The 96,023-nt window shown below is 48.4% G+C and carries 101 protein-coding genes, 1 riboswitch and 2 other annotated features (1 of these 104 cut by a window edge); of the genes, 71 read left to right on the forward strand and 30 right to left on the reverse strand.

The annotated features are described in order from the left end of the window. From KNQ14_RS10720 to gcvPB, 10 genes are all read left to right on the forward strand, one after another. Positions 1 to 223, forward strand: the 3' portion of a protein-coding gene (locus tag KNQ14_RS10720; RefSeq protein WP_023467559.1) for a competence type IV pilus major pilin ComGC. 89 nt of this gene lie to the left of the window's left edge; 223 of the gene's 312 nt are visible here — the last part of the coding sequence; the start codon falls outside the window, past its left edge; its stop codon occupies positions 221 to 223. Then, a complete protein-coding gene (locus KNQ14_RS10725) occupies positions 192 to 653 on the forward strand; it encodes a type II secretion system protein (protein ID WP_023467560.1) in 462 nt (153 codons plus the stop codon). Before KNQ14_RS10720 ends, KNQ14_RS10725 begins: the two co-directional genes overlap by 32 nt. 5 nt (positions 654 to 658) lie before the next feature. Continuing rightward, positions 659 to 1,018, forward strand: coding sequence for a type II secretion system protein (locus KNQ14_RS10730; protein ID WP_055966873.1), 360 nt, complete (start codon positions 659 to 661; stop codon positions 1,016 to 1,018). 19 nt (positions 1,019 to 1,037) lie between these two features. Next, entirely contained in the window at positions 1,038 to 1,304 is a 267-nt protein-coding gene (locus KNQ14_RS10735) for a hypothetical protein (RefSeq protein ID WP_371743350.1), read from the forward strand. After that, positions 1,280 to 1,573, forward strand: a complete 294-nt coding sequence (locus KNQ14_RS10740; RefSeq protein WP_214860986.1) for a hypothetical protein — start codon at positions 1,280 to 1,282, stop codon at positions 1,571 to 1,573. The genes KNQ14_RS10735 and KNQ14_RS10740 overlap by 25 nt, the downstream gene beginning before the upstream one ends. Next, the gene (locus tag KNQ14_RS10745; protein WP_214860987.1) at positions 1,566 to 2,051 is read left to right on the forward strand and encodes a shikimate kinase; all 486 of its coding nucleotides are present in this window, start codon (positions 1,566 to 1,568) and stop codon (positions 2,049 to 2,051) included. The genes KNQ14_RS10740 and KNQ14_RS10745 overlap by 8 nt, the downstream gene beginning before the upstream one ends. Further along, positions 2,048 to 2,362 (forward strand): hypothetical protein, encoded by a 315-nt coding sequence (locus KNQ14_RS10750; RefSeq protein ID WP_214747606.1) that lies wholly within the window; start codon positions 2,048 to 2,050, stop codon positions 2,360 to 2,362. Before KNQ14_RS10745 ends, KNQ14_RS10750 begins: the two co-directional genes overlap by 4 nt. A 184-nt stretch (positions 2,363 to 2,546) precedes the next feature. Beyond that, positions 2,547 to 3,629 carry a glycine cleavage system aminomethyltransferase GcvT gene (gene gcvT / locus KNQ14_RS10755; protein ID WP_214747609.1) on the forward strand — a complete coding sequence of 361 codons (1,083 nt, stop codon included), beginning with the start codon at positions 2,547 to 2,549 and terminating at the stop codon, positions 3,627 to 3,629. Between the two features lie 13 nt (positions 3,630 to 3,642). After that, positions 3,643 to 4,989 carry an aminomethyl-transferring glycine dehydrogenase subunit GcvPA gene (gene gcvPA, locus KNQ14_RS10760; protein ID WP_214860988.1) on the forward strand — a complete coding sequence of 449 codons (1,347 nt, stop codon included), beginning with the start codon at positions 3,643 to 3,645 and terminating at the stop codon, positions 4,987 to 4,989. Continuing rightward, the gene (gcvPB, locus tag KNQ14_RS10765; RefSeq protein ID WP_133207976.1) at positions 4,982 to 6,451 is read left to right on the forward strand and encodes an aminomethyl-transferring glycine dehydrogenase subunit GcvPB; all 1,470 of its coding nucleotides are present in this window, start codon (positions 4,982 to 4,984) and stop codon (positions 6,449 to 6,451) included. Before gcvPA ends, gcvPB begins: the two co-directional genes overlap by 8 nt. Before the next feature lie 66 nt (positions 6,452 to 6,517). On the opposite strand, the gene KNQ14_RS10770 is transcribed toward gcvPB, so the two are convergent. Then, positions 6,518 to 6,898: a rhodanese-like domain-containing protein gene (locus KNQ14_RS10770; RefSeq protein ID WP_023467569.1), complete on the reverse strand. Its 381-nt coding sequence runs from the start codon at positions 6,896 to 6,898 to the stop codon at positions 6,518 to 6,520. 138 nt (positions 6,899 to 7,036) lie between these two features. Between KNQ14_RS10770 and KNQ14_RS10775 the strand changes: the two genes are divergently transcribed. The 3 genes from KNQ14_RS10775 to hpt all read left to right on the forward strand — a co-directional run bounded on the left by KNQ14_RS10775 (position 7,037) and on the right by hpt (position 8,991). Continuing rightward, positions 7,037 to 7,867: a lipoate--protein ligase family protein gene (locus tag KNQ14_RS10775; protein ID WP_023467570.1), complete on the forward strand. Its 831-nt coding sequence runs from the start codon at positions 7,037 to 7,039 to the stop codon at positions 7,865 to 7,867. A gap of 24 nt (positions 7,868 to 7,891) precedes the next feature. Further along, positions 7,892 to 8,314, forward strand: a complete 423-nt coding sequence (gene mntR / locus KNQ14_RS10780; RefSeq protein WP_035398709.1) for a transcriptional regulator MntR — start codon at positions 7,892 to 7,894, stop codon at positions 8,312 to 8,314. A 149-nt stretch (positions 8,315 to 8,463) separates the two neighbouring features. Beyond that, entirely contained in the window at positions 8,464 to 8,991 is a 528-nt protein-coding gene (gene hpt / locus KNQ14_RS10785; protein WP_029341088.1) for a hypoxanthine phosphoribosyltransferase, read from the forward strand. 57 nt (positions 8,992 to 9,048) lie between these two features. Here the strand turns inward: hpt and KNQ14_RS10790 are convergent, their stop codons facing one another. Together KNQ14_RS10790 and KNQ14_RS10795 are read right to left on the reverse strand one after the other, a co-directional pair. Continuing rightward, positions 9,049 to 9,450, reverse strand: a complete 402-nt coding sequence (locus tag KNQ14_RS10790; protein WP_023467573.1) for an SA1362 family protein — start codon at positions 9,448 to 9,450, stop codon at positions 9,049 to 9,051. A gap of 20 nt (positions 9,451 to 9,470) precedes the next feature. Next, positions 9,471 to 10,403 (reverse strand): DUF1385 domain-containing protein, encoded by a 933-nt coding sequence (locus KNQ14_RS10795; protein ID WP_023467574.1) that lies wholly within the window; start codon positions 10,401 to 10,403, stop codon positions 9,471 to 9,473. 156 nt (positions 10,404 to 10,559) lie between these two features. Here KNQ14_RS10795 and aroQ point away from each other — a divergent pair, with 156 nt between their 5' ends. The 15 genes from aroQ (at position 10,560) to spo0A (ending at position 24,358) form a co-directional block, all read left to right on the forward strand. Then, positions 10,560 to 11,006: a type II 3-dehydroquinate dehydratase gene (aroQ, locus tag KNQ14_RS10800; RefSeq protein WP_214860989.1), complete on the forward strand. Its 447-nt coding sequence runs from the start codon at positions 10,560 to 10,562 to the stop codon at positions 11,004 to 11,006. Then, on the forward strand, positions 11,003 to 12,067 hold the full coding sequence (locus KNQ14_RS10805) for a M24 family metallopeptidase (protein ID WP_214860990.1): 1,065 nt from the start codon (positions 11,003 to 11,005) through the stop codon (positions 12,065 to 12,067). Before aroQ ends, KNQ14_RS10805 begins: the two co-directional genes overlap by 4 nt. Positions 12,068 to 12,102: 35 nt before the next feature. After that, entirely contained in the window at positions 12,103 to 12,669 is a 567-nt protein-coding gene (efp, locus tag KNQ14_RS10810) for an elongation factor P (RefSeq protein WP_023467577.1), read from the forward strand. A 168-nt stretch (positions 12,670 to 12,837) separates the two neighbouring features. Further along, complete coding sequence (accB, locus tag KNQ14_RS10815; RefSeq protein ID WP_035398302.1) at positions 12,838 to 13,287, forward strand: acetyl-CoA carboxylase biotin carboxyl carrier protein; 450 nt, start codon at positions 12,838 to 12,840, stop codon at positions 13,285 to 13,287. Positions 13,288 to 13,302: 15 nt separating this feature from the next. After that, positions 13,303 to 14,655: an acetyl-CoA carboxylase biotin carboxylase subunit gene (accC, locus tag KNQ14_RS10820; protein WP_023467579.1), complete on the forward strand. Its 1,353-nt coding sequence runs from the start codon at positions 13,303 to 13,305 to the stop codon at positions 14,653 to 14,655. 120 nt (positions 14,656 to 14,775) lie between these two features. After that, positions 14,776 to 15,180 carry a transcription antitermination factor NusB gene (gene nusB, locus KNQ14_RS10825; RefSeq protein ID WP_023467580.1) on the forward strand — a complete coding sequence of 135 codons (405 nt, stop codon included), beginning with the start codon at positions 14,776 to 14,778 and terminating at the stop codon, positions 15,178 to 15,180. Between the two features lie 69 nt (positions 15,181 to 15,249). After that, a complete protein-coding gene (gene folD, locus KNQ14_RS10830; RefSeq protein ID WP_023467581.1) occupies positions 15,250 to 16,083 on the forward strand; it encodes a bifunctional methylenetetrahydrofolate dehydrogenase/methenyltetrahydrofolate cyclohydrolase FolD in 834 nt (277 codons plus the stop codon). Next, complete coding sequence (gene xseA, locus KNQ14_RS10835; protein ID WP_023467582.1) at positions 16,080 to 17,402, forward strand: exodeoxyribonuclease VII large subunit; 1,323 nt, start codon at positions 16,080 to 16,082, stop codon at positions 17,400 to 17,402. The genes folD and xseA overlap by 4 nt, the downstream gene beginning before the upstream one ends. Positions 17,403 to 17,404: 2 nt before the next feature. Next, a complete protein-coding gene (xseB, locus tag KNQ14_RS10840; RefSeq protein ID WP_023467583.1) occupies positions 17,405 to 17,626 on the forward strand; it encodes an exodeoxyribonuclease VII small subunit in 222 nt (73 codons plus the stop codon). After that, positions 17,623 to 18,492, forward strand: a complete 870-nt coding sequence (locus KNQ14_RS10845; RefSeq protein ID WP_214860992.1) for a polyprenyl synthetase family protein — start codon at positions 17,623 to 17,625, stop codon at positions 18,490 to 18,492. Before xseB ends, KNQ14_RS10845 begins: the two co-directional genes overlap by 4 nt. 117 nt (positions 18,493 to 18,609) lie before the next feature. Continuing rightward, entirely contained in the window at positions 18,610 to 20,496 is a 1,887-nt protein-coding gene (gene dxs / locus KNQ14_RS10850) for a 1-deoxy-D-xylulose-5-phosphate synthase (RefSeq protein ID WP_023467585.1), read from the forward strand. 6 nt (positions 20,497 to 20,502) lie between these two features. Beyond that, complete coding sequence (locus tag KNQ14_RS10855) at positions 20,503 to 21,309, forward strand: TlyA family RNA methyltransferase (RefSeq protein ID WP_058265112.1); 807 nt, start codon at positions 20,503 to 20,505, stop codon at positions 21,307 to 21,309. Positions 21,310 to 21,463: 154 nt separating this feature from the next. Then, positions 21,464 to 21,913 (forward strand): transcriptional regulator AhrC/ArgR, encoded by a 450-nt coding sequence (gene ahrC, locus KNQ14_RS10860; protein WP_023467586.1) that lies wholly within the window; start codon positions 21,464 to 21,466, stop codon positions 21,911 to 21,913. A gap of 12 nt (positions 21,914 to 21,925) precedes the next feature. Continuing rightward, positions 21,926 to 23,632, forward strand: coding sequence for a DNA repair protein RecN (gene recN / locus KNQ14_RS10865; RefSeq protein ID WP_214860993.1), 1,707 nt, complete (start codon positions 21,926 to 21,928; stop codon positions 23,630 to 23,632). Between the two features lie 3 nt (positions 23,633 to 23,635). Further along, positions 23,636 to 24,358, forward strand: coding sequence for a sporulation transcription factor Spo0A (gene spo0A / locus KNQ14_RS10870; protein WP_023467588.1), 723 nt, complete (start codon positions 23,636 to 23,638; stop codon positions 24,356 to 24,358). Positions 24,359 to 24,394: 36 nt separating this feature from the next. Here spo0A and KNQ14_RS10875 read toward each other — a convergent pair whose 3' ends face one another. Further along, positions 24,395 to 24,973, reverse strand: a complete 579-nt coding sequence (locus KNQ14_RS10875; RefSeq protein WP_058713639.1) for a dihydrofolate reductase family protein — start codon at positions 24,971 to 24,973, stop codon at positions 24,395 to 24,397. 675 nt (positions 24,974 to 25,648) lie between these two features. After that, on the reverse strand, positions 25,649 to 25,903 hold the full coding sequence (locus tag KNQ14_RS10880) for a DUF2627 family protein (RefSeq protein ID WP_058265115.1): 255 nt from the start codon (positions 25,901 to 25,903) through the stop codon (positions 25,649 to 25,651). A 122-nt stretch (positions 25,904 to 26,025) separates the two neighbouring features. On the opposite strand from KNQ14_RS10880, the gene KNQ14_RS10885 reads away from it, so the two are divergent. The 15 genes from KNQ14_RS10885 to trpA all read left to right on the forward strand — a co-directional run bounded on the left by KNQ14_RS10885 (position 26,026) and on the right by trpA (position 42,627). Next, positions 26,026 to 27,681, forward strand: coding sequence for a sigma 54-interacting transcriptional regulator (locus tag KNQ14_RS10885; protein ID WP_058713638.1), 1,656 nt, complete (start codon positions 26,026 to 26,028; stop codon positions 27,679 to 27,681). Between the two features lie 144 nt (positions 27,682 to 27,825). Continuing rightward, entirely contained in the window at positions 27,826 to 28,746 is a 921-nt protein-coding gene (yqiS, locus tag KNQ14_RS10890; protein WP_041255026.1) for a phosphate butyryltransferase, read from the forward strand. Between the two features lie 13 nt (positions 28,747 to 28,759). Further along, positions 28,760 to 29,884, forward strand: a complete 1,125-nt coding sequence (locus KNQ14_RS10895) for a Leu/Phe/Val dehydrogenase (RefSeq protein WP_023467593.1) — start codon at positions 28,760 to 28,762, stop codon at positions 29,882 to 29,884. Positions 29,885 to 29,900: 16 nt separating this feature from the next. Then, entirely contained in the window at positions 29,901 to 31,004 is a 1,104-nt protein-coding gene (gene buk, locus KNQ14_RS10900) for a butyrate kinase (RefSeq protein WP_214860995.1), read from the forward strand. After that, a complete protein-coding gene (gene lpdA / locus KNQ14_RS10905; RefSeq protein WP_214860997.1) occupies positions 30,974 to 32,395 on the forward strand; it encodes a dihydrolipoyl dehydrogenase in 1,422 nt (473 codons plus the stop codon). The genes buk and lpdA overlap by 31 nt, the downstream gene beginning before the upstream one ends. Positions 32,396 to 32,408: 13 nt before the next feature. Next, positions 32,409 to 33,422 carry a thiamine pyrophosphate-dependent dehydrogenase E1 component subunit alpha gene (locus KNQ14_RS10910; protein WP_023467595.1) on the forward strand — a complete coding sequence of 338 codons (1,014 nt, stop codon included), beginning with the start codon at positions 32,409 to 32,411 and terminating at the stop codon, positions 33,420 to 33,422. Continuing rightward, positions 33,419 to 34,402: an alpha-ketoacid dehydrogenase subunit beta gene (locus tag KNQ14_RS10915; RefSeq protein WP_023467596.1), complete on the forward strand. Its 984-nt coding sequence runs from the start codon at positions 33,419 to 33,421 to the stop codon at positions 34,400 to 34,402. Before KNQ14_RS10910 ends, KNQ14_RS10915 begins: the two co-directional genes overlap by 4 nt. 14 nt (positions 34,403 to 34,416) lie before the next feature. Next, complete coding sequence (locus tag KNQ14_RS10920) at positions 34,417 to 35,685, forward strand: dihydrolipoamide acetyltransferase family protein (protein WP_023467597.1); 1,269 nt, start codon at positions 34,417 to 34,419, stop codon at positions 35,683 to 35,685. Positions 35,686 to 35,741: 56 nt separating this feature from the next. Beyond that, positions 35,742 to 35,993 (forward strand) — a binding site (T-box leader). Positions 35,994 to 36,041: 48 nt separating this feature from the next. Next, positions 36,042 to 36,290, forward strand: a binding site (T-box leader). 51 nt (positions 36,291 to 36,341) lie between these two features. Next, positions 36,342 to 37,736, forward strand: a complete 1,395-nt coding sequence (gene trpE, locus KNQ14_RS10925; RefSeq protein ID WP_055966843.1) for an anthranilate synthase component I — start codon at positions 36,342 to 36,344, stop codon at positions 37,734 to 37,736. Beyond that, entirely contained in the window at positions 37,733 to 38,299 is a 567-nt protein-coding gene (locus tag KNQ14_RS10930; RefSeq protein ID WP_035398279.1) for an anthranilate synthase component II, read from the forward strand. The genes trpE and KNQ14_RS10930 overlap by 4 nt, the downstream gene beginning before the upstream one ends. Before the next feature lie 6 nt (positions 38,300 to 38,305). Next, positions 38,306 to 39,322: an anthranilate phosphoribosyltransferase gene (gene trpD / locus KNQ14_RS10935; protein ID WP_214860999.1), complete on the forward strand. Its 1,017-nt coding sequence runs from the start codon at positions 38,306 to 38,308 to the stop codon at positions 39,320 to 39,322. After that, positions 39,319 to 40,086, forward strand: a complete 768-nt coding sequence (gene trpC, locus KNQ14_RS10940; protein ID WP_058713633.1) for an indole-3-glycerol phosphate synthase TrpC — start codon at positions 39,319 to 39,321, stop codon at positions 40,084 to 40,086. The genes trpD and trpC overlap by 4 nt, the downstream gene beginning before the upstream one ends. Next, the gene (locus KNQ14_RS10945) at positions 40,083 to 40,652 is read left to right on the forward strand and encodes a phosphoribosylanthranilate isomerase (protein ID WP_214861001.1); all 570 of its coding nucleotides are present in this window, start codon (positions 40,083 to 40,085) and stop codon (positions 40,650 to 40,652) included. The genes trpC and KNQ14_RS10945 overlap by 4 nt, the downstream gene beginning before the upstream one ends. Further along, complete coding sequence (trpB, locus tag KNQ14_RS10950; protein WP_214861003.1) at positions 40,649 to 41,845, forward strand: tryptophan synthase subunit beta; 1,197 nt, start codon at positions 40,649 to 40,651, stop codon at positions 41,843 to 41,845. Before KNQ14_RS10945 ends, trpB begins: the two co-directional genes overlap by 4 nt. Then, on the forward strand, positions 41,845 to 42,627 hold the full coding sequence (gene trpA, locus KNQ14_RS10955) for a tryptophan synthase subunit alpha (RefSeq protein WP_047390833.1): 783 nt from the start codon (positions 41,845 to 41,847) through the stop codon (positions 42,625 to 42,627). Before trpB ends, trpA begins: the two co-directional genes overlap by 1 nt. Before the next feature lie 264 nt (positions 42,628 to 42,891). Here trpA and KNQ14_RS10960 read toward each other — a convergent pair whose 3' ends face one another. The 6 genes from KNQ14_RS10960 to KNQ14_RS10985 all read right to left on the reverse strand — a co-directional run bounded on the left by KNQ14_RS10960 (position 42,892) and on the right by KNQ14_RS10985 (position 50,407). Next, positions 42,892 to 43,362, reverse strand: a complete 471-nt coding sequence (locus tag KNQ14_RS10960; RefSeq protein ID WP_214775438.1) for a GNAT family N-acetyltransferase — start codon at positions 43,360 to 43,362, stop codon at positions 42,892 to 42,894. Positions 43,363 to 43,378: 16 nt separating this feature from the next. Further along, positions 43,379 to 45,352 carry a penicillin-binding transpeptidase domain-containing protein gene (locus tag KNQ14_RS10965; RefSeq protein WP_058265122.1) on the reverse strand — a complete coding sequence of 658 codons (1,974 nt, stop codon included), beginning with the start codon at positions 45,350 to 45,352 and terminating at the stop codon, positions 43,379 to 43,381. Between the two features lie 116 nt (positions 45,353 to 45,468). Further along, positions 45,469 to 46,185: a M23 family metallopeptidase gene (locus KNQ14_RS10970; protein WP_023467606.1), complete on the reverse strand. Its 717-nt coding sequence runs from the start codon at positions 46,183 to 46,185 to the stop codon at positions 45,469 to 45,471. A gap of 246 nt (positions 46,186 to 46,431) precedes the next feature. After that, positions 46,432 to 47,325 (reverse strand): diacylglycerol/lipid kinase family protein, encoded by an 894-nt coding sequence (locus KNQ14_RS10975; RefSeq protein ID WP_214747644.1) that lies wholly within the window; start codon positions 47,323 to 47,325, stop codon positions 46,432 to 46,434. 67 nt (positions 47,326 to 47,392) lie between these two features. Beyond that, positions 47,393 to 49,249 (reverse strand): ribosomal protection-like ABC-F family protein, encoded by a 1,857-nt coding sequence (gene abc-f / locus KNQ14_RS10980; protein ID WP_214861008.1) that lies wholly within the window; start codon positions 49,247 to 49,249, stop codon positions 47,393 to 47,395. Between the two features lie 276 nt (positions 49,250 to 49,525). Further along, positions 49,526 to 50,407, reverse strand: a complete 882-nt coding sequence (locus KNQ14_RS10985) for a DUF1002 domain-containing protein (RefSeq protein WP_214861010.1) — start codon at positions 50,405 to 50,407, stop codon at positions 49,526 to 49,528. A gap of 193 nt (positions 50,408 to 50,600) precedes the next feature. Further along, positions 50,601 to 50,707, forward strand: a riboswitch (TPP riboswitch). A gap of 74 nt (positions 50,708 to 50,781) precedes the next feature. Here KNQ14_RS10985 and tenA point away from each other — a divergent pair. Both tenA and KNQ14_RS10995 read left to right on the forward strand, forming a co-directional pair. Continuing rightward, positions 50,782 to 51,477 carry a thiaminase II gene (gene tenA / locus KNQ14_RS10990; RefSeq protein WP_035398260.1) on the forward strand — a complete coding sequence of 232 codons (696 nt, stop codon included), beginning with the start codon at positions 50,782 to 50,784 and terminating at the stop codon, positions 51,475 to 51,477. A 51-nt stretch (positions 51,478 to 51,528) separates the two neighbouring features. Then, complete coding sequence (locus KNQ14_RS10995) at positions 51,529 to 51,825, forward strand: hypothetical protein (protein ID WP_214747655.1); 297 nt, start codon at positions 51,529 to 51,531, stop codon at positions 51,823 to 51,825. 30 nt (positions 51,826 to 51,855) lie between these two features. Here the strand turns inward: KNQ14_RS10995 and KNQ14_RS11000 are convergent, their stop codons facing one another. Then, positions 51,856 to 53,772, reverse strand: coding sequence for a glycoside hydrolase family 3 protein (locus KNQ14_RS11000; protein ID WP_214861012.1), 1,917 nt, complete (start codon positions 53,770 to 53,772; stop codon positions 51,856 to 51,858). Between the two features lie 209 nt (positions 53,773 to 53,981). Then, entirely contained in the window at positions 53,982 to 54,755 is a 774-nt protein-coding gene (locus KNQ14_RS11005) for a sporulation protein (protein ID WP_214747661.1), read from the reverse strand. A 110-nt stretch (positions 54,756 to 54,865) separates the two neighbouring features. Here KNQ14_RS11005 and KNQ14_RS11010 point away from each other — a divergent pair, with 110 nt between their 5' ends. From KNQ14_RS11010 to KNQ14_RS11040, 7 genes are all read left to right on the forward strand, one after another. Continuing rightward, positions 54,866 to 56,050, forward strand: a complete 1,185-nt coding sequence (locus KNQ14_RS11010) for a class I SAM-dependent methyltransferase (RefSeq protein WP_023467615.1) — start codon at positions 54,866 to 54,868, stop codon at positions 56,048 to 56,050. Between the two features lie 30 nt (positions 56,051 to 56,080). Then, the gene (locus KNQ14_RS11015) at positions 56,081 to 56,506 is read left to right on the forward strand and encodes a BrxA/BrxB family bacilliredoxin (RefSeq protein ID WP_023467616.1); all 426 of its coding nucleotides are present in this window, start codon (positions 56,081 to 56,083) and stop codon (positions 56,504 to 56,506) included. A gap of 287 nt (positions 56,507 to 56,793) precedes the next feature. Beyond that, complete coding sequence (locus KNQ14_RS11020) at positions 56,794 to 57,567, forward strand: transporter substrate-binding domain-containing protein (protein WP_023467617.1); 774 nt, start codon at positions 56,794 to 56,796, stop codon at positions 57,565 to 57,567. Between the two features lie 57 nt (positions 57,568 to 57,624). Further along, on the forward strand, positions 57,625 to 58,284 hold the full coding sequence (locus KNQ14_RS11025) for an amino acid ABC transporter permease (RefSeq protein ID WP_035398698.1): 660 nt from the start codon (positions 57,625 to 57,627) through the stop codon (positions 58,282 to 58,284). Between the two features lie 13 nt (positions 58,285 to 58,297). Then, a complete protein-coding gene (locus KNQ14_RS11030) occupies positions 58,298 to 59,020 on the forward strand; it encodes an amino acid ABC transporter ATP-binding protein (RefSeq protein WP_041255311.1) in 723 nt (240 codons plus the stop codon). A 64-nt stretch (positions 59,021 to 59,084) separates the two neighbouring features. Beyond that, positions 59,085 to 59,621: a GNAT family N-acetyltransferase gene (locus KNQ14_RS11035; RefSeq protein ID WP_023467620.1), complete on the forward strand. Its 537-nt coding sequence runs from the start codon at positions 59,085 to 59,087 to the stop codon at positions 59,619 to 59,621. Then, positions 59,603 to 60,241, forward strand: a complete 639-nt coding sequence (locus KNQ14_RS11040; RefSeq protein WP_058265129.1) for an HD domain-containing protein — start codon at positions 59,603 to 59,605, stop codon at positions 60,239 to 60,241. The genes KNQ14_RS11035 and KNQ14_RS11040 overlap by 19 nt, the downstream gene beginning before the upstream one ends. Positions 60,242 to 60,306: 65 nt before the next feature. On the opposite strand, the gene KNQ14_RS11045 is transcribed toward KNQ14_RS11040, so the two are convergent. The 4 genes from KNQ14_RS11045 to KNQ14_RS11060 form a co-directional block, all read right to left on the reverse strand. Further along, on the reverse strand, positions 60,307 to 61,020 hold the full coding sequence (locus KNQ14_RS11045; RefSeq protein WP_023467622.1) for a ZIP family metal transporter: 714 nt from the start codon (positions 61,018 to 61,020) through the stop codon (positions 60,307 to 60,309). Positions 61,021 to 61,248: 228 nt separating this feature from the next. Next, positions 61,249 to 62,013, reverse strand: a complete 765-nt coding sequence (gene fadH, locus KNQ14_RS11050) for a 2,4-dienoyl-CoA reductase (RefSeq protein WP_214747665.1) — start codon at positions 62,011 to 62,013, stop codon at positions 61,249 to 61,251. Positions 62,014 to 62,098: 85 nt separating this feature from the next. Further along, positions 62,099 to 63,034, reverse strand: a complete 936-nt coding sequence (locus tag KNQ14_RS11055) for a manganese-dependent inorganic pyrophosphatase (protein WP_214747668.1) — start codon at positions 63,032 to 63,034, stop codon at positions 62,099 to 62,101. 57 nt (positions 63,035 to 63,091) lie between these two features. Further along, positions 63,092 to 64,168, reverse strand: coding sequence for an N-acetylglucosaminidase (locus KNQ14_RS11060; RefSeq protein ID WP_214861014.1), 1,077 nt, complete (start codon positions 64,166 to 64,168; stop codon positions 63,092 to 63,094). A gap of 76 nt (positions 64,169 to 64,244) precedes the next feature. Here KNQ14_RS11060 and KNQ14_RS11065 point away from each other — a divergent pair, with 76 nt between their 5' ends. Next, positions 64,245 to 65,207, forward strand: a complete 963-nt coding sequence (locus KNQ14_RS11065) for an aromatic acid exporter family protein (RefSeq protein WP_235147627.1) — start codon at positions 64,245 to 64,247, stop codon at positions 65,205 to 65,207. Positions 65,208 to 65,434: 227 nt separating this feature from the next. Next, positions 65,435 to 66,559, forward strand: a complete 1,125-nt coding sequence (locus tag KNQ14_RS11070) for a M20/M25/M40 family metallo-hydrolase (RefSeq protein ID WP_064300262.1) — start codon at positions 65,435 to 65,437, stop codon at positions 66,557 to 66,559. A gap of 62 nt (positions 66,560 to 66,621) precedes the next feature. Here the strand turns inward: KNQ14_RS11070 and KNQ14_RS11075 are convergent, their stop codons facing one another. Then, positions 66,622 to 66,801, reverse strand: a complete 180-nt coding sequence (locus KNQ14_RS11075; RefSeq protein ID WP_023467629.1) for a hypothetical protein — start codon at positions 66,799 to 66,801, stop codon at positions 66,622 to 66,624. A 108-nt stretch (positions 66,802 to 66,909) separates the two neighbouring features. Between KNQ14_RS11075 and rnz the strand changes: the two genes are divergently transcribed. Genes rnz through KNQ14_RS11110 form a run of 7 tightly spaced genes read left to right on the forward strand, consistent with a single transcriptional unit; the run spans position 66,910 to position 71,661 of the window. Further along, positions 66,910 to 67,815: a ribonuclease Z gene (gene rnz / locus KNQ14_RS11080; RefSeq protein WP_214747680.1), complete on the forward strand. Its 906-nt coding sequence runs from the start codon at positions 66,910 to 66,912 to the stop codon at positions 67,813 to 67,815. A 3-nt stretch (positions 67,816 to 67,818) separates the two neighbouring features. Beyond that, the gene (locus KNQ14_RS11085) at positions 67,819 to 68,715 is read left to right on the forward strand and encodes a hypothetical protein (RefSeq protein ID WP_214861016.1); all 897 of its coding nucleotides are present in this window, start codon (positions 67,819 to 67,821) and stop codon (positions 68,713 to 68,715) included. Continuing rightward, entirely contained in the window at positions 68,712 to 69,116 is a 405-nt protein-coding gene (locus KNQ14_RS11090; protein ID WP_214747685.1) for a DUF4430 domain-containing protein, read from the forward strand. The genes KNQ14_RS11085 and KNQ14_RS11090 overlap by 4 nt, the downstream gene beginning before the upstream one ends. Then, positions 69,094 to 69,813, forward strand: coding sequence for a hypothetical protein (locus tag KNQ14_RS11095; protein ID WP_214861018.1), 720 nt, complete (start codon positions 69,094 to 69,096; stop codon positions 69,811 to 69,813). The genes KNQ14_RS11090 and KNQ14_RS11095 overlap by 23 nt, the downstream gene beginning before the upstream one ends. Then, positions 69,749 to 70,702, forward strand: a complete 954-nt coding sequence (locus KNQ14_RS11100; protein WP_251138381.1) for an ATP-binding cassette domain-containing protein — start codon at positions 69,749 to 69,751, stop codon at positions 70,700 to 70,702. Before KNQ14_RS11095 ends, KNQ14_RS11100 begins: the two co-directional genes overlap by 65 nt. Continuing rightward, on the forward strand, positions 70,699 to 71,262 hold the full coding sequence (locus tag KNQ14_RS11105; protein ID WP_058265136.1) for a hypothetical protein: 564 nt from the start codon (positions 70,699 to 70,701) through the stop codon (positions 71,260 to 71,262). The genes KNQ14_RS11100 and KNQ14_RS11105 overlap by 4 nt, the downstream gene beginning before the upstream one ends. 27 nt (positions 71,263 to 71,289) lie before the next feature. After that, positions 71,290 to 71,661 carry a hypothetical protein gene (locus KNQ14_RS11110; protein WP_214861021.1) on the forward strand — a complete coding sequence of 124 codons (372 nt, stop codon included), beginning with the start codon at positions 71,290 to 71,292 and terminating at the stop codon, positions 71,659 to 71,661. A 43-nt stretch (positions 71,662 to 71,704) separates the two neighbouring features. Here KNQ14_RS11110 and KNQ14_RS11115 read toward each other — a convergent pair whose 3' ends face one another. Beyond that, on the reverse strand, positions 71,705 to 72,520 hold the full coding sequence (locus KNQ14_RS11115) for an SDR family NAD(P)-dependent oxidoreductase (RefSeq protein ID WP_047390919.1): 816 nt from the start codon (positions 72,518 to 72,520) through the stop codon (positions 71,705 to 71,707). A gap of 145 nt (positions 72,521 to 72,665) precedes the next feature. Here KNQ14_RS11115 and KNQ14_RS11120 point away from each other — a divergent pair, with 145 nt between their 5' ends. After that, positions 72,666 to 74,126, forward strand: a complete 1,461-nt coding sequence (locus KNQ14_RS11120; protein ID WP_214861023.1) for an MDR family MFS transporter — start codon at positions 72,666 to 72,668, stop codon at positions 74,124 to 74,126. Positions 74,127 to 74,172: 46 nt separating this feature from the next. Here the strand turns inward: KNQ14_RS11120 and KNQ14_RS11125 are convergent, their stop codons facing one another. Continuing rightward, positions 74,173 to 75,069 carry a DMT family transporter gene (locus KNQ14_RS11125; protein ID WP_023467639.1) on the reverse strand — a complete coding sequence of 299 codons (897 nt, stop codon included), beginning with the start codon at positions 75,067 to 75,069 and terminating at the stop codon, positions 74,173 to 74,175. Positions 75,070 to 75,113: 44 nt separating this feature from the next. Here KNQ14_RS11125 and KNQ14_RS11130 point away from each other — a divergent pair, with 44 nt between their 5' ends. The 5 genes from KNQ14_RS11130 to KNQ14_RS11150 all read left to right on the forward strand — a co-directional run bounded on the left by KNQ14_RS11130 (position 75,114) and on the right by KNQ14_RS11150 (position 82,194). Continuing rightward, positions 75,114 to 77,231, forward strand: a complete 2,118-nt coding sequence (locus KNQ14_RS11130) for a DNA topoisomerase III (RefSeq protein ID WP_214861025.1) — start codon at positions 75,114 to 75,116, stop codon at positions 77,229 to 77,231. Further along, positions 77,231 to 77,650 carry a hypothetical protein gene (locus tag KNQ14_RS11135; protein ID WP_023467641.1) on the forward strand — a complete coding sequence of 140 codons (420 nt, stop codon included), beginning with the start codon at positions 77,231 to 77,233 and terminating at the stop codon, positions 77,648 to 77,650. Before KNQ14_RS11130 ends, KNQ14_RS11135 begins: the two co-directional genes overlap by 1 nt. Positions 77,651 to 77,721: 71 nt before the next feature. After that, positions 77,722 to 78,174 carry a hypothetical protein gene (locus KNQ14_RS11140; protein WP_214861027.1) on the forward strand — a complete coding sequence of 151 codons (453 nt, stop codon included), beginning with the start codon at positions 77,722 to 77,724 and terminating at the stop codon, positions 78,172 to 78,174. Positions 78,175 to 78,383: 209 nt separating this feature from the next. Continuing rightward, positions 78,384 to 80,939 carry a sensor histidine kinase gene (locus KNQ14_RS11145; protein ID WP_214747708.1) on the forward strand — a complete coding sequence of 852 codons (2,556 nt, stop codon included), beginning with the start codon at positions 78,384 to 78,386 and terminating at the stop codon, positions 80,937 to 80,939. Positions 80,940 to 81,087: 148 nt separating this feature from the next. Next, a complete protein-coding gene (locus KNQ14_RS11150; protein WP_214747711.1) occupies positions 81,088 to 82,194 on the forward strand; it encodes an MFS transporter in 1,107 nt (368 codons plus the stop codon). Positions 82,195 to 82,246: 52 nt separating this feature from the next. On the opposite strand, the gene KNQ14_RS11155 is transcribed toward KNQ14_RS11150, so the two are convergent. From KNQ14_RS11155 to KNQ14_RS11180, 6 genes are all read right to left on the reverse strand, one after another. Next, positions 82,247 to 83,419: an MFS transporter gene (locus tag KNQ14_RS11155; RefSeq protein ID WP_214861031.1), complete on the reverse strand. Its 1,173-nt coding sequence runs from the start codon at positions 83,417 to 83,419 to the stop codon at positions 82,247 to 82,249. A gap of 113 nt (positions 83,420 to 83,532) precedes the next feature. Continuing rightward, entirely contained in the window at positions 83,533 to 84,561 is a 1,029-nt protein-coding gene (locus KNQ14_RS11160) for an ABC transporter permease (protein WP_214861033.1), read from the reverse strand. Continuing rightward, positions 84,561 to 85,421 (reverse strand): ABC transporter permease subunit, encoded by an 861-nt coding sequence (locus KNQ14_RS11165; RefSeq protein ID WP_023467647.1) that lies wholly within the window; start codon positions 85,419 to 85,421, stop codon positions 84,561 to 84,563. Before KNQ14_RS11165 ends, KNQ14_RS11160 begins: the two co-directional genes overlap by 1 nt. A gap of 28 nt (positions 85,422 to 85,449) precedes the next feature. Next, entirely contained in the window at positions 85,450 to 86,517 is a 1,068-nt protein-coding gene (locus KNQ14_RS11170; RefSeq protein WP_214861035.1) for a DUF58 domain-containing protein, read from the reverse strand. Positions 86,518 to 86,523: 6 nt separating this feature from the next. Next, positions 86,524 to 87,447 carry an AAA family ATPase gene (locus KNQ14_RS11175; protein WP_029341157.1) on the reverse strand — a complete coding sequence of 308 codons (924 nt, stop codon included), beginning with the start codon at positions 87,445 to 87,447 and terminating at the stop codon, positions 86,524 to 86,526. A gap of 17 nt (positions 87,448 to 87,464) precedes the next feature. Continuing rightward, entirely contained in the window at positions 87,465 to 88,157 is a 693-nt protein-coding gene (locus KNQ14_RS11180) for a hypothetical protein (protein ID WP_214861037.1), read from the reverse strand. Between the two features lie 181 nt (positions 88,158 to 88,338). Here KNQ14_RS11180 and KNQ14_RS11185 point away from each other — a divergent pair, with 181 nt between their 5' ends. Beyond that, positions 88,339 to 88,953, forward strand: a complete 615-nt coding sequence (locus KNQ14_RS11185) for an NAD(P)-dependent oxidoreductase (RefSeq protein WP_023467651.1) — start codon at positions 88,339 to 88,341, stop codon at positions 88,951 to 88,953. 45 nt (positions 88,954 to 88,998) lie between these two features. Here KNQ14_RS11185 and amyS read toward each other — a convergent pair whose 3' ends face one another. Continuing rightward, positions 88,999 to 90,540 (reverse strand): alpha-amylase, encoded by a 1,542-nt coding sequence (amyS, locus tag KNQ14_RS11190; RefSeq protein WP_214861039.1) that lies wholly within the window; start codon positions 90,538 to 90,540, stop codon positions 88,999 to 89,001. A gap of 337 nt (positions 90,541 to 90,877) precedes the next feature. On the opposite strand from amyS, the gene KNQ14_RS11195 reads away from it, so the two are divergent. Together KNQ14_RS11195 and KNQ14_RS11200 are read left to right on the forward strand one after the other, a co-directional pair. Next, a complete protein-coding gene (locus KNQ14_RS11195) occupies positions 90,878 to 91,702 on the forward strand; it encodes an endonuclease I family protein (protein WP_035398221.1) in 825 nt (274 codons plus the stop codon). Between the two features lie 360 nt (positions 91,703 to 92,062). Further along, the gene (locus tag KNQ14_RS11200; RefSeq protein WP_081637419.1) at positions 92,063 to 92,647 is read left to right on the forward strand and encodes a YdcF family protein; all 585 of its coding nucleotides are present in this window, start codon (positions 92,063 to 92,065) and stop codon (positions 92,645 to 92,647) included. 52 nt (positions 92,648 to 92,699) lie between these two features. Here KNQ14_RS11200 and KNQ14_RS11205 read toward each other — a convergent pair whose 3' ends face one another. Continuing rightward, positions 92,700 to 93,251 carry a hypothetical protein gene (locus KNQ14_RS11205; RefSeq protein WP_023467655.1) on the reverse strand — a complete coding sequence of 184 codons (552 nt, stop codon included), beginning with the start codon at positions 93,249 to 93,251 and terminating at the stop codon, positions 92,700 to 92,702. Positions 93,252 to 93,385: 134 nt separating this feature from the next. Continuing rightward, positions 93,386 to 93,559: a YtzI protein gene (gene ytzI, locus KNQ14_RS11210; protein ID WP_023467656.1), complete on the reverse strand. Its 174-nt coding sequence runs from the start codon at positions 93,557 to 93,559 to the stop codon at positions 93,386 to 93,388. A gap of 126 nt (positions 93,560 to 93,685) precedes the next feature. Between ytzI and KNQ14_RS11215 the strand changes: the two genes are divergently transcribed. Further along, positions 93,686 to 94,789, forward strand: a complete 1,104-nt coding sequence (locus tag KNQ14_RS11215) for a PP2C family protein-serine/threonine phosphatase (protein WP_058712912.1) — start codon at positions 93,686 to 93,688, stop codon at positions 94,787 to 94,789. A gap of 72 nt (positions 94,790 to 94,861) precedes the next feature. Here KNQ14_RS11215 and KNQ14_RS11220 read toward each other — a convergent pair whose 3' ends face one another. Continuing rightward, on the reverse strand, positions 94,862 to 95,797 hold the full coding sequence (locus KNQ14_RS11220; protein WP_023467658.1) for a magnesium transporter CorA family protein: 936 nt from the start codon (positions 95,795 to 95,797) through the stop codon (positions 94,862 to 94,864). Between the last annotated feature and the right edge of the window lie 226 nt (positions 95,798 to 96,023).

Here is a 96,023-nt window from a genome sequence, read left to right on the forward strand (position 1 = left end):
GATTCCAACGATGACAAGTGGAAAGGACCAGGCGAAAGGTGTGAGTTGTGAGGCGAACATTCGAGTCATTCGGTCAGAAGTAAACCTTTACTATGCCAAAGAGAAGAAGTACCCAGAATCCCTTCAGACGATCAATCGCGGAACAGCTGATAAACCGAATGCTCTCGTCTGTGATCAGGAGACGTATACGTATGATCCGAAGACTGGCGAACTTACGAAGTGAACGTGGATTTACCTTATTTGAGATGACGGCGGTGCTGACAATCATTGCTTGTTTACTTGTTTTTTTATTACCGGCACTGTTTGAAAAACGACCGGACTGGATTCCGCTTGAACAAGAGGTTCGTCTGATGGAACAAGATATTCAGACACTTCGACTGATGCAGTACTCAAAGCAAGATCAATCATTGATGCAGTTTCGATTTCGAGGAGACGGTGCAGGATACCTTGTCCTTGCGGATGACCGGTTGTTATGGCAACGGACATTCCAAAATGGTCATACGTGTACCGTTCCACCCTCGAATCGCATCATCTATTTTAAAAGCTATCACTCGATTTATGCAGCGACTTGGTCTTGCCGTTCGGCAACAGCCGAATATGAAATCAAATTCTTACTTGGGAACTATCAAATGGCAATCCGTAAAGTGAGGTGAGAAGGATGCAGAACGAACGCCAAGCGGGCTTCTCTTTGCTTGAAGTGATGCTCTCGATCGTTGCAATCGGTATCTTTATGATGTTAGCGATTGATCCTTATCTCGATTTACGGACGAAACAAATGAAATGGGAACAAGAGACGGAACAGCTTGAGCAGATGGCGACGGATCAAGTTGAAAACCGAACAGCGTCCTATGTCCTGAAACAAGGAGCGTGGTGCAATGAAACGATGTGTCTTGCGAGCGGAATCCGGAATGACCCTTCTCGAACTCTCATTCGTCCTATGGCTGAGCCCACTTCTTCTGCTGGCAATCTTGACATTGACCCCTCTCGTTCGTCCGCCGGAAGTCAACCGAATGAATGAAAAATTGTTCTTTCATACCGTGGAACGACTGATGTGGCGTAGTACGATGTGTGAGCGCGTCGGAGACGAGATTCATGGAATGGACGTCAATCCGGGAGAGACGGCTGAAAAGTGGCGTCTCGTCCGTGTGCAAGATCAACTACGTCTCAAGAAAGAACAGGGAGGTGAACTGACATACGCCCGCGACGTCAAACACTATGTCGTGACAGGGGATGCCGAGATTCTCTCGATTCAGTTGAACGACAGCAGACGTTCCTTCCGATGCGTCAGGAAGGATTCGTCTTGATTCAAACGTTACTGTTACTTCTAGGAATGGGAGTCGTGCTCTTGATTTCTTGTCAGCAAATTGACGAAGAGATGCGGCATCATCAGTTAGAGCAAGAAGCCCTTCAACTCGAGTCTCTCATCCGAGCGGCGAAAGCAGATTGTACGAAGGACGAGACCCTTCACTACCCAATCGGACAAGTCAGCTGTACAGCGACCGATAAAGGCTTTAAAATGGAAGCGAGATTAGAGAATGGTCAAAGAATCGAGGCGGTCGTCACACATGAGTAAGGTTTATTTGATTGGGTTTATGGGAACTGGTAAAACAGCCGTCGGACATCGATTGGGTACCCAATACGAGGTCGACGAACTGGATGAACGGTTCGAACAGGAACATGGACAAACGATTACCGCTTTTTTCGCTGCGCATGGCGAAGCAGGGTTTCGTACACATGAAAGCGAATTGTTGAAGAGTAGCAATGCGGAAGTAATCGTCACGGGTGGCGGGATCATCGAACGGGAAGAGAACCGACTGTACATGCAGGAGTCCGGAACAGTCGTCTGGATCGATACACCCTTTGATTTGATTTGGGAACGGATTGCCGCTGATCCGAATCGTCCACTCGTGACAGAACGGGAACAAGTGAGACGATTGTTTGAACGTCGCTATTCCTTATATGCTGGAGTAGCTACTGTCCGACTCGAAGGAACGGCATCAATCGAAGAATTAACGCGTGCGATTGAAACTGTATTGGAGGAGAAGTCATGATTTGGATTACGTTAGGTATTATTTTATTGGCTATCATAGGACTCGTGTTGTTCGGATTCAGTCTTTACAAAAAGAAGCTGTCTCAGGATATTCGGCAGTTAAAACAACTGATGGACCGCTTTACGATTCGTCAGCAAACCTTGCAGACGAACATTGATCATACGACGCAGCGAATCGATCAAATCAAAGGGAATATCAATCGAATCACTGAAGAAGGAAATCGTGTGAAGCAAGGAGCGAGCCAATTGGTGACGGAAGGTCGTCGACTCCAGGAAGAAATCAAACGAACTGCCGGAATCAAACAATTTTGAAATGGCTTTCATGGGAAGAATATGAAACAATAGGAGAGAAGGGACAGGGTCCTTTCTCTCTTTTTCGTATGTTCCTTTTTCCGAATAATACTAGATAATTATGATTTTAATTGGTAAGATGGATTTGAAAATGGAACATTAAAGAGAAGAGAGAGTAAAAACGTTCGTAAATAGGGGGATTTGTATGAGTCAAACGACATTGAAAAGAACACCGTTATTCGAAACGGTTTCGCAAACCGGTAAGATGGTGGATTTTGCGGGATTTGAAATGCCAGTTTTGTTTTCCTCGATTAAAGAAGAACACGTTGCAGTAAGGGAGAACGTCGGCATGTTCGATGTCTCGCACATGGGAGAACTGTTCGTCAGCGGACCGGATGCTCTGACGTTTTTACAAGCTACATTATCGAACGATATTTCAAAGATTGCGGTGGGGCAAGCGCAATATAACGTCTTATGCCAAGAAGACGGTGGGACAGTGGATGATTTACTCGTCTATCGTTTGGCAGAAACGGACTATCTTCTCGTCGTCAATGCTTCGAACATTGAAAAAGACGAACAACATTTACGTCACTATCTAACAGGGGACGTCACGCTTGAGAATCAATCGGAACAATATGGTCAAATTGCGGTCCAAGGACCACGTGCGGAAGCCATCCTTTCCGGCATGACACCACTTGTCTTATCAGAGATCGGATTTTTCAAGTTCCAACAGGGGACGGTTGCAGGAGTGGAAATGATCGTCTCACGCAGTGGGTACACAGGGGAAGATGGGTTCGAACTCTACATGGCAGCTGGTGACGCACCTGCTGTCTGGCAAGCACTACTTGAGCAAGGTGTCGTACCATGCGGGCTCGGGGCACGTGACACATTACGGTTTGAGGCATGTCTTCCTCTTTATGGACATGAATTATCAGCAACGATTTCACCAATCGAAGCGGGAATGGGCTTTGCGGTCAAACCACAAGTCAAACCGTTCGTTGGTTCGGAAGTCTTGTTGCAACAGAAAGAACAAGGAGCACCGCGGCGCTTGATCGGTCTTGAATTACTCGATAAAGGGATTGCGCGTCAAGATGCACCGGTTTGGCATGACGGGGAAGTCGTTGGTGTGGTGACGACAGGTACGTTGCCGCCGACAGTCGGAAAAGCGATTGCTTGGGCACTCGTTCCTGCAGAAGTAGTGGAACAAGAACAATTTGAAGTGGAAGTACGCGGAAAACGTTTAGCAGCGAAACGAACAGCGACACCGTTTTATCGTCGCACGAAATAAGGGGGATATTTCTATGGATTTTCGTTATTTACCAATGACAGCAGAAGATGAGCAAGCGATGTTACAGACGATCGGTGCAGCATCGATCGAAGATTTACTCGCTGATATCCCGGCATCCGTCCGTGATAACGGTACATTGGAAGAAGTCGGTGTGCCACTTCCGGAAACGGACTTGATTCGGACGCTATCGAAGCTTGCCGACCAAAACATGAATACGAAACAATATCCATCGTTCCTTGGCGCAGGCATCTATGATCATTATGCACCTGCTGTCGTCAATCATATGTTACTGCGCTCAGAGTTTTACACTGCCTATACACCGTATCAGCCAGAGATTTCGCAAGGTGAACTACAAGCGATTTTTGAATTCCAATCGATGATTTGTGAATTGACAGGGATGGATGTCGCGAACTCGTCGATGTATGACGGGATCACGGCGTTAGCGGAAGCGGCTATGCTTGCGTGTGCCCATACGAAGAAAAAGACGATCGTTCTTTCAGACGGCGTTCACCCGGAGGCACACGATGTCGTTCGGACGTATGCGAACGGTCCAGGACTAAACGTCGAGACGTTGGCGCTTGAGCAAGGTGTCACACGGATCGATCAACTCGATGCCATCGAAGACGTCGCCTGTGTCATCGTGCAGTATCCGAACTTCTACGGTCGTGTCGAAGAACTACAAGCATTGGCCGATGCGACTCATGCTCGTGGTGCGCTGTTCATCGTCTCTGCGAATCCACTGGCACTCGGTATCTTAGAAGCACCAGGTAAACTTGGCGCTGACATTACGATCGGAGACTGCCAACCGTTCGGAATTCCACAAAGTTTTGGTGGACCGACGTGTGGTTATTTCACGACGACAAAAGCGTTGATGCGTAAGATTCCAGGACGTCTCGTTGGGCAGACCGTCGATGAGAATGGGAAACGCGGTTTCGTTCTGACGTTACAAGCACGTGAGCAACACATTCGCCGTGACAAGGCGACATCTAACATCTGTTCGAACCAAGCGTTGAATGCACTCGCTGCTTCGATTGCGATGAGTGCACTCGGAAAACGGGGTATCCGGGAACTCGCGACACGCAACTTGCAAACGGCACATGCCTTAAAACAAAAGCTGAAACAGGCTGGCTTTACGATCGTTGACGATGGACCGAGCTTCAATGAATTCGTCGTTACGCTACCAATCGACGCGACACGTGCGAGTCAACAATTGCTCGATCACGGGATCATCAGCGGTTTGCCGTTAGGATCGTATGACGCGGCACGTCAAAATGAAATGCTTGTTTGTGCAACGGAATTACGGACGAATGAAGAGTTGGATCAATTCGTGACAGCGTTAGGGGGACTCACACATGAATGAGCAAACATTGATCTTTGAAATTTCTAAACCGGGTCGTATCGCCTATAGCTTACCGTTACCGACTGTCGATGAGGTGGCAGTAGAAGAATTGTTACCGACCTCGATGTTACGGAAGGAAGACGTGGCGCTACCGGAAGTATCTGAACTGGATCTCGTCCGTCACTACACGGCACTCTCGAACCGTAACCATGGTGTGGATTCTGGATTCTATCCACTCGGATCATGTACGATGAAATACAACCCGAAAATCAATGAAGATATGGCACGCCTCCCTGGGTTTGCACACATTCACCCGCTTCAACCAGTCGAAAGTGTCCAAGGGGCACTCGGTTTAATGTATGATCTGCAAGAAAAACTCGCAGTCATCACAGGAATGGATGAAGTGACGCTCCAGCCGGCGGCGGGAGCACACGGTGAATGGACAGGCTTGATGTTGATTAAGGCCTACCATCATGCACGTGGTGACTTTAAACGGACGAAAGTCCTCGTACCGGACTCGGCACACGGAACGAATCCCGCATCGGCATCAGTCGCTGGATTTGATACCGTGACGGTCTTATCGGATGAACGTGGTCTCGTTGATTTAGCAGACTTAAAGAAAAAAGTCGGTGACGATACAGCGGCACTCATGTTGACGAATCCAAACACGCTCGGTTTATTCGAGTCGGATATCGTCGAAATCGCAAAAGCGGTTCACGAGGCGGGTGGAAAACTGTACTACGATGGTGCGAACTCGAATGCGATCATGGGCATTGCTCGTCCAGGGGACATGGGCTTTGATGTCGTCCACTTGAACTTGCATAAGACGTTCACAGGACCGCACGGTGGCGGCGGACCAGGATCGGGTCCAGTAGGGGTCAAACAAGATTTGATTCCGTATTTACCGAAACCAATCGTCCGCAAAGAAGAAGATCGTTATGTCCTCGACTACGATCGCCCGGAAGCAATCGGTCGTGTCAAACCATTCTACGGTAACTTCGGCATCAACGTTCGTGCCTATAGCTATATTCGGACGATGGGTGGGGCAGGTCTCGCTCGCGTCTCGAAAGAAGCGGTCTTGAATGCGAACTATATGTTGGCTCGTCTCAAAGGTGCGTATGACGCGCCATACGACGTCTATTGCAAGCACGAATTCGTCTTGTCGGGTAAACGTCAAAAAGCATTAGGTGTCCGGACGCTTGATATCGCTAAACGTCTGCTTGACTTTGGATACCATCCACCAACGATCTACTTCCCGTTGAACGTCGAGGAGTGTATCATGATCGAACCGACGGAAACAGAGTCGAAAGAAACACTCGATGCCTTTTGTGATGCGATGCTCCAGATTGCAAAAGAGGTCGAAGAGACACCGGATGTCGTTTTGAACGCACCACACACGACGGTCGTCAAACGGATGGACGAGACACTTGCTGCTCGAAAACCGGTCTTACGCTACGAACCAAAACAAGAAGTACACGCATAAGCTGTTTCATAAAAAAGAGGACCTCTCCGACGAAGGAGAGATCCTCTTTTTGCGATGAACGAAGCATTAGCTCCGTTTGATTTTTCCTGACCACTGCTTGAATCCGCCTTTTAACTGATACAGATTCGTATAGCCTGCTTTTTTCAAGACTTTTGCAGCCTGTGAAGAACGCATGCTACCTTGACAATACAAGTAAATCGGCATGTCTTTTCGTAATTCCTTCGAGCGCATCTTCATTTGGCTGACCGGGATGTTACGGGCACCGACGATGTGTCCACCTTTGAATTCCTGTGTTTCGCGAACATCGACGATTTGTGCTTTACGGTAGTTCGCCCGGAATTCTTCTTGCGACAATTTCGTGATGCCTTTGACCGGCATGAAACGCCAAGCGATGTAGGCGATCAGCGCGACCCATAATACGATCGTAATGATAGTTCCAGTTTCCATATTCGACTTCCAACCCCTTCGTTCGTTTAACCTCTGTTTCATTATAGTCAACGAAATCGATTTCGGCAATCGACTCGTGATTGCGCGACCGAGAATGGGTTTGATACACTAAGACGGAAACGTTTTGGGGGTGCTTAAGTGAACAGAGAGTGGCAAGTGTTGACGACGCCGGCGATGGAGCCGGCAATGAACATGGCAATCGATGAAGCATTGATTCAGTTCGTCGGGCGGGGGGAGATCGCACCGACGCTTCGTTTTTACTCATGGGAACCACGTGGATTAAGTGTTGGTCATTTTCAACGGGCAACCCGTGATATCGATCGAGAGCGGATTGCAGAGCTCGGGATTCCGATCGTGCGTCGGATGACAGGAGGGCGCGCTGTCTTGCATGCAGACGAGTTGACATACAGTGTCGTCATCCCAGAAGATACAGAAGGTTTACCACGCACGGTCATCGAAAGTTATCGGATGTTGACGGAAGGGATTCGCAAAGGATACCATCACCTCGGCATTCCGGTCGAATTTTCCGTTCCGCTGACGGAAGAGGAAAAAGAAGAATTACGGAAGCCGAAATCAGCCGTCTGTTTTGATGCAGCATCGTATTATGAACTCGCTGTCGGAAAACGGAAAGTCGCAGGAAGTGCACAAGTCCGCCATCAAGGCGTTGTCTTACAGCACGGTTCGGTCCCACTCTCTGTCGATGAAGGTGAATTGTTTGATTGTTTCTTGTATGATGATGAGTCGACGCGCGAACGGATGAAGGCACGTTTCTCTGGAAAGGCTGTCGCTTTGAATGAGCTAGCAGGTCGCGCTGTCGCCTTTGACGAGGTACGAGAAGCGTTCACGAAAGGCTTCGAAGAGGCGCTTGATTTGTCGTTCGTTCCGTTGACGTTCACGAGTGAGCAGTGGCAGGAGATTGAGCGTCTTGCCGAGAAATACCGTAGTGATGAGTGGAACTGGAAACGCTAATGAATGAAATGGGAAGGTGATGTCGTGCCAACTCCGAGTATGGAAGATTATTTGGAACAAATTTATAAACTGATTGAAGATAAGGGATATGCCCGCGTGTCGGATATAGCGGAGTCGTTAGGAGTTCACCCGTCCTCGGTAACGAAGATGGTTCAAAAGCTCGACCGGGAGACGTACCTCGTTTATGAAAAGTATCGGGGTCTCATGCTGACGCCTAAAGGACGCAAAATCGGGAAGCGTCTCGTGGAACGACATGCCTTGCTTGAAGATTTTCTTCGTCTCGTTGGTGTGGATGAAGAACTGATCTATAAGGATGTCGAAGGAATCGAGCACCATATTAGTATCGAAGCATTGGATAAGATTAACGGAATGATTCAGTTCTTTGCGGAACGTCCTGGTTTGAAAGAGGAACTGCATCGCTATCAACAAGCCCATCCAGAAGATTGAGGCTTGTTTTTTTATATTTCTTTGCTAAAAAAAGTTCTCAAACACGAACGATCCATTACATTTTTATGATAAAGTGCGCATTTTAAGTTGGATATGCTATACTGATCCTGAAAATGGACGAAGGGGGTGGCGGGTGTTCGCACCTTGTCATGGAAATCACGATTAAAGAAAAATTAGTGTCGGAGTCACAACTGAAAGAAAAAGTTCGTGAATTAGCACAACAGATCGAAGCAGATGCGGCTGGGCGTCAAATCGTTCTCGTCGTCGTGTTAAAAGGATCGATGGTCTTTGCTGCCGATTTGATGCGCGAAATCAAAGGAAGCGTTCAAATTGATACAGTCGCGTGCTCTTCTTACGGAACAAAGACCGTCTCTTCCGGGCGTGTTCAGTTGAAGAAAGATCTCGATCTCGATGTGCAAGGGAAATATGTCGTCGTCATCGAAGATATCATCGACACAGGGCGGACGCTCCATTTCTTATGTGATCACATGAAATTGCATCAACCCGGAGTTCTCAAAGTATGTACATTGCTTGATAAACCGGCACGTCGTGAAGTAGAACTCGACGCAGACTATGTCGGTTTCGAGATTCCGGATTACTTCGTTGTTGGGTACGGAATCGATTGTGCGGAGGAATATCGCAATCTACCGTATATCGGTTGGGTCGAAACGGATTGAACACGAAAAAAGGAGGTTCGTCGCATGACGAATCTCCTTTTTAATGTACTTCTGAAATTAGAAAGCACGTTTTTTCTTTTTGCCTTTTTTTCCTTCGATGACTGTCAGATGAGGCGCTTTTGAACGATCCCGCAACGGTCTGACTTTATTCGATGCCGGCGCTTTTGAAGACTTGACCGGTTTTTTCTTAAAGTCTGTCCGGCGAACAGAATTCGAAGAGCCATGCATTTTTTTTGATTGAGCGACGGATTTTCGGTACTGAGCATTTGCGCCCGTTCCGACGCTTCGATTACGAGTCAGGAACTTAAAGAGCAAGAAGATGATCCCGGCGGTAATCCCGAAGAACAGCAATTGTGAAAACAGACTACTTGGATTATTGACGAGTTTATATCCGAAGCCGACAAAAGCGAACAGTAACACGACGAGTGCAAATGTAGAACCAATGCGTTGTCTGATCATAATATCACCCCTGTTATCGATTAACCCAGTGCATTCTCATGTAGGTTATGTTCCTGTTTTTCCAATGCTTCAAACGCATAAATCGCAACCTCGATCTGTGCATCGTCCGGTTCTTTCGTCGTCAAGTATTGTAACCATAGGCCAGGCAAGGCAATGACGCGAAGTCCTTTGATGTGCTGTGCTTTGTTCGTCAGCTGCAACACTTCAAATGAAAGACCGATGACGACCGGTAATAAAGCGATCCGGCAGACGAGACGCAACCAAAGCGGATCCGTTGGCACGATCAGATAGACGAAAAATCCGACGATGACGGTGAAGATCAAGAAACTCGAGCCGCAACGGTAATGAAGACGACTGCTGACGCGAACGTTTTCGACCGTGAGTGGGCGTCCTGATTCGACGCAGTTGATGACCTTATGCTCTGCACCGTGATATTGAAAGAGTCGTTTGACGAGCGGAGTCAATGAAATCACGTAGAGGTAACTGAACAAAAGCGTTAATTTGATTGTTGCTTCGATGACATTTTGAATGACATGTCCTGATAAAGCAGGGAACACATCGAATAGTGACGCAAGGAAAGCAGGTAGTAACGTAAAAAGTAATTTACCGAAAAAGAATGATAGGACTCCGACGACAGCTACGCCGAGCCATTTCGTCAAAGGGCTGGCAGTCGTCTCTTCCGGCTCTTCTTCACCAGGTTTGACACCGTATCGGTCACTTGCGAAGTTCATATGACTGGCACCATTCGCTGAGGACTCCATCAAAGCGAACAAGCCACGTAGAAGTGGAATTTTTTTGCCTTTAGCGATTCGTGGTCGAACCGGTTTTTGTTGGGCGAACGTCTCGATCGACTCATCGTTTCGACGAATCGCTGAGACCGCGTGGGTCGCATTTTGGAACATGACGCCTTCGACGATGGCTTGACCACCGACCGGCGGATTAGTCGTTTTCATAATAGAACGCATCCCGTCTTCATTAAAATTAGGTGTATCGTCAGTGTACTTGATTTACGACAAAAAAACTATGTTCGACTCGTCAAAACGAGGTAATCTTTAGGAGTCGGAAATCGGGTTATGATACAATGAAAAGGAATTCGAGGAGGTGTTTTTTTGCGTGTCTTGATATTAAACGGACCAAACTTGAATTTACTCGGAACACGCGAACCGGATACATATGGAACGGCGACATTAGCCGACTTAGAACACGACCTTCGCACTTATTTTCCGAACATTCAGTTTCGGTTTGAACAATCGAACCATGAAGGACGATTGATTGATGTTCTTCACGAGGAACGGGGAGCGGACGGTATCGTCTTCAATGCGGCTGCCTACACGCATACGAGTATCGCGTTACGTGACGCGATTGCTGCGATCGAAGCACCCGTCATCGAGGTTCATCTATCGAATGTCCATGCGCGTGAATCCTTCCGGCATCATTCGATGATTGCATCCGTCTGCCAAGGAGTCATCGCTGGACTTGGCATGACGGGATATCGTCTGGCAACGGAAGCACTCCAAGCTTTACAACAATCGGAACAAGGGGGAAATCAATCATGAAACAACGGATCGAGGCGTTACAAGCAGCTTTAAAGGAACGGGACCTTCCAGGATTACTCGTCACGAAAGCAGAGAACATTCGATACATTTCCGGCTTCACGGGATCAAGCGGTGCATGTCTCGTAACAGAAGAGCAAGCGTACTTCGTGACGGATTTCCGTTACACGGAGCAAGCGGCAGACCAAGTCAAAGGAATGGAGATCGTTCAAATCGAACGTTCGATTCCAGAGACGATGGGCGAATTGATGGCAGGAGCGCGTGTTCGCGCGGTTGGTGTCGAAAAGGATGCGATGACACTCGGTGCTTTTGAAGCATACGATCAAGCTTCAGCAATCGAGCTTGTTCCGACGACAGGAATCATTGAAAACCTACGCTTGATTAAGGATTCGTCAGAGATTAAGATGATTAAGGAAGCGGTGGAGCTCGCAGACGCGACCTTCCAACACATCTTGACGTACATTCAACCAGGACGAACGGAACTTGAAGTATCAAATGAACTAGAATTCTTCATGCGGAAGCATGGAGCGACGTCTTCTTCTTTCGATACGATCGTGGCATCGGGCTATCGTTCTGCCTTGCCGCACGGTGTTGCCAGCTCGAAGGTCATTGCGACGGGTGAACTCGTCACGCTTGATTTCGGAGCGCTCTTGAACGGTTATGTTTCAGATATCACACGGACTGTCGCAGTCGGTCCGATCAATGCCGAGTTGCAGAAGATCTACGATACGGTCTTGCAAGCGCAACTAGCGGGTGTCGACGGCTTAAAACCAGGCATCACTGGGATCGAAGCGGACGCATTGACACGTGATATCATCAAAGAAGCAGGTTACGGTGAGTACTTCGGTCACTCGACGGGACACGGTATTGGTCTAGAAGTACATGAAGGACCTGGCTTGTCGTTCCGCTCTGAGACGAAACTTGAACCGGGCATGATCGTTACGGTCGAACCAGGTATCTACGTGCCGCAAATTGGCGGATGCCGGATTGAAGATGACGTTTTGATCACGGAAACAGGTCGAGAAATTCTTTCGTCTTCACCAAAAGAACTGATCACTCTCTAATTCAGAGTGACGGGACATTTTAGGAGGAACCATTCATGGTATCAGTAAACGATTTAAAAACAGGATTAACGATTAAGACTTCAGACGGTATGATTTGGCAAGTACTTGAATTCCAACATGTTAAACCAGGTAAAGGGGCAGCGTTCGTTCGGACGAAAATGCGTAACATCCGTAACGGAAACATCCAAGAGATGACATTCCGTGGTGGTGAGCGTGTCGAGCGTGCACACATCGAGCGTAACAAGATGCAATACCTTTACCCAATGGGCGAGACTTACGTCTTCATGGACACAGAATCGTATGAGCAATTGGAATTGACCACGGCGCAAGTCGAAGCAGCTCTTCCATATTTGCTTGAAAACATGGAAGTTCAAATCGCGGTTTACAACGGCGAAATCCTCGGTCTTGAATTGCCGAACACAGTCGTCATGACGATCGTTGAAGCAGAGCCTGGCGTTAAGGGTGATACAGCTTCGAACGTCAAGAAAAATGCGACAGTGGAGACAGGTCATATCATTCAAGTCCCACTCTTCATCGAAGCAGGCGAAAAAGTAACGGTTGATACACGTACAGGTGATTTCACAGGTCGTTACAACGGATAATATTGAAACGACAAGACGTCTCTCACCTTTTATCAGGTCGAGAGACGTCTTTTTTCATCCAGCTTGACTTGCATCCAATGGTATGACCAGTTAATATAAGTATTTGAGTAGGCATTAGCACCTGGTATAATAATTGTGAATACAGCATAGATGGGGGAAGAATGACAGATGAAAATCGATCAGTTGAAACAAGTACTCGAAATGCTCGATCAGTCGAGTGTAAATGAACTCTCACTCGAGACGGATACGTATAAATTGAAGTTGAAGAAACAAGGAGAAACAGTGACGGTCTCGCACCAAGCACCTGTTGCTCCAGTGGCGGCGCCAGCTCCTGTGAAGCAAGCGGCAGCACCAGTCGAGGAAGAGGCGACTGCGGATGATACGGTCACGATCAATGCCTTGATGGTCGGAACGTTCTATTCGCGTCCGAATCCAGATAAACCGGCATACGTCAAAGTCGGTGATCAGATTGAAGTGGGTCAGATCGTTTGTGTCCTTGAAGCAATGAAACTCTTCAATAACTTAAACTCGGAAGTATCTGGAACGGTCGTCGAGATTCTTGTCGCCGATGGAGATCTCGTTGAATTTGGTCAACCACTCTTCCGGATCCGTCCGTAAACGGGGGTGAACAGCATGGAAAAATTATTGATTGCCAACCGTGGAGAAATCGCCGTCCGCATCATTCGAGCGGCAAAGGAACTTGGAATACAAACCGTTGCTGTCTACTCGACAGCGGATAAGGAAGCCTTACACGTTCGTTTAGCCGATGAGGCGTACTGCATCGGTGAGGCGAGTTCTGCTTCATCTTACTTAAACGTTACGAATATCCTCGCGGTCGCAACGAACCGTCAAGTGACGATGATCCATCCGGGTTATGGTTTTTTAGCAGAAAACGTTGATTTTGCTGAGATGTGTGAAGCGTGCGGGATAAAGTTCGTTGGTCCGACGTCGGATGCGATCCGTCAGATGGGGATCAAGGACGTTGCGAAGAAGACGATGATCGAGTGTGGAGTGCCCGTCGTGCCTGGTTCAGATGGAACGGTCACGGACGAAGAAGCGGTCGCACTGGCGCAAGAAATTGGTTATCCGGTCATCATCAAAGCAACAGCAGGTGGTGGCGGTAAAGGGATTCGGGTCGCTCGTTCGGAAGAAGAGCTGATCAACGGGCTAAGTGAGACACGCCGTGAAGCAAAACAAGCTTTCGGAAACGGGGATGTCTATTTAGAACGCTTCATCGAAGAGTTCCGCCATGTCGAGGTACAGGTCCTCGCCGATCGTCACGGGAATGTCATTCACCTCGGTGAACGGGATTGTACCGTCCAGCGCCGGATGCAGAAACTGATTGAGGAAGCGCCGTCACCTGCGGTCAGTGAAGCGACACGATTGAAGATGGGCGAGGCTGCCGTAAAAGCCGCAAAAGCGATTCAATATACAGGAGCTGGGACGATCGAATTCATCTTCGTCGAAGAGACGGAAGAGTTCTTCTTCATGGAGATGAACACACGCATTCAAGTCGAACACCCGGTAACGGAGATGATCACTGGGTTCGATCTCGTTCAAGCGCAATTGCAAGTCGCGCTCGATCATCCGCTTGCCGTTAAACAAAAGGATATCAAGTTCCACGGTCATTCGATCGAATGCCGAATCAATGCCGAGGATCCAGATCATGATTTCCGTCCGTCTGCTGGACGCGTCACACAATACGTGACACCAGGCGGAATGGGCGTACGTATCGATAGCGCAGTCTATCCGGGGTACATGATTCCACCGTACTATGACTCGATGGTTGCGAAATTGATCGTCCATGCGGAAACACGGGAAGAAGCATGTGCGAAGATGGAACGTGCACTGGCTGAATTTTGGATCGAAGGTGTCAAGACGACGATCCCGTTCCACGAACGTGTTCTCAGTCACCCGGTATTCCGGCGTGGGACGTTCACGACGAAATTCGCAGAGCGTGAGCTAAAAGGTACGATCGTTAACTGAATCGGGACGGGAGTTTGTGCGACGAACTCCCGTCTTTTTTTGGCGTTCTCTATGTTTTTTAAAAGAGGAATGTGCTAAACTAACTGATTGAGAACGACAAAAAAAGGAGCACGCAAAATCATGATGAAACGACACATGGCACGCGAACTCGCAGTCCAATCTTTGTTCCAAATGGAGCTTTCGGATCTGACTGCACAAGAGGCCATTGAATTCGCGGTAGAAGGTAAGGAATATGACACATTCGTCGAGCAATTGGTGAACGGTGTCGAAACGAACAAAGCAACGATTGACCAACACATCCGAGAAGCACTGGTCAACTGGTCATTCGAACGACTCGGAAACATCGAGCGGACGATTCTTCGCTTAGCCGTCTACGAATTATTGTTCGAAACGAACATTCCGGTTCGAGTGACGATCAACGAAGCGATTGAATTGACGAAGGCGTTCGCTGACGAAGAAGCGACAAAAATCGTGAACGGTGTTCTCGGTAAGGTCGCACAAGGCGTCGTTAAAGAAAATTCATAAAATTGTAAAACCGAATAGAGACAAACAGACAGAAGAGTGAATCGAACTTTTTGGGGGAGTGGACAAATCATGGCAGTAGTAATCGATGGAAAACAGGTAGCCCATTCATATCGTATGAAGCTGAAAGAAGAAGTCGCACGTCTGAAAGAACAGCGGATTCAACCGCAATTGACTGTCATCCTGATTGGCGAAGATCCTGCTAGTCAGTCCTATGTACGTGGTAAAGAAAAGGCGGCGAAGGAAATCGGCATGGATTCGGAGTTGATCCGACTTCCGGCAGAAACAACGGAATCAGAGCTTCTTCACTTGATCGAACGTCTGAACGTTGATGCGAGTGTCCACGGGATTCTCGTTCAATTGCCGTTGCCTGACCATATTGATGAGAGTAAAGTCATTTTTGCGATTTCTCCTGAAAAGGACGTCGATGGTTTTCATCCTGTCTCTGTCGGGAAAATGATGATTGGTGAACCGACATTTTTACCGTGTACACCAAACGGCATTCTTCATCTCGTCAAAGAGATGAACGTACCGATTGCCGGTCAACACGTCGTTGTCGTCGGTCGTAGCCAAATCGTCGGTAAACCCGTCGGTATGTTGTTCTTGAATGAATCGGCTACCGTTTCCTATTGTCATTCCAAGACAAAAGATCTCGGTGCGATGACGCGTCAAGCGGATATCTTGATCGTCGCAGTCGGCGTACCGAAGCTGATTACGGCGGATATGGTGAAACCGGGTGCTGTCGTCATTGACGTTGGTGTCAACCGTGTCGATGGCAAACTCGTCGGTGATGTCGAGTTTGATACGGTACAAGACGTTGCATCGATGATCACACCTGTTCCAGGTGGCGTTGGCCCGATGACGATCACGATGCTACTGCATAACACGATCGAGGCTGCGCGATGAGCGAACCTCTTCACGTTTCCGATTTAGTCCACTATGTCAAACGTGAACTAGAAGGTGACGCCCTTCTGCAACAAGTCCAGGTGGTGGGAGAAGTGTCGAACTTTAAACGACACTCTTCCGGTCACCTTTATTTTACGTTGAAGGACGAACAGTCACGGATGAAAGCCGTCATGTTTGCCCGGGATGCGAGTCGAGTCAAAGCAGATGTTCGCGATGGGATGCGTGTCGTCGTCACCGCACGCTTATCCGTTTACGTCTCTTCAGGAGAAATGCAACTCTATGTCGAACGGATGACGGAAGATGGTGTAGGAGCGCTATATGAGGCGTTCTCACGCTTGAAGGTGGATCTTGAAGAGCGTGGTTGGTTTGATCCAGCAATCAAACAATCGTTGCCAGCTTTTCCAGAGCGCATCGGAATCATCACGTCGCCAAAAGGAGCAGCGCTTCATGATATCGCAACGACACTCCGGCGCCGCTATCCGCAAGCAGCCATCGTCTTCGCCCCGGTCCTTGTACAGGGAGCGGACGCGGCACCACAAATCAGTCGTGCCATTCAGCTGATGAATGAGCATGCTGCCTGTGATGTGTTGATCATTGGTCGTGGTGGTGGTTCGATTGAGGAGCTGTGGGCATTCAATGAGATGTCTGTCGTGACAGCCGTGTTTGAATCCCGCATTCCGATCGTCTCTGCTGTCGGTCACGAAACGGATTTTACGATCAGTGATTTCGTCGCCGACGTTCGTGCTGCTACACCAACGGCAGCGGCAGAACTCGTCACTCCGGAAGCAGAGGCACTCACTCGACGTGTGCAGGATGTAGAGCGACGTTTAGAACGAACGTATGCACAACTCCTCAAAAGTAAACAAGAGCAAGTGACACGGCTTGCCGCGAGCTACGGTCTGAAATCACCACGCGTCCTACTCGGACTGAAGCAGGAACAATTGGACCGGGCAGAGATGTCACTCCAAAAGGAGATCAAGCAAGTAGTAGCGCAACACCAGCAACAGGTGGAGCGTCTTGACACACGCTTAATGCGTGTGCCGATGCGGGATCGCTTCGTGCAACAACGGGCGACGATTGAACAATCACGGCGTCGACTCGAAATCGTGCGTCGACTCTTGCAATCCAAGCAACAACAAGTGCGTCATGTGCTCGCGCGACTCGACTCCGTCAGTCCGACGCATGTTCTGATGCGCGGTTATACGTATGTCGAACAGGATGGACAAATCGTCCGTTCCGCGAAGGCATTGACAGCGTCTTCGTTCGATATCCGATTCCATGATGGAACGATTCGTGCTAAACGAGAGGATGGGGAGTAAGAATGGAGACGGAACAATCTTTTGAAGAAGCACTGGAGCGATTAGAAGAAATCGTCACGTTACTCGAAGAGGGCGAAGCTCCTCTTGAACAAGCGATGGCTCTATATGAAGAAGGCGTCAAACTGACGGCTCTTTGCCAAGGAAAGTTATCCGTTGCTGAGAAAAAACTCGATCAAATCCTGGAGCAAGATGGTACGCTTCGGGAAAAAGGAGGAGCGCAATGATTGCTTTGAATGAGTGGAAGACACAAGTCGAAAATAAAATGGAAGAGTTCATGGAGCGACTCGACGCACCGGATCGTTTACGCGATTCGATGCGGTATTCACTCGATGCGGGTGGGAAACGAATTCGCCCAGCCTTGATTTATGCGGTACTCGATGCTTTTTCCATCGATCGTTCAAAAGGTGACGCGACTGCTGCGGCACTTGAGATGATTCATACATACTCACTGATTCACGACGACCTTCCCGTAATGGACGATGATGATCTGCGTCGAGGGCGTCCGACGAATCATATCGCTTTTGATGAAGCAACAGCGATTTTAGCAGGAGATGCCTTGCTCACGAACGCCTTCAGCTGTCTTCTTGAGGCACCAGCTTCGCCGGAAGTAAAGCTTGCACTTGTCGAACGGTTGGCAACAGCAGCGGGCGCTACGGGTATGGTCGGTGGTCAGCTCGACGATATGCTCGGTGAGCGTGGCGGCATCAATGACGTAGCGGAGCTTGAGTCGATTCACCGTCGGAAAACAGGAGCACTCCTCGTCTTTGCAGTCGAAGCGGGTGGTTTGCTTGCCTCGGTCAGCTCGACGGATCTTGATCACTTGAAGCAATACGGTCGCCATCTCGGAATCGCATTCCAAATCCAAGATGACATCTTGGACGTAACAGGCGATGCTGAAAAAATCGGCAAACCGGTCGGTAGCGACGAAGGGAACGAAAAAGCAACGTACCCAAAATTACTGGGTCTTGAAGGAGCGAAACGCGCACTGACAGCTCAGGTGGAAGCAGCGGAACAAGCGATTGATGCATTATCAGTCGAAGCGACGACACTTAAGGAACTGCTCGACTTCGTGGTCAAGCGCGACCATTAAGCAGGACGACGCATCTGCGTCGTCTTTTTCTATGCTGACAATGGCGCTCGATAGATTGTTCTAGTACAATGTAGGGTACAAACCCTATAAGATTGTAAGGAAAAGAGGCGGTAAGGTATGAAATTGACAGAAATACAGGATCCGTCATTTTTAAAGCGTATGTCGGTCTCCGAACTCGAAGTACTCGCAGGCGATATTCGACGCTTTTTGATTGAAGAATTAGCGACGACAGGTGGACACTTGGCACCGAACCTCGGTGTCGTCGAGTTGACGCTTGCGTTGCATCGTGAATTCGACAGTCCGAATGACAAGTTCGTCTGGGATGTCGGGCACCAAGCATACGTGCATAAGATTTTGACAGGACGTGCGAGCCAGTTTGATACGCTCCGTCAGCACAAAGGACTCTGTGGGTTCCCGAAACGTAATGAGAGTGTGCATGACGTCTGGGAGACAGGACACAGCTCGACGTCGTTGTCAGCAGCAATGGGGATTGCTGTCTCGAATGAACTGAGCGGTAAGAGTGATCGTGCAGTCGCGATCATCGGTGATGGTGCGTTGACAGGTGGGATGGCACTTGAAGCATTGAATCATATTGGAGCAGAACAACAAAACGTTATCGTCATCTTGAACGATAACGAGATGTCGATTGCACCAAACGTTGGGGCGATGCATCAAATGCTTGGACGAATTCGTTCATCGCGTAAAGTTCGTTTTGCCCAAGACGAGCTTGAAACATTGATCAAAAAGATTCCGGTCATTGGCGGACGTCTTGAAAAAGGAAGCGAGAAGTTGAAAGAAGCCGTTAAAGGCGCACTTGTTCCTGGCATGTTCTTTGAAGAGCTCGGCTTCAACTATTATGGTCCGGTCGATGGGCACGATCTTGATGATTTGATCGAACAGCTCAATTACGTGAAAAAAGAAGAAGGTCCTGTCTTACTTCATGTCATCACGAAAAAAGGGAAAGGCTATCGTCCGGCAGAGTTTGATGGCGTCGGCACATGGCATGGTCTTGGACCGTACAAGATGGAGTCTGGCGAAGTCATCAAAGGGAAATCAAAAGCACCTAGTTACTCCTTTACGGTAGCGGATACTTTGACGAAGATGGCACGTGATGATGAAAAATTGACGTTGATCACGCCGGCGATGAGCGTCGGTTCAAAACTCGATTGTTTTGAAAAAGAATTCCCAGAGCGGATGTTTGACGTCGGAATTGCAGAACAACATGCTGTCACGTTCGCAGCTGGTCAAGCGACACAAGGGATGAAACCTGTCGTATCGATCTACTCGACCTTCTTCCAACGTGCATACGATCAGCTCGTTCACGACGTGGCGCGTCAAAATCTAGATGTGACGTTTACGATTGACCGGTCAGGTCTGGTTGGTGCAGATGGTGAGACACACCAAGGGGTCTTCGATATCGCTTTCATGCGTCACGTACCGAACATTCGAATCGTCATGGCGAAGGATGAGAACGAACTGCAACACTTGCTTTATTCAGCCGTCAAATATGAAGGACCAATCGCCGTTCGTTTCCCACGTGGAGAAGGCATCGGTGTACCAATGGACGAGACACTGCATGAAATTTCGCTTGATACATGGGAAGTCGAACGCGAAGGAACGGACGTCGCGATCCTTGCATTCGGACCACAAGTACAAGATGCACTCAAAATCGCGGATCTCCTAGCAGACGAACTGTCGGTTCGTGTCATCAATGCTCGGACGATCAAACCGCTTGACGAGAAGATGCTGAATGCCCTTTACGCAGAAGGCATTCCACTCGTGACGCTCGAAGAAGCCGTCTTAAAAGGTGGATTCGGATCAGCTGTCCTTGAGCATGCGAACGAGCAGGAAGCATTCCCACGCGTCAAACGCTTCGGTATTCCGGATTGGTATATCGAGCACGGCGGTGTCAACGAATTACTGGAAGAAATCGGATTATTACCTGGACAAATCGCAGAAGAAGTACGCGCTTTCGTCAATCAAGGAAAGAAACAGAGTGTGTGACGATTCATGGAAAATGTAAAAAAAATCCGCCTCGACGTTCTTCTCGTCGAGCGCGGTTTGTTTGAAACGCGTGAAAAAGCGAAACGATCGATCATGGCTGGACTGGTCTTTAGTGGTACGGAACGATTAGAGAAGGCCGGTGAGAAGGTCAAGTCGGACATCGACCTGCATGTTAAAGGTCAGTTGATGCCTTATGTCGGTCGTGGAGGCTTCAAGATGGAAAAGGCACTTCAAGTATTCGATTTCGATGTCACGGGTAAAACAGGTCTCGATATTGGATCGTCAACGGGTGGCTTTACCGATTGCTCCTTACAAAATGGAGCAGCGCATATGTATGCGCTTGATGTCGGTTCCAATCAGCTGGACTGGAAGCTTCGCTCGGATGACCGTGTGACGGTGATGGAGAAAACGAACTTCCGGCATGCGACACCAGACATGTTCCCTGTTGCGCCGCAGTTTGCGACGATTGATGTCTCATTCATCTCGTTACGGTTGATGCTTCCGCCTCTGAAGACGATCCTCGTCGAAGGAGGAGATGTCATGGCGCTCGTCAAACCGCAATTCGAAGCGGGGCGTGATGATATCGGTAAAAAAGGCATCGTGCGGGATGAACGGATTCATGTCCGCGTCCTCGATGAGATGGTTGAATTCTTCATTCAACAAGGGTTCTATGTGAAACAGCTCGACTATTCACCGATCACCGGTGGAGAGGGGAACATCGAGTTCTTATTGCATGCGCGCCTTGGTCAACCAGGACTTGATCCATCTGTCCATGCGACAGAGACAGTCAAGCAAGCACATGCTAGTCTTTAAACGAACAGATGAAAACGAGGACGGATCCGGTTCATGGGTCCGTCCTCATTGTTGTTCGGAGCGACGAAAACCGTATAATAAAATGGCAAACGTGGACTTTTAATGATTTATTGGATTACAATAGTAACATCGAAGAATACTGTGAGGTGCAGGAATGACAAAGGGGCAACGGTTGATTAAGATTCGGGAGATCATCACCCAGTCGGAAGTAGAAACCCAAGATGAATTGGTAGAGGAATTACGGAATGCAGGATATAAGGTGACACAGGCAACGGTATCACGAGATATCAAGGAACTTCATCTCGTTAAGGTTCCGTTGAATGATGGACGTTATAAATACAGCTTACCCGCCGACCAACGCTTCAACCCACTCGGGAAATTGCGGCGTCTGCTCGGTGACAGCTTCATCTCGATTGATTCTGCTCAAAATCTGATTGTCATGCATGTCCTGCCGGGAAATGCGAACGCAGTCGCCGTCTTACTGGACCATTTGAGCTGGAACGAACTGCTTGGCACGGTGTGTGGGGACGATACGATCCTATTGATCGCACGAAGTGAGGAACAAGCGAAAGAAGTGACCGAACGAATTTTAGAAATGCTGTAAGGAGTTGACAGGATGCTAGCTGAATTATCGATCAAACAATTTGCGATCATTGACGAGCTACAGATCGACTTTAAAAAAGGAATGACCGTCTTGACTGGGGAAACAGGTGCCGGTAAATCGATCGTTCTCGACGCGATCGGTTTATTGATTGGTGGACGTGGATCCGCGGAATTCGTTCGATACGGGGAAGATCGGGCGGAACTAGAAGGATTGTTTCTGATTGAAGACGACCATCTCGTCTATGGTCTTGCAGAAGAGTATGGTATCGATATCGAAGATGGATTGATCATCTTACGACGTGATCTGTTCGCGACCGGGAAAAGTGTCTGTCGCGTCAACAATAAGCTGGTCACACTGACGATCTTACGGGAGTTCGGGCGTGTCCTCGTCGACATGCACGGGCAACATGAACATCAACATTTAATGGACAGTACGTATCATCAAGCGATTCTCGATGACTTCGCGCAAGAGACGATTGCACCGCTCCTTCAAGCCTATCAATCCGGTTATCAAGCGTATGAAGAAAAACGGACGGCGCTACAATCGCTCGCGCAAAGTGAGCAAGAACTCGCTCAACGGATTGATTTACTATCGTTTCAGACGGAAGAAATCGAAGGCGCAAAACTTCGAGCACATGAGGAAGACGAGTTGCTCGTCGAACGAAATCGTCTCGCGAATTTCGAGAAGTTATATGCATCGTTAAAGACAGCGTATGATGCTTTGCATGATGAGATGCGCGGCATCGACTCTGTCGGAGACGCGATGCGTGAACTACAACAAGCATCAAGCATCGACGAACAGTTTTCGCAGCAGAGTGACGCGATCGCAAGCGCTTTTTATGGACTCGAAGAAGTCGGGTATGCGATTCGAGATCAACTTGAAACACTTGAGTTCGATTCCAATCGACTCGATGAGATCGAACAACGTTTATCCGTCTTTCAACAACTGAAACGAAAATACGGGGCGACGATCGAGGAAGTCATTGCGTATGGGGAGAAGATTCGAGTTGAACTTGATACGATGACGAATCGAGATGAACGGATTGAGCGCTTAAAAGCCGAAGTCGAACAGCTCGAAGGCGAATTGTTTGAAATAGGTGGGCGTCTGTCGCAACAGCGTCGAAAAGCGGCCGTTCAATTAAGCGAAGCGATTCATCTGGAGTTACGTGAGCTCTACATGGAAAAAGCGCGGTTTGAAATTCGTTTTCTTCAAGACGGGAAGACACCGATGCTACGCAAGAACGGGATCGATCAAGTGGAGTTCTTCATCATGACGAATGCGGGAGAACCATTCAAGTCGCTCGGAAAAGTCGCATCGGGCGGGGAGTTATCTCGTATCATGCTCGGACTGAAGTCAATCTTCTCGCGCTCGGTCGGAGTTGCTTCGATCATTTTCGATGAAGTCGATACAGGAGTATCGGGTCGTGTCGCACAAGCGATGGCTGAAAAAATCTATCGTTTATCGGTAGACGGACAAGTGCTCTGTATTACGCACTTACCGCAAGTCGCTTCGATGGCCGATCAACATCTCTATATTCGGAAGATTGAGGAGACGGATCGTACGACGACACAGGTCAACGTCTTGTCTCAGTCAGATCGAGGAAACGAACTAGGACGGATGATTTCCGGTGCACATATGACGGATTTGACGTTACGCCATGCCGAGGAATTGATGGATCAGGCGAAGACGATGAAAGAATCGCTTAAAAATGGGGTGTAAGGATTGATTAAAGTCGGGATAGCAGATGATAATCGCGAAATGGTCGAACTGATTCGCCAGCATATCTCTGCGCAAGAAGACATGGAAGTCGTTTGCGTCGCCTACAATGGCGAGAGTTGTCTCGAACGTATGAAAGAACATGAAGTGGATGTATTGCTTCTCGACATCATCATGCCTCATTTAGATGGGCTTGGTGTTCTCGAGGAGTTGATGAAGAAAAAGAAGAATCCTGCTGTCATCATGTTAAGTGCTTTCGGTAAGGATGAGGTCTCTCAACAGGCGGTCACTCTCGGAGCATCGTACTTCTTACTTAAACCGTTCAGCATGGATCAGCTCGTTCAAAAAATTCGTCTCGTGACGCATCAAGGACAAGCACCGATCGTCGAAACGATTGATTTAAAAGTCGGTACGACACTGCGAGAAGTGGGGATTGCTCCGCATATTAAAGGCTTCACGTATTTAAAGGACGCTGTCTTAATGGTGCTAGAACGGGAAGATTTACTTGGATTAATCACAAAGGAACTCTATCCGACGATTGCGAAAAAACATCAAACGACGGCATCTCGCGTCGAACGAGCGATGCGTCACGCCATCAAGTCCGCTTGGAACGAAGGAATGCAACAGCACGAGCTCTTCAATGGTCGAATCGAACAAGAGAAAAGTCCGAAGAACTCGGAATTCATCTCGTATGTTTCAAGTCATATGAATCAAGAACAATCTGGTTAAAGGAAACACACCGTCTGATGGATAGACGGTGTGTTTTTAGTTCCGATCCCGCTCATAGCAAGCGATCAACACGCCGTTATCAAACGTGTGTCGTTTCGTGACGTTCCAAGTAAGAGGCGTCATTCCGTTGTCGGGAAATAGACGTTTACCAGAACCAACGATGACTGGATAGTGGATCAATCGAAGTTCATCGATCAGATCAGCTTCATAAAGCGTATGAACGAGTTGACTACTACCCCAGACGTGAAGCGGTGGTCCGTCCTGTTGTTTCAAGCGTGTTAGTTCAGAAGTCGGTTGATTCAAATATGTCGTCGGCTGCCAACGAATAGGTGGTGTATGACGCGTAGAAACATACTTCATGGCACGATCGGCAACTGGCCAGATATCGGCATGGAGTGGCCAGTAACTCGACCATTGCTCGTAAGTCGCGCGACCGAGTAACAGGGCGCAATCCTCTTGCATCCATCCACGGATGACCTGACCGATCTCAGGATGCTGAAATGGAGCAGTCCATCCACCCTGTTCGAAGTCGTTGCTCACATCCTCATTCTTTCCGCTCGGTGCTTGAACGACACCGTCTAACGATAGATGTTCGAATACGATGATTTTTCGCATGAAAGATCTCCTTTCGATTACGTTCTGCTTATAGCATACCGCAAAGTTAAAAATATATAAAAGCGCTTGCAAATAAATATTGCATAAACTGAAATGTTTGTTATAATAAAGGTACCAAATGATTTGGCAAGACGTCAGATGAACGTCGAGTCGACAAGGACTCCGGAAATCCTGTTGATGAACATCATCTCAGAACGCCAACTGTAAATGGCTCAAGAATGCCGGACGACATTCTCTTGGTAGAAGTCGTACCAAGGTATCTTGTTCATTCTAGATGGGAAATCTCGAATGAATGGGAGCTTCCATGATTTCGAAGCTAGGGAAAAGTGGAAGGTAACGGATCGTCTAAAATGAAAAGTACAGTTCGTGAAAAGGAGTGTTGTCTAGCAGTGATTGTTAGCAACCGAATGTTTGACTGCTTCAAGCGGATGACATTACGCTCCACCTAGGTCCCGAGTACAGTCAGATGATGGAACTGAAACACCATTCTATCGTTAGCCCGATAGCCAGATCTGATTTCTTTCTACCTCTTCATTAAGAGGAACACCTAAGGTTTTGGAGTACACGAATAGTTCTAACTATGAGAGGAGTTCATCCGTAAGTGAAACCAATTTTATACGAGTAAAAGGTCCCGCGCTTGAAATGAATTCAAGAGATGGGGACCTTTTTCTGTGTTCATTTTTTTTGATAGCGGTCGGAGACTTTTCCACGTTTTCGATCGCGATAAAAGACATATCCTGCGACAAATCCAATGCCACCCATCGCAAGAACCAAACCAACGAGACCTTGCAGTACATATACGTAAGCCGCATCGCCTAAGTATTTAAACGGCACTTGCGCAATTAGAAAAACACTATCACGCATGAGCTTAATACCAATCGCGCCGATGATGCCGGGGATTAATAATGAGAGCAAACCAATGATACGCATAGGACGCCACTCCTTTCCAAGCGTATTGTATCAAAAAATCGATCGTTCTGCGAATCGGGTTTGCTTCCCTATTTTATTCCGAGTACGATAGAAATGTAAGCAGTTTCAAAGGGGGAATTCATATGCATCATCTACTCGTCGTCGGGGCTGGTCAAGGGGGAACAGAAGTCCTACATGCGTTTCAACGTTCACCATTATTAACGGTCATCGGTCTCGTCGATCCAAACATGGAGGCGCCTGGGGTGGCGCTTGCACGGCGTGCGGACATTCAGATCGAAACGAATTGGTCAGCTTTTGAAGGAGCTGATGTCGATTTCATCATTGACGCTACAGGAGAAACTGGCGTACTTGAGCAATTGATTCATGATTTTCCGGGAGCGGCGGTCTTACCGGGTGAATTCGTCAGAGTGTTGCTTGAGCGATTGACTGAAAAAGAGAAAATGCTCGAAGCAATCATTCATTGTACGAGCGAGGCGATTTCCGTCGCCGATCAAGACGGACAGACGATGCTGATCAATCCAGCATATACGCGTATGACTGGTTTCACGGAGCGAGACGTCGTCGGAAAACCGGCAAGTGCCGATATCGGAATGCAGGAATCCGTTCATTTGAAAGTCTTGAATACGGGCGAGAACGTGCGGGATGTTCGCATGAAGATCGGGCAAGATCAACGTGATATCATTGTCAATGCGGCACCCGTCATCGTCGATGGACAAGTCCGCGGTTCCGTTGGGGTCATTCGGGATATTTCGGAAATGAAGGCACTCGCCAAAGAATTGAAGGCAGCGCGCCAAAAAATCCGGACGCTCGAAGCCAAATATACTTTTGACGATATCATCGCTGAGAGTGAAGCGATGCGCTTCGTCGTCGATCAAGCAAAGCTTGCGGCAACGATGCCCGTCAACGTCTTGATTCGCGGTGAATCCGGAACCGGCAAGGAACTGTTTGCACATGCGATCCATGCAGCGAGCGAACGTAAATATGAACAATTCGTCCGCGTCAACTGTGCGGCAATCGCACCGACATTACTCGAAAGTGAACTATTCGGGTACGAGGAAGGCGCGTTCTCAGGAGCGCGACGTGGTGGGAAGCGGGGATATTTCGAAGAAGCACACGGGGGTTCGCTATTCTTAGATGAGATTGGCGAACTACCACTCGACGTCCAGGCAAAACTATTACGGGTGTTACAGGAAAATGAAGTCGTTCGCGTCGGTGGGACGAAGGCGATTCCAGTCGATGTCCGGATTATCGCGGCGACGAATGCGAATCTAGAGCAAAAGATCATCATGAATGAGTTCCGAGAAGATCTCTACTACCGGATCAATCGTTTACCGATTCACATACCGGCACTACGTGAGCGACCGGATGATATCGCACCATTGACCTTGCACTTACTCCGTAAATTGAATCAAAGTTATGGACGATCGGTCGGACGGATCTCAGATGATGTACTTGAAGCAATGAAGAAGCAACCGTGGAAAGGAAATGTCCGCGAGCTTGAAAATGTCATCGGTCGCGCGTTGATTTTTACGGATAAAACAGAAACCGTCTTGCGAAAAGGTCATCTTCAGCTTGTCGTGCCCCAAACAACGAAAGTCACGACGAGACAGAAAAAGGAAATCAAGCATTTATCGGACGAGATGTCACACGTCGAAGAACGGTTGATTCGGGAAGCGCTTACTGCCTTTAATGGCAACAAAACAGAAGCGGCGAAACAACTCGGAATTTCTCTTCGGGCACTTTATTACAAAGTGGAACGATTTAACATCTATTCGTGAAGCGCAAATTTTTGCGTGCAATATATTGCAAAAAATGCAAAAGCGTGCAAAATTAAAGACGTTCTTGCTTAACCTACCGTCTCTTTTGAATTGGCACGAAAATTGCTATTACTATTTATGTATGACAGGTGAGGGGGGAATACGGTGAGATTCAGTGAAATGGTCGAGCAGGCAGCTCGACTCGAAGATTCCGTCGTTGCGATTGCAGCTGCGGATGACGAAGAAGTGATGGATGCTGTCGCATTAGCAATTGAGAACGATTTAGCACGTTTTCATTTGTTCGGGGATGCGACACGGATTCAGCAGATGATTCAAAAACGAGCATTACGAGAGTCACAGTTCGTGATCACGCACACTTCTACATCACAAGAAGCGGCAGAGCGTGCCGCTCATGCCGTTCGCAAAGGGGATGCGAGCGTCTTGATGAAAGGTCTTGTTCCGACAGCGACGTTCATGAAAGCTGTCTTGAACAAAGAAACGGGTCTGCGTTCAGGGAATGTCTTGTCGCATGTCGCCTTGTTCGAAGTACCGGGGCGTGAATCAGCAATCGGATTAACCGATGCAGCGATTCACATCCAACCGACACTCGAAGACAAAGTGAAGATCATCGAAAACGGTGTCTCCGCCTTACGAGCGCTTGGATACGGCTTACCAAAAGTCGCAGTCTTAGCAGCTGTCGAAGTCGTCAATCCAACGATGCAGGCAACGATTGATGCCGCTCTGCTAACACAAATGAACCGACGTGGTCAAATCAAGGATTGCCTTGTAGACGGACCACTCGCACTCGACAATGCCGTAAATCTCGTCGCTGCCCAGCAAAAAGGGCTAACGGGAGACGTAGCAGGTCAGGCGGATTTACTCGTCGTTCCGCAAATTGAAGTCGGAAACGTCATCTACAAATCACTCATGTATTTCGCACATGCCTCGGTTGCGGCGATTCTCGTCGGAGCGCGGGCGCCAGTCGTTTTGACCAGCCGTGCCGATACAGCAGAAGCAAAAATGTACTCACTAGCCTTTGCGCTATTAAATGCCCAACAGACGAAAAAAGTAAAACAAACAATCTGAGGAGGAACTTAAAATGGTCGAAACAAACGTAGAGTCACGCTTCAGCATCTTTGAAACAATGGAGATGGAAGATTACGAACAAGTCGTTTTTTGCCACGATAAAGTATCAGGATTAAAAGCAATCATTGCGATTCATGACACGACACTCGGACCGGCACTCGGTGGACTTCGCATGTGGAACTATGCATCAGACGAAGAGGCATTGATTGATGCGCTCCGTTTATCAAAAGGAATGACGTATAAGAACGCAGCCGCTGGGTTGAACCTTGGTGGTGGTAAAGCTGTCATCATCGGCGATGCGAAGACACAAAAGTCAGAAGCACTCTTCCGGGCATTCGGACGTTACGTCCAGTCACTGAACGGTCGTTACATCACAGCAGAAGATGTCAATACGACAGTTGCAGACATGGATTACATCCACATGGAGACAGATTTCGTTACTGGTGTCAGCCCAGCATTCGGATCAAGCGGTAACCCATCACCGGTTACGGCATACGGTGTCTATCGTGGAATGAAAGCAGCGGCAAAAGAAGTGTACGGAACAGATTCACTTGGTGGAAAAACGATTGCGATCCAAGGTGTCGGTAACGTTGCCTTTAATCTATGCCGTCATTTACATGAAGAAGGGGCGAAACTGATCGTCACAGACATCAATCAAGAAGCACTTCAACGTGCAGAAGAAGCATTCGGTGCCTTGATCGTCGCACCAGAAGACATCTACAGTGTCGAAGCAGATATCTTCGCACCATGTGCCCTCGGTGCGACATTGAACGACGAGACGATTCCACAATTGAAAGTCAAGATCATCGCCGGTGCAGCAAATAACCAACTCAAAGAAGACCGTCACGGTGACATGCTCGAAGAACGCGATATCTTATACGTACCAGACTTCGTCATCAATGCCGGTGGTGTCATCAACGTTGCCGATGAACTCGACGGATACAACCGTGATCGTGCCATGAAAAAAGTTGAACTCGTCTACGATGCAGTCACGAAAGTGTTCGAAATCGCAAAACGCGATCATTTACCGACATACCGGGCGGCTGAGAAAATGGCAGAAGAGCGCATTGCGACGATGCGTAGTGCCCGCAGCCAGTTCCTGCGTCGTGATAAAAACATTCTAGGATCACGGGGCTGATCAGAGGAGGATATCCATGAGCGAACGTATTTTAACGATCAATCCCGGTTCGACGTCGACGAAGATTGGTATCTTCGAAGGGACGAATCAGGTGTTCACGAAGACGTTACGCCATCCAGCGGAGGCGGTCGGAGGACCGCTTCCAGCGCAGCTGGAGATGCGTCGTCATGTGTTACTCGAAGTGTTAGCTGAAGAACAGATTGATTTGAAAGCGCTTACTGCAGTCGTAGGACGCGGTGGGTTACTCCGACCGCTCGTCAGCGGTACGTACGCAGTTAACCGGGAAATGCGAGAAGACTTACTCAGCGGTATTTTTGGCGTCCATGCCTCGAACCTCGGTGGACTCCTCGCAGATGAGATTGCTCGGACACTCGACATTCCATCGTTCATCGTTGATCCAGTCGTCGTTGACGAACTCGAGCCAATTGCGCGGATTACAGGCTTACCTGAACTTGAACGAAAGAGTATTTTCCATGCCTTGAATCAAAAAGCTGTCGCGAAACGATATGCGAAGGAAATCGGGCGTCCCTATGAGGAACTGCGCCTGATCATCGCACACATGGGCGGCGGGATTACGGTCGGTGTACACCAAGAGGGGCGTGTCATCGATGTCAACAACGGGCTCGATGGAGAAGGACCGTTTTCGCCAGAACGCAGCGGATCGCTACCTGTTGGTCAACTAGTAGAACTATGTTATAGTACCAAGTATAAACTTGAAGAGATGAAGCGTCTGGTCGTTGGGTCAGGCGGACTTGTCGCGCACTTGGGAACGTTTGACGCGATCGAGATCGAGCGCCGGATTGAAGAAGGCGACGAAAAAGCGGCGTTGTTATATGACGCGATGGCGTACCGGGTCGCAAAAGAAATCGCTGGTCAAAGTGCCGTCTTGTTCGGTCAGATCGACGCGATCATCCTAACAGGCGGACTTGCCTATAGTGATCGGTTGACGCGTGCGATCGAAGAACGCATCGCCCACCTCGGTCAAGTCGTACGTAGTCCTGGTGAAGATGAGTTGCAGGCGCTCGCAGAAGGAGTGTTGCGTGTCTTACGTGGGGAAGAAGAAGTTAAGGAATATGGAGGCGAACCAACATGGCTAGAGAATTCGACGTCGTTGTCCTAGGTGGCGGACCCGGTGGATATGTCGCCGCGATCCGTGCGGCACAAGCCGGGAAGTCGGTAGCAATCGTGGAACAAGGAAAATTAGGCGGGACATGCTTACATCGTGGCTGTATCCCATCTAAAGCCTTTTTGAAATCAGCAGCAGTCTATCAGACGGTCAAACACGCTGCTACATATGGCGTGGACGTACCGGAATCGTTTTTACGATTCGAACAGGTCAAACAACGTAAACAAGAGATCGTAGATGGATTAGAAGCAGGCATTCAGCACCTGATGAAAAAAGGAAAGATTGAAGTCTTTCATGGTCGGGGTTCGATTCTTGGACCAAGTATCTTTTCACCGATGCCGGGAACGATCAGCGTCGAACCGGAAGAAGGCGAAGGTGAGTTGATCCTTCCGCGTCAATTGATCGTCGCGACAGGGTCACGTCCACGTCCATTGAACGGACTTGCTTTTGATTCAGAGTATGTCCTCAGTTCGGATGATGCACTCGATATGGCAGATTTGCCAAAATCGATCGTCATCATTGGTGGTGGCGTCATCGGTGTCGAATGGGCATCGATGTTGACGGATTTTGACGTCGCAGTAACGGTCGTTGAATTCAGCGATCGGATTTTACCGACGGAAGATGCGGCAGTCAGTCGTGAAGTCGCCCGTCAACTGAAAAAGCGGGGCGTCAAGATTCATACCGGCGCAGCTGCACAAAGTGACACATTCCGGATGTCAGAAGACGGTGTCTCGATCGCGATTGACCGTAATGGAGAACACACGACGCTTGAAGCGGATAAATTGCTTGTCGCCATCGGTCGAATGGCGAACGTCGAAGGCATTGGGATTGAAAACACGAATATCGTCGTCGAAAATGGCTTCATCCAAGTAGATGACCATTTCCGGACGAAGGATCAACATATCTATGCGATCGGGGATGTCATCGGTCGCTTACAACTGGCGCACGTTGCGTCAGCAGAAGGTGTCAAAGCGGTCGAGGCGATCGTCCACGGAACGACGACACCACTTGAATATGCGTTCGTACCACGTTGTATCTACAGCGTACCGGAAGCGGCATCGGTCGGTTTGACGGAAGACGAAGCAAAACGTGCCGGAATGGACGTCAAGGTAGGGAGCTTCTCGTTCAATGGATTAGGGAAAGCGCGGATCGAAGGAGAGACGGCAGGCTTCATCAAGCTCGTCTCCGATGCGAAGACAGATGATCTCGTCGGCGTTCACATCGTCGGACCAAAAGCAACGGAACTGATCAGTGAAGGTGGATTAGCGCTCGTACTCAATGCAACGGCATGGGAAGTCGGACAGCTCGTGCATCCGCACCCGGCCTTGTCAGAAGCATTCGGTGAAGCAGCACTTGCCGTCGACGGACTCGCGGTTCACGCCTAAGGAGGAATTACGGATGGAAAAAATAGAATTCAAAGAATTAGTAGAACTCGGATTAACGGAACAGGACGCGATTCAGATGTTCGAAACGATGGTCCGTGCGCGGAAGATCGACGAACGGATGTGGAAGTTGAACCGAGCGGGTAAAATTCCCTTCCTCGTCTCATGTCAAGGACAAGAAGCGGCTCAAGTCGGTGCAGCGTTCGCCCTTGAAAAAGGAACGGACTACATTTTGCCGTATTACCGTGATTTAGGCGTCGTCTTGCACTTCGGTCAAACGTCGCGCGATATCATGCTGTCGGCATTCGCAAAGGCAGAAGATCCGAACTCAGGTGGTCGTCAAATGCCAGGACACTACGGTTCACGTGCCTTGAACATCGTCACGGGTTCAAGTCCGGTCACGACACAAGTCCCGCATGCTGTCGGGATCGCACTTGCTGCGAAGATGCGTAAGGAACCACTCGTTGCTTACGTCTCGTTTGGAGAGGGCTCTTCAAACCAAGGAGACTTCCATGAAGGGGCGAACTTCGCCGGAATTCATAAACTCCCGGTCATCTTGTTCTGTGAAAACAATAAATACGCGATTTCGACACCACTTTCGAAACAGCTGTCGGCGAAACACGTTGCTGATCGGGCGATCGGCTATGGTATGCCAGGCTATACGGTAGATGGCATCGATCCACTCGCTGTCTACAAAGTCGTCAAGGAAGCACGTGAGCGCGGATTACGGGGAGAAGGTCCGACCTTGATCGAAGTTGAAGTCGAACGCCTCGTGCCACACTCATCCGATGATGACGATAAATCGTACCGTTCTGCTGAAGAACTCGATGCCTTAAAAGCACGTGACGGGATCAAACTCTTCCGTGCGCGTTTGATTGAAATGGGCGTCCTGACGGAAGAATCAGCGACTGAAATCGAACAAGCGATGGAGAAAGAAGTCGACGAAGCAACGGCTTATGCGGAAGCAGCAGCTTACGATGCGCCAGAAAATGCATTACGTTACGTGTACGACGAGGAGGAAACGAAATGACGACGTTAAGTTTAATCGAAGCGATCAATAGTGCAATCAAAGAAGAGATGGAACGCGACGAGTCCGTCTTCATCCTCGGCGAAGACGTCGGTGTCCGTGGTGGTGTTTTCCGGGCGACCCAAGGATTGCTCGAACAATTCGGAGAAGAACGTGTTATCGATGCACCACTCGCTGAGAGTGCGATTGCCGGTGTCGGAATTGGAGCTGCGATGTACGGAATGCGTCCGATTGCTGAAATGCAATTCGCTGACTTCATCATGCCAGCGGTCAACCAAATCGTCAGTGAAGCAGCGAAGATTCGGTACCGTTCGAACAATGACTGGACGTGTCCGATCGTCATCCGCGCACCGTTCGGCGGTGGTATTCACGGGGCACTTTATCATTCTCAGTCGGTCGAAGCGATGTTCAACTCGACGCCTGGTCTGAAAATTGTCATCCCATCGAATCCATATGACGCAAAAGGATTGCTAAAGGCAGCGATTCGTTCGAATGATCCGGTCTTGTTCTTTGAGCACAAACGAGGCTATCGTCTGTTAAAAGGGGATGTTCCTGAAGGCGACTATACGGTCGAAATCGGTAAAGCAGACGTCAAGCGTGAGGGCGAAGACGTGACGATCATCACTTATGGGCTATGTGTTCATATGGCACTTGAGGCAGCAACACGCCTTGAAAAAGACGGAATCGATGTCCACATCCTTGACTTGCGGACCGTCTATCCAATCGACCGCGAAGCAGTCGTCGAAGCAGCGAAAAAGACGGGGAAAGTCTTGCTCGTCACGGAAGACAATAAAGAAGGTAGCGTCATGAGTGAAGTGTCGGCGATCATTGCAGAAGAAGCATTGTTCGATCTCGATGCACCAATCGAACGACTCTGTGGTCCAGACGTCCCAGCGATGCCATACGCTCCGACGATGGAGAAGTTCTTCAACATCTCAAGCGAGAAAATTGAAGATAAAATCCGGACGTTACACGCATACTAAGGGGGAACTGACCGATGAAGACTGAAACACTTACGATGCCACAACTCGGGGAAAGTGTTACTGAAGGAACGATTTCGATGTGGCTTGTCAAACCGGGCGATACTGTCAAAAAATATGATCCGATTGCAGAAGTCATTACCGATAAGGTAACGGCAGAAGTCCCATCTTCGTTTGATGGTGTGATTGAAAAACTACTTGCAGAAGAAGGCGATACGTTGCAAGTCGGTGACGCGATCGTCACGATGCAAGTCAGCGGCGGATCAACGGAAGTCGCGGCGACCGAACAAGAAGTGCCAGCTGTCGAAGAGACGACGTCGGCTGATACATCGATGAAAAAACGCTATTCACCAGCGGTCTTGAAATTATCAGGCGAACACGGCATTGATCTTGAACAAGTGACGGGAACGGGAGCGGGCGGCCGGATTACCCGGAAAGATCTCTTGAAATTGATCGAGTCTGGATCGATCCCGACACCACAAGCAACGGAACCAAAACCGGAAGCGCAAGCGGCTCCGGTAGCGCCTCCGGCAGAAGCACCACCCGCACCAAAACGTCCGGTCATTGCACCACAACCGACGGAAACAGGCGACATCGAGATTCCGACTGCCGGTGTGCGTCAAGCAATCGCTTCGAACATGGTTCGCGCGAAGCACGAAGCGCCACATGCTTGGTTGATGATCGAAGTCGATGTCACGAACTTGGTCGAAGCACGTAATCGTCATAAAGATGCGTTCTTCAAACAAGAAGGGGTCAAATTGACGTTCTTACCATTCTTCATGAAGGCGACAGTCGAAGGATTGAAGAAACATCCAATCATGAACTCGACATGGGCGGGAGATAAGATCATTCAAAAGAAAGCGATCAACCTATCACTTGCTGTCGCGACGCAGGACGCTCTGTTCGTACCAGTCGTCAAGAATGCGGATGAACTAAGCATCAAGGGGATTGCACGCGCGATTGATGACTTCGGGAAACGGGCACAAGCCGGCACGTTGTCGTCTGCAGAGATGCAGGGCGGGACGTTTACGGTTAACAATACGGGCTCATTCGGTTCAATCCAATCAGCACCGATCCTTAACTTCCCGCAGGCGGCGATTCTATCCGTTGAATCAATCGTCAAACGTCCAGTTTGGGTGAACGGCATGTTTGCAGCACGCGACATGGTCAACCTCTGTATGTCGATCGACCACCGGGTGCTCGACGGACTCGTTGCCGGACAGTTCCTACAAACTGTCAAACAAGCGCTCGAATCGATTGATCCGAACCAACTTTCCTTATACTGAGTTTTTCCAGTTGACAGGGAAGAATAAGCATCGTAATATAAGAATCAATTCAACACACGATAGCAAAGACGAAGAGAAGTAACTTGTGAAACGATTCAAGAGAGCTGATGGGTGGTGCGAATCAGTATCGGGCAACAAGCGAATGGCCTTCTGAGCTTCAGACCGAGTCCCTTCAATGGGTAGTAGGCTCTGACGGGTTCCTCCCGTTATCGGGGTCGACGAATCAGGACAACGGTCCGGTTCGTTTCAAAGGGGACGGTGTCAGCATCGTCAACGAAGGTGGTACCGCGGGTCTTCCCGTCCTTCATGTTCTACATGAATGGGCGAGAAGACTCTTTTCGTATACAATCGAATCGAACAAATCGTAGAGTGAGTTAAGTAGCGAGACAACATCGGCGTTTCAGAGAGCGGAAGAATGGTGCGACTTCCGTACGGCGAGGTTTCGTGAATGGTCTCATGAGAGCGTGGCTGAACGAAGAAGTAGGTCGCGACGGATGCCCCCGTTATCGTAGGCTATGATGTCTCTTATTAGACGCATCAGACAGAGTGGGAACGGTCGAAATGTTCCAATCGAGAGGTGGCACCGCGAGATAATCGTCCTCCATGCAGCATACGCTGTGTGGGGGACTTTTTTATATTCCAGGAGGCGAACAGGGATGGTTCAGACAGACACACTTATTATCGAACAACTTGAACTAAACGGCGACGAGATGACGCCAATCATGATTTTTCAACAACTGAGCGGAACACAGAAATGTTTGCTTGAAAGTTCTGCGCATACGGATCAAGGACGGTATTCGATCATCGGTGTTGATCCGGTGGAGATGATTCGCGCAGAGGGACGGACAGTGACGCGGGAACAGTTGACGACAGGTCGATTGACGCAGGAAACGGGTGATCCAGTACGACTGATGCAACAGATGATCCTCCGGGGTGGAGTTGAAGAAGACCTTCCGTTTTTAGCGGGTGGGATCGGATATGTCGGTTACGACATGATGCGCGCCTATGAAACGCTCGGAGCGGTTCCGGAACAAACGCGCCAACTACCGGACGCGCTGCTCGCCGTATACGACCAAATCATCCTGTTCGATCATCTCGAGCATCGTGTTCATTTGATTCAAACGTCACTTGGTGGCATCACTGATCGTGATGAATTACGTCAACGTTTAGCAGAACGGAAAGCGCAACTTGAGCAACCACGGGAGCGAACGGACATCGAGCGTCCACTCCGGGATGTCGTCTATGAACCGTTAATGGATCAAGAGACGTTTGAAGGACTCGTCGAACAAGCGAAGAGACACATCCGCCAAGGCGACGTCTTCCAACTGGTTCTCTCGCAACGACTTGATGCGACGTTCTCAGGTGATCCGTTCCAATTTTATCGGAAGCTCCGCAAGGACAATCCGAGCCCTTATCTCTTCTATATCGACTTAGGCGAAGCAATCGTACTCGGGGCCTCCCCGGAAAGTTTGGTCCAAGTCAAAGGGAATCGTGTGACGACGAATCCGATTGCCGGTACACGCCGCCGGGGGAAGACGAAAGAGGAAGATGGACGGTTAGCAGAAGAGTTGCTGCACGACGAGAAGGAACGAGCGGAACATCGAATGCTTGTCGATCTTGGACGCAACGACTTAGGACGGATTTGCCAAATTGGTACCGTCGAGGTGACGCGATTCATGCAAATCGAACGATTCAAGAACGTTATGCATCTCGTCTCGGTCGTTGAAGGTACGTTAGCAGACGGGAAGACTGGAGCAGACGCACTCGTCTCTTGTCTACCGGCAGGGACGGTCACGGGAGCTCCGAAAATCCGAGCGATGCAGTTGATCGACCAGTACGAGCAGGTGAAACGAGAAGTATATGCCGGGGCGGTCGGCTATTTCGATGTTCGGGGGAATATGGATTTTGCCCTCGCTATCCGGACGATGGTGATCAAGGATGGTGTCGCTTCTGTTCAAGCAGGAGCTGGCATCGTCTACGACTCGATTCCACGCCTCGAGTACCAGGAGACGTTACACAAAGCGAAATCACTACTGGAGGTTTGGAAATGATCGTCCTAATTGATAATTATGATTCTTTTACCTATAACCTATACCAATACGCATCCGTTTATACGGACGTTCACGTCATTCGAAACGATGCGGTCAGCATCGAAGAACTACGCGAGATGAAACCAGACGGCATCATCCTTTCACCCGGTCCCGGTCGCCCGGCTGACGCTGGCATCTGCATCGATCTAATTCGTCAATTATCGGGTCAAGTACCAATTCTCGGTGTCTGTCTCGGACATCAGGCAATCGGCGAAGCATTCGGAGGACGCGTCGTCGAAGCACCGGTCATCATGCACGGAAAGACATCGATGATCCGACAATCGGGACAACTCTTCGACGACATGACGGAAACGTTAGAGGTCATGCGCTATCATTCGCTGATCGTCGCTCGCAACGACTTACCGACGGAGCTCGTCATCACAGCAGAAACGGATGACCGGACGATCATGGCACTCGAGCACCGGACGCATCCGACCTTCGGAATCCAGTTTCATCCTGAATCTGTCGGAACACCACAAGGACAGCAGATGATTAAACGATTCATTGAATTGACAAAGGAGTGACGAACGATGAAAGAGACGTTATTGAAATTAGCAGAAGCAAAACATTTACGATATGAAGAAATGCAACAGGTAGCACGCGAACTGTTTGCGGAAGACGTGACCGATAGCGAAATTGCCGCTTTTCTCGTCGCATTGAAAGCAAAAGGGGAGACTGCAGAAGAATTAGCCGGTCTTGCTTCGATCATGCGCGAGGTCGCCCTCGACATTCCGGTCACCGGCGATTTCATGGATAACTGCGGCACTGGAGGCGACGGCTCACAATCGTTCAACATCAGTACGACAGCTGCCTTCGTTCTGGCAGGTGCCGGCATGAAAGTCGCGAAGCACGGGAATCGGAGTGTCTCGAGTAAAACGGGCAGCGCTGATGTGCTCGAAGCACTCGGGGTTTCGCTCGATGCGACACCGGAACGTTTAGCAGAACAGCTCGAGTCGAACGGAATCGCCTTCTTGTTTGCGCAACGGATGCACCCACGCGTCAAGCAAATCATGAAGGTCCGACGCGATCTGCGGATTCCAACGATCTTTAACTTGATCGGGCCGTTGACGAATCCGGTCCCGCTCAAGACACAACTATTAGGAATTTACCGGGAGGATATGCTCGAGACGATGGCGTTGACATTGCATCGACTCGGGCGGAAGCGAGCAATCGTCTTACATGGTGCGAATGGAATGGATGAAGCATCCCTTGCCGGAACGAACCAACTCGTCTTACTCGACGAAGGTGAGCTGATTCGCTTCAGTCTTCACCCGGAGGAAGTCGGACTGAAGACCGCACCGCTTGAAGCAATTCGCGGAGGTAGTGCACAAGAGAATGCGGCGATTTTACTCCGTGTTCTTGGTGGAGAGCATGGTGCTTATCGCGACACGGTTCTACTCAATGCGGGAATTGCTCTCTTTGCAGCAAATCGAGCGAAGACGATTGAAGAAGGAATCGCCTTAGCAGCAGATAGCATCGACTCAGGACGGGCGATGGAACGATTGAACCAATTACGACAAATGACACGGGAGGAAGCAATCGGATGAATATCTTAGATCGCATCATCGAAACGAAACGAGCGGAAGTCCTGCAATTAAAATTAAACGGGGTCGAACGGATCAGTCGGGAGGCATTGAAGCCGTCGATTAAGCAACGACTAGCGGGAGCGGATTTATCCGTCATCGCGGAAATCAAACGAGCGTCGCCATCAAAAGGGGCAATCGCACTCGACGTCGATGTCGTCGCTCAGGCAAAACAATATGAAGCGAGTGGGGCGACCGTCATCTCCGTCTTGACGGACGAGACGTACTTCAAAGGGTCGATGGACGATTTAGCGGCAGTCGCTGCAGCAGTCGACATCCCGGTGCTTTGTAAGGACTTCATGATTGATCGGATTCAAATCGACCGGGCAAAAGCACATGGGGCACGGTTGATTCTCTTAATCGTCGCCGCTCTCGAGCAGGAGACGCTTGCTGACTTGTATGCGTATGCTTACGCAGAAGGACTTGAGGTCTTGGTCGAAGTCCATGACGAAGAGGAGTTACGCCGAGCAGAGGCGATTGGTGCGCAAATCATTGGCATCAACAACCGGAACTTGAAAAAGTTCGAAGTTGATTTACAGACATCGGTCGGATTACTCGAACAAAAACAACCGGACGTCCGGTATATCAGTGAGAGTGGCATCAAGACGGTCGAGGAAGCACAGCGATTACACGCTGCCGGTGCAGACGGGATCCTCGTCGGCGAGACGTTGATGCGGGCAGACGATCCGCAAGTCTTCATCCGAGAAGTGAGTGGCGTTCGCGTATGACACGGATTAAGTTCTGTGGTCTCCGGGAAAGAGAACATGTCGAAGCGGCAGTTCGCTTAGCGGACTACATCGGCTTCGTCTTTGCTAAAAGCAAACGACAGGTCACGCTAGAAGAGGCGGCTCGTCTCAGAAGCGACATTCCAAAAACGGTCCAAGTCGTCGGTGTCTTCGTCTCCCCGACTTACCAGCAGGTGACCGACGCGGTCGAACAAGTCGCGCTAGATCTCGTCCAAATTCATGGTGTCATTCCGGACGGAGAGTTACCAGTTCCCGTCATTCAAGCGATTCCGGTGACGGACATCGGACAAGTAGAGCAACAGACGGATTATTTGCTCGTTGACGCACCGGTTGCTGGAAGTGGCGAGACATTCGACTGGTCACGAGACATTCAAGCCGATCGACCACTGTTCATTGCCGGTGGCTTGACAGCAGGAAACGTCGGAGAAGCAATCAAACGATATCACCCGTTCGCCGTCGATGTCTCAAGTGGCATCGAGACGGATGGACGGAAAGATCCCATCAAAATGCAGGCATTCGCAGATGCCGTAAAGGAGAGAGAAGTATGAGCTACGCACAACCAGATACACTCGGACAATACGGTAAATACGGAGGACGCTACATCCCGGAAACATTGATGCACGCGGTGATCGAACTCGAAGAAGCTTACGCAACGGTAAAAGAAGATCCAGCGTTTCAAGCGCGAATGGACGAGTTATTGAAAGAATACGTCGGACGTGAAACACCACTTTATTTTGCCGAACATTTGACGCAAACGATCGGTGGCGCAAAGATCTACTTGAAACGAGAAGACTTGAACCATACTGGTGCCCATAAAATCAACAATACGATCGGTCAAGCGTTACTGGCTGAACGGATGGGGAAACGAAAAATCGTTGCTGAGACAGGGGCAGGACAACACGGTGTCGCGACAGCGACGGTCTGTGCCTTACTCGATCTCGAATGTGTCATCTTCATGGGAGAAGAGGACGTCCGTCGTCAAGAATTGAACGTCTTCCGGATGGAGTTACTTGGAGCAACCGTCATCCCAGTCACACAAGGCAGTCGGACACTCAAAGATGCCGTCAATGAAGCACTCCGCTACTGGGTCAAACATGTCGAAGATACGCATTACTTGATGGGTTCTGTTCTCGGACCACACCCATTCCCACAACTCGTCCGTGATTTCCAAGCAGTCATCGGAAAAGAGACACGACGTCAAATCATCGAAAAAGAAGGTCGTCTGCCAGAGGCGATCGTCGCTTGTGTTGGCGGTGGCAGTAACGCGATCGGGATGTTCCATCCTTTCATCGATGATACAAATGTAAAATTGTATGGCATTGAAGCAGCAGGCAGTGGAATCGACACAGAGAAACACGCAGCGACGATGACAAAAGGAGAGGTCGGTGTCTTGCATGGCTCGATGATGTATCTCTTACAGGATGCGCATGGTCAAGTACAAGAAGCGCACTCGATCTCAGCTGGACTCGATTACCCGGGTGTCGGACCGGAGCATAGCTTGCTAAAAGATATCGGTCGCGTCCAGTATGAAGCGGTGACCGATGAACAAGCACTCGAAGCACTTCAGCTGTTGAGCCGCAAGGAGGGAATCATCCCGGCACTTGAGTCGGCACACGCGATTGCCTACGCGACTCAACTCGCGGCAGAGATGGACAAAGAAGAAATTCTCGTCATCTGCTTATCAGGACGGGGCGACAAAGACGTCGTCACTGTCAGAAACGCACTAAAGGGGGAAGCATGATGCGATTAGAGACAGCCATTCGTACCGTTACGAGCAAAGGGGAGAAAGCCTTCATTCCGTATGTCATGGGGGGAGATGGAGGAATCGATCAACTCCCGGAAATCCTGTCGTTTCTCGCTGAATCCGGAGCGACAGCGATTGAAGTCGGTGTCCCGTTTTCGGATCCTGTCGCTGACGGTCCAGTCATTCAAGAAGCGGGACTTCGGGCACTAGAAGCGAACGTTGGACTGAAGGATGTCCTCGAGGCAGTTCGCGTTGCTCGTCAGACCGTCGATGTTCCGGTCGTCTTGATGACGTACTTGAATCCGATTTTCCGCTACGGATTAACGGCGTTTCTAGCGACATGTCGCGAAGTCGGGGTCGACGGACTGATTATTCCTGATTTGCCGCTTGAGCAGAGCGAACAGTTCTTCGAACAAGAAGATAAGTCGGACATCGCGCTCGTCCAGCTCGTCTCCTTGACGAGTCCGATGGAGCGGATTCAAAAGATTGCCGATAAAAGTGAAGGATTCCTCTATGCGGTCACGGTCAACGGAACGACAGGTGGACAGACGACGTTTGATACAGCGCTTGAAGACCACTTAGCGAACGTCGCAGCAAACAGTCCAGTACCTGTACTTGCCGGATTCGGGATTAGTACACCGGAACATGTCAAACAACTGAGCAGACCAGTCTCGGGGGTCATCGTCGGCAGTAAAATCGTCGATTTACTCCATCAGAACGATCGAGAAACAATTCAACAGTTGATGGCAGCACGTCTTGCGGCGACGCCGTCGCATTAATAAAAAGGACCTGACTCAAAAGTCAGTCTCTACAAAGATAAGGTTGGCAGAATGATGATTTGCCACCCTTATCTCGTAACAAAAAGAATGACGCGTCACACACCACTCTTACAGGAACAGGCGCATTTATGCGCTGTTAGAGACGAACAAGACCCGCTTTTCTGCTTGAATGAAGCAGGAAAGATGGCTTGTGTCTCGCCTGAGGAAAGGGTGTGAAAAGACGCGTCATTCTTTTTTTGAGTCAGCTTCTTTTTCATATAGATGTCACTGTTGAACGAGCGACTTCTGCAAGTTGGTATACAGTGGTTCGAATCCGAGTTCCTCATAAAACGTTGCGGCACGGTCGTTGACCGCCCAGACGTTCAATCGAACCGCAGCAACACCTCGCTCGAGCGCGAGTTCTTCTGCCGCCTGCATCAACTGGCGACCAATTCCGAATGAACGATGGGATGAGGTGACACCGACGTCAGTGATGTTCAAGATCCGGACAGGCGTGAATCGATTGGCTGCTGGCGCAGTCCACTTGCCGAACAAGTAACCAACGAGTGTATCTCCGTCAAGCGCTGTCAGACAGAGGTGTTGTTCTGCTTCCACCATCTGACTTAAAGACTCCAGCGTGTACGGTGTCGTTACATCTGGATGAAAGTGAGGCGATAATCGTTTATGATGCTCGAACGTCTCTGCCGTCAGTGCAAGCAGGACAGGGAGGTCTGAAGTACGGCTCGTGCGGATCATCAAGTAATCACTCCGATCATCGATTTTGTTTGAGTACTTCGGCGACGAGTCCCGATACATACGGACTACCACGATCTTCTTTTTCGACCGATTCAATCATGATGGCAACGAGAAGATCTTTTTTGTCGTTATCGTAACCGACGAAGAAGCCATTCTCTTTTCCATCGGTTTCGCCTGCCTTTTTCAATTCTGCCGTACCGGTCTTACCGGCAACATCGACTTCCTTGATATCGGCCGGGAGCGTATAACCGTTATGGACAACGTCATAAAGATCATCGCGAATCATCTTCGCGTCTTTTGCATCCAGCAGATCCTTTTTAAAGACTTGCTTCGTTTTTTCCTCTTGTAAAAGGGTCGGACGATAGATTGTTCCGTCAGTCAGGAAAATTTCATACATCGACGCTAGATGTAGAATGTTCGTCAGCATCTGTCCTTGTCCGTAGGACGTATCCATCAGCTGTCCATCTGAAGCAATCGTCCCGTCGTTTGAGATTTGAGAAGCGCGTAACGGATACGCAAACGGTAGCTTCTCTCCGTAGCCGAGGGCTTCAAGTCCAGACGTGAACGCCTTCGTTCCGACCTGTTCGAGTGTGGAGCGGGCGAAATAGATGTTGTCTGAATAAACGAGCGCATTGTGCAGATTAACGGGTGCTGGCGTCTCGTGAATCCGCGTGACGTTAAAACCATCGATCTTATTTTTCAGTCCATTGATTGTATAGGCTTTTTCCGGGTCGAGTGTTCCACTCTTTAAACCAACCGCGGCCGTTAGGGGTTTTTGAGTCGAACCGGGTGCGAAAGCACTCGTGAATCGGTTCAACAATGGTTGATCCGGATCCTGCGTCAATTCATCGAGTCGCGCTTGCGAGATCCCTGACATGAATTCAGAAGGATCAAAGCCAGGGGAGCTGAGTAAGACACGTGTCTCACCAGTCCGCGGATCGATTGCCGATGCCGTTCCTGGATCTTCTTTCATCGTGTCATACGTCTTTTTCTGAAGCGTAGCATCAATCGTCAACGGGATGTCCTCACCATCCGACGGTTTCGTTTCAGCGACGGTGACGCTTGATCCGTCTTTCTTTTGTAGAATGATCGAAGCTCCGGCTTTACCGCGTAAGCGATCATCAAGGACTTGTTCGAGACCCCGTTTCCCAATCTGTTCGCCAGCTTGGATTTTATTTTTCGATTCTTTAATCTCGTCTGCTGTCGCCGAACCGATATAACCGATCAAGTGTGAAGCGGCCTTCCCGAGTGGATATGTTCGGACTTCCGTCTCTTTAACGCTGATACCTGGAATGTCACGCAATTTCGCAACCGTTGCTTCGTCGGTCAGTGTTTTGAGCGGAACGAATTGTCCGTCCTTGACCCAACTTGCTTTTAAGGAATCTTCGACCGATGAGGTCGGGCGATCGAGCAACTCGGCAACTTGTGCGACATCTTTAAGTTGTCCTGCAGTTGCGCCGACAGCATATCCTTTACCAGAGGTCGCGAGCGGTTTATCGTTCGCATCAAGTAAATCACCGCGTTTGCCTTCTACGGTTTGTAACTGAACTTTATCTTCTTTCTTAAAGTCTTTTAGAACAAACGAAGAGTCCCAGTCAATGAACCAGTTTTCCGTTTCTCCTTGTTTCTCGAATGTTAACGGGACTTGTTTATCATAAGCAACGGCTCCTGCAACCGTATCAAAGGAGATTTGTACGGGAAGGGACGCTTTTTCGTCATCCGTTGCTTCCTCTGCTTTTTTTCGCTCGACGGATAACTTTTTGATATCAAGTGTTTTCGACAACTGTTTTGTCCGGTCGATGAATTCTTTTTTACCATATTCTTTTTTAGTAGCCGTACTCGCGTACGTATACATTTTATCGTAATCTTGTTTTTCCCAAAGTTTGATGTAGGCATCAAGACGTTCTTCAGGTGTCGGCTGATCTTGACATCCGGCAAGTAACGTCACACCAAACGTCGCTGATAAAAGAAGAGGGATCGTTCGTTTCATGGGTTTCGCCTCCGTTGTGGATTAGACTCATAATCATACCGTACCACTCCTGTCAGGAGATTTCATCTGAAACACAAAACCGGACTTCTCATGGAGAGAAGTCCGGTGAATCAAGCTTAGTTGAAGTAATTGAGTGGATTGACACTGTTTGCAGCAGACGTTCCGCTGTAGACGTATGGACCACGATGCATTTCGAAGTGGAGATGCGCACCGAATGCGTTACCTGTCGCACCAATCGTACCGATTTTCGATCCTTTAGCAATCGTTTGTCCGACTGAGACAGAGCGACTGTTCAAGTGTGCATATACTGTCGTGTACTGGATACCGTTCACCGTATGTGTCATCATGACATGATTTCCGTATGCGCCGTAATAACGGGATGTGATGACTTTACCGGCAGCCGATGCATAGACAGGTGTGCCTGTTGGAGCGCCGATATCGATGCCGTTATGGAACGTATAACCGTAAACGCCACTCGCAGCACCATATCCTTGCGTGATTGGACCACTTGCTGGACGTGAGAAACCAGTCGTTGCTTTTGACGAAGTCGTCGTACTGTACTTTTTAACATATGTAGAAGAAACATAGCGTGATGCGCCGCCGTACGAAATTTTTGTCCATGAACCGGAAACACCGAGATAATTGAATGTCTGTCCTGTATTGACGCTACCGACGATTTTATAAGCCGTTGATGGACCTGTACGGACACGAAGCCCGTCCGCTGTGACCTTTACCTTATATGTCGTTGCAGCTTCAACTTTCGAAGCACTCGTTGTTGCAAAACCTGAAACTACCAAAGCTGTCATTGTCATTGTTGTAAGTAAACGTTTCATTGAGTGTATTTCCTCCTTAAAAATCTGAAGCGACAGAACTGATCATTACAAAATTGTAAGATTTTATGTATATTTATTTATTTTAGGGAATGATTTTTCGCCTGAGATGATTATAGCATCGTCAATAACACAAAAATATTTCAAATGTATTTCAAAATTATGCGTTATTAACATATATTGTAATGGGTTAATAAGTAAAAAAGAACTGACGAAGAGTCAGTTCTTTTTTCTATGAAACCTATACTGTTATTCAATGGAAGAGGGTGAAAACACAGTTAAATGTTGCGGGAGTACCTCGACAGTCACGGGAACATGACCTGCTGTATCTCCATCGGCATTAATCGGCAGTTCTTCTTTCGAGCGAATTTCGACACGTGTCGTCGTGAAGTGTTCGATTTGATCGGCTTTTGATAATCCACCCGTGATAAGTTTAGGTAATGCTTGGAGCGCATCAAAGAATCCAAGCTTCGTAATGATGAACCCATGTAGCAGTCCATCATCGACCTTTGCGTCTTCTGCAAAGGATTCGAACCCACCAACGGAATTCGTCAAGGCGATAATCAACAAGTGTGCTTCTCCATCGAATTGTTTCTCAGCGGAATGGATTTCAATCGGATAGGGACTATGATCCTTGAAGGCTTTTAGACCTTCAATGAAATAAGCGACCGATCCGAGTGACGTTTTTTGTTCGACACTGACCTCCTCAACGGCTTCTGCAATCAGACCAACAGCGATGACGTTCATGAAGTAATGGTCATCATATTTACCGATATCGAGCGGTCGGGCAGGGGCATCAGCTAGAATCTGGATCGCCTCTTCGGGATCCGTCGGGATGTGTAATGCGCGCGATAAGTCATTGACCGTTCCGAGTGGGACGATCCCGAGTGTTGGCCGATGCGGTTGCTCGGCGATTCCGGTGATGACTTCATTGACCGTTCCGTCACCTCCCATGGCGATGACCGCGTCGTAATTAGACTGGGCGGCATGACGCGCGAATTCCGTCGCATCGTGTTCTTTTTCCGTAAACCGGACGTCGACGGTTTCAAAGCGAGTAGCAAGCGTCTCTTCAGCGAGCGTCGCGTGTTTTTTTCCGAGTTCTTTTCCAGAAGACGGGTTGATGATCAACATGGCTTGAGACAAAATGAATTCCTCCTTTGACGTATCTGTTCCTATTTTCCCGAGTCAAAGGAGGACTAATCATGTTAGTTCAAGTTTCTAGAATTAAGCGCTCATACAAACCTTCAATTTTTTGTAACAATGCTTCTTTTTTCATCTCGACCGTCATCCATTCTTCTTCCTCGGATACATGAGAGAGAATGGCATCAAGATGTACGACTTGAAATTCTAGCTCTTCAATTTGTTGTTCGATGGACTGTTCTTTCGCAGGCGCATTCGAACGCTTTGAAATACTCGATTTCTTCTCATGATTTATTTGAGGTGGTGTGGCACGAACGGCTTGTCGTTTCTCCACTGCGTAAGCATAGCTTCCAGCATACGAAGTAATTTGGCGGTCAAGCCAAATGATTCTCGAGAAAAGACGATTCAAGAAATAGCGATCGTGTGAGACGGCAATCAATGTACCAGAAAAATTCTCGAGTGCTTCTTCGAGTGTCTCTCTTGATTCAATATCTAAATGATTCGTCGGCTCATCGAGAATCAAGACGTTAATCGACGAATGAACGAGGACGGCGAGTTGCAATCGCACCCGCTCGCCTCCGCTCAGTGACAAAATGGACCGAAAGACAGTTGGTCCAAAGAACAGGAACCGGGAAAGGATATGGCGGGCTTCCGCTTCTGGAACGGCAATCCGGTCTCTAAACCAGTCGATTAACCGCGCGTCCTCTTCGAAATGGGCATGCTGGGACAGGAAACCGATCCGATTCGATGGTCCACGCGTGAGTGTGCCTGCGTCTGGTGATAATTCGTCAAGCAGCAGTGAGAGCAACGTCGATTTCCCGCTTCCATTCGTTCCGACGATCGCGATCCGATCCTGTGCCATGATCTCGAACGAAACGTTATCAAAAATGTGGCGGGTTCCGTAAGAAAACGAGAGTTCTTCAGCGCGAAAGACGACTTGGCTCGAGTGATCGGTAGAAGAAAAAGAGACGTCAGCGGTTTTGGCTTCGAGTTGTGGTCGTTTAATCCGTTCGATCCGCTCGAGTGCCCGTTCCATCGATTTTGCTTTACGGAATAATTTCTCACTCGGTGGAGATGCTTCGTTTGCCCATTGCCGGAGTCGACGAATCGCTTCCTTCATTTTCTTTATTTTTTTCTGTTGCTCTTGGTAGGCGTGGAACTGTTCCATCAAGCGACGTTCTCGTTCGACGACGAACGCGCTGTAGTTCCCTATATAGGCTGTCAGTTCACCGTCTTCGAGTTCAACGATCGAGGTGACGACGGCGTCTAAGAAGACCCGGTCGTGAGAAACGAGCAGGACGGTCCCTGTATAGTCCCGTAAGAACTGCTCCAGCCATTCCACGGCAGCTAAATCGAGATGGTTCGTCGGTTCGTCAAGAATGAGCAGATTTGGCTCCATGAGTAACATGCGACCGAGACAAATCTTCGTCTGTTCACCACCGCTCAACTGGTGGAAAGGACGAGTGAGTAACGGACGAAGGTGTAACCCGTTCACCATGCGCTCGATCTTCGAGTCGAGTAGATAGCCATCCTTTTGTTCGAACGCATTCGTCGCTTCCGCATATCGTGCGAGTAACGCATCAAGATTCTCTGGTGCTGTCGCCATCATTTGCTCCAACTGTTGCATCCGAGAACGGATCGCGAGGATGTCTTCAAACGCTGTCCAAAGGACGTCGAGTCCGGTCATCGTCTCACTATATACAGGAAGTTGTTCTAAATAGCCGATCGTCAAACCGCTCTTTTGATAGATGACACCACCGTCCGGTTGCTCAAGGCGAGCAAGCAAGCGGAGTAATGTCGTTTTACCACTCCCGTTTCGTCCAATCAGACCGACACGGTCGTGTTCGTTTAAGAAGAGGGAAACATCCGTTAAAATTGTCTCGCCTCCGAATTGTTTGGTCAGGTGTTGAATGTCGCAAATCATCATAGTAAGTTGATCCTTTCGCGCGCATCAAAAAAAGGAGAGCGCAAACAGCACTCTCCCTATCGTGTGAAAGATGCGCTTTGCTGTATTTTTCAATCATGAAGTTCTAAAAAAGGGCAGACGGGTGCCTTAGAACGCCATTCCATGAAAAATCGCGCGCAACAGATACAATTGTTCCATCAACCAGTGTTTGCACGCGGCAAAGTCCATCTTTTCACACCACCTTTCGTTTTAGATACATCTAGTTTACTATTTTTTTGTCAGTTACGGAAGTCTGAATTATTTGAACACACCTGCGATTGAACTGAAGAAGTCACTGAGTCCATCGAATAGTTTAGCAAAAAACCCTTTCGTTTCTTCTGATGTTGCGAAGGCATGGATGTCTTGTCCCGCATTTTTGAGTCCACTTTCGATTTGTCCCCAGTTGATGTTCGCTTGCTCCATTTGATTGAATAGATTCGTCAACCGGTCCATTTGTGCGTCAGACAACTGGATATTGTTATTTTGAATGACTTGGACGATCAAGTTTTCGATCTCGACTTTGGTTTCCGGTTTTTGATTGGCGATCTCAGCCTTGATCTCATTCATCAAGTCAGCGACTTTATCCGTGCCGACCGTTTTTCCAACGTCTGATGTGACCAATAATTCTTGCTGTGCTAAATCCTTGCGTTCGTCACTTAACTTTATCCCGGTTTCAGCGGAAGTTTGATCGTACGCCTTCATTATTCCTGTCAGTGCCGATGTCCCGGTCACCTTGTAAGGGGAAGTAATCGTGATGTCGGCATCTTTGACACCCGCTGTGACGAGAGCGTTGAGATACATATCCTTCGTCACCCATGTGATGTTTTCCGTCGAGACGGAGAGTCCATCTCCTTTTTCCGTCAGTTCGATTTTAGCCGACGAATACATGTTGCCGCCTTTTTGCGACTGTGGGATGTTTTTCCCGAGATATTTTTCCTCGTCAGCAGAAGTGGCGATGATCGGTGTGATGCCTTCCGGTGCATTGAGACGTGAAAGCACCCATGCTTTATCTTTTGCGCCGAGCGACTCCCCGAGTGTGACGATCGTCTTATCGACGACTTGTTCGGCGGATGCGGCTGTTGGGAGTAATAAAGCAGAAGCGATAACGGCTGATGCCATGAATTTTGTTGGTGTATGCATAATGAAATCCTCCAATTGTAAGTAACAGAATGAATTATAGTATCAGGTACTAAATTTAGTGTACGGGAACGATGTCTGTTCGGAATCGGTCTGCAGATGGAGACGATATCCGTCTTCTGACACTCCATAGTATAGCGAAAAGGAGACAACTTGACTTCCGTTTTCAGCATGCTATAGTGAATTTGAATCGAATAATGACCACTAGGGGAGTCGGTAGACCGACTGAGACGAACGAAGACGTTCGGACCCTTTGAACCTGATTAAGTTCGTACTTACGGAGGGAAGTGGCGTCAAGTCTTGTTCTTCTTGCGCCATGCCCGTGTGTTTCGGGGTGGTGTTTTTTCGTTTCATAACTAAACGAGGAGGATGAGATCATGACGTTCACACAAGAAATCAAACAAGCGGCACAAGCGTATTGGGATAGTAGTTTTACGCACCCATTCGTACAAGGAATCGGGGAGGGGACGTTACCGCTCTCGAAATTTCGGCATTACGTCATGCAGGATGCCTATTACTTAAAACATTTTGCGAAGATTCAAGCGAAGGCAGCATCAAAAGCAGACGACTTCGCGACGATCGCGACACTTGCCGAACATGCGACTTCGACTTATGAGGCAGAGTTGAGCTTACATCAATCATTTTTTGAGCCGCTCGGTATTACGGCAGCAGACCTTGAAGCATTTGAACCGGCACCGACAGCATATGCGTATGTCTCGCACATGCATCATGCGAGTGAAGGAACGCTCGGTGAGACGATTGCTGCCATCTTGCCATGTTACTGGTTGTATTATGAAGTCGGACAGCAATTACTGACGTGTACTCCGGAAGAAAAAATCTATCAGCAATGGATCGACACGTATAGCTCGGAATGGTTTGAAAAGGTCGTCTTTGAACAGATTGCACGGCTTGATGCGCTGGCGGAGCAAGCGAGCCCGACGGAACGCGAGCGGATGAAACGTCATTTCGTGACGAGTTGTTACTATGAGTTACTCTTCTGGCACATGGGGTGGACGGAAGAGACATTTGCGTCAGTTTACGAAACGATTCCAGCACGAGCGGTATCTTCTTGAATCACTAGATGGTAGAATTAGGAATACCATTTAGTGAGAGTAGGGATTGGAATGGAAATCATCGTGATCGCACTTGTGATCAGTGCAGCATATGCTGTACAACGAATGCTTGGTAGAGTCAAAGTAAGATTTCTTGGATACATCATTCCGATATTAATCGTGTTATCCGGTATATCCGCTTCGACACGTAACTTTAAGGTAGCGTATAGCATGGGGAGCTACATTTCTGCTGTTCTTGTCATCGTCGTCTATGCACTACTGACTTATTGGTTATACCGCGTCTACCATCGTGCGAAAGAAGAAGCTGAATATCCGTATCAATCACTAAAAGACCGAGGCATCCTTTAAGGAGCTTCGGTCTTTTGGTGTATCACGTCATCATTTTTTCCAGTTTTTAAAGCCGTCACCGAATTCGAGATGCAGTTGATCGGTAAAGACACCGTTCTGAAAGACCGGCACATCAACCGGTAAAGTGCCTTGCGGTTTGAACGTTCCGAAGATCGCTCGGATACCTGCAGGCAGGTTCGGTCCCGCTGATTTTAGATTGCCTGCTTCGGAGTCTGGACCGTTTGGATCGCCTTTGAAGCCATAGACGAGGACGTGTGCCGGTGCGTCCGGTTGAACGGCGACATCGTATGGGTTACGGAGACTGAGCAGGACGGATGGTGTATCCGTTTGTTTCACATAGCGGAAGATCGAAGCCGGAATCGCTTGTTCTGGTGCAGTAGGTAGTAGTTTAGCACTCGTGTTGACGTTGGAACCGACGATGATGTAATCTGCTGCATCGAGTTGCGCCCGTAATGTCGGGTTTTGGTCGAGCGGTAGCGTAGTAGCCGAGTAATTCGCTGTCGTCACGTGCCAGTTCCGATTCTTCGGTAGGGAAGCGATCGTCTTTTTCATGCTGTCCGTTTGATCCGCCGCAGGAGCGATCACAAGAACGTTAGCATTCTTTTTCGGTTTGAATGGTAAGGTCCGCTGATCATTTTTCACGAGTGTAACCGCGGCTTCCGTCATCGCACGTTCTTTTGCTTTATGCTCGGGACTGCCGACGATTTGGTTCGATTGCGCGATTTTTTCAGCTAGGGATGTCGTGTCAGTCGTACCGTTCCAAATTCCGCGTTCTGCTTTCAGTGTCAGAATCCGCTCAACCGATTGATCGATCCGTTCCTCTGAGAGGCGACCATCTTTGACTGCTGCGATCACATCCTTGAAAATCCGGTCGAGTTTTGTGACATCCTGCTCGGAACGAAGGATCGTCGGCATGAGCGCGATATCGACACCGGCGTCAAACGTCTTTAAGACGGCTTCTGATTCCGTAAAGTTGTCGGCGATCGCCTGCATGTTCAATGCGTCTGTGATGACGATGCCATCGTAGCCAAGTTTTTCGCGCAGTACGCCCGTGATGACATCATCCGATAACGTCGCAGGTAAAGGGAAGGTACCATTTGTCGACGTGACGACTTCAGGTTCGATTTGCGGCATCCCGATGTGTCCTGTCATGATCATATCGATGTCTTCAGCAATAGCTCGCTTGAACGGTACGAGCTCGACTTGTTCCAGCTCCTGCAGGGACCGGTCAACGACCGGTAATCCATAGTGGGAATCGGTCGCCGTATCGCCGTGACCCGGGAAGTGTTTGGCGGTCGCCGCGACACCTTCAGACTGAATTCCCTTCATTAGAGCGGAACCGAGTGTGCCGACGAGCGCCGGATCACTCGAGAACGAGCGGACACCAATGACAGGATTTCCAGGATTGCTGTTGACGTCGAGAACCGGACCAAAGTTGACATTGATGCCGAGCGCACGCAGTTCGGAACCGATGATATGACCGGCATCATTGGCATATGTACTACTGCGGGTCGCACCTAACGCCATATTGCCAGGTAAGTTCGTCCCTGTTCCGAGCCGAGTAACGATTCCGCCTTCTTGGTCGATCGTGACGAACAGCGGAATATCGTTGCTAGCGTCTTGTTTGACGACTTCTTGCAGATCATGAACGAGTTTCGTCGTCTGTTCGGTTTCGCTGACGTTCTCAGCAAACAAGATGACGCCGCCTAAATCATAGCGATCGATGATGTTCGCGACTTCTGGGGCAAGCGACGTATGATTGCTGCCATTCCACTGTCGGAAGTCCGGCATGATCATCTGCCCGATTTTTTGTTCGAGTGTCATCGTGTCGATTTTGTGACTGATCCGATCGGCTGAAGATCCTGCATCTGCCATGACAGGTAAACTACTTGAGACGAGTACTGCTGCGAGTCCGGCTGTTAACGTGAACTGTCCGATTTTTTTCATGATGTACGTCCTCCTTTAGTCAAACCGTGACTGGAATTCTTTTCAATACGGACAGTATAGCAAGGTGTTTGTTTTAAAACAATATTTTATTTGTAAACGATTTCAAATTGAAATAAATTTCAAATGTGTTTTTAGACAGACTGACTTGAATGAAAAAAAAGTGACTCCCCCTGAAGAGGAATCACTTTCAAGTAAAGTCGATCGATTGATCAGCTATAGCGTTCGACGATGCTTGTCAGCTGACGTTCGACGAACGATTGATCCTGCAGTTCACCATTGGACAGACGCAGTTTGATCATCGACTCATCCGCACCAGCCATTTCACTGAATAATGAACCGAGACTGTGCGCACGACGGTCGACTTGGACGATTAAATCAATCCCTGAGCTGTCTTGGAGCATGATGATTTCGATCTCATCCAGTTTATGAGCGTAGTGTGTATTGCGAGCTGAATACTCAAGCTCCTGAGCAATCGGTAAATCTTTCCGGAATCGTCCAGGTAATTTTTCCGTGTCGGCTTTTTTCAAACGGAAGCCAAGTGACTCCATTGCATCTAAGACTGTCGCTTGGTAGCGGTTTGCTTCGACGATGACAGCGTCACGGTCCGATGGATCGACGGCTTGAGCGATGTCGAGTCCCGTCTCGATCCACGATTTCGATTGACTGACGGAGAGTGGCGTATTCAGCGGTACGCGTAATGTAAAGGGAATCTCCCGCTCAACACCCGCTTCAATCGTGAACTTCGCTTCATTTAAGGCAAACCGGTCGAGCGTGAAGGTCGTAAACGTCGTACTATCATTGACTTCTTGTTTGTACTGCGTGTTGAATTCAAGATAAATTCGATCAATTTCTTGATCGACGTTTCCGCCTTTGATATGAACGACACCGTGAATTTGACCGCCTGGTTCGCAGCGGTCATCCGTCAAGCGTGTATCGACCGTTGCGGCACCGATTCCGATTTGTGAGAGAATTTTTTTGAACATGATGAATTCCTCCTTTTGATTACGTACGAATGATGAAGCGTGTAAACTTGTCGAACAGGTACGAATTTGCTACAGTTTCGAAAGAACATCAGAAAAGGACGGGACGACTAGTGGAACTACATGAATTAAAAGCGAGTCTTGCCTCGCAAATCACGCAAGGAACACTGATCCATGCAACGATAAGTAATCCGCGTCAAAAATCAAATGATCTCCGACGAATCAAGGTAAAACCGATTCTATTAAGAGATACGGTGATGATGCAGGTAGAGTTTCAATTTGAACGCGTTATGAAGCATGAAAATATTTTAATTGACGATTTCGTCGGACGACTCGATGACTGGTTCACGGAATTTCGTCAATTCTTATTCCGTTTTGAAGAAGAAGAATGGCAATTCCAGCTCTCGAAAAAGATGAAAGTCGCGATCAAGACATCCAAAAAGGAGCCGATGAAAGCTCTCTTGTCGCATGACCGGAAAAAAACCTATCTATTAGAAGACGGTGTGCCGGTTCCGTTTCTGATTCGCTTAGGCGTCATGACGGAAGCGGGTCAAGTCAAAAAACAGAAGTACGATAAGTTTAAACAAATCAATCGCTTTCTTGAATTCGTTGAGGATAGCATTGCTGCCTTGCCTAAAGGAAAAAAACTCCGGATCTTGGACTTCGGATGCGGGAAGTCGTATTTGACGTTCGCTCTCTATCATTATCTAAAAGTCGTCAAAGGATTCGACCTCGAAGTGACAGGTCTTGATTTAAAGAAAGAAGTCATCGAAGAATGTACGCAAATTGCGCGTGATCTGGATTATACCGATCTGACATTCCGCGTCGGGGACGTTCATGATTACACAGGGGAGACGGAAGTCGACCTGATGGTGACACTTCACGCTTGTGATGTCGCGACGGACGTCGCACTCGCACGAGCTGTCGACTGGAATGCATCAGTCATCCTGAGCGTACCGTGCTGTCAAAAGGAATTGAACCGTCAACTGGACTGTTCGCCACTCGATGTCATGCTCCAGCACGGACTGATCAAAGAAAAATTCGCATCACTGGCGACAGATTCGATTCGTGCTGAGTTGCTAACACTGGTCGGATATGAAGCGCAACTTCTCGAATTCATTGATCTCGAGCACACACCGAAGAACATCTTGATTCGAGCATACAAACAAAACAAGCGACCAACGGAAGAGAAAATCGATCGTTACATCGCGTTCCGTGATTTGTTGCATGCCCGACCATTTTTAGAAACTGAATTAAGCGGCAGACTTGGACAGATTTCACCGAAACTCGTACAATAAGAAGGAGAACGAATCAAAGGAGGCAATACGATGGATTTCCAAATGTATTTTGAAGATGTCGTCCAAACAGCCCGCAAAGAAGCGCAAGCTGCTGGATTTGAAGAATTAACGACGCCAGAGAGCGTGGATGAAGCAATGAAACGCGAAGGGCTAACACTTGTCCTTGTCAATTCGGTGTGTGGATGTGCTGGCGGGATCGCCCGTCCTGCTGCAGCGTACGTTAATCGGAAAGAGGGTATCAAGCCCGATCATTTCGTCACGGTATTCGCTGGACAAGATCGCGAAGCGACAGACCGTGCGCGTGAATACTTCGAAGGTTACCCACCTTCATCTCCATCATTTGCATTAATGCAAGATGGAAACATCCTCTCGATGGTCGAGCGCTTCGACATCGAATCGTTCACGGCGGAAGAGGTCGTCGAGAAACTTGAATCATTGATTGAAATCTACGCATAAGCAAAGAAGGCTCCTGATAAAGGAGTCTTTTTTTGCGTATTCATGAGATTAAAATAATAAATTTTAAAATTGAAAGCGTTTGCAAAATTGTATAAAAAGTCATTTATGCATGATTTATGAATAGAAACTCAAAAAATTTTATATATTTATGCTTTACAGTGAATAAATATTCGTATATCCTAAAAGCAATAGAACAGGTCAGGCTTTTCGGTATTGAATTGGACATACACATAAGTCATACTATTGTTAAAGTTCTGACAATTGAGCGTTGGAAGGGGAAAACTCGAATGAAAAAATTATTAGCAACGGCAATGGCAGGCATTCTGGCAGTCACGATGGCAGCATGTGGCGCGTCGGAAGAATCAACAGGTGGATCAAGCAAAAGCGATAAAGTATTGACGATGGGAACGTCAGCGGATTACTTCCCATTTGAATACATCGATACGAAAAAAGGAGAGGACATCGTCGGGTTCGACGTTGCGATCGCCAAGGAAGTCACGAAAAATCTCGGGTATGACTTAAAAATCGAAGACATGGAATTTGGTAGCTTACTTGGTGCGCTTAGCTCAGGTCGTGTCGATTTCGTCATGGCGGGCATGACACCGACAGAAGAGCGTAAGAAAAACGCTGACTTCACGGACATCTACTTCGAATCAAAAAACTTAGTCATGACGAAGGATAAAGCCATCAGTTCGGAAGACGAACTCAAAGGCAAAAAAATCGGTGTCCAGCTTGGTTCGATCCAAGAGGGACTCGCAAAAGATCGCTTTAAAGACAGCGAAGCGGTTCCTTTAAATAAAATTCCAGAAATCATTCAAGAATTGAATACAGGTCGGATTGATGCCCTCATCATCGAGGATGCAGTTGCCGTCAAATACATGGATCAAGACGCATCGCTGAAAACGTATCAGATTAAAGAAGATGGTCCAGCTGGATCAGCGATCGCCTTCAAAAAAGGCGACAAGATGCGTGACGATTTCAACAAAGAGTTGAAGAAGATGATCGACAGTGGTGAAATCGATAAATTGGCAGAAGAATGGTTCCAAAAAGAAGCGAAATAAGTCAAGTGCATGGGGGTGGGGGTAACCTCATCCCTTTTGTGCGACGTTAGGAGATTGATTATGATAGACTTTACAAAGATTCAAGATTCAATTCCATATATTCTTGAGGGGATTCCGGTCCTGTTCCAAGTCGTCATCGTGGCAGCCATTGCCGGGATGCTGATCGGAATCGTCGTCGCGGCACTGAAAATCACGAAGAGCCGTTTCATCCGTTTCATTGGTCATACGTATACGGCGATTTTCCGGGGAACCCCACTGATCTTGCAACTGGCGATCGTCCACTTCGGATTACCACAGTTGACAGGGTATGTCACGACAGGATACCAATCGGCAATCATCGCCTTCTCCTTGAACTCCGGAGCGTACATCTCGGAAATCATTCGGGCTGGGATTCAAGCCGTTGATCGTGGGCAGTGGGAAGCTGCAGATGCGCTTGGTATTTCGTATTTCAAACAACTCCGTTCGATCATTTTGCCGCAAGCCTTTAAAAATATCCTTCCAGCGATCATGAACGAATTGATCACGTTGACGAAGGAATCGGCACTCGTCTCGACGGTCGGTGTTCTCGATGTCATGCGTCGTGCACAAATCGTTGGAGGAGAAAAGGCGATTTATTTCGAACCGTTGTTGTTTGCCGGATTCGTATATTTTGTTCTCGTCATGGGATTGAGCTTGATAGGCCAACAAGTCGAAAAAGCTATGAGAAAGAGTGGGTAATCAGATGGAACCTATGATCCAAGTCACCGATTTGCATAAGCAATTCGGAAAATTAGAAGTATTAAAAGGTATCTCGACGACAGTTACACGCGGTGAAGTCGTCGCTGTCATTGGACCGTCGGGATCCGGTAAATCAACATTTCTACGTTGTATCAACTTACTTGAACAACCAACGAGTGGAACGATCATCGTCGATGGTTTTGAACTGACGAAACCAAAAGCGAACATCTCGAAAGCACGTCAGAACATCGGAATGGTGTTCCAACAATTTAACTTGTTCCCACATAAGTCTGTTCTTGATAACTTGACGTACGCACCGATCAACGTCCTTGGTATCTCAAAAGACGAGGCAGTCAAGCGGGCAGAGACATTGCTTGAACGTGTCGGTCTAGCTGAAAAACGCGATAATTACCCGAACCAGTTGTCAGGTGGACAAAAACAACGGGTCGCAATCGCACGCGCTCTTGCGATGGAACCGAACGTCATGTTGTTTGATGAACCGACGTCAGCGCTTGACCCAGAGATGGTCAACGAAGTACTGGACGTCATGAAGCAATTGGCGGAAAGCGGAATGACGATGGTCATCGTCACTCACGAGATGGGCTTTGCCAAAGAAGTCGCGGATCGCGTCTTGTTCCTCGATGAGGGGATTCTGATGGAAGAAGGTTCGCCGGTCGAACTCTTCGACAATCCGAAGACGGACCGGGCGAAAAAATTCCTCGAAAAAGTTTTATGAGCACGGCACGCTAACTCTGAAGAGGGTTAGCGTTTTTCGGTTTTTAGTAGAGAGGGGAATAAGAATGAAAAAATTGCTTGAAGGTCATCATACTCGTCTGACGCGTTTTCAGTCGGAAGATACCGAAGTGATGCAACGTCTGCTTGACGATGCAACGTTTGCTCGTCATTTCAGTGCGACGCCATATCGTCACTTATCGAAGGAAAAGATTGAACAGATGATGGCGACTGATGCTCCGGAGACGTTTCGGTTTGCGATTCGTAACTTCGAAGATGAACGGATGATTGGTGTCGTCGCATTAGAAGATATTTTACCGACACATGGAACGGCATGGCTGATGATTGGCATCGATCCGGATTGTGAAGGACAAGGGTATGCGACGGATGCGCTACAGACAATCCTCGAATACGCCTTCTTAGAGTTGAACTTGTACCGGATTCAATTGACGGTCTTTGAGTATAATACACGTGCGGTTAAGCTGTACGAACGACTCGGGTTCGTACAGGAAGGAAGATACCGTGCCTTTTTACGACGAGACGGAGAGCGGCATGATATGTTACTGTACGGATTACTCGAACCGGAATGGAGAGATCGACAATGATTCAAGAAACGGAAATCTTCGTCCGGTCGTTTCACGCGACGGACTTTTCAGGTCATGATTATGCCCATATCGAACGGGTTCGCCGTTTAGCGTTACATATTGCCAAACAAGAAGGCGGGAACGTCAAAATCATCGAACTATCTGCCTTACTCCATGACGTAGCAGATAGTAAACTCGGGGGAACGGCAGAGACGGTCGCGTCCTTTTTGCAAGGAAAAGTGACGGAAGAAGAACAAGAACAAATTCTAGACATCATCACGAGCCTGTCCTATAAAGACGGTACACGCCCACCGATGCAAACAATCGAAGGGCAAATCGTTCAAGATGCTGATCGTCTCGATGCCATCGGTGCAATCGGGATTGCGCGCACATTTCAGTTCGCTGGTCGGTTCGGGGAGCCGATGCATGTACCTGGCCTAGCACCACGAGAACCGGGTGACCGAACGGGAGAGACGAGTGCCCTGAATCATTTTGAAGAAAAGTTATTCCGGCTAAAAGATTTAATGAATACGAACACAGCACTTCATTTAGCAGAGGAGCGACATCGCTACATGGAAGAGTTCGTTAATCGTTTTAAGCAGGAATGGGAGGGGGCTACGGGAGAAATAGGTGATATGTAAATCGATTTAAACACATAAGGCGCGTTGTCCGGTTCATTTTCCAGACAACGCGCTTTATGTTGTATTTAACTAAGGATGATGGCAGTAATTAACCCAAGTGCTGCGAACAGACCAACGATCGCACCACCTTCCTCGTGAGCTTCCGGCATCATCGTCGAAGCAAGCATCGCAATGATCCCACCGCTTGCGAAGCTACCGATCATGGCGAATTGCATGTCCGGGAGTTCTGCGAGAATCGTGTAGCCGGCGAGTGAGGCGAGGGCGGAGATCAACCAGACGACTCCCCACATCAGTAATACTTTGTTCTTCGAAAAGCCATCTTTTCGCAAACCGGTCGTACTCGATAAGCCTTCCGGGATGTTGCTGACGAAAATCGCCGCGACGAGTGCCGCGCTGACATTTCCCGATAACAGACTGGCACCGATCATGATTGATTCCGGGATCGCATCAAGAATCGTCCCGAAAAAAATCGCTGTTCCCGTGCCTTCGTTCCCACCAGACGAGCGTTTCCGTTTACTCGCGCCGCGTGACGAAACGAATAGGTCAAAGCCCGTAAAGACGAGTGCGCCGACAATGAAAGAGATTGCGACGACGAGTGTCGTTGATTTCTTTAATGCTTCATCGAGTAACTCGAACGTCGCTGCTCCAATCAAGATCCCGGTTCCAAACGACATGATGTAACCAATCAGGCGTTGCTTTAAGGGTAAGTACAATCCGAACAAAGCACCGATGACAACGGCACCACCTGCTAGCGCTCCCCAACCGAACGCTTCCCACATACGATCGCCTCCTTCTTGTCCTTTCTACCTGTTCTAGATAATTCATAAACATAGCGAAAAGAAAGAAAAATAGTTCGCGACGCATGCAAGGGGCTGACTTAAAAACAGAATGACGCGTCATTTCACGCCTTTTCCTCAGGGGAGACACAAGATCCTGTAGGAGTGACGTGAAACGCGTCATTCTTATCTTTGTGGAGACCGACTTCTTGAGTCATTCCATCTCAATCATTAGAACGGTTGTTTATTTAACCAATGTCCACCGTCAAGAGCGATACATTCTCCGTTCAAGTAGCGGGCTTGATCTGACACCATCCATGTTGCAAGTGTTGCGATCTCTTCCGGTGTACCGAATCGACCGAGCGGAACGTTGCGGCGAATTCGTTCCGCGTGTTCCGGTGACAATGCGAGTTTGTCAGCACCACCTGTCCGTTCGATCGGTCCCGGACTGATCGCGTTGACACGGGCTTGATATTTATAGCCCCATTCGACGGCAAGCGTCCGTGTCAAGTTCAGGACACCAGCTTTCGCAGCGGCGCTCGGAGCGACACCAGCGCCAGCCTGCCACGCATAAGACGCAACGATGTTGACGATTTGTCCGCCAACGACTTGATCTTCCTGCCATCCTTTGACCAGAGCGTGACAGCAGTTGAATGTCCCGTTGAGGACGATATCGATGACCGTCTTCCATCCATTCGGTGATAACTCGTCGGTCGGGCAGATGAAGTTCCCGGCAGCATTGTTGATCAATGCCTCGAGACGACCGAACCGTTCGCGTGCTTGATTGACTGCAGCCAGACAAGCGTCAGCGTCACGGACATCCATCTGAATCGTCAGATGTTCACCTTGAATCTGATCCAATGCTTCATCCATCAGTCGCAAGCGTTCCGCGTCGCGTCCTGTAACGACGACGTTCCAGCCGGCTTCCTTTAAGGCGAGCGCCATCGCTTTCCCCATTCCGTTCGTTCCACCCGTCACCATGATCGTTTGTGTCATATGATTTCCTCCTTTATGTAATGAATGAACCACCATTCATATTCTTTATTCAAAAAAGAAGGAGCGAACTCCTTCTTTTTCTGACTTATTGTGTTGCAAGAGCCGTATCTGTTAAGACAGGAACGACTTGTTTCTTACGTGAAACGACACCTTCGAGGTAAACAAGGTTGTTCGTCGCTTCAAGACCGTAAGCACGCTCGACGAGATTCGCTTCTTTCCCAAGGACGAGTCCAACAGAGTTGTTCGTCAAGATATCCGTGACGATGAAGACGAACAGATCAAGACCTTTTGCAAGGATGACTTCGTTGATCGCTGTTTCAAGTTCTGCTTGGCGAAGCAAGACTTCTGCTGTATCGACCGTGTTGACTTGAGCGATTTCGACTTTGAGTGTTCCCATCGTGAATTCTTTTGCATCAAGTGAGATCAATTCAGGAACGGTTTTCTTCGAGAGATCCGCTCCAGCTTTGAGCATCTCAAGACCGTAGACGTTCGCATCGACACCAGCGATTTCTGCGAGTTCACGCGCTGCGATGATATCTTGCTCCGTGCAAGTCGGCGATTTGAACAGGAGCGAGTCAGAAATGATCGCTGATAACATCAACCCAGCGATTTCTGGTTTGATGGCAACACCATGCTCTTTGTAGAGCTTGTTCAGGATTGTTGCTGTACAGCCGACCGGTTCTGCCCGGTAGTAAACAGGGTCTGATGTCTCGAAGTTTGCGATCCGGTGATGGTCGATGACTTCTGTTACGGTAACAGCGTCGATATCGTTCGCACTTTGTTGACGTTCGTTGTGGTCGACTAAAATGACGTGTGTTGCTTCCGTCGCGACTTCTGTCACGAGACGTGGTGCTGGAACTTTGAACGTATCGAGTGCGAATAACGTTTCATCATTCATTTCACCGAGGCGGATGGCTTCGGCATTGACACCGAGTGCTTTCTTTAATTCTGCATAAGCGATTGCCGATGTGATTGTATCGGTATCAGGATTTTTGTGACCAAATACTAAAACTTTTTCCATGACGTGTTCACTCCTCAATGATTGTTGTCTCGCCCTATAGTGTATCATATCTCCGATTTAGAAAGCGTTCATTTTCACCATGATACCAGCGATTTTTTCACTCCAGAAGGGGTCTGACGCGTAAAAGACGTTCATGCCTTTTTGTTTGTTCCCAAGGTACGCCCCGCGGAAATAACGTCCATCCCGATCGAGATAATCCTTTGCGATGAATCGACCGGTCTGCTCGATCGAGTCCGTCAAGGATTTATAGACGGTCGCATCTTCTCCCGGAGCGGAATCGGTCGCATTGACGCCGAACAAGTTATTTTTCTCGCGGGCAATCTCAGACCGTCCATAATCGGATTCGTGAATCGCATGTGCAAGCAGATAGGCCGCGTTGACACGGTATTTCTTTTCAACGGACTTAAAGACTTTTCCTTTACCGATCAAGGGACTGTCCGGTGCTTGCTCCTTGATGAACGCATCGAGTTGTTTCGCACTGAGATGCGTCGGTTTCGTCAAATCACGTGTTAATGTCTTCGATTCGACATATTCACTCGTCCGAGGCGTCGTTTTCGTCGCTTCACCGGCAACGATCAGTCCACCAAGTCCGCTGTCCGCGACGATGTAGTGAAGGAGACGATCACCTTTCGTCTGATAATACGATGCATTCGAGACACGTTCTGCCGGGAATGGGCGTAAGCGGTCCGTTGGGACATGACCCGTCACGCCGGCGATGCTGACACGACTTGTCTGTTCCCCGAATTCAAGCAACTGGACACGTGTGCCGGAAGCGACGTACGTGAGCCGTTTCTTTAACTCAGGGTCACGATGAATCGATAGGATACCACGATCGTCGACGATCCCAGTACCTGGTCCACCGAGGTAGACGTAGCGGTCGTCCGATGAACGTTTCACCGCACCACGCTGACCCGCATATTCCTTCGCTTCGGCGAACGTCTGGAAGTCTTGCTCGTTGATTTTACCTTTCTCATAGCGCTCAGCCGAATAAGGCGCAGGTGGGGTTAAGACGGTCTTCGGTTCCTCGCGGAGCCAAAAGAACAAGAGAACTCCGATGAGGAAGAAAAAAAGTAATCCTTTTATCGAACCGGTCCGGCGCACGGGGCGACCGGGGCGGATAGTGCGTGTCGTCAAAGTAAATCACGTCCTTTAAAAAGCAATGGACATTCGTGTCCAAGGTAGGTAGTCTAACAAAGAAAAACAAAAGGGGGTGAACCTGTTGCAAATCGGTTATCGCACGCTGAAGACAGCGGTCGCTGCTGCGCTCGCGATGTGGATCGCAGAACAGCTCAAGCTCGACTATTACGTCTTCGCTGCCATCATCGCCATCTTGAGCATCCAGTCGACACGAAAGAAGACGTTTCGGTCTTCTTACGAACGCATCATGGCATCATTACTTGCCATCGTGCTCGGATTCATTCTATTCGAGGTCATCGGCTATCGTCCGGTGACGTTATTGATCTATTTCATTTTATTCCTTCCCTCCGTTCAACGCCTCCGACTTCAGGACGGTTTCATCACGAGTGTCGTCATTCTGACACATTTGTATACGGAACGTCAGCTCAACGCGCACATCCTGTTAAATGAATCCTTATTGCTCGGAATCGGTGTCGGTGTCGGATTGCTTGTCAACATGTACATGCCAAGTCTCGATTTGTTGATTGACGACCGACGAGAAAAGATCGACCAACGGATCGCTGCCTTATTCTTCGAAGTCGCCGCTGCGATCGAGACAGGGCGGGTCAATCATCATGCGTTGACGCTTGACGAGACAGAACGTCTGTTACGTGAAGGGAAGGATGCCGCCTTAAAACGGATGGGAAACGCAATCGGTCGTCGGAACGATGATGAAGATTATGCCTACTTCCGGATGCGCGAACAACAATTCGAGTTACTGCGCGGTATCGTCCATCATGCCGAGGAACTCGTCCTCGTCGTCGAAGAAGGAAAAAAAGTCGCCGACTTCTTTCGGACGATTGGTGACAATGTCCGACCTGAAGCCGACGCAATGGTGTACATTTCAGAACTAGAGGCATTATTGACACGTTTTCGTGCCTCTGCCTTACCCGTCACGCGGGAAGAGTTCGAGGTCCGCTCTGCCTTACTGCACATGTTACAAGAAGCGGAGCAATATTTACGTTTAAAACAACGCTACGTCAATCAAAAGAAATAAAACATCGTCGAGGCGAACGTACCGATCAGGAAGATTGCTAAAATCCCGATCGTCGTCCATTTGATGATGCGTTGTTGTTTCGATGGTTTTGCCATATCCACTACTCCTCTCTTACATCAACTGATTAATGCCATTGTACAAACAACCTTTCAGAAGTGCAAATGACGATGGGGATGGTATACTAAAAAAGCGCTAATGGATTGAAACATTAAGAGGAGGGTTTAGTCATGGTCAATGAACAACGCGTATTAGATACGTTTTTAGAACTTGTCCAGATCGATTCGGAATCAAAAGAGGAGGCACGGATTTGTGCTCACCTGAAAAAAACGTTCGAGGATCTCGGATGTGAGGTGTTCGAGGATGACGCTTCATCCAAGACGGAACATAAAGGAAACAATTTAATCGTCACGCTTCCGGCAACAAAAGACGGCGTCGATAAAATTTATTTCACTTCCCATATGGATACGGTATTCCCGGGTCAAGGCATTAAACCAATCATCGAGGACGGTTACGTCAAGACGGACGGTACAACGATTCTTGGGGCAGATGATAAAACAGGTCTCGCATCTCTAATCGAACTCGTGCATGTATTGAATGAAACGAAACAACCTCACGGGAAAATTCAGTTCGTCATCACAGTCGGTGAAGAATCTGGACTCGTCGGTGCGATGGTTCTTGATCCATCAAAAATCGATGCCGATTACGGTTTTGCACTCGATTCAGATGGAAAAGTCGGAGACATCATCACGGCTGCCCCAACACAAGCAAAAGTCAATGCGAAGATTTTCGGGAAAACAGCTCACGCTGGTGTAGCACCGGAAAAAGGTGTCTCGGCGATTACGATTGCTTCGAAAGCGATCGCGAAAATGCCGCTCGGTCGGATTGATGAAGAGACGACAGCGAACATCGGACGGTTCAGCGGTGGTGGTCCATCAACGAACATCGTTTGTGATTATGTAGAAATCTTCGCGGAAGCACGGTCACTCGTCGCTCCGAAGATGGAGGCACAGACAGAGAAGATGAAAGCGGCGTTCGAAGAAGCAGCAGCAGAGCTTGGTGGTCGTGCTGAAGTCGAAGTCAAAGTCATGTACCCGGGCTTCAAGTTCGAGGATGGAGATCAAGTTGTCGAAGTCGCGAAAGCAGCGATCACACAACTCGGACGCACGCCACGCCTCTTACATTCTGGTGGCGGATCAGATGCCAACGTCATTGCTGGTTTTGGTATCCCAACGGTCAACTTGGCTGTCGGATATGAAGATATCCACACGACAAATGAGAAGATGCCAATCGAAGAACTCGTCAAAACAGCGGAACTTTGCGTGACGCTAGTTGATTACATTACGAACAAATAAGCTGATGAAACACAAAAAAGAGTGTACCGCAACATTGCGGTACACTCTTTATCATTGTACGATTAAACTACTTGAGGACGATCAACATATTCCATAGACTCTAGAACGAGTTCTTCAGTACATAATAAGGTCGAAGCGATTTCATCGATTTGAATCGACTTTCCGTATTTTTGCCGATAACTCTCGTTCAGTTTGCGGGCTTCCCGGACGATGCGGGCATAGGTCCGTTCAATCTTAGTCATGGAAAAAACCACCTTCCAAATCTGAATAGGTACAGTTTACCATGCTTCAACAGAAGAAAGGTGTATTTTGTGTATGAAAAATGCTAATTTTACGAAAAGGGGAAAAAGATGGAATTTTATTTTTTAGGGACAGGAGCCGGTATGCCGTCGAAACAACGAAACGTCACATCGATTGCCTTGTTACACCCCAAAATGACCTGGTTGTTCGATTGTGGAGAGGCGACACAACATCAAATCTTACACAGTCCGATCAAACCACGGAAAGTCAACGCGATCTTCATCACCCATTTACACGGGGATCATATCTTTGGGTTACCAGGATTCATTAGTACAAGAGCAGCGCTAGAAGGAACGACACCGCTAACGATCTATGGACCGACCGGGATCAAAGAATGGATGGACGCGACATTACGCATCACAGGAACATATCTACGCTATCCACTCCGGATCGTTGAAGTCGAAGACGGTCAAACCTATGAACAGGACGGATTCCGCGTGACGGCGCGGTCGCTTGAACATCGCTTCCCGGCGTTCGGGTACCGACTAGAAGGACCAGAAGAGCGGGGTGCTTTGCGTGTGGATGCACTGAAGGCACTAGGCGTTCCTTCCGGTCCGATCTATCGCCGAATCACACTGGAAGAAACCTTCGAATTCGAAGGAACGGTCTATCCATCGTCCGACTTTTTGGAGTCGCCAAAACCGGGTGTCAAGCTAGCCGTTCTTGGCGATACGATGCCGTGCGCGGCCTCGGTCGAACTGGCACAAGATGTTGATGTATTAGTTCATGAAGCGACGTTTGCCGATCGAGAAGTCGAACATGCGGGACGCTTCGGTCACTCGACCGCTCGACAGGCAGCCGTCATTGCAGAAACGGCACAAGCGAAAAAGCTTCTATTGACGCACGTATCCGCTCGTTATGTCGATCAAGAAGAAGTACTGGAACAAGAGGCGCGAGAAGTATTCGCGAACAGCCATCTCATGTTTGATCACCGGGTCGTCCCGGTCAAAGGATAGACGATGGACTTTCTTATTCTATGGGCACTCTTTTTACTGGCTGCTAGCGGATTAGGATTTTTGCTCGAACGTCGGACGGAAAAAGAAAAATACTTGTACATGAAGTTCATTTTTTATGCGTGTCTCGGGGCCGTGTCGTTTCCAGTCTATGATATTCAGTTACCGCTCGGCATCATCATTTTTCTGATCGTTCTGCACCCGAAAAAGAACTCGCGTTATAAACGGTACATGGCACTCTTTGGGTTCTTATTCTTCCTGTTCCAACTCTTTCTCGGTCCGTTTGATGCTGGGATGTTGCGGGAAGAAACACAACAGATTGGTCGCGTGACGATCACGGATGACTCATTCGACAGCTTCCTTTCTCAAATCGAACGACGTGTCGGTGAAGAGGGACTGCGGATGGAACAAAGTCAGTTGATGTTCGATCGTGGCGGAAATCTCCGGAACGCCTCGTTTGAGATGCTCGTTGAAACGCCGAAACGCTTCATTCGTTACGATGTGAGTTACCAGGAGCTGACAGGAACGATTTCCTATCGACCACGTGAAGAGTTGACGACAAAATCGTTGACGTCGTATTACCAGAAACTGATTGATGCGAATCAATCGTTTGAGACGTTGCGAAAGCTTTCGATTCATGAAATCTTACATGATTCCAAAACACCCTATGTCGAGATGGATCTCGATGGGCTCTATGAAACGTTTAGTCTGCAGGATGCAACGGTCTTCTTGATTGATGACGATGGAAAACTGATTCCGTACGTCAATACAGGGGACGATGTCTTAGCGAATGCGGTCCGTCTGACCTACTACCGTTCTGACGGTCAATCCTTACGCGATAAAACTATTCTGTTATATAATTACAGCTTTGAGACATCAAGGCGAAAAGGAGTCGTACGATGAAAAAATGGTTATTTGCTGCAAGTATCGTGTTACTTGCCGGTTGCGCGGAAGCAAAAGAGGAACAACAAACGGCGTCTTGTGAGGCGGAAGTCAAGGTATCAGTCGTGGATCACGTCAAAGATAAGACGTTGTTTGATAAAGACGTATGCTTGAACGAAAACGATACAGCACTGGATGCACTTGAAGATACGACGCTCGATGTCGTCAAAACAGGTAAAGGTGAGATGGCATATGTCACGGCAGTCGATGGGATTCGAGAGAAATCAGCTGGAGCAGGTAGTGGCTGGGTCTTCGGGGTCAACGGCAAACCAGGCGAAGTCGGTGCCGGAAGTTATGAACTGAAAAAAGGAGATCGTCTCGAATGGCGATTTGAAAAAGATGCAATGGCTTATTTTGAGTAAACCAGAACGGGAGCGACTTCACCCAGTGAACGTCGCTCTCTTTTTCATCGGAATGATTACGATCCCGTTCGTCCTCACACATGATCAATCCGTGATCGTCGTCTATCATCTGCTCTTGTTCTTATTCGTTCAAGAACGGACTGTGTTTCGCTATTTGGTCCTCCCGGCTCTTTATGCCGTCATGATGTGTGTTCCGCTTCTTTATGGTGCAAGCATCGACACAGTAGCGATTTATGACACGACGGTCCAAGTGACGTTATTCATCACGTCGAGTCAATGGATTTTTACGTTGGTTCGACTCGATCAGATGGGTCCGTTGTTTCGTTTCTTACCTCGACTGACACGATTGACTGGTATGGTGCTGGCGCTGATTCCATCTTTCTTGCGAACCTGGCCCGAAGTCAAGATGAGTCATCCGGATGCGTCGCTTGCTGTTCGACTGGAGCGGATGGCCGCCTATCATATCGTACCGATCGAAGCGGTGCCGTCTCGCTTAAGACCGATCACGCGACGTGATGTTCAGATAGGCTTATTGCTTGCGACAGGATTGGCTCTTTGTCTGACACCGTGGGCAATCATTCCGGCGATGATTTTGCCTATAGCGCTATTATTTACAAAAGGAGGAATCCGGGATGCCTATCATGTATACCGACACCGATCGCGAAGAGCGACTACGTCAACAGGCGAGCGAACATGAACAATTGATATTGACACCGGAGCGGTTGCTTCATGGACGTGTCCGAGATCTTCTGGCGACGGATTCCTTGTTTCGAGCAGGAGAACTCGCGACCTTGCTTGGGCTAGAAGCTTTTTTTGAAGCGGAGTCCAGTGAACTCTCATCCGGAGAACAACAGCTCGTCGGACTCGGTCATGCGTTGTCTTCGTCACCAAAGAGCTTGTTCTTGTCGGAACCGTTTCTCTTTCTTGATCATGTCAGGCGAAAGCGATTGATGGGATTGCTTGAAGAAATCGAACGACGGTTTGGTTGTCAGATTCATTGCTCGATGACGATACAATCCGATTTGTCCATCACGAGTCGCGCCACTGAACTGACAGGTCGTATCCTGAATCGGATCGAAAACGTCCAACACCGTTATCCGTTACAGACACGCTATGCACTCGTGACAGCAAAATTGTCGTTTCATCAAGGTGAACGCATTGCGATCGTCGGTGCGAATGGTAGTGGGAAATCGACGTTACTACGGCTCGCGCTTGGTGTCGAGCGACCGCTATACGGAAAAGTCCGGCGGTCGGGGGAGACGCATTATGTACCAGCGCATCCGATGCTTGCGCCATTAGACGATCGAAGCGGTAGTTTTACGACGCAAAAAAAACGTCTCTTGGACGGTATCGATTGGAGTAAAGACACCTATTACTTTGATGAACCGACGGCTGGACTTGATGACAGCGCACGAATGGCTTTCGTCGCATCGTGGAAGCAGAATCCGGCGAATCTGATCGTCATGGCGACGCATGATCCAGTTCTCATTCAGGCAGCACAACGGGTCATTTATCTCGTGCACGGAGAGGTTGCTTTCGATGGACCGACGAAGGATTTTTTACAAGAAAGTCGGTTGTTCGTATGATCGTCGCAACGGTGCTGATCGTTTGTCTGTTTTTAGTCATGTTCGAGAGACTCCAGATGACGGATCAACGATTACGGTTCATCGCCATCATCACGGCAGCGGCAATCGTCGGACGATTGTTGTTCTCCAGTTTGCCGAATGTTCAGCCGGCAACGGCACTTGTCTTGTTACTAGCTGTCTTCATCCATCCGATCGTCGGCGCCATTTCTGGGATGCTTGTCGTCGTGTTAACAAGCTTGTTTCTCGGAAGCGGTCCGTTCGTCCTCTTTCAAGCGCTGGCGTATGCAACGATTGCCAGTCTAGGATTCGTCCCGTTTCTTCGATCCCGGATCGTATTGACTGGGTATGGATTTCTCGCTGGTTTCTTATATGGATGGGTGAGCAATCTCGGGTTCTTGGTATTGACCGGATTCTCGTGGCAAGCTTTTTTGACACTGCTTGTAGCCGGGGGAACGTTTGATATGCTTCACGGATTCAGTAACGCGATATTCATTTGGATATTGTTTCCGATTTTTTTACGAATTATGCATTCATTCGATGAAAAGAGGGGTACAGAATAGTAACATACCGAACAGGAGGGAAGGCATATGCTGGGATCGTCGATTTCGCTTGCTTATGTCGTCATGTTGCTCATCGTCTCGAGTATCGGCTTAGTGTTTGGCAGTATTCTGTTGATGAAAGGTACGATTAGAGGACGTTATGCTGCTTGTTACTTACTTGCTGCCGCCATCTTCCCAAGCGCCATGCTCATTACCTCATCAGAAGGATTACTTTGGCAACATTTACGATTCGAGAGTTCATGGTTCCTCGCGATTGTCTCCTGGTTACTCGTCTTATCGACGGGCTACATCGTCTCGATCACGGGTGCGCTCGTCATTCGTTATCTGTATCGCTATACGACGACCTTTGATCGCGTCAAACGTTATGCGACGCGGCGTTTTCGTCATCACGAGGCATAAATCCAAAAACGGAAGAACCAGCTATCTGGTCCTTCCGTTTTTTTCATGAATTCGCGTACAGGAGATCTTCTTCTGTCGAGGATTCTTGCTGGCGGGCAGGGTCTTGAATGCGACCTGTCACTTCTGTCAGGAGACGGCGTGGCAAGAGACGAGACAAGGAAACCATGGCGCGGTTGCTTGCACCTGGAACGACGACGCGGCGTCCTTTGAGCATGCCACGGTACCCGGCGAATGCGACGAGGTGTGACGGCATACTCTTGAACGGTAGCGTGATGTTCGCCCGGTCGAAGAAGTTCGTATCGGTCGGTCCCGGGCAGAGACAAGTCACACTGACACCCGAGCCGTCGACTTCTGTCGCAAGTGCTTCCGAGAACGACAGGACATAGGCTTTCGTTGCGTAGTAGACACTCATGTAAGGTCCTGGCATGAAGGCAGCGACCGACGCGACATTCAGGATGCGTCCGAAGCCACGTTCGACCATTCCCGGTAAGAGACGTTTCGTCAAATCCGTCAAGGCGACGACGTTGACCTGGATCGAGTTAATGTCTTCTGTTGGATCGATTTCCGCAAAGCGTCCCGACGTGGCGAAGCCGGCATTATTGAACAATAGATCGACCGTCAATTCTTGTTCCTCTAAGTATTGCACGAGACGATCAACGCTGTCGCTTAGCGATAAATCAGCAGCGAATACATAGACTTTGATCTGGTAGCGTTTTTCAAGGACCTGTTGAAGCTCCTTCAATTTCTTCTCATTGCGGGCAACGAGTACACAATCGAAGCCATCTCGCGCCGCGAGGACAGCGAGATCTAGTCCGATTCCACCCGATGCACCGGTAATCAGTGCCGTTTTTCGTAACATAGGACATTCCTCCATTCGAAATCGTGAATCTGAGTCTAGTGTATACCATTCCATACCGTTCCCGCGAATCCTGTTTCGTAAGCATTTACTTTTCTTATCACTGGTCCAACCAGTATGATAGAACAGTAGAGGGGAAGTGGAACAGATGAGGAAAAAAGTAACCGTCGCCTTGTTGCTCGCGACGTTTTTAGCCGCGATCGAGGGGACGATCGTTGCAACAGCAACACCTGTCATGGCGAGTGAATTGAACGGGGCGAAATTAGTCAGTTGGATCTTTGCTGGATTCTTGTTGTTCATGGCGGTATCAACACCGATTTACGGAAAGATGGCAGATTTATATGGTCGAAAACGGGTTCTGTTATTCGGGATCGGCGTCTTCACCGTCGCTTCGTTAGCCTGTGGACTCGCTCAATCGATGGAGATGTTGATCGTCTTCCGTGCCATCCAAGGTATCGGGGCAGGAGCTGTATTACCGATCGCGATGACGATCATCGGTGATTTGTATACATATGAGGAACGAGGGAAAATCCAAGGAGTGCTCAGTGCCGTGTGGGGGATCTCTGGTGTCGCTGGACCACTCGTCGGTGGGTTCCTCGTCGAATCGCTTTCGTGGCGATATATTTTCTTACTAAACGTACCGTTTGCCTTATTGTCGTTCTTCATGATCGTCGTTTACTACAAAGAGACGGTCCGTGAAACAGAGCGGAAAATCGATTACCGGGGCGCGTTATTGTTTGTGCTCGGGATGAGTGCGTTTCTGTACGGCTTATTGTCGGGGAGTGAATCGGAGACGTTCTTGCGTCCAAGCATTCTAGCGAGCTTTTTCATTAGTTTCGTTTTATTGTTCACGTTCTATCGGGTCGAGAAGAAGGCGAGCGATCCACTCTTACCACCAGCAGTCATTCGCCATCCGGTCATTCTCGTGATCAACTTAGCGGTCTTCTTTTCCGCCTGGGTACTCGTCTCGATGTCAGCGTATATTCCGATTTTTGCCCAAGGGGTACTCGGCAAGAGTCCGACCGAAGCTGGTTTCATGTTGATGCCACTGTCGCTTTTTTGGACGCTGACCGCCATTATCAGTGGACGGACGATTGGTGCCGCCTCACCCCGGTATCGGACGATGACAGGAATGGGACTGCTGATCGTCGGTACAGTGATTTTATCGTTGATCACGCGCGAATCAAGTGATGTTTTCATCTATCTTGCCGTTTCGCTGATCGGAATTGGTTTTGGTCTCTCACAACCCGTCTTCATGGTCGTCCTGCAGACTTCCGTCGATTGGTCACTTCGTGGCTCAGCGACGGCCGTCAACTCGTTCTTGAGTACGACGGGACAGACGCTCGGTGTTGCGATCTTCGGTACGATTTTCAACCTATCCATCCTTCGTTCGTTTTCAGCGTCGGACACGCTCTCAGGGTACGCGATTGATCCATTCTTCCAATCGAGTACGGCAAAAACGTTCGGACAGGATGTGCAGTATGCGGCAGAAATCGCGTTATCACATGGATTACGTTACGTCTTCATCGGTGGCGTTCTTTGTGCCATTCTCGCGTTTGCGATGACATGGCGTTTACCGAAAGTTCGACCTGACGATCCACGATCGTAATGAAAAAGCGAACCAGGATGGTGATCATCCTAGTTCGCTTTTGTCATTAAGAAGATTGACTAGTGGCACTCTCACGCTGGGCGAGTTGTTCGCGAATATCGCGTTCATTGCGTCGGAGGAACAATCCGATCCCAATCAACAGTAAGGCAGCACCAGTGATTTGAATCCACGTCAACTTCTCGTCAAACAGATAATATCCGAAAATCATCCCCCAGACCGCTTCACCAAGAATCGTGATGCTGACGATGCTGGCACTGACACGAGCGAGCGCCCAGTTGAATAAATTGTGACCGAGTAACGTCGGGAAGACGGCGAGAAGAATATACAGCCACCAATCCTGTTGGAACGCAGCAACGAGATTCGTTGATTGAATCAATGATAACAAAAGTAAGACGAGCGACGCGACAGCGTAGACACCGAACGAATAGAGGTTCGTCGAGACGCTCGTGCGGACGTGTTGACCGAGCAACCAGTAACCAGCGACTAAAATCGTTGCGAGCAAGGCAAGACCGTCCCCGATCAAGGCGCGCATGCCGACAGCGATATCTCCATAAGCGACGAGACCGCCACCAAATAGGGCGACAGCAACGAACAGGAGTGCCTTGCGTGACGGGTGTTGTTTGAAGAATAACGCGTTACCGGCCAGGACAAAAATCGGACTCGCGGTCACGAAGAGCGTCGAGCTCGCAACTGTCGTATAATCAAGAGAGAGGAACCACAGCCAAAAATGCCCGGCGAGCAAAATGCCACTTAATAGCATATGCCGGATCGTCGACGAACTGAGTTGCAACAGTTCCTTCAATCGAATGAGCGGGAGCAACAACAAGGTCGAGAACAACATGCGGTAAAAGGCGACAGCCTCGATCGGTGTCTCCGCCCACTTGACGAAGATTGCCGATGTTGAAATAAAGAATAAAGCCATGAATAACGTAAAATAGGGCATGGGTACCTCCACATGTCTGAAGTAAGGAAATGAGGGTGAAGCGTGTGCAATTGATCATTGCTGAAAAACCAAAACAAGCGGAAAAACTGGCAGCTCCGTATCCATCGGTGAAGCGGGACGGCTACATTGAAATCAAACCATGTGACCGGTTTCCGCAAGGAGCAAAACTCGCTTATGCGGTCGGACACTTATGTGAACTGCAGGAGCCAGCGCATTATGACGCCAAATGGAAACGATGGAACTACGATCATCTGCCGATCATCCCGGAACGATTTGATTACCGACTGGCAAAAGGCAAGAGTAAACCATACCAGGTCATCAAGAAATTATTGAATGAGCGGACGACGACTTCCATCATTATAGCATCGGATGCCGAGCGAGAGGGAGAGGCAATCGTCCGATTGATCTTACGTCTCGCGAACAACGCAAAACCGTTGCAACGACTCTGGATTTCGAGTCTGACGCCTCAAGCCGTTGACCATGGTTTTGCGAACCTGCTCGATGGCAAGGAAACGGAGAACATTTTTCACGAGGCGATGAGTCGCGCTTGCGCCGATTGGTTGATCGGGATGAATGCGTCCCGTGCGTATACGACGTTACTGAAGAAGAAGGGCATCGCCGACGTCTTTTCCCTCGGACGGGTCCAGACACCGACGCTCGCACTGATCGTCGAACGGGAAAAACAGATCGAGAACTTCCGACCGGAGACGTACTACGAAGTCGAGGCGGATTTTACGCGATACAAAGGAAAATACATCAATGCGAAGAAACAGACGAAGCTGAGTGACCGGGACCAGGCACAAGCGATCGTGAATCGGACGAAAGGAACCGGAGTCGTCGCATCAATCGAGAAAAAGCGGCAGACGGAACGACCACCGTTTTGGTTCAGTTTATCGCTCTTACAAACAGAAGCGAGCCGACGGTTTGGTCTCGGTGCAAAAGAGACGCTCGATATCGCGCAAAAACTCTATATCCGTGGTTGGATCAGTTATCCGCGAACGGACTCTTCCTTCGTGACGAAAGAGGAGGCAGGACAGTTCCCGGTCATTCTTGATCGGTTACTGAAGCAAGCGGAATATAGTCCAATCAAGGATGTCCTGACGAACAATCCGGTTAACGATAAGCGCTACGTCAATCCGGCAAAGGTCAGCGATCACTATGCGATCATTCCAACAGAAGAAGCGGGTGCCGTCGCGAAGCTCTCCGGACGAGATGCGCAAGTCTACGACTTAATCGTTCGCCGTTTTCTTGCTGCCTTTGCACCGGACGCTGTCTCGGAGAAAACGGAAATCGTGACGATGCGTGAGATGGACCGTTTTTTGACACGCGGCAGTCGGACGATTGATCCGGGCTTTAAACAGGTTTTACAAATCGAGTCAAAGGAAGTCGAATTACCAGCCGTCGAACAAGGACAAGAGGTGCCGATCAAAGGCTGTCGTCTGCTTGAGAAACAAACGGAGCCGCCGAAACGCTATACGGAAGGGACACTCATCCTCGGCATGAAAACAGCTGGCAAATTACTCGAAGATGAGCTACAAGCGATCATGAAGGAAGTCGAGGGACTCGGGACGGAAGCGACCCGTGCCGGGATCATCGATGGACTAAAACGGCGGGAGTACATCAAACTCGTCAAAAAGGAGATTCATCCGACGCCAAAAGGTCGGATCTTGATCGATGCCGTGACGGGGAGTATTCTTGCTTCACCAGAGATGACAGCGAAGTGGGAGAGCCGTCTCGAGCAAATCGGGAAAGGGGAAGCATCTGCCGCCCAGTTCATCGAACAGGCAAAAAAATTATCAGAGCATCTCGTCGTCGATGCCAAACAACGAATTGAACAACTCGCCGTTGATCCGACGCAAGTCAAAAGCAAGTCTCCGCGGAGTGCGACGAATCGTCCAGTCGGTCCGTGCCCACTGTGTCAATCAGCGGTACTTGATCGAGGGAAATTCTATGGCTGCAGCGGCTATCAGAAGAATAACTGTGGCTTTACGTTACCGAAAACGATCCTTGGTGCCAAATTGACACAAACGGAAGTCAAAAAAGTACTCGCAGGTCAAAAGACAAAGCCACTTGAGATGAAGAAGAACGCGCGTCAGTTCAAGGCGATGCTTTATCTCGAACGCGATCAATTAAAATTCGAATTCACGAAAGGAGAAGACTGATGCAATACGAACTGATTCAAAATCAAACGTTTCGTCCTGTCTTTGAACGACTGTTACAGGAAGGTCGCCGCTTGACGGTCTGGTTTCCGGACCACATTGAGGTACAGTCGGCAGAAGGACTGGTCGAAGAAGCAGAAGAACTGTTTGGTGTGACAGCGGAAGTGATCGATGATCCACAATCATTCGGCAAACATATCCTGCTTCCGTATTTGACGGAAGTCGAGCACCGGGAAGATGGATTCATCCGCTACGAAGCTGAGCTGACAGAAGAATTACGCCAACTCGTACGCGAATTGACGTTACCGATGCTGACGGAGGGCGACTTCGAAGTGTTGTATTCATATCAAATCGAGACGGAGACGGAACGCTTCTTCGTTGAAGACTGGTTCCAAGCTGATTTGCAAAAACTACCTAACTAAGTGAAACTTCCTTGAAGAGGATGACGTAGGATAAGTGATCGTCATCATTCTATTCATTTGGAGGGTTCACTATGTTCACAGTAGCATTCATGGAAAGCGAACTGGGAGGCGATGGCTTCTTCTCGGGCATGCCGATTTTCATGGTCGGATTTTTTGTTCTCATCATCGGGTTCATTCTGTTTGGAGTCATCTCTGCAGCCTTAAAGGGAATCTCAACGAATTCATTGACGCAACAACTGCGCGAGCATGCGGCGCGTCTCGTCAGTCCGGATGAATCGGATGCACTGAATTACGTCGCTTACTTAGAAACGTTGACAAGTTTTCCGGTCGAAAAGACGAATCTCGAACCGTTTCGGATTGCGACTGGCATCTTAAGGCTCGTCCAAGGAACGGATCAAATTTCCGAAACGACGAAAAAACAAGTCATCGCTCAGTACTTACGGCTCGGTATTTTGGATGCGGATCATTTAGCGGATGAACAGCCGGTCCAGAGCCATAGCCATAGCCATCACCATCATCATTAAAAAAAGGGTCCTGAGGGGCTCTTTTTTTGTTGAAAACGATCGAATCGTGACATCTAATTGTCATATACAACGATTTAGATTAAAGTTGTATGAAATTGAAATCTTTTTGAGCAGAATGCTGTGTATCGGTTGAAAAAAGTTTACAATGAATGGACGGGAATACCTTTATTGCTGGAGAAAGATAAAGGGAAAGGAGTTGAATTCCTTTAATGAAAACATGGCTGAATCGAACGATTGGACGGCAAATCATGTCTGCGTTTTATGTGATTTTTCTGACACTGCTGCTAACGACAGGTGGTGTCTACCTATATACGAAACAACAGGTGGATGAATCACGCCAAGAGTTAAAGATGTTAAACGAACATCGGACACGGGCGACGGATTTGTACGAATCATGGCAAAGCATGCAGTACGAGATGCGTGGCTTCGTCTTGCTTGGTGACGAAGAGATGTTAAAAGAAATCGAAGCAAAGAAAAATGGCATCAATCAACAAACGACATGGTTCGAGCGCAATGCACGCTTCAAAGAAGAACGGCAGTATGCAACGGACGCACGGGAACTCTATACAGCGTATACCCAACGCGTCATGCCGAGCCTCGTCAATTATGTCGCGGCGAAAAAAGACGGCAAAGTGACGGAACCGTTCTTGAAGATGCCGACGCTTGGAAAGGTCACAAAATCAAAACCACTCGATCCACAGCGGAAGTTTAACATCAAGACGAAGAGTGCGGCTGATATGAGTTCAAGTATCGTTGATATGGAGACGGTCTTCACAAAATATCGTAATTCCTTAAACGATCAAGAGATGGCAGCGCAAGAGCGGCTTGGTAAACAAGTCAACTCGTCGCAAATTCTCGGAGCAGTCAATATCGCAATCCTCTTATTGATTACTCTCGTTTTCGTCCGACCATTCGTCCGCCGCTTGACGCGTCAGTTGCGTCAGTTGAACCGGGAAAGTGGACGACTCGCTAAAGGTGAGGATGCGACACCAATCGTCATCACGAATCGTCAAGATGAGATCGGTGAATTGACGACGACGTTCAACCAGATGGCAGCCGCCATTTCCGGGCAAAAACATCAACTCGTCGCAAGTAACGACGAACTACAAAGTCAACAGGAAGAATTAATTGCCCAGCAAGAAGAGCTTCAATCGCAACAGGAAGAGCTCGAAGAAGCACTCGACATCACGTTGCGTAACGAGACGCATTTGCGTTATCGCAATGAGTTGACCGAGACACTCGCGTCTCGTGAAACGTTGACGGCGTATCCAGCGATCATCGAAAAATTGATCACGATTACCGATGCGGAGCTCGGAGCAATCGTCTTCTTAGAGCAAGACCGCTATACGGATCTCGTCTCTTACGGAATGACGGCAGCTCAGGAGCACCAGTTATTACATGCTTCGACGTCATTACTCGAACGCACACGTCAAAACAAGCGAGCTGTTCGCTCGACGAAACAAGTCGCGAGTCATCATCCGCTCCCATATCCGTACACGATGTACGAAATCGTCGTACCGGTGATGGATCCAGCGACGAACACGATGATTGCAAGCATTTATCTCGTCCGTTACCGGGATGCCTTTACGGAAGAGCAGACGAACGAAATCTGGTCGTTCTCCCGTCAATTGGCACTCTCCTTGCTCCGGATGCGCGTCTTCGAAGAAGTCGAACGAGAACGGGAAAAGACGTCAAAACTTCTCCATTCGATTCGGGAAGCGGTCATCTATATCGAAGGAGAAACGATTTTTGCTAATAAACCATTGCTCGCTTTATTCCATCATCCGGCGCACGATCAAGTGGCGGAAGAAGGATTGATGACGCTCGACGTCAAAATCGAAGAGTTGGCAGTACAGGTTGATCAACATGAGGCGTTCTTAACCTACATGGATCATGTCTGCAGTCAGGAAATTCCGACGGAGAGCTTGGCATTGTCCTTAAACAAGGAAGAGCGATTCGTCACGTTATATGCAGAGGAAATCCATTACGGTGGTTGTTTCCGCGGTACGATGCTCGTCTTACGTGACGTGACGGCAGAGACGGCGATCGACCGGATGAAATCGGAATTCGTCTCGACCGTATCGCATGAGTTACGGACACCGCTTGCCTCGATTTACGGCTATACGGAATTGATGCTCGCGCGCGACGTCCAGGAATCAAAACGTCAACGGTATCTCGAGACGATTCATGCAGAAACCGAACGGTTGACGAACCTCGTCAACGACTTCCTCGATGTCCAGCGCATGGAATCGAGTCAGCAACAGTATGACTTTAAACCGCTTGATCTGACGAAAGTCATTCAGGAAACGGTCGAGTTCCATACCGCTTCGGCAAAAGATCACGAGCTAGTCCTTGATTTTGAAGAAACGACGACGGGGCGGATTCATGCTGACGAACAAAAAATGCGTCAGCTGTTCACGAACCTGATCAACAATGCAATCAAGTATTCACCGGATGGTGGTCAAATCACGATCACGATGCGTCAAGTCGAAGATCGTGTCCAGCTGAAGATCGAAGATGAGGGAATCGGCATTCCGCGTCATGCGTTACCACAACTGTTCAGTAAGTTCTACCGTGTTGATAACTCGGATAGTCGAAAAATCGGCGGTACCGGTCTTGGTCTTGCGATTTGTCAGGAAATCGTTCGTTCGCATGAAGGAATGATTCATGTCGAATCAACGGAGGGTGTCGGTTCAGCGTTCATCGTCGAACTACCGATCGTCCAGTCCGTCGTACCGGTCACAGAATCGGCAGAGGACTGTTAATGTCAAAAGCGTTCTTTGATTTTTTCAATCAAAGGGCGTTTTTTTGTTGGTTTCCTTTGCAAAACGGGAACGGATTACTATCAAACAGAAAGGAAGTGAGGAGATGCGGCGAAGCAGGTGGCCATGTTAAGTCCGACGATCACTCATTTTGTGGATCCTGATTGAAGCCAGTAGTTCGTTCATTCCAGCATATGTGATTGAACGTTTTTACTGGGAAGACCGAGGAATGAGTATTGCCGACGTCGTCATCGCAGAAATCGTCTTTGCTTGGGTCATGTTGATTGGTGAGATCCCGTTCGGTTTGTTATCCGACCGGTGGGGTAGAAAGCCGTTCATTCTGGCTGGTTTCGTATGTGAGTGGTTATCGTTTACGGTGTTGCTTGAAGCCTACTCATTACCTGCTTTCCTCTTGGCGATGGCCCTTGCTGGCATTGGTAGCGCAGCACTTAGTGGAGCGCTTGAAGCCCACGTCTATGAAACATTGCGCATGCATAGGAGAGAAGAGCGATTCGAGACGGTCTGGCGAGTGATTTCAATCGGTGGTTTGTTGACGTCTGGACTTGCGGCACTCGTCGGGAGTTACGCCGTGCGATCGGTAGACTTGATCTGGCACTATCACGTGTCTTGGTGGGTTTTGCTCGGAACAGTACTCCTGACGTTTTTCTTAAAGGAAGCATCGCGAGAACAAGACGGAGAGACGAGTTCGTTGAAGACATTGCTAAACGGTTTTTCGTTTCGACGCGTCTACGTCCGAATTCTTTGTCTTGTCTTGTTATACGGGGCGACGATTGATTTCGTTGATGAGTTTTGGCAACTCTATCTACGGGATCAAACGATACCGATGGTCCATTTCGGATTCGTCTTCGTGTTATTCCAAATCATGCAGGCGATTGGTGCGTCCTTATCTCGGTTCCGATCGCCCGTCGGATGGGCGATGATCTATATCGTGTGTCTTGCCGGATTGTCGGTTGCCTCTCCGCTCGTCAGTATCGGTTTACTCGGTATGCTGTACTTGTGCTATGGCTGGGCTGAGCCTTATGTGACCACTGTCATCCAAGATGTTGCGCCGACAAATGGACGCGCAACGTTTACGTCGCTGATCTCAGTCATTGAACGTTTAGCTGTGCTTGGAACCGGTACGCTATTCGTCTTCGTCGAACGTGTCTTCTCGCTTCAGATGACCTATGCTGCGCTCGGTCTCGTCTCACTTATATTGCTTCTGTTGTATAGTGTGACGCGAACGCGTCAGAACTGAATCAAAAAAAGGACAAAGGTGCATTGACCTTTGTCCTTTTGACTGTCATTTATTACGACACGTGTCGTTGCTCCTGAGAGGAACGTGCCAATACCTGGCGAGCCGGTTGCCACATCAACAAAGAGAGGGCTCCTGCGAGCGCATAGACAAGCTCGATCGCAAACAAATCGGCAAGCCATCCGAACAATAGACTGCCGAGGCAGAAACAGAGTGCATAAACGGTTTGTTGCACGCTATAGACATACGGTAACCGTTCGAGTGGTGTCGTCTTTTGCAACAACGTATTCAGCTCAATCGCCCGGACTTGACTCGCAAACCCTTGGATCAGACAAGCGATCACGGCAAGTGTGACGATTGGAGCGAAAGCAAACAAGAAGGTCGCAACAATCGAAAAGCCGATACTACGATAAAGCAACGAACGCGTTCCACGACGACGTAACATCATGTAACTACCGGCGATCATGCTCAGCAGATAGAAGGCATTTAGAATGCCCCACCAGCGTTCCGATAGCTGGAAATGTGTATCGATGTAGACGAGGAACAGAGCAGAAATCCAAGCCGTACTGACGAACGCATCGATTCCGACGAGATACGTGTTGGCTTTCGCGAAAGGATGCGTTCGCGTGTAGCGAATACTCGACCGGAAGGAAACGTCTTCCCCTTCCATCGAAGGGTCGGGTAGAGAGCGGACGCTTCGATAGAACAGATAACTGATGAGACTCGCACCTAAAAACAGACCAGCCGAGACGGACAAGACGGAAAGCGGCGATAACCAGCTGACCAGAATGGCACCAAGCGGCCACATGATGAGCTGAATCACTTGATTCGAACCTTGTACGAGACTGTTAGCTTTTTGGACATCCTGACACAGTCGAGGGATGAAGGCACTTTCGATCGGACGAGCAAATCCGTCGAAGAAGGCAATACACCCAACGAGCGCGAGGACGAGCGGCAGTGGTAGATCAAACCCCCAGATGACGCCTAAGAGAATCGTCTTGAGGAGTTGACTGCCGAACAACAAGGAGGCATGGGGAACACGTTGAGCGACTTGGGCGAATAAGAAGCCGCTTCCTGTCATGCCTGCTGTGACGAGAACGGGAAACAGGGCAGCGAGACTCGCTTGCCCTGTCGTTTGATAGATCATCGCGATCAGGGAGACGATATAGAGCGCATCTCCCGCATTCGCAATCCATTGACTGACCAATAAAAGCGTAAACCGGTTCATTCTGAATGACCTCCATATCGTACGTATTTAATTAGGAGTGAAAATTCAGAATGACTTACATTGGACGCCCTCATTTCGTGTTTTTTTTAGTGTAAGAGGAAAAAAATGGATTGTCAATCAGAATCGTGATGAGATTTCAGTGCAACGGGTGTAAAGGGATCAACCATCGACGTCGCGGCAGCTTCGTCTTGAGCACGAGATGCCGATAGCTTGATTGGTTTTAGTTGCTGGCGGAATCGGAAAGCCCGTTCGAGTCGACTCATGAATAGATTGCTGAAAAAGACGACTAATGCTAGTCCAATTAGTGGAACGAGGAACATATGGTTGAGCCACGACGTCGCCGAAAACTGATTGTAGTAATAGCCAAACATCGACGACCATTCAAAGATCGTTGGAGCAGTTCCTACATGTAAATTAACTGTTCCTGCAAAGAAAATATCAAAGAGCGATAAGTGGACGAGTAACATCAACGTTTGGATGAACTGTTGCATAAAAACGATTGTCAACGTTGGAACAAGATGTGGCCAAATATGGCGTCTGAACCTATGCCACGGACTGCCACCAAGCGTCTGTGCGACAATCATGAACTCTTGACTAAGTAACTGGCGGGTCTCAGCAATCAGATAAAGCGATAAAGAGGGGAGACCAAGCAAAATCAAGACAATCAATTCAAACGATACACGATCAAAAAGTGGTGGGATAGCAGTCGAATCAAAGAACGTAAGTGATGGAAGCAAAATGAGCAACGCGACAAGAGAGAGCGGTAAAACTAAAAATCCATCAAGAATAAGTTTTAAGTATCGATTGACGCGAGCACTTCTAAAAGCTAGCGGAATCGCAATCACTAGCGAAAGAAACATTCGACCGAGCGCAACAATCATACAAATACCGGCTGTCCATTTAAATCCTTCAATCATCAATTGAAAGAGGTCATAGCCAGAGCGGTCTGTACCGAGCCATTGATCACTTGACGGTTTTAGTGGTGACGTCGCAAGGAACGTACCGTCTTCAGCATACCGGTTCGAGATTTGATCGACTTGACCATCACGGAAGATCGTATTTCCAAAACTAAGGAGCAGTAAACCAGTGAGTAAAAATAAACATAGCCAGAAGACAGGATCTCGCATCAAAGTACGACGCATCAAATCCCCCCTTTCCAGGCGTTAGGAATAAGCCATTCTGCCAACAAATCAATGATGAAAATCGGCAGATAGATTAAGAACAAGATGACCATCAAAATCGGCATTTGTCCATTATAAAAGACGAACCGGAACATACCTTGCACTTCGAACGTGTATTCAATGATCACGAGACTCGATAAGACCGTAATGATGTTCGCTCGGAAAAACAGATAAAACCGATAGATCATTGTCGGAATCAAATGTTTCCAGAAAAGAGCGGCAGGACGAATGCCTTTAGCCCGTGCGAGTTCAAGGAAAGGAGCAGCTTCCTGTTCGAGTACTTGCGTCGTTAACCATTTGATGAAGAAGAATAGTGTTGTCAACGTTAGCGTAAGAATCGGTAAAAAACGAATGTACTCAGCATAGGATCCCGCAATTTCGATTTTGTCATACCCGGTCGTTTTAAACAGATAGAGGACAAGGAATTGCGAAAGAATGATCCAGAACAGATCCGGAACCATCTCAAGCGTCCGAGTCGTTTGTTTCAGCATCATGCGTGTTTTGCGACCACTCCGATAAAACAAATAAGCATAAAAAATCGCACACACAGCGGAGACCAGCATAGCTGTCGTAAAGATAATCAACGTCTCTTTAATGAATGGACTGATGGTAGGAAGCAACAAGAATTCCTTTTGAGCGGTTACGTTGAAATAGGTAATCTCATCAAGTTTCGTTAATTGAGCAAATTGTTGCTTCAGACCTTCCCAGTAGCTTGCTGGGTTGAATTTCATTTGCGCGACAAGCGCCGGAAGGGCGCTGATCGCAATCAAGACAAAAAATGCCACGATAAGCTGAATTGATTTTCGGGCGATAAACACCATGAGGCGAAAAACTCCTTTCTTTGGATCCTCATCCGATGGCGAGGATCCGGTCATTGCCAATTTGGATCAACTGACTGTTCATATGTTTCCGGCGCAGTACGTAGCGTTCGAACTGTTGCGTCGCGATGAACGAATCGCGCGTCGAGACCGTCGAAAGGGTCATCAGGACATGTTTTAATTGCGGTTGTCCTTCTTGTAACGAGAGATGTGTCATCCGGTTTGCTCCGTCGAGTCGATTCAAGAACAGTTCAATCTTACAGCCCTCCTTGATTAATTCACTGATCAGGAATGCCGCTTGTTCGATGAACGTCTCAAATTGTTGGTGGAGTCCGTAACCGCTCGGGGCAGATAAGTTCAAGGCAATCGTAAACGTATCTTGATTGCTCGTTTCGAATACTTTTGCCTGCAAGCGACCGGTCTTCGCCGTCGCATACCAATCGATCTCTTTTGACGGTTCCGCCGTATAAGGTTTTGCACCGAGTTGAACCAGTTTGTTCTTGAGCGGTGAGTAACGGTCCGGTCGATCACCGATTCGTAAACGCTGTAAGAGAAGCGGCGTCGCTTGCGCTGTCAAGGACGGTAAGACTGTAAACGACGGATATGTATCGAACGTAAAGAGATAAACGCCCATCTTCCAGGGCAGGCGAATCGTCAAGATGATCTCATCGAACTCGGCTGGTCCGCGGCGAACCGTCTGAATCGGGATCGTCACTGCCTCTTCAGAGTCAATTACTGCATGAAACGTCGCCGGATGTAGTGGGTCCATCTCCGGGAAAATGACTCCGCCATCCGTGTGCAAACGAAGTGTCGCTTCGAGTCCGAGTTGACTCAAGGATTCGACGCCGAAGACTTGCAAATGGAGCGACGTCTTCTCCTGGTTGAACATCAATGATTCATAATGTTTCCATTCGATTGCGACATCCCGTCGGAGCTGCTTTTCTGTTCGCCCGACGACGAAATGAATCGTCGCCAAAGCTGCGAACAGAAAACCGAGGACGGAAAGACGCGGAATGAAGAGAAAGATGAACGTCATCGTGACGTACAGTGGAAAAAGTCGGCGTTCAAGCCAAAACGGGACGGAACGTTCAATCTGCATGATTCGTCACCCCATCTCGACCGGAACCGGCACGTCGTCCAGAATATGCGTCAAAACAGCCGCTTTCGTCGTCTTGATTCCACCTTCGAGTGTCAGTGTCAGGCGATGGGATAGGACGTGTTTTGCAAGATATTTGATATCTTCCGGGATGATGAAGTCGCGTTGATTCAAGAACGCGTAGCTTTGCGAGGCGCGAAGTAATGCAATCGCTCCACGCGGACTGACGCCGACTTCAATGAGTTCATGGTTTCGTGTCGCTTGGACGATATGGAGCAAGTAATCGAGCACGTCTTGTGATGCATGGACGCGGCGTGCCTCTTCCTGCCAGGAAATCAAGTCACCACCTGACGCGATGCCGACAGCTGACCGACGGACGTTCGTCAGAATCTCAGACAATAAGCGCCGTTCGTTCTCGAAATCCGGATAACCGACTTCAATTGCGACCATGAACCGGTCGAGTTGGGCGTCCGGTAGTGGGAACGTTCCTGCCGATTCGATCGGGTTTTGTGTCGCGATGACAAAGAATGGGGCTGGCATCTGATAGGTCGTTCCACCAATCGAGACCTGACGCTCTTCCATCGCTTCAAGCAGTGCCGATTGTGTCCGCGGAACGGCACGATTGATCTCATCGATCAAGACGACGTTCGCAAACAAGGGACCGCGTTTATTCTCGAACTCTTGCGTCTTTAAATTGAAGAAGTCTGAACCAATGACGTCTGATGGGAGAAGATCCGCCGTGAACTGGATCCGCGAAAAGGCACTCTCGAAGCTCTGAGCGAGCGCTTTGGCGAGCATCGTTTTCCCTGTTCCCGGTACGTCTTCAAGGAGAATGTGTCCTTCAGCGATGAGTGCCGTCAGACAGAGATCGATGACGTCCGGTTTACCGAGATAGATGGAATTGAGTTGGTCTTTTAATTGTTGTAGTTTCATAGGAAATCCCTCCAAGGTCAAATGGTTGAGTAGCGTGCTAGTTGTTGTTCGAAGCGTAAAATCTCATCGTCCGTGACGATTGTTTCCGACATGTCACCGTAGCGGATATCCCGATATAACTGAAAATCGACAGCGACTTCAATCCGACGTAACCAGTCTTCAAGCGTTTCGTTCGGACGACGTTGCTGACTGCGCGGTAACTGATGCTCAAAACGAATGACGAGATCACGGACACGTGAAGACGAATACGATGCATATAGGTAAGGTGATTTTCTTAAAGAAGCAGGACGAAAGATTGATTGAGCGAATGGAACGTCATCCGTTACCTCTCCTGTAGACCTGCGCCGTTTTTTCACGCGGCGCGACTGAACGAGTTTCCAGACCATGAAACTAAACAAGCTGATTAAAATGATGTATTGCAGATAAGAAAGTGGAGAGTCAGATACATTTGCTTTGAGTGATTTCCATATTTCTTTCGGGCGAGGAATACGTTCGATTTTGTCTAATTCTTTTCGAGTAATACGTTTCGACATGATGATTGCGTCATTTTGTTTTTTTTCAGGTACTCCTTCAGCAAGATGTTCTTCTGAGACGGGCTTAACAGGATCCGGCATGATGTAATGCGTATAGACGTACGTCGTGACGGTTTGAAACAAGAACAGACCAATCAAAATGACACCAAGCGACATGATAAAGCGTTGCCGTAACACAAGCGATCCTCCTTCCTGTTTTTAAGGAAAAAATATCCATATGTACTTAGGAAGATTTTAGCATACACGCTTAACAAATAAAAACAATTTTCTGAAAATAAAGACAAGGTGAGACGATTCATTTTCAAGTGGTGAGGGTATGATGGAATCAGTGGTTGTTGAAAGAGAAAGGGTGTTTTGTATGAAATTGATTATTTTTGGAGCGACGGGTCAAACGGGGCAAGAACTGGTCAAGCAAGCGATTGATCACGGGCATGAGGTCACAGCGTTCGTCCGTAGTCCGGAAAAACTGACACTACGTGACGAACGGTTACACGTCGTTAAAGGCGACGTGCTCGATCAAGAAGCGGTGACGGCTGCTGTTGCCGGGCAAGAGGCTGTCCTGACGGCTCTTGGCACTGAGAGTCTTGCATACAGCGGCTTTTTAGAACGGAGTCTCGTCCGGATTGTGACAGCGATGAAAAAACAGGGGGTAGACCGGATCGGTTATGTTGCGTCTGCCGGTGTTGATGATGAATTACCGGGTGTACAAGGGATGCTCGCTCAGCGGATTCTGAAAAATCCACTGAAGGATCACCGCCAAGCGATCGCGCTTTTGCAACAAGCGGATTTGAACTATACGGTGGCCCGACCACTCCGTTTACTGAACGGTCCGTTGACGGGGCTTTATCGTCAAGCAGATACAGGTGTACCGGAAGATGCGAAACAAATCAATCGCGCAGATGTGGCGCATTTCCTCTTACAGGCAATCGAGACAGAAGATCATATCAAATCGAGTGTCGGTTTAGCAGAATGAAGAAAAAAGGACTCTCCCATATACGGAAGAGTCTTTTTTGATTGCTTATTGTTGACGATAGACGGAGACTGAACCACCATTGACGAAGAATTGACCGTAGCCATCTTGATTGATCGTGACCGACTTCGTGTTGTTTCCAGTGATGTCTGTCCAAACTTCTCCTTTGTTCTGAAGCCCGACGTACATCCACTTGCTACCGCCAGGACCATCTGACAGAATCGTCGCAAGACCTGATTTCGCACGGTCTGAGACACCTTCACGTGTCCAACCGATGATGTCTTGGTTATCGAGGTAATCATTTTGTTTCCCGAACGCGAAGTCCTTCCGTGCTTTAAGTAACGGATCAATCTTCGAAGCGAGTGCTGGAATTTCGCGATTCGACGTACCCTTTGTACCATAGTAGTCACCATAGAAGACCGACGGATAGCCTTGTTCGCGTGTCAGAATCATCGCGTAAGCAAGCGGTTTGAACCATGACTGAACCGTTGATTCAAGCGATTGTCCAGGCTGCGAATCATGGTTCTCTACGAGTGTGACGGCTTGGACTGGATTGCTCTTGACGAGAGTACCATCAAAGATCGTCCGCATGTCGAAATACCCGCCGCCTTTACTTGCCTGTTCGAACTTATAATGAAGCGGTGCATCAAAGACGGATTGTTGATAATTCGTCCGGCTTAAGTAGTTTTGCAACGTGCCGAGATCGTTCTGCCAGTACTCTGCGACTGTAAACAATGGTTTGCCCGTCGTCTGACGAACATTCGCGAGCCAGTCCGCTAAGTAACCGTGTTTGATATGCTTGACGGCATCGAGACGGAACCCATCAAGACCAAGTTCGTTGACGTACCATTTACCCCAGTTCTTCATTTCTTGCTGGACTTCTGGATGATCGAAGTCGAGATCCGCATACATCAAGTAATCGTAGTTGCCATTTTCAGTTGAGACATCCGTATCCCACGCTTTACCGGTACCGCGGAACTTGTAGATGGCACTCTTAGAACGTGATTGATCCCAGTCCGTGCCGTCGAAGTGGTACCATTTCCACTTGAAGTTCGAGTAGAGGTTATTTCGTGCTGCAAAATTGAAACCCGTCCATGCCTGGATTTGATAATCGCCAGAGACTTCTTGATTACGGTTACCCGGGTTGACTTCGACTACCGTGACGGCTTCCGTGAAATCGGCGCCACCTTTATGGTTCATGACGACATCACCATAGACATCGATTCCAGCGGTATGCAATTGTCCGATCGCCGTTTTTAATTGCGCCTTTGTGCCGTATTTCGTACGGACCGTTCCTTTTTGATTGAACTCACCTAAATCGTATAGATCGTAGGCGCCGTATCCGACATCATTTTGCGAGGTACCTTTGTAAGCAGGGGGAATCCAGACCGATGTGATTCCGAGCTGATCAAGCTTTGTTGCGTCACTCCCGAGACGGTTCCAATGGTTACCGTCATTTGGCACATACCATTCGAAATACTGCATCATCGTTCCGTTGTCTGCCGTTGCGCCGACTGCAATCGGTTGCGCAAGTGGCGCTAAAAAAGCAGCGGATGCGACGGTTGCTAAAATCCATCTTTTTTGTTTCACGTAAAGACCTCCTTATGATTTGTGAAAGCGCTTGCATTATTTATTATAGGGAAGCTTCAGACAGGAGGAATATCGTCCCGGATTCTTATTTGTAAGTCTCTTTTGTTCGTGACTTTTGACCCTAGAATATTTCTTCTGAAGAATTATTTTGATGAGATTAACGTCATGAATGAAAAAAATCAGGACCATCTAACCGTTGCCTTTCGATGAATATTCTGAACGACGACTCACCTTTAAAAAAGCAGGTCTATCGTCCATCTTCCACCAGGAATGGATTCGGTGTGAAAATGAGCGTGTAACACCAGCTCTCATACATACCATTTAAGGGGGAACACACATGAACTGGAAGTCAAAGGTCACAGGTGCGCTTGCCGCAACACTTGCACTCGGGTCAATCGTATTTACACCGGTCACAGCAAAAACAGTTGATCCAAAACAAGTTTCAGCAGGTCCGCAGATGGTCACGTCACAATCGACGATCGATGCGTACTATCTACCAGCAGCGGGGAAGACAGGGGCAGCGTTGAAGGCATCGCTGCACGATATCATCGACAACCATACACAAGTGTCATACGACACGGTATGGACAGCACTGAAAGAAACGGATCAAGATCCAAATAATGCGAATAACGTCATCGAGTTATACACGGGAAAATCGATTGCGAAAAGTAACAACGGTGGGAATGTCGGTCAATGGAATCGTGAACATGTCTGGGCAAAGTCGCACGGTGACTTTGGTACGACGAACGGTCCTGGAACAGACTTGCATCACTTGCGTCCGGAAGACGTCGTCGTCAACAGTGCACGTGGGAATCTTGACTTCGACAATGGCGGTACGAAATACAGTGGTTGCGATTGCTACCGTGATGGCGATTCGTGGGAACCACCGAACCGTGTCAAAGGTGACATCGCGCGGATGATTTTCTACATGGCGGTTCGTTATGAAGGTGGCGGAGAAATCGATCTCGAAGCCTCAGAAAACGTCAATAATGGTACGAACCCGTTACATGGCAAATTGTCGACGCTGAAAGCATGGAATAAGCTTGACCCAGTCGATAGCTTCGAGAAACGTCGCAACGATGTCATCTTTGAGAAGTGGCAAAAAAACCGGAATCCATTCATCGATCATCCGGAATACGTAACATCAATTTGGGGAAATTGATGACGAGTCAGTAAATAGGAAAGGGGCTGACTCAACAGTCAGTCTCTACAAAGATAGGGGTGGCAGAATGATGATCTGCCACCCCTATCTTGTAACAAAAAGAATGACGCGTTTCACGCAACTTCTACAGGACAAAGCGCATCTTTGCGCTGTCAGAGACAAATAAGACCCGCTTTCCTGCTTGAATGAAGCAGGAAAACGGGCTTGTGTCTCGCCTGAGGAAAGGGCGTGAAAAGACGCGTCATTCTTTTTTGAGTCAGCCTCTTTTCATGGAGTCCGAACCTGTTGTGCTGAAACTTTTTCGGATAACCATTCGTATTGCCTACCGTAAGTTATTTTTTAGTAGAGAGGTCGTACGGTATGATCAAACGCACGTTTAACAAGCGAAACATCAAATGGATGGTCGGTGGGGGGCTCGTCGCTTGTGTCGCCTTCTGGTACAGTGTCGGTATTTTCGTCAACAAAGGGGAGCGACCACTCGCTGATGGAACGTCACCGTATGTCATCGTCCTCGGCGCTGGTGTCAAAGGAGAAAAACCTTCGCAAATCCTACATAACCGGATTCAGGCAGCTGCGGCATATGGGAAAAAACATTCAGAAGTCCGCTTCATCTTAAGTGGTGGACAAGGTCCGGATGAAGATATTTCGGAAGCAGAAGCGATGCGACGCGGAATGATGGCGTCCGGGATTGCTGAAGAGCGATTGATCCTTGAAGCCGACTCGACATCAACGACAGAAAATCTAAAGTTTTCAAAAGCGTTGTTGCCAAAGGACGTCCGACGCGTCTCAATCGTCACGTCGGATTTCCACTTATACCGTGCTCGAAAAGAAGCACAGCAACTTGGTTTACAGACGGATGCGATTCCGGCTGAGACGCCACTTTCAGGAGTCCTTCGATTCGGAATGCGCGAACGCGTTGCGATTGTTGTTCAATTCCTACGCTAAAAACCCCGACATGCTGAACATGTCGGGGCGAAAGAAGAAGTGCATTGAATGATTAGATGCCTTCACCTTTATGTTTTTCCTCGGAAGATTGAGAATCATTTGCTTGTTTGTCGGAAGCATCATGCTCAGCAGGTGGTTCTTCTTTGCCGAGTGCGACATCCTTCGCTTCGACGACTTTATTGCTGATTGCATTCAAGTCACCTTTCGTCTCATTTACTGTCTCTTTCACCGTCGAGGCATCTGATTTCACCGTTTCAAGCTCTGTGTTCACTTTGTCATAGACATTTTGAACGTCAGATGCGACTTCTTGAATGATGCTTGAAGCACTCTTCACTTGATTGATGACTTGTGATGCTTTACCTGACGGATCTTCCTTAATAGAAGAAGCGAGGGTAGAGACGGAATCTTTCGCCCCCCGTAAACTCTGTTTCGTATTTTGGCGAGACGAAGAACTAAGTAGCGTCAATAGACCGCCGACAAGGGCACCGAGCAACATCCCTGTGACGAGATTGATTTGACGACCTGATGATTCTTCCTGATCGAACTGGCGATTCGGATGTTCTGCGTGTGCTGCGTGTGGATCATGTTGAAGCTTCGGTTCCATGATGAACACTCCCTTGAGATAATATTTAACCATGATATGGATATACCCTTGTGAGTGAATAAAAAACATTTAAAAATAACATGTATTTGAAATGAATATAAAAAAGACCATCGTGATATGATGGTCTAAGAGGTTCATTTGTTGGATGAATCATCATCATTTTCGTGACGAAGTTTTCGGTTGATTTCATCATAATCGATTTCGATATCATCTTTGTTGCCTTTGTAGCCATATCCTTTCGAAATGACGATGATCGAGGCGACCAAGACGAATACGATGATGAGAATGGAGACGACATATAACCACATAGTCCACTCCTCCTTTCGTTCACTTTCTAGTATGACGGAAAACGCAGCTTCCGTCTAAACGAAATTGTAGGTTGTGTGCTAAACTGATGTCAGATAAACATGTTAAACGGAACGAGGTGACGGCGTATGAGTATTTTGGTCGTAGATGATGAGTTAACGAATTTAATGCTCCTAGAGCGATTGTTAGAAAATGAAGGCTATGACGTCGTCAAGGCGATGAGTGGGGAAGAAGCAATCGAATTAATGGATGATCCGTTATTCATCGAACAGTTGGACGTCGTTCTCCTCGACGTCGAAATGCCGGGGATCAGTGGAATCGAGGCGACACGTTTGATTCGAAAACGGTTTGGTCTTGATGAATTACCGATTCTGATCGTTTCCGGGCGATCAAACGAAGAAGATATCGTTGATGGACTGAATGCAGGGGCATCCGATTATACGACGAAACCGATCCGAAAAACGGAATTGCTCGCGCGAGTTCGTAATGCGATCGGTCTGAAGCAAGCAATCGATGCGCGAAAACGCTATGAAAAAGTATTACAGGAAGACTTTGATTTGGCGCAAAAACTGCAACAGAGTGTGCTCAGTGCGAATATCGAAGACGATGAGATCCGCATCATGGCGACGTATATCCCGTCTAAGAAATTAGCGGGAGATATGTATGCCTGGTATCGCATCTCTCAGAATAAATATGGCATCATCTTGTTTGACGTCATGGGACACGGTGTCTCTTCTGCGCTGATCACGATGGGGATGAGTTCGATCTTATTTGAACTCGTGCACCGAATTGGTGATCCAGCACAAGTACTTGAAGAATTGAATCAGCAGATGAGTCGATTGTTCCCGGGAGACGAGACAGAAATCTATTTCACTGCCGTTTACCTTTACATCGACCTAGATGAGATGAAGCTCAGCTATGCGAACGCAGGGCACCCACCTGGTTTGTTACGCATGAATGATCAAATCATTCCGCTTGAGAATACGGGCCTTCCAGTCGGTATGTTCGAAGACTCGACCTATACGAGCAAGACGATCGATATCGTCTCACCAGGATGTGTTTACCTCTATACGGACGGTTTCATGGAACTCTACAGTAAAGGTATTGATGAAGGGATCCACGCTATTCAAAACTTGATTGAACAACAAGGACCGAATATCCATCAGTTGATTCAACCAGATCAGAGCGATGAAGCGGATGACCTTTGTCTCGTGACAGTCGAGATTAACTAAAGCGCAATAGAAAAAGACTAGGTAGCAGATACTTCCGCTACCTAGTCTTTTTTGTATGAAACCATACAAGGTCTAGAAAAACCTTCTACGCCATAGGATAAATGCTGCAAGGCCTGAGAAGAAAATCATCATACCGAAAACAATCCAGAATCCGATGACTTCTCCTTCCCATGGAACGTGGACGTTCATCCCGAACATCCCGGAAATCATCGTCGGAATCGAGATGACAATCGTAATCGAGGCAAGGAACTTCATGACGAAGTTGACGTTGTTCGAGATGACAGAACCAAACGTATCCATCGTCGAACTGATGATGTCTTTATAGATTTGAGCCATCTCCATCGCTTGTCGGTGTTCGACGAAGACGTCTTCCAGTAAATCTTCATCATCTTCATGTTTCTCAAGACTCGGAGTCTTAATGATTCGGTCGAGCACACCATCGTTCGATTTCAAGGACGTCATGAAATAGACCAATGATTTTTGAAGGTTCATCAATTGAAAGATTTCTTGATTTCGCATCGAACGTTGAAGTTCTTCCTCAAGTTCGTCCATACGACGATCGATTTGACGTAGGAAACGTAAATACGAGGAACTGACTTTATAGAGAATCTGGAATACGAAGCGCGATCGGTAATTCGTCCGGAATCCTCGCAACTTACCACTCGAGAATAACGTCAGGACATCGAGCTGTTGCGAACAAACGGTGATGAAATGACGGGATGTCACGATGATACCGAGCGGAATCGTATTATAACGGCGTCCTGATGATTCTTCTTCGATGTAGGGAACGTCGACGATCATCAGTAGACCTTCTTCATCTTTTTCAAAACGTGGTTTTTCTTCCACGTCCAAAGGGTCATAAATGAAATCCTCTGGAATATTCGTAGCAGCGATGACTTGGTCGGCTTCGTCCTTTGTCGGATTGACAAGATGGATCCAGGAACCCTTCGTGAACTCCTGTATCTCGTTGACTGCCCCGGTGACATCGCTTCGATAAATCGTCAACATATTGTCTATCCCTCCTGCTCTTCACTGTCTCATTATAGAAATAGAAACGATGGCGTGTAAATGATTCTCCGATTTTTTTTTACGAAGATTAGTGATAAGATGAAAACAGAGGAGGGGAAGACATGCCTTTTTTTAATGACGAATTGTAATATTAAGTGCAACACCTAGCTGAAAACACAAAAAAACCCATAACGACCTCGTGTAGAATAGAGTTACCACACAAAAT

The organism is Exiguobacterium sp. s161, from assembly GCF_018619045.1.
GTDB classification, from domain to species: Bacteria; Bacillota; Bacilli; order Exiguobacteriales; family Exiguobacteriaceae; genus Exiguobacterium_A; species Exiguobacterium_A indicum.

Coding starts and splice junctions, on each gene's coding strand:
- KNQ14_RS10725 (WP_023467560.1), top strand. CDS start 192: ATGATCCGAAGACTGGCGAACTTACGAAGTGAACGTGGATTTACCTTA.
- KNQ14_RS10790 (WP_023467573.1), bottom strand. CDS start 9,450: ATGATCAGACAACGCATTGGTTCTACATTTGCACTCGTCGTGTTACTG.
- KNQ14_RS10770 (WP_023467569.1), bottom strand. CDS start 6,898: ATGGAAACTGGAACTATCATTACGATCGTATTATGGGTCGCGCTGATC.
- KNQ14_RS10930 (WP_035398279.1), top strand. CDS start 37,733: ATGATCGTCCTAATTGATAATTATGATTCTTTTACCTATAACCTATAC.
- KNQ14_RS11030 (WP_041255311.1), top strand. CDS start 58,298: ATGATCCAAGTCACCGATTTGCATAAGCAATTCGGAAAATTAGAAGTA.
- trpD (WP_214860999.1), top strand. CDS start 38,306: ATGAAAGAGACGTTATTGAAATTAGCAGAAGCAAAACATTTACGATAT.
- gcvT (WP_214747609.1), top strand. CDS start 2,547: ATGAGTCAAACGACATTGAAAAGAACACCGTTATTCGAAACGGTTTCG.
- KNQ14_RS10995 (WP_214747655.1), top strand. CDS start 51,529: ATGGAAATCATCGTGATCGCACTTGTGATCAGTGCAGCATATGCTGTA.
- KNQ14_RS10920 (WP_023467597.1), top strand. CDS start 34,417: ATGAAGACTGAAACACTTACGATGCCACAACTCGGGGAAAGTGTTACT.
- KNQ14_RS10795 (WP_023467574.1), bottom strand. CDS start 10,403: ATGAAAACGACTAATCCGCCGGTCGGTGGTCAAGCCATCGTCGAAGGC.
- KNQ14_RS11035 (WP_023467620.1), top strand. CDS start 59,085: ATGAAAAAATTGCTTGAAGGTCATCATACTCGTCTGACGCGTTTTCAG.
- KNQ14_RS10910 (WP_023467595.1), top strand. CDS start 32,409: ATGGAAAAAATAGAATTCAAAGAATTAGTAGAACTCGGATTAACGGAA.
- KNQ14_RS11055 (WP_214747668.1), bottom strand. CDS start 63,034: ATGGAAAAAGTTTTAGTATTTGGTCACAAAAATCCTGATACCGATACA.
- KNQ14_RS11175 (WP_029341157.1), bottom strand. CDS start 87,447: ATGAAACTACAACAATTAAAAGACCAACTCAATTCCATCTATCTCGGT.
- KNQ14_RS11110 (WP_214861021.1), top strand. CDS start 71,290: ATGCTGGGATCGTCGATTTCGCTTGCTTATGTCGTCATGTTGCTCATC.
- accC (WP_023467579.1), top strand. CDS start 13,303: ATGGAAAAATTATTGATTGCCAACCGTGGAGAAATCGCCGTCCGCATC.
- gcvPB (WP_133207976.1), top strand. CDS start 4,982: ATGAATGAGCAAACATTGATCTTTGAAATTTCTAAACCGGGTCGTATC.
- KNQ14_RS11045 (WP_023467622.1), bottom strand. CDS start 61,020: ATGTGGGAAGCGTTCGGTTGGGGAGCGCTAGCAGGTGGTGCCGTTGTC.
- KNQ14_RS11115 (WP_047390919.1), bottom strand. CDS start 72,520: ATGTTACGAAAAACGGCACTGATTACCGGTGCATCGGGTGGAATCGGA.
- KNQ14_RS10880 (WP_058265115.1), bottom strand. CDS start 25,903: ATGCGTATCATTGGTTTGCTCTCATTATTAATCCCCGGCATCATCGGC.
- KNQ14_RS11205 (WP_023467655.1), bottom strand. CDS start 93,251: ATGGAACCGAAGCTTCAACATGATCCACACGCAGCACACGCAGAACAT.
- KNQ14_RS11120 (WP_214861023.1), top strand. CDS start 72,666: ATGAGGAAAAAAGTAACCGTCGCCTTGTTGCTCGCGACGTTTTTAGCC.
- KNQ14_RS11020 (WP_023467617.1), top strand. CDS start 56,794: ATGAAAAAATTATTAGCAACGGCAATGGCAGGCATTCTGGCAGTCACG.
- hpt (WP_029341088.1), top strand. CDS start 8,464: ATGGAAATCACGATTAAAGAAAAATTAGTGTCGGAGTCACAACTGAAA.
- gcvPA (WP_214860988.1), top strand. CDS start 3,643: ATGGATTTTCGTTATTTACCAATGACAGCAGAAGATGAGCAAGCGATG.
- tenA (WP_035398260.1), top strand. CDS start 50,782: ATGACGTTCACACAAGAAATCAAACAAGCGGCACAAGCGTATTGGGAT.
- trpB (WP_214861003.1), top strand. CDS start 40,649: ATGAGCTACGCACAACCAGATACACTCGGACAATACGGTAAATACGGA.
- KNQ14_RS11105 (WP_058265136.1), top strand. CDS start 70,699: ATGATCGTCGCAACGGTGCTGATCGTTTGTCTGTTTTTAGTCATGTTC.
- rnz (WP_214747680.1), top strand. CDS start 66,910: ATGGAATTTTATTTTTTAGGGACAGGAGCCGGTATGCCGTCGAAACAA.
- KNQ14_RS10845 (WP_214860992.1), top strand. CDS start 17,623: ATGATTGCTTTGAATGAGTGGAAGACACAAGTCGAAAATAAAATGGAA.
- KNQ14_RS10885 (WP_058713638.1), top strand. CDS start 26,026: ATGCATCATCTACTCGTCGTCGGGGCTGGTCAAGGGGGAACAGAAGTC.
- KNQ14_RS10970 (WP_023467606.1), bottom strand. CDS start 46,185: ATGAAACGTTTACTTACAACAATGACAATGACAGCTTTGGTAGTTTCA.
- KNQ14_RS10875 (WP_058713639.1), bottom strand. CDS start 24,973: ATGCGAAAAATCATCGTATTCGAACATCTATCGTTAGACGGTGTCGTT.
- KNQ14_RS11220 (WP_023467658.1), bottom strand. CDS start 95,797: ATGTTGACGATTTATCGAAGCGATGTCACCGGGGCAGTCAACGAGATA.
- KNQ14_RS11070 (WP_064300262.1), top strand. CDS start 65,435: ATGGTCAATGAACAACGCGTATTAGATACGTTTTTAGAACTTGTCCAG.
- KNQ14_RS11000 (WP_214861012.1), bottom strand. CDS start 53,772: ATGAAAAAAATCGGACAGTTCACGTTAACAGCCGGACTCGCAGCAGTA.
- KNQ14_RS10915 (WP_023467596.1), top strand. CDS start 33,419: ATGACGACGTTAAGTTTAATCGAAGCGATCAATAGTGCAATCAAAGAA.
- nusB (WP_023467580.1), top strand. CDS start 14,776: ATGATGAAACGACACATGGCACGCGAACTCGCAGTCCAATCTTTGTTC.
- KNQ14_RS11145 (WP_214747708.1), top strand. CDS start 78,384: ATGAAAACATGGCTGAATCGAACGATTGGACGGCAAATCATGTCTGCG.
- KNQ14_RS11090 (WP_214747685.1), top strand. CDS start 68,712: ATGAAAAAATGGTTATTTGCTGCAAGTATCGTGTTACTTGCCGGTTGC.
- KNQ14_RS10945 (WP_214861001.1), top strand. CDS start 40,083: ATGACACGGATTAAGTTCTGTGGTCTCCGGGAAAGAGAACATGTCGAA.
- trpE (WP_055966843.1), top strand. CDS start 36,342: ATGGTTCAGACAGACACACTTATTATCGAACAACTTGAACTAAACGGC.
- KNQ14_RS10855 (WP_058265112.1), top strand. CDS start 20,503: ATGGAAAATGTAAAAAAAATCCGCCTCGACGTTCTTCTCGTCGAGCGC.
- KNQ14_RS11215 (WP_058712912.1), top strand. CDS start 93,686: ATGAGTATTTTGGTCGTAGATGATGAGTTAACGAATTTAATGCTCCTA.
- KNQ14_RS11195 (WP_035398221.1), top strand. CDS start 90,878: ATGAACTGGAAGTCAAAGGTCACAGGTGCGCTTGCCGCAACACTTGCA.
- KNQ14_RS11135 (WP_023467641.1), top strand. CDS start 77,231: ATGCAATACGAACTGATTCAAAATCAAACGTTTCGTCCTGTCTTTGAA.
- ahrC (WP_023467586.1), top strand. CDS start 21,464: ATGACAAAGGGGCAACGGTTGATTAAGATTCGGGAGATCATCACCCAG.
- accB (WP_035398302.1), top strand. CDS start 12,838: ATGAAAATCGATCAGTTGAAACAAGTACTCGAAATGCTCGATCAGTCG.
- KNQ14_RS11005 (WP_214747661.1), bottom strand. CDS start 54,755: ATGTTCAAAAAAATTCTCTCACAAATCGGAATCGGTGCCGCAACGGTC.
- KNQ14_RS10730 (WP_055966873.1), top strand. CDS start 659: ATGCAGAACGAACGCCAAGCGGGCTTCTCTTTGCTTGAAGTGATGCTC.
- fadH (WP_214747665.1), bottom strand. CDS start 62,013: ATGACACAAACGATCATGGTGACGGGTGGAACGAACGGAATGGGGAAA.
- KNQ14_RS11170 (WP_214861035.1), bottom strand. CDS start 86,517: ATGCAGATTGAACGTTCCGTCCCGTTTTGGCTTGAACGCCGACTTTTT.
- KNQ14_RS10965 (WP_058265122.1), bottom strand. CDS start 45,352: ATGAAACGAACGATCCCTCTTCTTTTATCAGCGACGTTTGGTGTGACG.
- KNQ14_RS10805 (WP_214860990.1), top strand. CDS start 11,003: ATGAAACAACGGATCGAGGCGTTACAAGCAGCTTTAAAGGAACGGGAC.
- lpdA (WP_214860997.1), top strand. CDS start 30,974: ATGGCTAGAGAATTCGACGTCGTTGTCCTAGGTGGCGGACCCGGTGGA.
- dxs (WP_023467585.1), top strand. CDS start 18,610: ATGAAATTGACAGAAATACAGGATCCGTCATTTTTAAAGCGTATGTCG.
- KNQ14_RS10895 (WP_023467593.1), top strand. CDS start 28,760: ATGGTCGAAACAAACGTAGAGTCACGCTTCAGCATCTTTGAAACAATG.
- KNQ14_RS11085 (WP_214861016.1), top strand. CDS start 67,819: ATGGACTTTCTTATTCTATGGGCACTCTTTTTACTGGCTGCTAGCGGA.
- efp (WP_023467577.1), top strand. CDS start 12,103: ATGGTATCAGTAAACGATTTAAAAACAGGATTAACGATTAAGACTTCA.
- KNQ14_RS10745 (WP_214860987.1), top strand. CDS start 1,566: ATGAGTAAGGTTTATTTGATTGGGTTTATGGGAACTGGTAAAACAGCC.
- KNQ14_RS11200 (WP_081637419.1), top strand. CDS start 92,063: ATGATCAAACGCACGTTTAACAAGCGAAACATCAAATGGATGGTCGGT.
- folD (WP_023467581.1), top strand. CDS start 15,250: ATGGCAGTAGTAATCGATGGAAAACAGGTAGCCCATTCATATCGTATG.
- abc-f (WP_214861008.1), bottom strand. CDS start 49,249: ATGATGATTTGCGACATTCAACACCTGACCAAACAATTCGGAGGCGAG.
- KNQ14_RS11100 (WP_251138381.1), top strand. CDS start 69,749: ATGCCTATCATGTATACCGACACCGATCGCGAAGAGCGACTACGTCAA.
- trpC (WP_058713633.1), top strand. CDS start 39,319: ATGAATATCTTAGATCGCATCATCGAAACGAAACGAGCGGAAGTCCTG.
- recN (WP_214860993.1), top strand. CDS start 21,926: ATGCTAGCTGAATTATCGATCAAACAATTTGCGATCATTGACGAGCTA.
- KNQ14_RS10750 (WP_214747606.1), top strand. CDS start 2,048: ATGATTTGGATTACGTTAGGTATTATTTTATTGGCTATCATAGGACTC.
- KNQ14_RS10985 (WP_214861010.1), bottom strand. CDS start 50,407: ATGCATACACCAACAAAATTCATGGCATCAGCCGTTATCGCTTCTGCT.
- KNQ14_RS11185 (WP_023467651.1), top strand. CDS start 88,339: ATGAAATTGATTATTTTTGGAGCGACGGGTCAAACGGGGCAAGAACTG.
- KNQ14_RS11160 (WP_214861033.1), bottom strand. CDS start 84,561: ATGCGTCGTACTTTGATGCGAGATCCTGTCTTCTGGCTATGTTTATTT.
- trpA (WP_047390833.1), top strand. CDS start 41,845: ATGCGATTAGAGACAGCCATTCGTACCGTTACGAGCAAAGGGGAGAAA.
- KNQ14_RS11075 (WP_023467629.1), bottom strand. CDS start 66,801: ATGACTAAGATTGAACGGACCTATGCCCGCATCGTCCGGGAAGCCCGC.
- KNQ14_RS11155 (WP_214861031.1), bottom strand. CDS start 83,419: ATGAACCGGTTTACGCTTTTATTGGTCAGTCAATGGATTGCGAATGCG.
- KNQ14_RS11095 (WP_214861018.1), top strand. CDS start 69,094: ATGCAATGGCTTATTTTGAGTAAACCAGAACGGGAGCGACTTCACCCA.
- KNQ14_RS10960 (WP_214775438.1), bottom strand. CDS start 43,362: ATGATCCGCACGAGCCGTACTTCAGACCTCCCTGTCCTGCTTGCACTG.
- KNQ14_RS11015 (WP_023467616.1), top strand. CDS start 56,081: ATGGATTTCCAAATGTATTTTGAAGATGTCGTCCAAACAGCCCGCAAA.
- KNQ14_RS11125 (WP_023467639.1), bottom strand. CDS start 75,069: ATGCCCTATTTTACGTTATTCATGGCTTTATTCTTTATTTCAACATCG.
- KNQ14_RS11165 (WP_023467647.1), bottom strand. CDS start 85,421: ATGGTGTTTATCGCCCGAAAATCAATTCAGCTTATCGTGGCATTTTTT.
- KNQ14_RS10740 (WP_214860986.1), top strand. CDS start 1,280: ATGCGTCAGGAAGGATTCGTCTTGATTCAAACGTTACTGTTACTTCTA.
- KNQ14_RS11140 (WP_214861027.1), top strand. CDS start 77,722: ATGTTCACAGTAGCATTCATGGAAAGCGAACTGGGAGGCGATGGCTTC.
- xseB (WP_023467583.1), top strand. CDS start 17,405: ATGGAGACGGAACAATCTTTTGAAGAAGCACTGGAGCGATTAGAAGAA.
- xseA (WP_023467582.1), top strand. CDS start 16,080: ATGAGCGAACCTCTTCACGTTTCCGATTTAGTCCACTATGTCAAACGT.
- KNQ14_RS11040 (WP_058265129.1), top strand. CDS start 59,603: ATGGAGAGATCGACAATGATTCAAGAAACGGAAATCTTCGTCCGGTCG.
- buk (WP_214860995.1), top strand. CDS start 29,901: ATGAGCGAACGTATTTTAACGATCAATCCCGGTTCGACGTCGACGAAG.
- ytzI (WP_023467656.1), bottom strand. CDS start 93,559: ATGTGGTTATATGTCGTCTCCATTCTCATCATCGTATTCGTCTTGGTC.